Here is a 99,680-nt window from a genome sequence, read left to right as displayed (position 1 = left end):
ACCTCACAATCTCATGACGACGCCGTCTCGCCCAAAGCCTTGCAAATACGGCGCGACCTCACCCCAAGCACCCCTCCCGCGAAGCGGGTTCGTCCAAGTCGGGAAAGGTGCCTTCGGCCATCTTGCGATAGATGGTCGAGCGGGAAAGTCCGGTGCGGGCGAGAACAGTCTTCAAGCGGATTATGCGATCGGGGTTGGACATGGGCGTGTCTTTCAAATCATGGTTTCACAAGCGCCCCCATGAACTTGCATCGGATAACCTCCTATCCAATACAAGGGCGCTGTTTGGCCCCGTTCGGACCATGCATGGTAGTATCGGTGGAGAACGGCGGACGATTGCGGACCACGGCGGAAGCTGGCGTAATTTGGCGAAAGACTATCACCGATCATCGTCGGATCAGTTTTTGTCTCACCGTTGTCTTTTTGCCACATGCGAATGAGCCATAGTTGCCGCTATCTTAGCGGCATCGTGCTTTCTAAGGTGGAATTGTTCAAGACGTACCATCCTTTTCGATGGTCTGCCCGCCAAGGATCAGGCTGCGCCAAACCCTCCAGCTTCGCAAGAGGTGAGGGACGGGAGGGCGCCTGTCGAACATTGAAATATCACGCTATGTGTTATATATAGGCCTGCAAGCAGGAGACTGGCCATCACGCGTATCTTCAAGAATGGCTGGTTCGAACGCTTTGTGCGGAAGGAGAAGCTGGCAGATTCGGCGCTACGGGAAGCTGTGCAGCGCGCAGAAAGCGGGCTGATCGATGCCGACCTCGGCGGCGGTGTCATCAAGCAGCGCGTGGCGCGGCCGGGAAAGGGCAAATCGGGCGGCTATCGCACGCTGATCCTGTTCCGGCAGGGAGACCGAGCGATATTCGCGTTCGGTTTCGCAAAGAGTACGCAAGCGAACATATCGACAGCGGACTTGGCCCTGTTGAAGAATGCAGCGGCCGAGGCGCTGGGATGGAGCGGCGAGGAATTGGACCAGTTGGTGGCGTCGGGAACGCTGGTGGAGATTGAGCATGAGCACGAAGACTGACAACGGCTATCGCAGCGAGATCGCTGGCGCCATCCATGAGATGATGAGCGATGCGCACGACGCGGGCGTGGTATCCCGCGCAACGCTGCGCACATTCGATGAGGCGTGCCTGGCCCCGGTTCCAGCTCTGGCGGGCGAGGAAATCCGAGCGATCCGCGAGCGCGAGCATGTTTCGCAGCCGGTGTTCGCCGCCTACCTCAACGTCTCGCGCAATCTGGTGTCGGATTGGGAGCGCGGTGTGAAGCGTCCGGGTGGCCCTGCCCTTCGACTGCTCACCATCATTCAGCGCAAGGGGTTGCAGGCGGTCGCATAGTCGCCACTGACGGTTCACCTGCTTGTCGCACGTGGGCCGGTAGCGGAATGTCAGCTGACCGATTGAGTGCCCGAGATTGCTGCCTGTTGCGTTTCGATACCGGGAGCATTGGAGGGGTTTTTCTGCCATTGGTAAGCGCCCCAATTTGGTTATTCGGCGCGGTCGGTTTGTGACCCGAAAGCAGTCGCTCCGATTGGGTAGAAGCGAGTTGCAACGTCGACGCTGCGCGTCTCGACCATCACGTCGCGAAGAAACTTGCGCTTTGCTACGCGGAATACGCAACGAAGGGGCGACTGGCCATATTGCTCCAAACGAAACAGCCAATCGTCGCCGAAATCGACATACACCGGACAATCTGCGTTAAGCCACGTATTACGAGGCCGAACCCAATCATATTGCTGGTGACCGGTATAGTTCGCCATCACATCGTCCCGAATGGAGCTGAAAGAATTAGATGAATTTATGCGAACCATCGATCCCGTCCCTTGTGCAACATCGGGATTTTCGGATCGCCTCCAAAACAAGCCTTCATTCGCGCCGTGCATCCCACGCCTCGCCGGGACCCACACCAAGTCAGCCGCCATCTTTGAGTTCGGATCGGGAAGCATATGGTATAGGTCGAAGTTGCCCGAGAAACTCCGTCCATCGACAATCCATATCAGATTTTGATAGAACTTTTCGCGAGAAATGCGCTCGGCGTCCGTCATATCAGAATGTTGGACTTCAATGTAGATACCGGAGGGCGTCTTAATGTCTGCGCGGTGTATCTCACCATTGGGGGTTGTGTGCGAAACCTCGCGGCACGATACGGGAAAATGGCTTTTCCATTCCCGATGCCATTCGGTTTCGTTCTCCCACCACGGATCGCAGTCTCGTCGCCCTTCATGAGCCCAATGATGTAGAACACGCGGCCCGCACTTGGCGAGCATCACGGCTCCGCACATGGGACAGCTTGCCTTTCCGCGAGGAAATGCCTCGACAGGCTTGCCGTTTATCAACGCGAGTTGCATGATAGATGCCACATGATTTGCAACAATTCGACGTGAATACTGTTTTTAAATATATAAAATATCCGCTTTACTCATGCCAAAGTATTTCTCCAGAATTTGATGAAAAAACTAAAAATACAGGATTCTTGCAATATTTCGCCCGCAGTGTTGTTTCATAGCTTCCGCCTATTTCAATTTCATCCTTCCGAATTTCACATTTCTGCGGCTCCCGCGTGTCTCCATCAATCCAAGATATAACAACAGGATCAAACCACGCGCCAATTTTTAATGCTCTAGGAAAAAGGTCATTAGAAACACTGCTTTCAAGCTTTGATGTGAAAATTCTTGCATAGCTTCTCAAAAATCTGAAAAGCCTATCACCTTGTTTCTGTTTATTGAGAATAATTGCAATTCTTTTTGGATAATAAGGCGGGAAGCAATCGCCATATTTGCAGTAGTTATCCAAATTATGCCTAAATATTTCTATCTGCGCATTTATATTATTATTTATCTCCTTAAGTGAACTCCGAAAATCGTCTTCGCTTTGTAGCAATATTGGATGATAGTTGCTAATTTCCCCAAAACTCACAGAGCCAGTGCCTGCGCGTTCGAACATCAAATCAACCATGCGTCTCGCGCGTGCCGCACTTGATATTTTATTCAGATTGACTGAATCGATAAATGGTAGCGCCTCAAGGTCGGCAATAAGCCTATCCGTTTCTGTATAGCTTTGCCCGTCTGTCATATGCCCCCCATGCCCGCTTCAAAGCGAGGCTAACGATCGATGGAGCGAAGCTCAAGGTCTTCACAACGGATCGATTATCGACCAGTCTGGTGGCTTCCACTTGGCTAGTGAGCGGCGAATTCCAAGGCGATCAATCGAAGGGTAAGGCGACGGAACGGGCGCAAAGAGATCATGGCGTGGGTCTCCGAGAAGGCAGTTTTCCCACCCTTTACGCCGCTGGCGAGCCTTGGCGACAAGGTAAACCGGACCGACCGCTGCTCGGCGCATCAAATCGGCTTTCGAGCGACCGACGAGGGCGCGTAGCCGACCGGCGGTTCACGCCAAAACCGGCCCGCTGGCTCCGGGCCGTGAAGAAATCGACCGGTTTGTGGCTGCGGGATGGGGATAGCTCTTGGCCCCACCGGCAGGCGATCATCGTAGCGGGCTCGCTATTTGGGCAGCCCGGCCTGTCCCTGCAGCTTTTCCAGCCGCTCGACCTCTCGTTCAACCACATCGCGGATGAATGCCGCCCGGCGCTGCTTGCCAACCAGTTTGTCTATTCGTTCACCCAGCCCTTCAGGCAGGCGAATCACGGTCGATTTCACTTTGAGCGGCGGACGTCCCATGCCGGTTTCCTAGCCAAGAGAAGGACCCGCGCAATCGGAACCCGAATAACCGATATCGGGTATTGACGATTGGCCTCATCAGGGCTCATAAGTGATATCGGTTATTCGAATGAGTGGACGATTGTGGTTTTCTCGCTGGCGATCGTACCACCGCAATTGTGAAAGGAGTGGTGATGGCCGCACAGCATCCATCACGCCCTACAAGCGATGATTTTACCGCGTCCCGCCGTGCATTTCTGAGCGCGTTGGCGCTGTCTCCCGCAGTGGCTCCAGTGATACGGAACGAGGTGATCGGGCCATTGGGGCACGAAGCGCAACCGCTCTCGATACTGCGGCCAACCGACAACCCCCTTGTATTGCGACGCTCGGGCTCGGGACGCGACCTCAGCCGTTTCCGCTATCACAATGCCGAATGTTTCTTCGCCAGCATAGAAGGCGGCATAATCCGCCATGGATCTGACCTGCTCTATTACACCGGGATCGTGATCCAGTTGGGTCTGAGTTCGCATCTTCTGGATGTGGGTTTCGATGATGGATGGTGCGCACGCCATCTCGGACTGTACGTCGCCAAGTCGCTCGCCTACGCCAATGTCACGGGCCTCGATCACCGCGTGCCGGAAATGGACCGCCTCGCCGATATTCTCTCGCCCTACAGCCTGTGGCGGTATCCAGATTGGGACGGCGAGCGGGCGGTCTGTACCTACTCCCCTGCGGACATCTGCAAATTGACGCGTGCGCTGCTTGATCGGGTCGGCGACATAACCGGGCATCGGCGTTCGTCAGACGGGGTGACTGCGAGTCATGACTAATCGCCGCCCATTTCGGCGCCTCGTACGACCTATTATTCAGCCGATAAGGACTCGGGCACAGAATCCATCTGATCATACCGCCCCGGCATGGTGCATGGCATGGGATTTGAGCTGCAAAATCCGAGCGGTTTTCTCAATTTATTCCAATGGTGGCGGGAAAGCGATCACGCGCTTGTCCCGGAGCGTGAGGCGGAGCTGGTTCCGCCCTGCCACATTAATTTCGGTTCAGATCGCCTGTTCACCGTGCGAGTGGAATCAGCGCTGGCGAGTGACCGGCGTGCCGTGCCGTTCCCAGATGGCAGCGTTCGTCGGGTCATACGGGTTGATCCACGATCCCTTTTTGAACGGCTTGAGCCAATTTACGCCTGTATCGATGCCGTACAGCGCGGTGAGCTGCTTGGCGTGGTTCTATCGGGGACATGGCCGGTGTGGGTGTCCCGCAACGTCTCTGGCGCACGATCTTACGATGAATACGAAAACTGGCGCACCATCCTTCGCTGGGTCGAAGTGGTGACTACCTCACAGGAAGATTCAATTCTCCCAGCGGGGGAGCGTCCCGTAGTCATTTCCGTGCATGTCGAGTGGCCGGACCTGGATCATTTGAACGAAGCGGTCGCCGACCGCGAAGTGAGTGGCGCAATTTCGTACCGCGTTGCACTCAACGGCGAATCCGCTGAATTCCATATTGGAGCGAAGTGGCATCACGGCCTGCGGCGGCAAGACAACTTCGCAGAAATTGTCCTCGCAGCCACGCTTCTGCGCTGTATCGCCGAACTGCGGGGAGTTAAGGTCACGCTCGAAGACGCGCTGGACTATGTCCGGCGGGTCGTCGGCTCAGTTGATCTACGTTGGCGACACGCGCTGATGGCAGAGCGCCCCATCGAGGTGCTTCGCGCGCACGGATTGGTGAGTGAACGCTACCGGCATGTGCCTCTTTCTGCGGCAGCGTTGGTCAAATGTGGCTCGGCCCTCTCAGTTGCAGGTTCAAAGCCAGGGCAACGGATCGAGGGACAGGAGGCCTGCTTCGATTTTCTCACTAAGTTGCAAGCGGTGTTGTTGGAAACACTCTGCAAGGCAATCAGCCAATTCAACCGTGAATCGGTCGTGCTCACCGCGCTGGAGCAATACCAAATCGCCCTTGCGGAGCAGCGTAGCTGGGAGACGAGCGCTCGGGCATTGCGCAACATTCACGGGGTCGAAGGCGACCAGAAGGCAAGTTTCGAGCAGCGCAACCACATCAACGCGACGATCCGCGCTTGTTCGATTCTCACTGAAATCGCTGCTTCGCATGCCGTGCTCGATAACGGCTACGAGGTGGGCACCATCGATTTCGACGAATTGCAAGCGCTTGCACTTCAAGTTTTTGCGGTGTCCGATCTCATTCCCGCGTTACGCGGAGGGCAAATCAAAGCTGAGCTGAGGATCAGCCCGACCGGACATCTTCTGCACGACCATGAGTTTGGCGAAGCCGCACTTGGCCCGACAGTGCGTCTGTTGCATTCACAGGATCGCGCTGATCAAAGCGAAGCCTACAGCCGCCTCTATGAAGTGCCCGATCTCACGCCTGCCGAGCCTGATCCGCGCTTCTTCGAAGCACTAAATGCCGAGTATGGCGTACCAGCGGAAATCTTCGTGCAATTGGGGGACTTTCTTGTTCGCATCGCCATAGAAATTCAACTGTCGGCCTTTGCGATGCGGCGGTCAGAACTCCTCGCCCGATTGTCAGCATTGAGCATTGAGGGTGCTCCCGACTTTGCGCCAGTGATTGACCGGCTCACGCTCCCATGCCGCAATGGCTGGGATGATCTGCCAACCGGGGCGCAGAAGCTGGATTTTGACATCAGCCGGTTTGACCGTCGTTTCTCACTCATCGGTCGGCCGCTTGTGGCAATGACATCCGATGACGATCCATTGCTTGCCGTTGCGCCCGCCATCGTTGAACGCGCCGCAAGACACAACGTCGCCGGTGCATCAGTAGGTGGTCTTCAAGGTGATTTTTGGGTCAGCAAAGCGATGCGTAGCTACGTGGGCCGTGCAGGAGAGCACTCCGGCATGGAATTCAATGAGCGAGTAGCAGATGTGGTGGAAGCGCGAGGACTTACAGCGGCAGCATCGGTCAAACCGTCGGCCTGTCTGAACCACAAAGCGACAGACGAGTTGAAGCGATTGGGCGACATCGATGTGCTCGCCTTTTCGCCCGATGGGAAACACGCATGGGTCATCGAAGCAAAAGACATCAAGCTGTGCCGGACCCTGTCCGAAACCGCGAGGCGCTTGTCGGAATATCGCGGACTACCGCTGCCAAACGGTAAGCCGGATAATCTATTACGGCATCTCAACCGTGTTGCCTATATCAGAGAGAATGCGGCTGATCTCGCAAAGCGGAACAATTTGCCGGAGATTCCTGAGGTGCATGGCTTAGTGATTGTCGATGTACCGCAGCCCATGACATTTGTGATCGCCAGCGAATCTAAAGATGCTCGGTTTGTTTGTGTTGATTCATTGGATGATATCAACTGGACACCTTAAAATTGGCTCGCCGCATGGGCATTTGAAACAATAGAACTAGCTTCCGGGCGAAGTTGTCCGCGCAGGCATGCGTAGTCACAAGAAAATGAAAATGCCTGTCAGCGAATCTTGGAGGGCGTAATCTCTTCCAGGCGCGCGAAGACTTTTTCGGCATAGCGGGTCAATTGATCCCGGCGCGGCACGTCGCCGGACTCGTCGGCATTGGCTTCGAACCATTCGGATAGCCAAGCCAATCCTTGATAGTGTGGACCGACGCTGCCCGGTCCTTCAGGTCCAACGTGCCTAGCCGGGGATCGCCGATCAACGAGATAATTGCTTCCTCGTAGCGGTACTTGGTGTTTCGCCCCGGACCGCCTCTGCGCTTCGGCTTGCTCATCGCGAGCATTCTCTCGACATCATCGCGATGGAGATAGAGATCAGCCGGAAGGGACATGGCGGTCGGGAAGCGCATGACCATGCCGCGATCTTTGCTATGCTCCGAGAACAGAAAGTAGCGCAGCCGACCAAAAAACTGCCTGCGCCTGAGGGGAACCCGCTTCTTGCGGAAGCGGGGGCGATAGTAGGCTTGCGGACCGTCCACCCTTTGCAGGTAACGCAGGACCTCGTCAAAAAGTCGGTCTGACGCATGGGGCAGTTCCAGCGGGACCTCGGGGATACTCAGGCCATATTGATACGCTTGTCGTAACAGGTGCGGTGCCGCTGTGGCCGCCAGCATGATCAACGTGAGATAGTAGAAAAAGCTCGTCGTGCCTGGATACGCTGCCGAGATCAAAAGACCGATCATGGATAGGACGGACAAAAAGCCGAACGCGAAGCTGACAACGAAAGCTACATTGTAATACCGCGCGATGGGCGACCTGATCTGACTGATAATCGCCGCGTTCGCGCTCAAGCCATTGTCGAGATCGTCCGATCTGAATTGAGCCAGCACTTGCCAGAGCGGAACATCGTCGGCTTCATCCCCATCCGCGAAGTTTTTCCATCCTTCACCTGGGGAACCTGTCATCTGTTTCCTCCGTTTCGCAGTTCATCCAGATAGTCGCTCCACCATTGCGCCATTTCAACACGTTCGGCCCAATAGGCCGACTGATTGTAGATGCGCCGTATCTCGCCGGACACCGTATGCGCCAGCGCGCGCTCGATCGCGTCCGGGTTCCACTTGCCGCATTCGTTCAGCAGAGACGATGCCGATGTCCGGAAACCGTGCGCGGTCATTTGCTCTTTCGTGTAGCCCATACGGCGCAGGGAGGCGGCGACGGTATTCTCGGAGATTGGGCGTGCTCGCGTGCGAACGGATGGGAACACGTATTTCCCTTTCCCCGTCAGGCCGCGCATACTTTCCAGAATGTCCAGCGACTGCCGCGACAACGGCACCGCGTGAGGCTGACGCATTTTCATTTTCTCTGCCGCAAGCGTCCAGATTTTCTTCTCAAAGTTGATCTCGGCCCATTCCATGTGCCTGAGTTCGCCGGGGCGCTGAAACACATGCGGCGTAAGCTTGAGCGCATGCATCACTGCCGGATCGCCCACGTAGTCCTCAATGGACCTTAGCAACCCGCCGAACGCGACTGGATCGGTGATCGCAGCGAAATGCTTGGCCCTCGGCTGGATGAGTGCGCCCAGCAACAATTGTGCAGGATCACGGTCCGCCCTCGCGGTCGCCGCTGCGTACCGGAAAACCCGACTGGCAAAGGAACGAAGCCGTTTTGCAGTTTCGTACCGTCCCCGCCGTTCGTGGCGTCTGATTTCGTGCAGCAACTCGGCTGGGCTGATCTCGGTGATTGGCCTCCGGCCAAATTCGTTGCCAAGCAATTTGATCAGCCAGCGATACTTTTCGAGCGTGCGCGGAGAGACCCCTTCCTTTTCCCGCTTGGCAAGCAACTCCTCTGCGACCTTGGCGAAGCTGTTTTCCGCCCGCATGCTCGCTTCGATCCGCGCCTGCCGCTTGGCGGCATTGGGATCAATGTCATGAGCCAGCAGTCTGCGGGCCTCATCCCGCGCCGAACGGGCCTCGGCCAATGTGAATTGAGGATATGGGCCGATAGCCAGTTTTCGCTCCACGCCGTTCCGGCGGTATCGGACGCGCCAAAGCTTGCTGCCTCCCGGATTGACCAACAGATAGAGGCCCTGCGAGTCCGTGACCTTGTAGGGCTTTTCCTTAGGCTTGCAGTTTCGGATTGCGGTGTCGGTCAGCGCCATGGGGGCCTCGCTTTTGCGGGGGGCTTTCCAAGGCCCCCAAATTATGCCCTGATCGACCGCAATTGTAGGCAAACAAGGGCAGTCGCTGACAACCAGCGAATGCCCTTAAACTAGCGGAAAAGTGGGATTTTTTCAACCTTTGGCGACTATCGCCAAACAGGATGTTGGTAGCGGAGGAGGGACTCGAACCCCCGACACGCGGATTATGATTCCGCTGCTCTAACCGACTGAGCTACTCCGCCATACCAAGACCGGCCGCGCCATTCGGCGTGCCGCAGCTTGATGTCGTGCGCCGGATGACCGGCGGCACAGGCCGGGTCCTTTAGGGGGGAGGGTTCTTGTGGTCAACACCGAAAAGCAGGCCTGATGCCGACGAGTGCTGCGTTCCACGCGACGGGATTTTCCCGCGGGTGATTTTGTCGGGGCGAACGCGCGGGTTCGGGTGGGTCTGGCGGGGCCACACCGCGTGGACTTCGACCGGCACGATCCATACGAGGGGTGCTTGCTTCGGCGAAGACTTGCCTGCGTGCTACTTTATCGATCAACACGCGACGGTACATGGGGAATCGTCCGCGCGCGGGCGCGTTTCGGTAAGGATTGAACAATGCAGGGCGAAATCTATTCCATCTACCATTTGACGATCGAGCCGGCGAACTTCGAGGCCTTCAAGGCTCTCGTCGAGCAGATCGTCGAGGCGACGGGCAAGGAGCCGGACACGATCACCTACGAGTATGTCGTCAATGCCGATCGCAGCGCGGTGCATATTGTCGAACGCTATCGCACTGAGGGGCTGCTTCCGCACGTCGAGGAAACCTTCACGCCTTTCGCCGACCGGTTCCTGGCGCTCGCCAGAATCGAAAAGCTCTATGTCTATGGCGAGACGACGCCGGAAATCCGGGCCAAGCTCGATGGTTTCGGGGCCGAATATCTCACCGCTTTCGCGGGTTTCTCGCGTTGATGGATCGCCATATGCGATTGCCCTGCCCAGAAGGGGAGGGGTCCGAGGCGCGCAGTTCGGCTTTACGCCTTCGCCATCTCTCCGAGCGTCACATAGTCCAGCTTCCCCGTGCCCAGCACCGGCAGCGCATCGTGCACGCGGATGTCGCGCGGTAGCATCAGTTCGGTGACGCCATGGGCGCGGCCCCATTCGAGCAGGGCTTTCGGGTCCGCTCCCGGGGCGGTGGTGAACAGCACGAGCTGCTCGCCCTTCTTCGCGTCGGGCCGGGTGACGACGGCATGCTCGGCGCCGGGCCAGACCTGGGCGGCATAGCCTTCCACCGCCGGGAGCGAGACCATCTCGCCGGCGATCTTGGCAAAGCGCTTGGCGCGGCCGCGAATGGTGATGAAGCCGGCTTCGTCGACGGTGACGATATCACCGGTGTCGTGCCAGCCCTCGCCGGGCGGGTGCAGCCGGCCGGGCTCGCTCGCAAGCAGGTAGCCGGCCATGACGTTGGGCCCGCGCACGTGGAGGCGTCCGCCTTCGGCGATGCCGGGCACTGACTCCAGCCGCGCTTCCATCGCCGGCAGCAGGCGCCCGACGGTGCCCGCGCGGAAATGCATCGGCGTGTTGACCGCGATCACCGGCGCGCATTCGGTGGCGCCGTAGCCTTCCATGATGCGCAGGCCGAACTTTTCCGAATATGTCCGGCGGGTCTCTTCGCGCACTTTCTCGGCGCCGGCGAAGATGTAGCGCACGGAATAGAAGTCATAGCCATGGGCCATGCGCGCGTAGCCGGAAAGGAAGGTGTCGGTGCCGAACAGGATCGTCGCATTGCAGTCATAGGCGAGGGCGGGGACGATCCGGTAGTGCAGCGGGCTGGGGTAGAACACCGTGCGGATGCCATTGAGGATCGGCAGCAAGGTGCCGCCGGTCAGGCCGAACGAGTGGAACACCGGCAATGCGTTGAGCACGACGTCGCTGGGGTTGAAATCGATCCGCGCGGCGAGCTGCGCGCAGTTGGATAGCAGGTTGCGGTGGGTCAGGACGACGCCCTTGGGCGTGCCTTCCGATCCGCTGGTGAACAGGATCACCGCCGGCGCGTCGGGCGAGACCTGGCGTTTCGCATGCCGGCCCGCCGCGCCGTTCTTCAGCAGCAGGCGCGAGACCTTTTCGCCGGCAGGGATCCCCTCGGCGAGGTCTTCGAGGTAGAGCACATCGCGCCCGGTTGCCTCCAGCGCGGTGATCGTGTCGCCCAGCTTCACTTGCTCGACGAATGCCCGCGCGGTCACGATGGTGCGGATGTCTGCGGTCGCGCAAGCGGAAAGCAGGTTGGTCAGGCCGGCGGTGAAATTGAGCATGGCCGCGACCCGGCCTTCGGCCTGCACCGCGAAGAAGGCGAGCGCGGCGCCGTTGACGTTGGGCAGCAGCAGGCCCACCGCCTCGCCGGGGCGGGTGCGGAGGACAAGCCGCGCGCCCAGCAGTTCGGCGCCCAGGATCAGGCGGTCGTAGCTGAGCGGCTGGCGCTTCACGTCTTCCACCACCAGGGCCTTGCCGCCGTGGAGCGCGCGCGCTTCGCACAGCGCCGCGAACAGCGTGCGGTCGGTCTGGGTGGTGGCGAAGATCATCGCGCTCATCTCGTCGTAGAGACGGCGGCCGGCCACGGCGCGGCGTTCGCGCGCGGACATCTCGCCCTCGATGGCGAAGCGGCGCGCGGGCAGCACGTCGATCGTGACCTTGGGGAACAGCCGCGTGCGCACTTTGCCCTTGAGACGCGAGAAGGGGCTGTATTGCGGGCCGTCGAGCCGCACCGGCACGATCGGCGCATGGGCCTTGTCGGCGACCATGCCGGGGCCGTCGAACACTTTCATCAGCGCGCCCGTCACGGTGATGCGTCCTTCCGGGAATATCACCAGGGTGCGCCCCTCGCGCACGGCCTTGACCATGGCCTTGGCCGCCATCGGATTGGTGGGATCGACCGGGAAGGCGTCGAACAGCTTGAGAAAGGGCTTGAGCCACATGTTCCGCGCGATCTGGGTGTTGATCGCGAACGTCGGCTTGCCCGGCAGGAAGGCGCCGAGCAGCGCGCCGTCGAGGAAGGAGAGATGGTTGACCACCACCACCGCCGGCTCGCCGGGCCGGGGCATGTTCTCGATCCCGCTCACTTCGACGCGGTAGAGCACCTTGAGCACCGCGCGGACCACCGCCTTGAACAGGGTTTCGGGCAGCAGCCAGACGGAGGCCAGCGCCACCACCAGGGTGGCGAGCCCCAGTACGCCGATCACTTGCGGCACGGTGGCGCCCAGTGCCAGCAGCACGGCGACGATCGCGACGGCGGCCACCGTCATCCCGGCGTTGAGGATGTTGTTGGCGGCGATCACTTGCGAGCGCTCGTCCGCCGGCGAGCGGATCTGCAGGATCGCGTAGAGCGGCACGATGAACATGCCGCCGGCAAAGGCGATGACCATGAGGTCGGCGATGATCCGCCAGGCCCCGGGGCTGGCGAGGAACTGGGCGACGGTGGCATCGGGCACGACGACGGCGAACAGGCTGGTCGAGAACGAAAGGTCGATCAGCCCGGCGGCGAGCGCCAGCGCGCTGACCGGCACGTATCTGGCCGAGACTTCGCCGCCGAGCAGGCGGTTCACCGTCATCGAGCCGAGCGCGATCGTCACCGAGAAGATCACCAGGAACAGCGTCGCCACGTCCTTGCGGGCATCGAGCGTGTCCGAGACGAGCGGCACGAACTCCGTGAGCAGCACGGCGCCGGCGGTGAAGAACCAGCTGATGCCCAGCACCGCCAGCCACACGCCGCGCCCCTTGTGGGCGGTGGTCAGCACGTGCCAGGTGCCGCGCGCCACGTTCCAGTCGACCGGATGGCCGCCGCGGCTGGGCGGGGCAGGGGGGATATTCAGCGCGGCGAGGTAGCCCAGCACGGCAAGGCCCATGGCGACGAGGCCGGCTTCCCAGGGCATGACTTGTCCGGCCAGGAGCTGCCCGCTCAGGATCGCCAGGAAAGTTCCGGCCTCGATCAGGCCGGTGCCGCCCATGATTTCATGCTCGCGCAAGTGCTGCGGCAGGATCGAGTATTTCACCGGGCCGAACACGGTGGAATGCAGGCCCATCAGGAACAGGCTGGCCAGCAGCAGCGCGATCGATTCCCAGGCGAAGCCCACCAGCGCCATGCCCATGATCCCCACTTCGGCAAGCTTGATCCAGCGCACCAGGCTGGCCTTGTCGATGCGGTCCGCGATTTGCCCGGCCAGCGCGGAGAACAGGAAATAGGGCAGGGTGAAAAGACCGGTGGCGACCACCGAAAGCATTCCCGCCTTGTCCGGCGCATCGCGCAAGATGCCGTAGTTCGCCAGCAGCAGCATGGCATACTTCAGCAGGTTGTCGTTGAAGGCGCCAAGAAACTGAACCGCGAACATCGGCGCGAAGCGCCGTTTGGCGAGCAGTGAAAAGTCTGGTGCGGACACTTTGTTCCCCCGATTTCTTGGTTGCGGCTCAATATTCTTGCCGGGCTTCGATCCGGTTAACCGGTGCCGTGCCATCGCCGGCCGGGCAAGCGCGCGGGCTTGCGGGAGTCGCGCTTACCGGGCTTGTGTCCCACAGAATTATACATTGTTCAATTAAAGAAATAGACATCGTTCAATTTTTTCGCCAAGGGTCCGGACGGCAAAGGCAGGATGGCATGGGACGGCGTTCGGACCACTCGCGCGAGGAACTGCGCGAACTGATTCTCGAAGAAGGGCACCGGCAGTTGTCGGAAGTGGGCTTCGCCCGCTTTTCCGCGCGCGAGGTGGCCAAGCGGATCGGCTATTCGATCGGCACGATCTACAATGTCTTCGGGTCCTACGATGCCCTGCTGCTGGCGCTCAACGGGCGCACGCTGGATGTCTGGCTGGCGTTCCTGGAACAGCGCCTGGCGGGGCGTGAAGAGCGACGGCTCGACGCCGCGATCGAGGCCTATTTCGACTTTGCCCTGGGCTGCCGCCATGCCTGGACCGCGCTCTATGACTTCCGCCTGCCCGAAGGTACGCCCCCCTCGCAGGATTACCGCGACAAAGTCGCCGCGATCACCGGCGTGATCGTGCGCGAGATCGCCGCCATCCTGCCGCCGGGCCTGGGCGGAGAGGCTTTGCCGCTGGCGCGCTCGCTGCTGGCGAGCGTGCACGGGCACTGCTTCTTCGCGCTCAACGGCACCTTCGCGATGCTGGGCGAAACCGATCCGGTCGGCGCCGCCAAGGCGCGGGTCGCCGATGCGCTCGCGCGGTTCGGCGCCGGCTGATCTCCGGACTATCCAGCCTTCCTGACGGCGGCCCCGTTCAGGAATTCGACCAGGCTGTCGATGAAGGCTTCCTGCTCCGCCTTGCCCGGCTTGACCGGGCGCATCAGGATATCCGAGCGGTAGCCGCCGATCGCCGCGAGCGTCAGCCGGGTCAGCCGCACGGCGTCCGCTTCCTCGAAGCCGGTCGCGTAGAATTCACCGAGGCATTGGCGCACCTTGGCCGGTCCGCGCGTCCAGAAGACCTCGGTGATCTCGGGAAAACGCTCGCCCTCGCTCATCACCAGCCGGAACAGACGCACGGCCGTCTCGCGCAGCAGGCATTCCAGCAGGCGCAGGCAGGCCCGGCGCAGCGCGGATACCGAAAAGGTCTGGCTGGTCAGCACTTCGTCGATATCGCGGGAGAAGGTTTCGACGAGTTGGTCGATGACGGCGGCGAAGAGTTCTTCCTTGGAACAGAAATGCGCCCACAAAGTTGCCTTGGAGCCGCCCAGTTCCTCGGCGATCGCCGACATGCTGGTGGCCGCGTAACCCTGTTCGAGGAACGAGCGCGTGGCGATGGTGACGATCGCGGCGCGCTTGCGCGCCTTGTTCAGTTCTCTTTTTCCAACGGGCCCTGTCATATGTGTACTCGATGGTACGCTTTTGGTTGACAGATGCAAGCCACATCTCGATAAAAATGTACTGATGAGTACGGAAATGTTTTCGCGAGTCGCGGCGGCCTCGTCGCTGGCGGTGTCGTTGTGCCTGGCCGCTTGCGGCGCTCCGGATCTGGGGCCACGGCCCAGGATGACGGCACCCGCCACGTTGCAGTCGGCGCAGTCGCTGGCGGCCGGCGAGACCGCGCGCGACTGGCCGCGTCAGCGCTGGTGGACGGCCTATGGCGATCCCCAGCTCGATGCGCTGGTCGAAGAGGCGCTGGCAGGTTCGCCCAGCGTCGCGACCGCCGCGGCGCGCATCCGCCAGGCTCGCGGGGGTGCCGAGATGGCGGGTGCCGATACGTTGCCCGCGCTGGGGGGGCAGGCCTCCGGCGGGGCGGTCAAGCAGAGCTACAACAACGGCGTGCCCGCCGCCTTCGTGCCGCGTGGCTGGAAAAGCACCGGCACGCTCGCGCTTTCGGGCGATTTCGACCTCGACTTGTGGGGGCGGAACCGCAAGGCGCTGGCGGCCGCGACGTCGGAGGCGCAGGCCGCCGAAGCCGATGCCCGCCAGGCCGAACTGATGCTTTCGAGCAATGTCGTGTCCTCATACTTCGACCTGGCCCGGCTGATCGCGCGCGGCGAGGCGCTGGCCGAGGCGAGCCGGGCGCGCGCGGCGATGATGGACCTTACCGGCCAGCGGGCGCGGCAGGGTCTGGACAGCGATGCACCGCTGCGCCGGGCGGAAGCGGCGGCGGCGGCGGCGCGCGCCGCGCTTTCGGCCAATGCCGAGCAGATCCTGCTCCGCCGTCACGCCATCGCCGCCCTGCTCGGCGCCGGCCCCGACCGGGGCCTGGCCATTACCCCACCGACGCTGGCCTCGCTGCCACAGACTCAGGTGCCGGCCGACGCCGGCATCGCGCTGGCCGGGCGCCGTCCGGACATCGTTGCCGCGAGGCTGCGTGCCGAGGCGGCGGCATCGCGCATCGATGCCGCCAAGGCGGCGTTCATGCCGGACATTTCGCTGCGCGGGCTGATCGGCCTGACGTCGCTTGGCCTGTCCAACCTGATCGACACCGGCTCCACTGACGGCAATGCCGGGGCGGCGCTGAGCCTGCCGATCTTTCAGGGCGGGCGGCTCACGGGCCAGTTCACCCAGGCGCGCGGCGGTTATGACGCCGCCGTCGCCGATTACAACGCGACCGTGGTCGATGCGCTGCGCGAGGTTGCCGACGCGCTTGCCAGCCGCGATGCCGCCGTCTCGCAGCAACGGGACTCGGCCGAAGCGGGAACCACTTCGCAAGCCGCCTACGACTTGTCGATGAAGCGCTACCGCGCCGGCTTGACCGGCTACCTCGACGCGCTGACCGCCCAGACCGCCGCGCTCGACGCGCGCCAGGCCGCGATCGACGCCCATTTCCGCACCCTTGCCCTCGAAGTGGCGCTCCAGCGTGCGCTGGGCGGCGGGTTCGCGGATGCTTCCAGTGAAAAGGCCCCCGACCATGAGTGATGACGCGCAGGAACAGCCTGCCAACCCGCACGGCGAGGCTTCGGCCAGTGCTTCGGCCAGTGCTTCGGCCAGTGAGGCGGCCAGTGAGGCGGCCAGTGAGGCGGCCAGTGAGGCGGCCAGTGGAAGCGTGATCGACAGGAAGAACCGCGCGCCGCTGCTGATCGGTCTGGCGCTCGCCGTCGCCGTGATCGCCGGGCTCTATTTTCTCTATGACGTGTTGATCGCCAGCCGCTCGGTTTCCACCGACAATGCCTATGTCGGCGGGGAAACCGCCGAAGTCACGCCGCTGACTTCCGGCAAGGTGATCGAAGTCCTGGTCACCGATACGCAGCCGGTCCGGCGCGGGCAGATCCTGTTCCGGCTTGACGATGCGGACCAGCGGATCGTGCTTGCGCAGGCCCAGGCCGGGCTGGAATATGCCCGGCGCCGGTATGGCCAGTCGTTGGCCAACAACGATGCGCTGGGCGCGGCGGCGGACGCCAGCACCACCCAGATCGGCGCGGCGCAGGCTAAGGTGGCTTCCACCCAGGCCGCGCTCGCCAAGGCGCGGGCCGATTATGGCCGGCGCGCCGGGCTTGCCGGCAGCGGCGCCGTTTCCGCCGAGGAACTGACGTCCGCGCGTGAGGCACTCGCCTCGGCGCAGGCGGCCACGCGTGAGGCGCAGGCAGGGCTCGCCGCCGCCCGATCCGACGCGGTGAGCGCGCGGCGCCAGGAAGAGGCGGCGCTGGTGCTGACGCGCGGAACCGATGTCGAGACCGCCCCCGAGATCCTGCTGGCCAAGGCGCGGCTGGAGAGCGCGCGGCTCGACATCGCGCGCACCGTCGTGCGGGCACCGGTCGACGGCATTGTTGCCCGGCGCGCGATCCAGGTCGGCCAGAAGATCGATGCCGGTTCGGTCGCCATGATCGTGGTTCCGGTCGGCCAGCTCTACGTCGATGCGAATTTCAAGGAAGACCAGCTGGGCAAGGTCCGCAGCGGCCAGGCGGCCACGATGACGTCCGACTTCTATGGCGACGACGTGGTGTTCCACGGCAAGGTCGTCGGCTTCGCCGGCGGCACCGGCGCCGCCTTCTCGCTGATCCCGGCGCAGAACGCGACCGGCAACTGGATCAAGGTGGTGCAGCGCCTGCCGGTGCGGATCGAACTCGATCCCGGGGAGCTGAAGGAACATCCGCTCCGGATCGGGCTGTCGATGGAAGCCGAGATCGACCTGACGAGCAAGGACTGATGGCCGATACCACCGCACCCACGGTCCCGGCTTCGCGGCCGTCCCCGAGCCCTTCGCCGAATGACGCGGCCGGCGGTTCGTCCACCACCCTGACCGGCGCGCGCCTCGTCGTTGCCGGCTTCGTGCTGGCGATGGCGAATTTCATCGTCGTGCTGGACCTGACGATCGCGAATGTCTCGGTGCCGCACATCGCGGGCGCCCTGGCGGTCTCCACGCAGAGCGGGACCTGGGTCATCACCTCCTACGCGGTGGCCGAGGCGATCTGCGTGCCGCTGACCGGATGGCTGGTCGGGCGCTTCGGCGCCTTGCGCACGTTCCTGTTCTCGCTGGCGGGGTTCGGGCTGTTTTCCGCGCTCTGCGGGCTTTCCAGCACTTTGGGCATGCTGGTGGTGTTCCGCCTGGGGCAGGGCTTCTGCGGGGGGCCGCTGATGCCGCTCACCCAGACGCTGATGCTGCGCATCTTTCCCCGGCACATGCATTCCAGGGCCATGGCGATGTGGGCGATGACACTGGTGACGGCGCCGATCCTGGGGCCGATCCTGGGCGGCACGATCAGCGACAACTGGTCGTGGGAATGGATATTCTTCATCAACGTGCCGATCGCGATCGGCATCTTCGCGGCGGCCATCGTCCTGCTTCGCCGTATCGAAACGCCGACCGTCCGGCTGCCGATCGACGTGGTGGGGCTGGTGCTGCTGGTGATCTGGGTGGGCGCGCTCCAGATGATGCTGGACCTGGGCCGCGAGGAGGACTGGTTCGCTTCGACCAGGATCGTCCTGCTGGCGGTGACGGCGGCGATCTTCTTCTGCGTGTTCCTGATCTGGGAACTGACCGAGGAACATCCGATCGTCGATCTCAAGGTGTTCCGCCATCGCGGCTACACGGCGACGACGGTGGCGCTGATGATCGCGTTTGGGACCTACTTCGCCTCGGTGGTGGTGGTTCCGCAGTTCCTGCAGATATCGATGGGCTATACCGCGACGGACGCGGGCTATGTCATGGCCTTTTCCGGAGTGCTGGCGCTTGTCGCGTCACCTTTCGTGCCGCGCCTGATGCAACGCTTCGATCCGCGTCTGCTGGTGTTCGTCGGGATATCCTGGGTCGGCGTCTGCGCGATCATGCGGACCTGGTGGACAAGCGATTCGGTGTTCTGGCAGTTCGCCTATCCGCAGCTGCTTCAAGGCGCCGGGGTGTCGCTGTTCATCGTGCCGCTCACCACCATCAGCCTGGCGGCGGTGAGGCCCGAGGAAACCGCCTCCGCCGCCGGGCTTGCCAATTTCGGGCGGACCCTGGCCGCCGCCGCCGCGACGGCGATCGTCACCACCGTCTGGAGCAACATGGCCCGTTCCGACGGTGCGGAGCTGGCGGGTTCGCTCAATGGCGCGCAGGCGGCGTCATCGGCGCTTCAGGCCGGCGGGTTTTCCGCCCAGCAGGCGCGCGGGGCGATCGCCGAGATGGTCGGCCTGCAAGCGGTGACGAACGCGACCACGCACCTCTTCGCGCTGTCCGCAGTGGCCCTGTTCCTGGCGGCGACGGCGATCTGGCTGGCGCCTCGCCCGCCCAGGGACATCAAGCTGGCGGCGGGGCACTGAAGCCGCGTTGTCGTCGAAACGGGGCCGAAACGGGAAAGCAAGAACGTCGCGGCGGGATCAGCCCGCCGCGCCGCAGTTGGCCAGCACGTCGGCGGCCAGTTGTTCAAGCTTGAGTTCGGCATCGACCGCGCCGGCTTCGACCGCGGCGGCCGGGGCCTGCGGCACGGTGGCGGTGGAACGGTCCTGCGCCAGGGTGCGGCAGCCGGTGGCCTGGAGCAGCTTGAGCCCCTTGGCGCCGTCCTCGCCCATGCCGGTCAGGACCGCGCCGATGGTGGCCATTCCGGCGCGCGAGAGCGAGCCGAACAGCAGCGTGGCCGAGGGGCGGAAGCCTTCGACCGGATCGCGCGCGACCATGCGCAGCTTCGCCGGGATGCCGGGTTCGACGATCACATGCTTGGAAGGGTCGAACGCGATGTGCACGGTGCCCGCCATCAGCATGGCGCCATCGGTGGCGGCCTTGACCCCGCAGGCGCATTCCTTGTCGGCCCGGGCGATGAACATTTCGGCCAGCGCCGGCTCGGTCTGCAGGATGATTACCGTGGGCGGGCAGTTCTTGGGATAGTGGCTGAGCACTTCGGTCAGCGCGTCGACGCCGCCCATCGAGGTGCTGAACGCGGCGATCTTGCCGTTCGGCGAATAGTCCGGCCCGCCTTCGCCCTCGGCCTTGGCGACGCGGTGGCGGGGCTTGTCGCGTACGTTGGAATTGGCTGCCGCGAGCACGATCTTGCCGAGCTTGCCGACCGTCTTGGCGAACTGCTCGGGCGTTGCCTTGAGCGGTTTGGGAAAGCACTCGACCGCCCCCAGCTCAAAGGCCTTCAGCGAGGTCTCCGTCCCGCTTTGGGTAAGGCTGGAAAGCATGACCACCGGCATCGGGTTGCTGGTCATGATCTCCTCGAGGAACTCGATCCCGCTCATGCCGGGCATTTCGACGTCCAGCGTGACGACGTTGGGCTTGAGGTCGGCGATCTGGTCGCGCGCCTCCGCCGCGTTGGCCGCCGTGCCGACGACGCGGACGTTCTTGGTCTGCTCCAGAACATCGCAGAACAGCGCGCGCATGGCTGCTGAATCGTCGACTACCAGAACGCGGGCGTCATGCATGGGATTGAGCCTTCCGTTGACACTTGAATCAGGTTCCCTTTGCCACATACCGCTAAGGGTCCGATGAATTTCCTTAACCACACTACGCACTTCGCCTGAGTTTTGGGCAAACGTCACGTTGGCATCGCGTCGACTAACACTGTGCCGTTCACCTGCTCCGGAAAGATCGGGGCGATACAATGGTTTCGCGAACGAGGTTGGTCGAATGCGCAGAATCCCGCTGATTGAAGTCCGGAACGGACCGTTCGCCGCACCTGGTTTGCCGCGCATCGGGATTCGCCGGGATGGCAAGTCGATCCGGCAGGCAGGGACCGGCCGTTAACCAGCGGCGGATGAACGGGGGAATATGATGAACAGCATTACCTTGCCGGCCCGCTGTGACCGAGCGGCGGCCGAAGCGATCTGGCCCGAACTTGTCGCCGCGGTGGGCAATGGCGCCACTCGCATCGATGGCAGCGCGGTCGAACATATCGGCCAGGCGATGCTGCAGTTGCTGGTTTCGGCCCGGCGCAGTGGCGGCGGCGCGGTAATCACCGCTTCCCCCGTGCTGCAAGACGCCGCCGGCCTGACCGGGCTGACCGCGGAACTCTTCGAAGAGAGCGAACTATGAGCCCAGAAGAAATCCAGCAGATATTCTTTGCCGAGTGCGAGGAATCGCTTGCCGCCGCCGAGGCGGGCCTGGCGGCTTGCCGGGCCGGCACCCACGATGCCGACACGGTCAACGCGGTGTTCCGCGCCGTCCACTCGATCAAGGGCGGCGCCGGCGCTTTCGGCTACGGGGCGCTGCAAGCCTATACCCATACCTTCGAAACCCTGCTGTCCGACGTGCGCGAGGGGCTGGTGGCGATCGAGAGCGATCTGGTCGACCTGCTGCTGCGCGCGCTCGATACCCTGGCCGATCACGTCGAGGCCGCGCGCGAGGGCGGCGAGGCTCCCGCCGATGCCGCGCTGATCGCCGAAATGGAACGCGCGATGGCGGCCAATGCCGGCGGCGCGGCGCCCGCCGCTGTCCACGCCGAGCCGGAACCCGAACCCGAGCCCGAGCCCGCCGCCAGTTCCGGCGATGACATCGGCCTCGATCTCGATGCCTTGCTCGACGATCTCACCGCCGCTTTCGATACCCCTGCGACCAAGCCGGAGGAAGCCAAGCGCTGGCAGGTCCATCTGCGGCCGCGCGCGGGTGCCATGCGCAACGGCAGCGAACCGCTGCTGATGCTGCGCGAAATCGCCGGCCTTGGCGGGGATTGCCTCCACTGCGATGTCAGCCAGGTCCCGCCGCTCGACACGTTCGACGTCTCGCAGGGCTACCTCGGCTGGACTTACGCGATGCCGGCCGACATCACCGAGGAAGCCGTTCGCGACATCTTCGATTTCATTGGCGACGATTGCGCCTTGGCGATCGGCGAGAACGAAGATATCCCGCCGGTCGAAATCGTCCGGACGGCGCCGCCGCCCAAACCCGAGCCCATCGTCGTCCCCACCGCGCCCGCCGCCGTGGCCGCGGCGGCATCACCGATGCCGGCGCCGGCAGCGGCCGAGCCCGCCGCGGTATCCGCCCTCGGCACGAAGCCGGAACCGGCTGAAAAGGCCGCGGCGCCGGCGCCGCCCGCCGCCGGCCAGTCGATCCGTATCGACCTGTTCAAGCTCGACCGCCTGATCGACCTCGTCGGCGAGCTGGTGATCGCGCAGGCCATGCTGGTGCAGCGCCTCGACGGCGCCGGAATCTCGGCCACCGAGGAACTCGGGCTGCTCGAGAGCCTGACCCGCGACATCCAGGAAAGCGCGATGTCGATCCGGGCGCAGCCGATCGCCAGCGTCTTCAGCCGCGTGCCGCGTATCCTTCGCGATCTCGCCGCTTCCACCGGCAAGCACGTCAAGCTGGAAGTCATCGGCGAGACCACCGAACTCGACAAGACCGTGATCGAGCGCCTGGGCGAACCGCTGACGCATCTTATCCGCAACGCCGTCGACCATGGCATCGAAAGCGCCGAGGATCGCATCGCCGCCGGCAAGTCGCCCGAGGGCACCCTGACGCTTTCGGCCGAGCACCGCTCCGGCCGCATCGTGATCTCGATCGCCGACGACGGCGCCGGCATCAACCGCGAACGCGTGCTGGCCAAGGCCGTGGAGAAGGGCATCGTCGGTCCGGAGCAGCAGATGTCGGCCGAGGAGATCGACAACCTGATCTTCGCCCCCGGCTTCTCGACCGCGCAAGTCGTCTCCAACATTTCCGGGCGCGGCGTCGGCATGGACGTGGTCCGCCAGAACGTGAAGGATCTGGGCGGGCGCATCACGATCGACAGCGTGCCGGGCAAGGGCACCGCCTTCGTCCTGACGCTGCCGCTCACGCTCGCCATTTCCGACGGCATGATCGTCGATGTCGGCGACCAGACGCTGGTGGTGCCGCTGGCCCATGTGGTCGAGAGCCTGCGCCCCGCGGACGGCGACGTCCAGGGGCTGGGATCGAGCCGCCAGATGCTCAACGTGCGCGGCCGTTTCATTCCGGTGATCTCGCTTGGCGAGGCGCTCGGCACGGCAACGGGCGCGACCACGCCCGAGGAAGGCGTGCTGATCGTCGTCGATACCGAGAGCGCCGGGCAGGCCGCGCTGCTGGTGGACAACATCTGCGACCAGCGCCAGTTCGTCATCAAGAGCCTGGCCACCAATTTCCGCCCGGTCGAGGGCGTCGCCGGGGCGACGATCCTGGGCGACGGACGCGTGGCGCTGATCGTCGACGTCGACGGCCTGGTCGCCTGCGCGCTTCCCGCCCAGGACCGGGCCGCCCACGAAAGGCAGGCCGCATGAGCGCGGTTCCCGCCATGACCGATCCGATACCGGGCGTCAGCCCCGATATCTACAGCGGCGCCGACTTCGCGGAGATCGCGAAGATCATCTACGCCGCCGCCGGGATCGTACTGCCGCAGGGCAAGGCCATGCTGGTCTATTCGCGGCTCGCCCCGCTGGTGCGGACCACCGGCTGCGTGACGTTTTCCAAGTTCATCGCCCTGATTCGCGCCGACCAGGCCGAGCTCAACAAGGCGGTGGCGGCGCTTACCACCAATCATACTTTCTTCTACCGGGAGGCGCATCATTTCGATCACCTGCGCCAGGAAATGCGGCCGCGCATGATCGAGAAACTGCGCAGCCGGCAGCCGTTCCGGCTATGGTCGGCGGGCTGTTCGAGCGGGGAGGAGACCTGGTCGATCATGATGACCCTGCTCGGTCCGGACCGTTCGGCGGGACTCAACATCGCGCGCGGCGATATCCGCGCGCTTGCCAGCGACATCGCGCCCCACGCGATCAAGCGCGCCGAGGAGGCGAGCTACGACGCCAAGGATCTCAAGCCGGTGCCCGAAGACCTGCGCCGGGCCTGGACCGGCGAGAAGGACGGCAAGGTCACGATTTCCGATACCGCTCGTTCGATCGTGCGGTTCCGCCTGCTCAACTTGCTGGGAGAATGGCCGATCAAGGGCAAGTTTGATTTCATATTCTGCCGGAACGTCATGATATACTTCGACAATCCGACGAAAGAACTTCTCGTTCAGCGGTTTTGCGACGCACTCGCGCCAGGCGGCTTTCTTTATATCGGTCATTCCGAACGCGTAACGGGGCCCGCCGCGAACGACCTCCAGCTAGTTGGCCCGACGATCTACCGCAGGAGGGCCGCATGAGCATTCGAGTACTCATCGTCGACGATTCGCCGACCATGCGTGCCATCCTGATGTCGCGGCTGCGCGAACAGCCCGACGTGGAAGTGATCGGTACGTCCTCGAACGCGGTCGAGGGGCGCGAGATGATTAAGAAGCTCGATCCCGACGTGGTCACGCTCGATATCGAGATGCCGGGGATGAACGGGCTCGACTTCCTGGAGAAGATCATGACCTTGCGGCCGACCCCGGTCATCATCGTTTCCGGCGCCACGCAGGAAGGCAACGACGTGACGGCGCGGGCGCTCGCCCTGGGCGCGGTGAACTGTTATTCGAAGTACGACCTTTCCGGCAAGCTGACGCTGCAGGACGGCGGCGAGCTGGCCGCGCTGATCCGCGATGCCGCGCAAGTGCGCTTCCACAAGCCGGTGCACAGCGCGCCGGCCGTGGCCGAGGAAAGCCGCCGTTCGATGAAGCGCGACACGCGCCTGATCGCCATCGGATCATCCACCGGCGGCGTCGAGGCGTTGCAAGTGGTGCTGCGTGAATTCCCGCGCGATTGCCCGCCCACGGTGATCGTCCAGCACGTCAACCAGCGCTTCGCCCCCGCGATCGCCCGCACGCTGGACCAGGTCTGTCCGGCCACCGTGCAGGTCGCGGTGCACGACATGCCGCTCAAGCCCGGCAACGTCTATCTCGCGGCCGAGGCGGGGCATCACCTGACCGTAAAGGGCGCCACCACGCTCTATGCCAAGCTGCGCCGGGGCGAACCGATCTCCGGTCATCTGCCCAGCGTCGATGCGCTGTTCCATTCGGTGGCCGAGCACGTCGGCGCCGAGGCGGTGGGCGTCCTGCTGACCGGCATGGGACAGGACGGGGCCAAGGGCCTGCTGGCGATGAGCGAAGCGGGGGCGCACACCATCGCCCAGGACGAGGCGACGTGCACCGTGTTCGGCATGCCGCGGGCGGCCATCTCGCTGGGCGCGGCGCGGGTCGTCGCCCCGATCAACCGTATCGCGCGTCACGCGCTCAACCAGGCGGCTTGACCATCATGGCGCTCGATTTGAACCTGGACAACGTCACCAGGCTGACCGTGCTGCAAGGGCAGTTCAAGATCAGCGCCGGCCCCAAGGTGGAACTGGGCACGGTGCTGGGCAGCTGCGTCGCCACCTGCCTGTTCGATCCGGTCGTGGAGCTGGGCGGCATGAACCACTTCCTGCTGCCCGAGCCGCCCGCCAGTCACAACCGCGGCGAGGTGGACGTCCACTACGGCGTTTACCTGATGGAAATGCTCATCAACGAAATGTTGTCCTACGGCGCCCGCAAGGAGCGGCTGCGCGCGCACTTGTATGGCGGGGCCAATATCCGTGCCGGCATGCAGCAGATCGGCACCGCCAATGCCGAGTTCGCGCGCAGCTTCCTGGTGCGCGAACGTATCGAGCTGGTCCGCGAGGACCTGGGCGGCACCAATGCGCGCCGCGTCGAATTCCGCCCGGCTTCCGGCAAGGTCCGGTGCCGTACCGTAGCCTCCTCGGATGCACCCGAGGCCAAACCCCAACCCGTGTTCCGCCCTGTCCCGCGCGGCGAAGTCGAACTGTTCTGAATCAACGAGGCCACCGATGTCCAAGACCACCCGTATTCTTACCGTCGATGACAGCGCCTCGATGCGCGCGCTGCTCAATCATGCCCTGTCCACCAACGGCTTTGACGTATGCCAGGCCGACGACGGCGTTTCCGCGCTCGAGTGGCTGGCCGTCAACGAGGTCGATGTCGTCATTACCGACATCAACATGCCCCGGCTCGACGGCTTCGGCCTGATCGAGCAGGTGCGTGGCGGCACCCGCCACCGCGATCGCCCGATCCTGGTGCTGACCACCGAAAGCTCGGACGAGAAGAAGGCCCGCGCCCGCGCCGCCGGGGCGACCGGATGGATCGTCAAGCCCTTCGATACCGAAAAGCTCGTCGCGGCCGTGCGCCGCGTCGCGCACTGACCCACACCTGCCGATAGGAGGCGCCCATGCTTCGCGAACTCATCACCTTCGAAGTCGCCGGCCAGATCTTCGCGCTCGACATCATGGCGATCCGTGAGATCCGGGCCTGGACGCCGGTCACGCCGATGCCGCGCGTGCCGCACTACGTCGCCGGCGTCGTCAACTTGCGCGGCACCGTGCTGCCGGTGGTCGACCTTGCCGCCCGCCTCGGCTGGGCCCCGACCGAGGCGACGCCGCGCCATGCGATCATCGTGTGCCAGGTCAATGGCCAGTCGCAGGGCCTGATCGTCGATTCGGTCAGCGATATCATCGCGCTCAACACCGAATCCCTGCAACCGCCGCCGACCGCCGGGCAGGACGAGGTCATGCCTTTCCTGGAGGGGCTGGCGGCGATCGAGGATCACATGGTCATGGTTCTCGACTTGCAGGCGCTCAGCGCTTCCGGGGAACATCCGGTCGCGGCGTGACCAGGATGATCCACGAACCCAAATTCCTGGCCATGGCCGAAGTGCTGGGCGAACTCGGTATGGAGATCGAGGCGCTGGGCGAAGTGCTGTGCCGGGACGAGAATTTCGCGGAACGCCACGTGCGCGAACTGCAGGCGATCGACCTGATCGCCCAGAAGCAACGCGCGCTGGCCGCGATTCTCGCCGCCGGATTCAGCGAGACGGAAATGCGCCGGATCAGCCTTGAAGCCCTGCGCAGCCGCTTTTGCGGCTTCATCGACGACGCCGGCATCTCTTGCTGCGAAGTGCCGATCGAGGATTCGGGCACACCCGATTCGCTGGGCCTGTGGGACTGAACGGCCCGTCGCGGCTTCAAGCAGCCTCGATGGTGCCAGGCCGCGCGACTTTCGGTGATGCGCGGCGGCTTCGGAACAAGAGGCGGGAAAAAACGCGACCGCTGATGACGAAGGACGTTTCCGCCTGGCGCGGAAACGTTCAAGTTGCTCCCCATGAATCCAGACGCCCGCCGCCGCGCGCCCGCCGCCGCCCGCAATCGCGACCCCATCCTTGCCGTGCTGCGCGCCGTGCTGCCGCCTTCGGGCCTGGTGCTGGAACTGGCGAGCGGAACCGGCGAGCACGCGGTTCATTTCGCCAGGGCGCTGCCCGGGCTGTCCTGGCAGCCGAGCGATCCCGATCCCGACGCGCTGGCATCCATCGCCGCGTGGCGGGAGGCCGAGGGCCCGTCCAACCTGCTGGCGCCGGTCGCGCTCGATGCCGCCGCGCCGCGTTGGCCGGTGGAGCGGGCCGAGGCGCTGGTCTGCATCAACATGGTCCACATCAGTCCCTGGCGTTCGACCGAGGGCCTGATGGCCGGGGCGGGGCGGCTGTTGCCGTCGGGGAATCCGCTGGTGCTCTACGGTCCCTATCGCCGCGCCGGCCATCCGATCGAGCCGGGCAACCAGGCTTTCGACGCGGATCTCCGGCGCCGCGATCCGCGCTGGGGCCTGCGCGATGCCGGCGACGTACGGGCCTGCGCGCTGAACAGCGGCCTTGTTTTCGACCAGCTGGTAGAAATGCCGGCGAACAATCTGTGCCTGGTGTTCAGGAAGCGCTGAAGCCGCGGCGCACCAGGCGCGGCAGGACGATGAACTGGCCCAGCGCGCGGGCGGCGAAAAACAGCGTGAACGCCGCCCACAATCCATGGTTGCCCAGCGGATGGAGCAGCCAGATCAGCAGGACATAGAGCGCCATGGCCGCCAGCATCGTGCCCAGCATCGCGCGCGTCCACCCGGCGCCGACGAAGACCCCGTCGAGCACGAAGGAGGCGACGCCGGCCAGCGGCAGCACGACGATCCAGCCGAGGTAGACGCCGGTCGCGCCGGCGACTTGCGCATCGGTGCTGAACCAGGCCGCGAGCCGTGCGCCTCCCAGCGCGTAGGCCAGGGTCAGCAGCAACCCGGCAAGGGTGCCCCACAGCAGCCCGGCGCGTATCGTGGCGGTGAAGCGGCGGCGGTCGCGGCTGCCTAGCGCTTCTCCGCACAAGACTTGCGCCGCGCTTTCGAAGCCGTCGAGGATCAGTGTCGAGAGCATGAACAGCTGGAACAGGATGGCGTTCGCCGCCAGCGTCACCGGCCCGGCCTGCGCCCCGCTGCGCGCGAAGATCAGCAGCGCGACGGTGAGCAGCAAGGTGCGCGCGAAAAGATCGCGGTTGAGCGCGAACAGCCGGGCGAGGGCGCCGCGCCGCCAGGTATCCCGGTGGCGGATCGCCGCGAAAGCCTGGCGTGCGGCCGGCTGGCGCAGCACGATCGCGGCCAGCAGCGCGAACTTGAGCGCTTCGGAACTCACGGTGGCGATCGCCACGCCGGCAACGCCCCAGTGCGCGACCAGCACCAGCAGCAGGTCGAGCGCGATGTGCGCGGCATTGGCGGTGATTTCCACCACCAGCACGCGGCGCACCTGCCGCCGGCCGATCAGCCAGCCGACCAGCACGCAGTTGGCCAGCCATGGCGGGCCGGCCCAGTAGCGGATCGCGATGTAGGCATGGGCCTGGGCGCGGAGCTGTCCTTTCGCCTCCAGCAGGTCGAGCCCGGCCGGCACCGACCAGGGCATGGCGACCAGCAGCAGCGCGCCGATCGCCACCGCCACGGCCATGGCGCGGGCCAGCGTCTGCCCCTGCGCGGCCCGGTTGCCGCTGCCGGTTCCCTGCGCGGTGAGCGCGACCGTGCTGGTGCGCAGGAAGTTGAAGACGTTCAGCAGCCCCAGCATGTACTTGGCGCCCAGCTCCACCGCCCCTTGCGCGGGCGCGTCGCCCAGTCGCCCGATCGCCCACATGTCGGCCAACCCGAACAGCGCGGTGGCGAGGTTGGTCAGCATCGCCGGCAGCGCGATCGTCCACAGCAGGCGCCCCATGCCGGCCTGTTCCGCGCCGGCCTGCTCCGTGCCGGCCTGTTCCGTGTTGGAACGGTTCACGGGCGCCGCGCGCCTGGCCGGGGCAGGGGGTATGGTGTGCGCAAGGGCGTCGGGACTCGCTTTCCCGATGGCCCTACCGGACGAGGTGGCGGATCGCAATCATCCCGAACACGGCCGAACTGCCGATCGATTGCCCGGTTCCGGCGCAGTGGGGCCCGGCGAGAGGGGCGGTGCAATTGCCGGTGGCATAGAGCCCTTCGATCGCCGAACCATCGGCGCGCCGGACCCGGGCATGCTCGTCCGTCAGCACGCCGCCGCAGGTGCCGACGTCGCCGGGAACCAGGGGCGCGGCGTAGAACGGCGGCTTCGCGATCATCCCCATGCAGGGGTTGGGCACGTGGCCGCCATCGCCGTAATAGCGGTTGTAGGCGCTGCGCCCCTTGCCGAAATCCTCGTCGATGCCGCGCATGGCCATGGTGTTCCAGCGCGTCACCGTTCCCTCCAGGCCGCCGGGATCGATGCCGCATTGGCGCGCCAGCCCCTCGAGCGTCGCGTTCCTGCGCAGATGGCTTTCCCTGAGCCAGGCGCGGGGGGTCCGGCCCGGCAGCGCGGAGCCGAAGGAATAGTGCCGGCGATGCCGCGAATCGAAGATCGCCCAGGCCGGCAATGCCGGCACCTTGCGATTGCGTTCCAGGCAGGCGCGGCCCACTTCCATGGGGGGCGCGGCCTCGTTGACGAAACGGCGGCCGGCCTGGTCGACCAGGATGATATGCGGCTTGTGCAATTCGGGCACGATCCGATGGCTGCCGGATTTGCCGCCGCCGGGAAAGTTCAGGACCCACCAGGCTTCATTCATCCATCCCAGCGCCGCGCCGACACGGGCCATCGCCGTGATCGCTTCGCCGGTATCGCCGGGGTTGGCAGACGACCATTGCGGATCGACCAGCGGGTCCTGCCAGCGCGCGCGCATCCCGCGATTGTGCGAGAAGCCGCCGGCCGCGACGACGACGCCGTAGTGCGCATTGATCCGCCGCTTCCACCCGTCGAAGTTGACCACCGCGCCGGTGACGCGCCCGTTCCTTTCCGCCAGTTCCTCCAGCCCGGCGTTGGTGCGGATATCGCAGCCCCTGTTGAGCGCGGCGAGCAGCATGCGTCCCTGCAGCGCGGCGCCGGCCGAGAGCAGCGCCTTGCCGCGCAGCCGCGCGTCGAGCGCGCGCATCAGCACTTGCACGGTCTTCGCCTTGCCTTCCCACGATGCGCCCATCTGGCTCAGTTCGGCCGATTCCGATGCGCGTGCAGGAGTGCGGAAGCTTTGCGGGCGCAACCGCCGGCGCCAGGGGCCGAGCAGGTTGGCATCGAACAGCCGCACTTCGATCGCCCGCCCGGCCGCGTTGCCGCCCGGCAACAGATCGTAATAGTCGCTGTAGCCTTCGCAGCGCTGCAAGGGGATGCCCTGCGCTTCCAGCAGGGCGACGACCGGGGCAACACCGTCCAGGAAGGCCCCACGCCGGGCAAGCGAGGAACCGGGATCGTCGTCCGCCACGAAATTGCCCAGATAGGTGAGGGCGGCATCCCGCGAATCGTGGACCTTCTCGCGTATCATCAGCGGGTTGTTGGGCAACCACAGGGCCCCGTTCGAGAGCGCCGACGAACCGCCGACGAGGTGCTGCTTTTCGACCAGGATCGGGCGCAGGCCGGCGACGCGCGCGGCAATGGCGGCGGTCAGGCCGCCGATCCCACTCCCGACGATCAGGACGTCGCAGTCAATGTCCGACATGGCTGTCCCCGTCGCGCCGGACCGAAGGGCTGCAATCAACTAACGAATCGCCCGTCCGTGTTCGCTACTGCGGGAGAATATCACGATATTTGCTGCATCGCGCAAAAATACTTAGATAACATCTTGGCACTTCCGGGCGGGGCATATCAATGACGCCACAGCACAGCGAGGGAACGCGGCAGGAACGGAAAGAGAAGATGCTGCGGTTGCGAAGAATCGGCGCGCCGGGGTGGTAGTGTCCCCGGCGCGCTCTCTCCCAACGCCGACAGGGCCGCAAGCGGCCTTTCGTGTGTACCTTGCAACATAAAACAGGTTTAGAAAAGCGCGAATTGAGGGATTTGCTGCGCGGAAAGCACCTTTCGTTGAAACTTCGCTTCCCCGCCGGAAGGGGAGGTCAAGCCGGCAGTCGCGGCCGGGTGACTTTCCGGGCAATCGGCTATACTTGAACCGCGCGGAATCGCCGGCTGGGTTACAGCGGCTGGACTTGCCCCAGCAGCCGTTCGATGTCCGCGGGGTGCGCCAGGCCGGCGCCGGCGCGCAGCACCGCGGCCGAACCGGCGGCGATACCGAAGCGGAAGGCCTCCAGTTCGTCCTTCCCGGAGCCGAGCGCGAACACCATGCCCGCCACGAAACTGTCGCCGGCCCCCACCGCGCTGGCCGCTTCGATCTTCAGCGCCGGCAGGAACACCGGGCCACCCTGGCGGGCAAGCACCGCGCCCTCGTGGCCCATGGTGACCGCGACGAGCCGCGCCTTGCCGGCCTCGACGATGGCCATCGCCGCCTTGGCCGCCTCTTCGCGCGTGTCGAGCGCGCGGCCGACATATTGCCGCAGTTCGCCCAGGCTCGGCTTGACCAGCAGCAACGATCCCGCCTCTATCCCGTGGGCGAGCCCGGCCCCCGAACTGTCGAGCACGATCTCGATTCCCCGCGGGCGCAGCAGCCGGATGACGCGCGCGTAGAAGTCATCCGGCACGCCGGGAGGAAGCGAGCCGCTCAGGACCACGGTGCCGCAATCGGCTTGGGCCAACCGGTCCAGGCATTCGCGCCATTCGTGCTCGGCGATCGTGGGGCCTTTCGGCGTGAAACGGTATTCCTTGCCGCTCTCACGCTCCAGCACGGCCGAAGCGATGCGGGTCGGCCCGGTGATGGCGATCCGGGTCCGCACCAATTGGTGCAGGTCGATCAAACCGTCGAGCGCGGGGCCGGTGGCACCGCCCGAGAGGTAATAGCAGCGCGCGTTCCCGCCCAGTCGCACAAGCACGCGCGCCACGTTGATGCCGCCGCCGCCGGGCGCATACCATTCGTTGTCGGTGCGCATCTTGTGCGTGTGATGCATCCTGGCGACATCGTAGGACACGTCGATCGTCGGATTCATCGTCAGCGTGGCGATGCTGTTCATGGCGGCGACTCCTGAGGGCTGGGCGGCATGGTATCTCGCGCCGCGATGCGGCTCGGTCCATGCGCTTCGTCAACGGGAGCACCTTCGTCAACGGGAGCACAGGGGGAAGCGCATCGACCTTCCCGCCGCGATCACGGAAACCGGGGCGTGAAGGGCGGTCAGGCCGCGCGGCTGCCGGCGGCGGCAAGGTGGCAGGCCGGCTGCGGCTTGCCGAACAGGAAGCCCTGTCCCTGGATGCAGCCTTCCTCGCGCAAGTAATCGCACTCGATCTCGTGTTCGACGCCTTCGGCCACGACGGTGAGGCCCAGGCTCCTGCCCAGTCCGATCACCGCACGGATCACCGCCCGCGAATTGACCTCGTGGTGAAGGTTGAGGATGAACGACTTGTCGATCTTGATCTTGGTGAAGGGGTAGTTGAGCAGGTAGCTCAGCGAGGAGTAGCCGGTGCCGAAGTCGTCGAGCGAAATGCCGATGCCGAAGGCGCGCAAGTTGCGGATGATGGCGGCGGGACGCGGGCCCTTCTCCATCAGCACCGCCTCGGTGATCTCCAGCTCGAGCCGTTCGGCGCGCAGGCCCGAAGTCGAAAGCGCGTTGATGACGGTGCTCAGCAGATTGCCGTTGCGGAACTGCAGCGGTGATACGTTGACCGAGACGTTGACGTGTTCGGGCCAGCGCTTCGCTTCCTTGCAGGCTTCGTGCAGCACGAAGCGTCCGATCTGGTCGATCAGTCCCATTTCCTCGGCAAGCGGCACGAAGACGTCGGGCGGCACCTGGCCGCGTTCGGCATGGTTCCAGCGCAGCAATGCCTCATAACACTCGACTTCGCCTGACGCGAGGTTGACCAGCGGCTGGTAGTGCACTTCCAGCTCCCCGCCGCGCACGGCGGTACGCAGGTCCTTTTCGAGCCGGCTTCTTTCCTGGGCGGCGGCATCCATGCCGGGCTCGAAGGCCCGGCAGCTGCCACGCCGTTCACCCTTGGCGGCATAGAGCGCCAGGTCGGCATAGCGCAGCAGCGTTTCGGGATCGCGACTGTCGTAGAGCGAGGAGGCGAAGCCGATCGTGGCGCCGATATGGATCAGGTTGCCGTGGACGAAGAAAGGTTCGGACAGCGCGGTGATGATCGACTTGGCGACCAGTTCGGCCTGGGTCAGGCTGGAGCGGCGGAAGACGATCGCGAATTCGTCGCCGCCGATCCGGCACAGCAGGGCGTCGGGCGGAATCAGCTTGCGCATGCGCAGCGCGGCGTCGGTCAGCAAGGCGTCCCCGAAGAGGTGGCCATAGGTGTCGTTGACCGCCTTGAAATGGTCGAGGTCGACCAGCGCGATGGTGATCGTATCGTTCGGCGCCGCCCGGTTCAGCACTTCGCGAAGATGTTCGCGGCAGTGGGCGCGGTTGGCCAGGCCGGTCAGCTCGTCGTGCCGGGCCATGTACGCCATGCGCTGTTCTATGCGCCGGCGCTCGGTGACATCGAAGATCGAGACGATCGTCGCGGGATAGCCTTCCAGCTGCGACAGGCGGGTGGAAATCACCGCTTCCACGCTCGATCCATCGCGCCGCAGCATGTGCCAGCAGTCGCTGGTGTCGGAGCAATCGGCGGCCAGCATCTCGGATGCCTCGACCCAGATGTCCTCGGGAAAGAGTTGGCGGGCGGCAAGGCCCGCCATTTCATGTTCCGCATATCCGAAGAAGGCGCAGGCCGCCTCGTTGGCGGAACGGATCTGGCCGTTCTTGAGATCGTAGACCAGCATCGCCAGCGGATTGCGTTCGAACAGCAGGCGGAAGGTTTCCTCCTTCTGCTTGAGTTCGGTGATGTCGATGCGGATGCCGATCGTGCCGCATCCCTCGATCTTGCGTTCCTCGATCATGATGCAGCGACCATTGGATAGCCACTGTTCATGCCGGTTCCCGGGCTGCTTGAGCTGGGCGAGGCGGTGGGCCAGCCATTCCTCCTCGCGGCCCACGGCTTCCGGATAGTCGCCGCGTTCGACACCGATGCGCAATGTGTCGGCCAGCTTTACACCCGGTTCGAGCAGGTCGGCGGACTTCGCGTAGATCTCCGCGTACTTCTCGTTCCACAGGATGTAGCGGTCCTCCTCGTCAAGAAAGACTATGCCTTCCGGCAAGGCCTCGATCGCCTCGCGCAGCCGCTTTTCCGCGAGCGAAGCAGCTTGCAGCGCCAGCTCCAGCGATTGCAGAGCCGGCTCGCCAGCCGCTGTTCCGGATTGTTGTTCAGAAAACCGCCGATGCACTTTGATCCCTCATGCTGACCGGCAGGTTATGCGGCAGGTGTTAATTTTTTTGCCAATGCGAAGACGATTATTACAGCGCCTTCGCAGGTACTTGGGGGGTATCGCCCGAACAGGATCGGTCGTTCCTGGCACCGCTGTTAGCACCTGCGGCAGACGCCGGACGGTTCGCCGCGGCCGCACTTCCCCAAGGGTACAGATCAAGAATTGACCGCGTTGTCCATGTCGAGACTTGGCGCGGCGGCCGGGCGTCCGAAGTAATACCCCTGCGCCTCGTCGCAGCCTTCGCTTTGCAGCACCAGCAGCTGGCTTTCGGTTTCGACGCCTTCGGCCAGTACCGGGATGTCCAGGCTCTTGCCGAGTGCCAGGACGGCGCGGATGATCGCGCGGGCCTGTCCGCTGCTTTCCGCTTGCGAGAGGAATGACTTGTCGATCTTGATCTTGTCGAACGGGAAGGAATGAAGGGTGTCGAGCGAGGAATAGCCGGTGCCGAAATCGTCGATCGCCACACTCACGCCCATCGCCTTGATCTGGCGCAGGCAGTGCAGGGCGCGCAGCTTGTCGGTGATGATGGCGGTTTCGGTGATCTCCAGTTCCAGGCGGCGCGGCGAGAGGCCGGTTTCGATCAGGATCGCGCGGACGCGTTCGACCAGGCCGGGCTGGAGGAACTGCACCGGCGAAAGATTGACCGCGACTTTCTGTTCGACCGGCCAGCGCCGCGCTTCCATGCAGGCCTGTTGCAGCACCCATTCGCCGATCGTGAAGATTTCGCCGGTCTCTTCGGCGAGCGGAATGAATTCATCGGGCGGGACGACGCCGCGTTTCGCGTGATGCCAGCGCAGCAGCGCTTCGTAGCCGGAAAGCGCCCCGGTCTTGAGCGAGCGCTGCGGTTGGTAAAGCAGCCTCAGTTCGCCGCGTGAGATGGCGTGGCGCAAGTCGTTGGCAAGCTGGCGGCGCGCCCTGGCGCTCTCGTCCATGCTGGGTTCGAAGAAGCAGACTGTCTGGCCGACTGTCGACTTCGCGCGGTACATCGCGAGGTCGGCGTTGTTGAGCAGGGCTTCCCGGGTCGCGGCGTCCTGCGGATAGAGCGCGATACCCAGGCTTGCCCCCACCGAGAGGCGCTGGCCGCCATCCTCCATCGGCGAGACAATGCATTTCTGGACGCGCAGGATGAATTCGCGCAGTTCGCGCTGGTCGGAAAAGGACTTGGCGGCGGCGAATTCGTCTCCCCCGAGCCTGGCGATGGCTTCGCCTTCGCGGTTGCTCGCCATGAGGCGTTCCGCGATGGTCTGGAGCACCCCGTCGCCCGCGGCATGGCCATAGGTGTCGTTGATTTCCTTGAACCGGTCGAGATCGATCGCGATCACGGCCACTTGCGCGCCGTGCTGCGCGGCTTGCTCGATCTCGTGGTCGAGCCGCCGGTAGTAGCCGGTGCGATTGGGCAATCCGGTGAGCGAATCGTGCAGCGCCATGTATTCGATCTTGGCTTCGGAGCGGCGCTGTTCGGTGATGTCGGTGCAAGTCGTCACCCAGCCGCCTTCGGGCAGGGGGCTGTTGGCGATCGAGACCACGCGGTTTTCACCCAGTTCCACGACGACCGGGGCGCTGTTCTGTTCGGCCAGCGTGTTGTCCAGGATATGCCGGAACTGCCGGAGATGCCCGTCGGCGCAGGCGGGGCCGTCCGGGTTCATGAAACCGGCCACGATCAACTGGCCGAGCGCGGTGCCCGGGGCGCAATTGGATGCATCGAGGTTCCACAGTTCGCGAAAACGCCAGTTGCACAGGACCACGCGGTCATCGTCGTCGAACAGGCACAGGCCCTCGTGCATGTTCTCCAGCGCGGTATCCAGGCGCTGCGAGGTCTCGGCGACGAGGGTCTGGGCTTCGCGGATCTGGGTGACGTCATGGGTAATCAGCGAAAAACCGGTGTGCACGCCCTGTTCGTCGCAGACCTTTTCCATGGTGCTGTCCGCCCAGAAATGCGTGCCGTCGCGGCGGCGGCAGATCCACAGGCCCTTGCAGATGCCCTTGATCGCGGCGGTGTCGAGCGCCTGCGCGGGCAGTCCCTCGGCGCGATCCTCCACGGTGAAGAGGCAGGCCATCGACATTCCGATCACCTGCCCTGCCTCGTAGCCGGTGAGTTGCCTGGCGCCGGCGTTCCACTGCGAGATGCGGCCTTCGCGGTCGAGCATGCAGATGGCGTAGTCGGACGTGTTCTTCACCAGGATCGAGAACTGCCGTTCGCTCCGCTCCAGCGCCGCGCGGGTCTGGCGGTTCGCCAGCAGCACGAGCAGCCCGGTGGAGAACAGCCCCAGCTTGACCACCCCGATCCAGGCGGCGAGATTGCCGGGCGAAATGACCAGGCCGCGCGCCATCGTCCTGCCGGGCACGAGTTCCAGGGCGGTCATGCCGGTCATGTGGGTGAGGATGACCAGCAGGCTGAAGCAGCCGATCGCGCCTATCCGCGCGATCCGGCGGCGTGGGAAGAAGGCCAGGGCCAGCATGGGATAGCTCAGGACGATGGCGATGACGACCGACGCGGCGACGAATGCCGGAATCCAATGCATCGTCGCCGGAACGCCGATCGCCGCCATGCCCGTGTAATGCATCACCGCAAGGCCGCCGCCGTAGAACAGGCTGGCGGTGGCCAGCCCCCCGCGCGTGGGAAAGCGAAGCAGCAGCGTGGTGGCGGTCACCCCCGAGAGAATGATCTGTATCAACGAGATCAGGGTGAGGTCGAAAATGAAGGTTGCCGGCGCGCCCGCGAGGTAGCCCAGCAAGGCGACATGGTGGGCCGCCCAGGCGCCCGCGCCCAGTGCCGTACCCGCGAACGAGCCCCAGACGTATCGGTTGACGCCTCGCTCCCGGCGGGCGCGGCGAAGCGCGAGAACGGTCGTCGCGCCCGCCAGGATGGTGGCCGCCAGCGCCAGCAGGATCATGTCCGGCCGGTGCTGGTTGGCGACACACGAATAGAGGTCGACGAATGGATTGGCGTGCAAGTCCCCCATGAGAACCGAACTAACCGTTCGGGATTGCCGCCGGAATAATCGATTTCTGCGCAGTTTCCCGGGGGGCGATGGTGCCGGAAGGTAAACGGACGGAAGACCCGATCCCATCGATCGGAACCCTTGTTCTCCTTGCTTTCGTCATTTCGAGCCGCCGTAGCAATCCAGAGTGTCGGCCTGGGCGGTTTTGGACTGCCCTGGATTGCCGCGCCGCCTTCGGCGGCTCGCAAGGACGAGGTGGGGTATGAGCCTTGCTTCGAGAGACTTGGTGGAAAAGCACTTCAGGCGCAAATGGCCCGCCGCACCGATGTGCGGCGGGCCAAGCTTTCCTCCCCAGGAAATTCCCTGCGGCGGCGGCCTCCTGGCCGATCCTGTCAGCGTCTCACGGCGCTGCCGAGACGGTGATAGAGGTTCGAGTACTTCGACGAGATCGGATCGTCCTCGTGCGCCTTGAGGTAGAACAGGACGGCTTCCTGCAGGAGCTTGAAGTCCTCGTTCGAGAGCACCGCGCGCGCGCGGGCCGGTTCTGCGGTCATCGTGGTCATGTTACCTTTCCTTTCCTTGCCTGCCGGTTGCTTCCCTATGCGCCCGGGTCCGGTCCCCGGGCGTTCCTTCAACGCTTCATGCGGCGAATTGGTTCATCGTGTTGTGGGCGCCGCCCGCCTTGAGCGCGGCTTCGCCGGCGAAGTATTCCTTGTGGTCGTCCCCGACGTCGGAGCCGGCCATGTTCTGGTGCTTGACGCAGGCGATGCCCTGGCGGATTTCCTGGCGCTGGACGTTCTTGACGTAGCCGAGCATGCCGGCCGCGCCGAAGTATTCCTTCGCCAGGTTGTCGGTCGAAAGCGCCGCGGTGTGATAGGTCGGCAGGGTGATGAGATGGTGGAAGATGCCCGCCTCGCGCGCCGCGTCCTTCTGGAAAGTGCGGATGCGCTCGTCGGCCTCGGCCGCCAGGTCGGTGCCGTCGTAATCCACGCTCATCAGCTTCGCCCGGTCGTACTGGTCCATGGCGCGCCCTTCCGCGGTCCAGGCATCGTAGACCTGCTGGCGGAAGTTGAGCGTCCAGTTGAAGCTGGGCGAGTTGTTGTACACCAGCTTGGCGTTCGGGATCACCTCGCGGATGCGGCTGACCATCCCGCCGATCTGGCCGATGTGCGGCTTCTCGGTCTCGATCCACAGCAGGTCGGCGCCGTTCTGGAGCGACTGGATGCAATCGAGCACGCAGCGATCCTCGCCGGTTCCCGGACGGAACTGGTAGAGGTTCGAAGGCAGGCGCCTGGGCTTCATCAGCTTGCCGCCGCGCGTGATGAGCACGTCGCCGTGCCCGATCCGGCCGGTATCGACTTCCTCGCAATCGAGGAACGCGTTGTACTGGTCGCCGATGTCACCGGCTTCGCGGGTATAGGCGATCTGCTTGGTGAGGCCGGCGCCCAGCGAGTCGGTGCGGGCCACGATCAGGCCTTCGTCGACGCCGAGTTCCATGAAGGCATAACGCACCGCGCGGATCTTGGCGATGAAGTCCTCATGCGGAACGGTGACCTTGCCGTCCTGGTGGCCGCACTGCTTTTCGTCCGAGACCTGGTTCTCGATCTGGATGCAGCAGGCGCCCGCCTCGATGAACTTCTTGGCGAGGAGGTAGGTCGCCTCGGCATTGCCGAAGCCCGCGTCGATATCGGCGATGATCGGCACCACGTGGGTTTCGTAAGTGTCGATCGCGTTTTCGATGCGCCGGGACTCCATCTCGTCCCCGGCCGCGCGGGCCTTGTCGAGATCGCGGAACATCATGCCCAATTCGCGGGCGTCGGCCTGGCGCAGGAACGTGTAGAGTTCCTCGACCAGCGCGGGAACGCTGGTCTTCTCGTGCATCGACTGGTCGGGCAGGGGCCCGAACTCGCTGCGCAGGGCGGCGACCATCCAGCCGGAAAGATAGAGGTAACGGCCCTTCGTCGACCCGAAGTGCTTCTTGATGCTGATGATCTTCTGCTGGCCGATGAACCCGTGCCAGCAACCCAGCGACTGGGTGTACCGGGCGGGATCGGCATCGTAGGCGGCCATGTCTTCGCGCATGATCCGCGCCGTGTAGCGGGCGATGTCGAGGCCGGTGCGGAAGCGGTTCTGCAGCCGCATGCGGGCGACCGATTCGGGCTCGATACCGTTCCAGTTGGGCTCGGTGCCGATCGTCTTGCCGGCTTCGATGATAGTGCTCTGGTAGGTCACGATTCGGGTTTCCTTGACGAAGATTGCGAGGAAGAAGATTGCTGTTGGATGACTTGGGGGTAGTGGAAAATTTCGCGGTCCAAAACCGTCCGCGAAGTCGCGTTGTCAAACTTTACAGATTTTCCTTGTAAAGTTGTCTTGTCCTGACAAGATTGCGCGCCATGGCAGAAAACCGCCCTCTCTACCTCGGTCCCCGCCTGCGCCGGCTGCGCCGCGAACTGGGCCTGACCCAGCAGGCGATGGCGGACGACCTGGAAATCTCGCCCAGCTACGTGGCCCTGCTGGAGCGTAACCAGCGGCCGGTCACTGCCGACATGCTGCTGCGTCTCGCGCGCACCTACCGGCTCGACATCGCCGACATCGCCGGTGACGATGGGGAGGATTACGCCCGCCGCCTCGCCGAGATGCTGCGGGATCCGATCTTCGCCGATATCGACCTGCCCCCGCTCGAAGTCGCGGATCTGGCGACCAGCTTTCCCGGCATCTCCGAAGCGCTGCTGCGCCTGCACGGGGCCTATACGCGCGAACAGCAGGCACTGGCCGAACAGCGCGCGGCGGGGCCTGGCGCCGACGAGAACGAGCCGGTGGGCGAGGCGCAGCGCTTTCTCGCCCGCCAGCGCAATTACTTCCACGCGCTCGACATCCGCGCCGAGGATCTCGCCGCCGAGATCGAGGGCGGCGGCGGCGCGGTGGCATGGCTGGCCGCCAGGGGCGTGCGGGTGCGCTTCCTGCCGCCCGAGGTGCTGGTCGATTCGCTGCGCCGCTTCGACCGGCACAACCAGCAGCTGCTGATCGCCGATACCCTCGATGCCGCAAGCCGCGCGTTCCAGATCGCCACGCACATCGCGCACACCGCGATGCGCGCCGAGATCAAGCAGGCCTTGCGCACCGAAAGCTTTTCAAGCCGGACCACCGCCACGCTGCTGCTGCGCGCGCTCGCCGGCTATGTGGCGGCGGCCATTGTCATGCCTTATGGCAGGTTCGCGCGGGCCGCGGAGCAGCGCGCCTACGATATCGATGCGCTGTGCAGCCTGTTCGGCGCCAGCTTCGAGCAAGTCGCGCACCGCCTCACCACGCTGCAACGCCCCGGCGAGGAGGGAGTGGGGTTCTTCTTCATCCGCCTCGACGAGGCCGGCAATGTTTCCAAGCGGCTCGACGGCGCCGGCTTTCCCTTCGCCGCGCATGGCGGCGGCTGCCCCTTGTGGAGCGTCCACCAGGTTTTCCGCCGGCCTGGCGAGATCGTGACGCAGTGGCTGGAACTGCCTGGCGGTGAGCGCTACTTCTCGATCGCACGCACCGTTACCGGGGGCGGGACGGGCTACGGCCGGCCGCAAGTCGTTCGCGCGGTGGCGCTGGCCTGCGCCGCCGAGGAGGCCGGCCGGCTTGTCTACGCGGGCAAGGTCGATCCCGCTTCGGCGCCGACGACGCCGATCGGCGTAACCTGCCGCCTGTGCCACCGCACCGCCTGCACCGCGCGGGCCGTGCCGCCGATCGGCCGCGACGTGCTGGCCGACGACTATCTGCGCACGACCCAGCCTTACGCGTTCACCGAGACCTGACGCCAACAAGGCGGAGCGAATCGCCCTGGATTGCTTCGACGGCTTCGCCGCCTCGCAAGCAATGACGAAGGGCGAAGATTAACCTCGCTCCCGGGAAACCTGGCATCAGGCCAGGAACAGTTCCAGCCCGTGCATCACGCGGCAGTGATCGGTCAACGCCTGCTGGCTGTCCCTGCCCAGCGGCCGATCGAAGGCAAAGCCGACACGGTCCGCGACGACCCATCGCACGGTGCCGACAACCGGTTCATGGCCCTCGAGCTTGAAGCGGAAGCGCTGGCCCGGCGCCACCTTGTCCCGCGCGAGGACGAACTGGCAGCCATCGGCGGATATATGCCGGGCCATGGCTGCCGCATAAGCAGAATCCTTCGGCCTTACCGAAACCATTTCCTTGTCCGAGACTCTCAACTTGTTCATCCGGGAAGGTAATTAAGAAGGGTAAACCGCTCGTAAACGAATCTGAAACTTTTCTTACTGATTTTTACACAGATTTTTCAGCATCTTATGGAGAGTTACATAATTTCGAATTAACCATTGCGAGTGATCCGACGTTAACGATTTCAGACAAGAATCCGGCGGCAAGGGGGGTTGGTATCGACAATTTGAAAGGCCAACCATGCTTCAATCTGATCGCAGCCGCTCGAAGGCGGTCATCGGTCCTCTGGGCGAGGCGCTGAGCAGCGAAAGCCTGCCGCCGCCCAACACTTCGCGCTGGGTCGTGCGGCGCAAGGCCGAAGTCGTCGCGGCCGTCAACGGCGGACTGCTGACAATCGCGGAGGCCTGCGAACGGTATGGCCTGACGCTGGAGGAACTCGCATCATGGCAGCGTGCCGTCGAACGCGAGGGGATGGCAGGCTTGCGGGCGACGCGGGTCCAGCACTATCGGCAGATGTACGAACGCCAGGGGCGGCACGCCTGATCGCTTCACAGGCGGGGCAGGCCAGCCGTGGAAGGGAGCATGGGAGCCGGTAGGCCGGCGATGCTCCCTCGGGCTGCCCTGGGTCCGCGCATGCCGTCGAAACCCGGATAGGCCGGGCTACCCCCAGGCTACCCCCAGGCTACCCAACGCCGCGAAACATCATTCACAGCGATCACGCATGGGCTTGCCCTGTCGATCGACACTTGTCCTGTCCGTCCGCGCATTGCAGGATCGCGGAGAAACACGGGCGCTTCACCTCGGTTGGCCGCCCGACACAGAGGATGACGGACATTGGGTAGCGGTATGGCGGGGGCTAGCGGCATGGCGGGGGCCAGCGATACGGCGGGGCAGGGCATACCGGGCTCGGCCAGGACATTTCCGCGGTTCGTGCGCGCCGCCGCCACGGCATATGGCGATGCGGTCGCGGTGCTGCTGGAGGATGGCGAGCGCGCGGTCGAATCGATCACCTTCCGCGAATGGGACGAACGCTCGGCGCTGATCGCGCGCGGCCTTCTCGCGCGCGGGATCGGGAAGGGCGCGCGGATCGGCTTCATTCACGGCAACGGCCCGGGCTTCGTGGTGATGCTGGCGGCGATCAGCCGGATCGGCGCGGTGGCGGTGCCGATCAGCACGATGATCCGCGCGGGCGAGATGGTGCGCGTGCTGCGCCAGTCGGACGTGCACGGGCTGGTGATGAACCGCTCGATGCTGGGCAAGGACTATGTCGAGCGCATCCTGGAGGCGCTGCCCGAACTGCAAGGGCAGGAAAGCGGCTCGCTTCGCGTCGCGCGCGCGCCGTACTTGCGCTGGATCGTTTCGACCGGCGAAGACCTGCCGTCTTGCGTGGCGCCGATGACGTTCCTGACCGACGCCGCCGCCTCGGTGGACGACGACCTGCTGCGCGAGATCGAGGCCGAAGTGCACACCGCCGACCAGATGGTGGAGATATATACCTCGGGATCGATGGCCTTGCCCAAGGGCGTGCGGCACAATCACGGCGCGGTCCTGTTCCGCTGCCATACCATGCGCGAAATGATGGGCTACGTGCCGGGCGAGCGGATATCGTGCACGCTGCCGATGTTCTGGGTCGGCGGCTTGATGGTATTCCTGATGCCCGCGCTGGAGGCCGGTTCGGTTGTCGTGTGCAGCGAACGCACGCTCAACAACGGCCGCCTCGCCATGGGCGGGGTGCTCGCCGAGGAGGAACTCGCGGCGCTGAAAGGACCAGGACCCTGGTGGGGCCTGGGCATGAGCGAGACGCTGGGGCCCTATTCCTGGGGCGACGAATTCCGCCTGCCGGGTCGCCCGGTCTGCGCGCCGATGGATCACTTCGGCCCCGGTTTCGAAGTCCGCGTCGCCGGCAAGGATGACCAGCCGGTCGCCGATGGCGCGGTGGGCGAGATGCAGGTGCGCGGCTATCCGGTCGCGATGGGATTGCACAAGACGGAGCATGCCGACCACTACACCGCCGATGGCTATTATCGCACGGGCGACTTGTGCCTGGTGGAGGACCGGCCGCAGGGCCGCCGCATCCATTTCGTGGGTCGCGACGGCGACATGATAAAGGTCTCCGGTTCCAATGTCTCGCCGGCCGAAGTCGAGATGGAGATGCAGTCGCTGGACGCGGTGCACAGGGCCTATGTGGTCGGTCTGCCGGACAAGGAACGCGGCGCGCTGCTGGTCGCGGCGGTGGTGCCGCGGGACGGCGCGGCGCTGGATTTCGAATCCATCCAGGGCGAACTGCGCCGGCGCCTGTCGAGCTACAAGGTCCCGCGCGCCTTTGTCCAACTGACGCGCGAGGAAGTGCCGCTGCTCCATTCCAACAAGCTCGCCCGCCGCGACCTGACCCGCATGGTGGCCGAGCGACTGGGGCGGGCGTGATCCTTGGCATGAGTCCGGTTTCCCGGACGGGGGCCTGAATCGGCCGCCGCCGGCGTTCTTCCGGCATGCCGTTCATTTTGCGCTGGCGCGGCGGACGAAACCGACCCTATCCTCGCGAACCGGCGGGAATCGCGAGCGAAAGGTGGCCGATGCGCAAGGAACCGTTCATCCGGGCGACCGAAGTGTGGGTGCCCACCGCCGATGGCAGGCATATCGACCTGGAGGGCGGACTTTACGGCGATCTCGACTATTTCGCGGCGGTCAGCCGGGGCATGCGCTTCGCCCATGGCGAGGGGCTGCCCGGCCGGACCTGGAAGGTTGGCCATCCGGTCGTGCTCACGGATTTGCGCAATTCCTATTTCCAGCGCGGCGATGCCGCGATGACGGAGGGCTTGTCGTGCGCCGTGGCGGTGCCGACCTTCGTCGCCGGCCGGTTGAAGTCGGTCATCGTGTTCTTCTGCGGCGACGATCGCTTCCGGGTGGGGGCGCTCGAACTCTGGAGCCTGCCGGCGGGCGAAGAGGAACTCGGGTTGATCGATGGCTATTTCGGCCGCGCGGAAAGTTTCGAAATCGTCTCGCGCGGGGCTCGCTTCGCGCGCGGGGCGGGCCTGCCCGGAAGGGTGTGGGGCAGCGGCAGGCCGGAAGTGGTCGCGGACCTGGGCCGCGTCGATGTGTTCCTGCGGGGCGATGCCGCCCGGCAGGTGGGGATCAATCGCGCCGTCGGCATACCTTGCGCGCCGCTGGACGAGGCGCCGTGGGTGCTGACGTTCCTTTCGGCGCGCAACTCGCCGATCGCCGGGCGTTTCGAGATATGGTCCAGGGACGGGGCGAGCGGCGGTTTTCGCTTCGAGCAGGGCTATTGCGAAAGCGCCGCCGATCTGGCCGCGACTTATGCGGACGTCCTGCTGCCACCTGATACCGGAGCCATCGCCCGGGCAAGCGCCACGGGCGTTCCGCAAGTGGTCCAGGACCTCGCTTCGCGCGGGGGGCCGGTGGCCGCATCGGCGGTCGCTACCGGTCTGGTGTCGATGGTGGCTTTCCCCATCCCCGGCGGGGACGGCTTCGAGACCGTGCTGGCCTGGTTCGTCTGAGCCCTTGGTCCGTCGGGGCCTGGCCCCCCGCGGGAGGACGCGCGTGTTGCCGCGTCAGCTCATCGCCAGGACCATGTTGCGCACTTGCGGATAGACCTGGGTTTCCCACTTCGATCCCGCGAACACGCCGTAGTGCCCCACGCCGGGTTGCAGGTGGTGGCGCTTGAGGTGGGGGCGCAGGCTTGTGCACAGCAGGTGCGCCGCCGCCGTCTGGCCGACCGCGCAGATATCGTCGCGCTCTCCCTCGACCGTCAGCAGCGCGGTCTTGCGGATCGCCGAGCAATCGACGCGCCGGCCCTTGTGTTCGAGTTCGCCCTTGGCCAGCAGCGCGCGCTGGAAGACCCTGTCGATGGTTTCGAGATAGAACTCGGCGGTGAGGTCGAGCACCGCGAGGTATTCGTCGTAGAAGCCCTTGATCTTGGCGACTTCCGCCTGCTCGTGATCGGCGATGTGCTGGTAGAGCTTGCGGAACTGGCCGAAGTGGCGGCCGGCGTTCATCGCCATGAAGGCGCTGAGCTGGACGAAGCCCGGATAGACCTTGCGCCCCGCGCCCTTGTAGCGCCAGGGCACGGCGTGGATCAGGTTGTCCTCGAACCACGCAAAGGACTGGCCGGTCGCCAGTTCGTTGACCACGGTGGGCGATTCGCGGGTGTCGATCGGGCCGCCGAGCAGGGACATCGTGCGCGGCTGGCACGGATCGTCGTTCTGCGCCATGACCGCGACGGCGGCGAGGACCGGCACGCAGGGCTGGCACACGGCGAGCACGTGGGCGCCTCTATCAGCTTCGGGATCGCTGATTTCCTGCAAGAAACGAATGACATAGTCGATATATTCATCGAAACCGAACTTGCCGGCGCGCAGCGGGATGTCACGCGCGTTCTTCCAGTCGGTGATGTAGACGTCATGGTCGCGCAGCAGCGTCTCGACGGTGTTGCGCAGCAGCGTCGCGAAGTGGCCGGAAAGGGGCGCGACGACCAGGATCTTCGGCTGCGGCGCGGTGACTTCGGGCTTGGCGAAGTGCAGCAGGTCGGCGAACGGCAGGGTGAGCGTCACTTCCTCGCGCACCGGGACCAGGGCGTTGCCGGAAAGGACCCTGGCGATGCCATAGGGCGGGCGGCGGTGCGTCACGGCCGCGTTGGCGAAGACTTCGGACAAGGCGAACAGGCGGCGCGCGGCCGGCATCTTTTCCGCCCCGCCCATGAAGCGATCGCGAAAGGCGGTCGCGCTGCGGGCGACGAACCGCGCCGGCGCCATCATGTCGCAGTACGTCTGATAGGCCTGATAGAGCATGCGCAACAATTTCCCCGTCGGCCACGGCACCGCGATTCGACCACCGTCCGCTATCGGCTCTGGATTCATGCTGCGCTGCATCATAAGCTGATGCAAGCAAAACACTGCGCCGGAGGAAAAGTGGATGAACGCGAAGACCCCTGTCGAGGCGCAGCTTACGATTTCGAGCAAGACCTATTCGGCGTGGTCGCTCCGGGGCTGGCTGCTGTGCAAGCTGGCCGGGCTCGACGTGATCGAGCAGCAGGTGCCCAACGATGCCGCCAACCGGGCCGAACTGCTGCTGCTTTCGCCCTCGGTGCTGGTGCCGCGCCTCACCTGCCGGGGCGCCAGCGTGTGGGACACGCTGGCCATCGCCGAGTTCCTCAACGAACAGTTTCCGGAGGCGCAGATGCTCCCGGCCGACCCGATCGCGCGGGCCCACAGCCGTTCGATTTCGGGTGAGATCCACTCGGGCTTCAGCAACTTGCGCTCGGCGCTGCCGATGAACCTGAAGGTCAGGCACGAGAAGTTCCCGGTCTTCTCCGGCGCGCGGCCCGATATCGAGCGGATCGAAACGATCTGGGCCGATTGTCTCGAACGGTATGGCGGCCCGTTCCTGTTCGGCGCCAGGCCGACGGTGGCCGATGCGATGTACGCGCCGGTCACGACTCGCTTCGTCACTTATGCGGTGGCGCTTTCGGCCCCCTGCGAAGCCTATTGCCGGACGATCGCCGAATGGGCGCCGATGCGCGAGTGGATCGCCGCCGCGAAGGCCGAGCCGGAGGAGATGGAGGAACTCGACGTCGAGTTCTGAACATGCAGTTGACCCGGCGGGCTGGATGCCCGCCGGGTGCTTTCGGGACCTGGTTGGTCTCGCTGGGGATTACTTCAGCAGGCTCATCACGTTCTGCTGGGCCTGGTTGGCCTGGGCGATCATCGCGGTCGAAGCCTGCGAGAGGATCTGCGCCTTGGCCATCGTCGTGCTCTCGAGCGAGTAGTCGGCATCCTCGATCCGCGAACGCGCGTCCGACAGGTTCGTCACGTTGCTGGTCAGGTTGGTGACCGCCGATTCGAGGCGGTTCTGGCCGGCACCGAGCGAAGCGCGGGCGGTGTTGACGTCGGCCAGGGCGAGGTCGACGTTGTCGATCGTGGTCGAAGCGGTCGAGGCCGAGGACACGTCGAGCGCGCTGGCGTCGATGTTGGTGCCGACGATCGCGGTCGAGGTCAGCGTGATCGTCTCGCCCGAGTTGGCGCCGGTCTGGATGTCGAAAGTGACGTCGGTGCCCGAGGTGGTCGAGAACAGCGTGTTGCCGTTGAACTTGGTCTGCGTGAGGACGTCGTCGATCTGCTCGGTCAGCGCGGTGACTTCCGACTGCATCGCACTGCGGTCGGTATCCTGGTAGGTGGCCGAGGAGGACTGGACGGCCAGTTCGCGGACGCGCTGGAGCATGTTGCTGACTTCCGAGAGCGCGCCGTCGGCGGTCTGGGCCAGTGAGATGCCGTCGTTGGCGTTGCGGATGCCCTGGCTCATGCCCTTGATCTGCGAGGTCATCGAGGTGGCGATGGCGAGGCCGGCGGCATCGTCCTTGGCCGAGTTGATGCGCTTGCCGGTGGACAGGCGCTCCATCGAAGTACCGAGCATCTTGTTGGCGGCGATTGAGGCGTTCGAAGCGCGTATGGCGCTGATATTGGTGTTGATAACGGACATGCTTAATTCCCCAGTTTTCAGTCGCTTGTGAGCGCCAATCGGGGCGCCCTTCGGACAAGAAGGAGAACGACCAAGGTAAGGGGTGTTTAAGGGTATGCGCGAAATCCGGCGGATTTCCGGGATCCGGGCAGGCCGGAACGGCGCCGGTGCAGGGTACTATCCCGCTGGTTTCACGCGCTTTCGCTTGATCGCCGGAAAATTCCCCCGCATGCCCTGCCGCACCGCCATCCTTGCCAGGGAATCGCCGTTTCATGCCTTCCGGCCTTGTCGCCCTTCTCGACGATATCTCCGTCATCGCCCGCGCCGCGGCCGCTTCGATCGACGATGTGGGGGCCGGCGTCGCCAAGGCCGGAACCAAGGCTGCCGGGGTGGTGATCGACGATGCCGCGGTGACTCCGGGCTACGTCACCGGCTTCACGCCGGACCGCGAGCTGCCGATCATCTGGAAGATCGCCAAGGGCAGCCTGCGCAACAAGCTGCTCATCCTGCTGCCGATCGCGCTGCTGCTGAGCGCGCTGCTGCCCGCCGCGATCATTCCGGTGCTGATGCTGGGCGGCTGCTATCTCTGCTTCGAAGGCGCGGAGAAAGTCATCGAGAAATTCGGCGGCGAAAAGCACGGGAAGACCCTGGAGGATCCGATCGAGGATGCCGCCAGCTTCGAGGCCGGCCGCGTTTCCGGCGCGATCCGTACCGACCTGATCCTCTCCGCCGAGATCATGGCCATCGCGCTCGCGCAAGTGGAGGAGGCCACGCTGCTGACGCGGGCGGCGGCGCTGGCATTGGTCGGCGTGCTCATCACCGTGGGCGTCTACGGCGCGGTGGCGCTGATCGTGAAGATGGACGACGTGGGGCTGCACCTTGCGCGCAAGCCCGGCGCCGGCGCGCAGGCAACCGGCCGGGCGCTGCTGCGCGCGATGCCGCTGGTGCTCGCGGCGCTGGGCAGCGTCGGGACGCTGGCGATGCTATGGGTGGGCGGCGGGATCGTCCTGCACGGTCTCGATGAACTCGGCCTCCCACAACCCGCGCGCCTCGCGCACGGCATCGAGCATGCCCTGGCCGAGGCGGCCGGGCCGCTCGGCGCCGTCGCCGGCTGGCTTGGCTATGCGCTGGCTTCGGCGCTGGCCGGGCTGGCGATCGGCGCGGTGATCGCCGTCATCGTCCATGTGATCGGCAACCAGATGAAGCGCGCCCAGATGAAGCGCGCGAAGCCCGGCCGGCCCTGACGGGCGCCGGCGTCAGAATTCCGACCAGTCGCTGTCGGGATCCCCGACCGGCTCGGACTTGAGCGCGAGCGCGCCCGCGGTGCGCGGCGGCGCGGCCGGGGGCCGGGCCGGGGGCTGATACGAACGCGTGGGCGCGGCGGCAACCGGCATCGGCCGGGCCGTCAGCGCCGGGCTCTCCGGTTGCCCGTTGAGCCTGAACATCTTGACCAGCTTGGCGAGTTCCTCCGCCTGCTGCGCCAGGTTGCGCGCGGCGGCGGTCGTTTCCTCCACCATCGCCGCGTTCTGCTGCGTCATGCGGTCCATGTCGCCCACCGCCGCGTTGACCTGGCTGAGCTGGCCCGCCTGGGTCTGCGACAGGTCGGAGATCTGGGCGGCGAGGCCGGTGATCCCGCTCACCTTCTCGACGATGCGGCGAAAGACTTCGCCGGTCCGGCCGACCAGGCTGACGCCGCGTTCGACTTGCTCCACCGAACCGCCGATCAGGTTCTTGATGTTCTGCGCCGCTTCCGCCGAACGCTGCGCGAGCGCGCGCACTTCGTTGGCGACCACCGCGAAGCCCTTGCCCGCGTCACCCGCGCGGGCGGCTTCGACGCCGGCATTGAGCGCCAGCAGGTTGGTCTGGAAGGCGATCGCATCGATCACGTTGACGAAGGCGCCGATATCGTGCGCGGACTTCTGGATGGCGTCCATCGCCTCGACCGCTTCCTTGACCACCTGGCCGCCCTCGCGCGCCTCGGCCTCGGCCTGGACGACCGAGCGGTTCACCTCGCCGGCGCCCTGCGCGGCGGAGTGCACGCCGGCGGTCAATTGATCCAGCGCGGCGGCCGATTCCTCGAGCGCGGCGGCCTGGCTTTCGGTCCGCCGCGAGAGATCGTCGCTGGCGGCGCGGATTTCCGAGGCCCCGACATGAATCTGGTCGGAGGACAGCGCGACCGCGCCCAGCGTCTGGGCGATGCATTCGCACATGGCGGAAAAGTCGAACTGAACCTGCTCGAATTCCTTGGGCAGGCCATCGATCTGCACGGTAAGATCGCCCTGGGCGACGGTTTCCAGCGCTTTCGAAAGGCTGTCCAGCGTCACTTCCCGGCCGTGATCCTGCGCCTTGAGGTAGGCGGAAGTGGCAAGCTCCATGTCGAGCAGCGCCATCTTGACGAGCGTGCCGATCTTGCGCGCCTTCGCCTGGCCCAGCACGCCGCCGATCGAGCCGCGCAATTCCGCCTCGATCAGCTCGGCGAGGATGCTGGCATAGGCGCCGATGTAGAAACTGGGCTCCAGGCCGATCCGGGCATGGACCTGGCCGATGCGCTCGGCCCGGTCCAGATAGCTGCGATCGACGGAGCCGGAGAACAAGTCGGTCCAGTGCTTCAACTGCCGCGAACGGGCGCTGTCCATGGTCTGGCGCGAGGGGAAATACCGCGCGCGCGCGGGGTCGGCACGGACGCCGGCGTAGAACTTGTCGAGAATCTTCGGAGCGAACCGGGCGATCGTCCGGGCGATCGCCGGGAAGCGCGCGAGGTCGGCATTGTCCAGCGAAAAGGACTGGAGCTTCGCTCCGATGTCGTCGTGAGAAGCCGTTTGAGACATGCCGTTCCCTTGGTTGATTTTCATCGTGTCTGTAGGCGTGACATCGCGTATTTTGCGTGAGCCTTCAGTTACGTATCGTCACCATGTCGGCGGCAACCGTTGGTTCTCATCGCCGGCCGCGGTGGTTCCGCCGGGTAGTGCGAAGCCGCTTGGAACGAGGCCGGTTCCCTCCCCTTCGCCGCCCGCGAGGCGGCGAAGGGGAGGGAACGGGAGCGGGAGCGAGGGTCAGGCCTTGCGGACCACCACCATGGTCTGGTTGAGCAGCTGATAGGCGATTTCGCCGAACGTCACCGGACCGGCGAGCCCGCCGATGGCAACACCTTCCAGCTTGCCGAACAGGAAGTTGAGGATGCAGTTGCACGACCATGCCGCGCCGTCGAACGAGCGGGTCGAAAGCGCTTCGCGGAAGCTTCCGGCATAGTCGCCGACCGGGGCCGCGAAGGCATAGTCGACGCCCGGGAACACCGGAGCGTAGAGTTCCACCGTTCCGGCCGCGGCGTCGATCGACTTGAGCGAGGCGTTGACGTGGGCCCCGGCGAAATCGCCGACGAGCGGCAGGTCGCCGGCCTGGCGGCCGCGCGCCATGACGTAATCGGCAAAGCGGCGGCGTTCGCCGTTTACCGTGCACCATCGGGGCGTGAACCCGGTTTCGTCGAAACGGATCACGTCCTCGCCCTCGGGGGCGAAGATGTTGACGATTTCGATCAGCGCGTCGGCATCGTCGCCGAAAGCGACGTGGGCGACGACGACGCGATCGGCGAAGGCCGCGCCGCTGCGCCCGTCATAGACCCAGGCGGAGGCGCCCGGCTCGCCAAGGTCATAGCCCGAAATCCAGCCCACGGTCGGACGCATGAACGCCATCGGATAGGTCGCGGCGTTCTTGGCGAATTCGGCATGGCAGCGCGAGCCGGCGGGGATCACCGCCAGGGCGAAACCCTGGTCGGGCGCCTCGCCGGAGATCTGCTCCAGTTCGTCGGCGCCGTAAATGCCGATCGAGACGTCGCCGATCGCACCGAGATCGGTAACGAAGACTTCCTGGCCGGTCACGATGCGGCCGCCCTCGGCGGTCATGAAATAGGGCGAGGTGCCGCCGATCCACCGCCCGGCGGGCAGCGCGTCGAGAGCTTCCTTGCGTCCGGCGAGGCTGAGGCAGGCGCCGGCGCGGATCAGGTCGGCGACGGCATCGACGGGCATCAGGCCATTGACGGGCGTGCCGTCAGAGGCGAGCGAGCTGGGCGACTTCATTTGCAAGGGACCGCTCCCATTTTGCGAAATAGTTATAGATCTCCGCGGCCTTCGCGGCCGGCGGCGCGGGGCTGAGTTCCAGGCGCTTGATAAGCATCTGGGTGCCCAGGTGACTTGTCTGGATTCGGGAAAGACCGCCGCTTGCAAGCCGGGTCCAGACCGGCGAGCTTGGCGCAGGTATCGACATATCCGCTTCCTGATTGAGGTTGCTGGATGGCCAATATCCCACCGCCCGCTAAGGCGGGGTTCGTTGCCGACTGGGGACCTTTGCGGGGTCTATGGAAAGCGGATGGTCAGCACGATGCGAGTGCGAGCAGTTCGCAGGCGAACGCGCTCAGCGTATCGTCGCGCGCGCCCATCACCACGATGCGGTCGCCGGGGCGGGCGATCGCGGCGATCCGCGCCGCGCAATCCTCGCGCAAGGGGATGTATTCGGCCTTGCCGCCCGCCTCGCGGATCAGCCGCACGATCCGCTCGCTGCCCTCGCTGCGATCCACGGTCCCGCCGAAATAGACCGGATCGCACAGGATCGTCACGTCGTCGGGGCCGAGCAGCCGCGCGAAGACTTCGGCCAGCTCCGCGCCCATCTGCCGCAAGGGGCCGTAGCCGTGCGGCTGGAAGAAGGCGATCACCCGGCCGGGATGCGCCTTGAGCGTGGATAGGGTTGCGGAGACTTTGTCGGGGTTATGGCCGAAATCGTCGATCACCGTGACCCCGGACGGGCTGGTGCCGACGATGTCGAAGCGCCGTGCCAGCCCCTCAAAGCCGCCGAGCGCGGCGACCGCCTCCGTCACCGGCACGCCCGCCGCGCTGGCGGCGGCGATCGCGGCAAGCGCATTGTAGAGGTTATGGCGCCCCGGCACTTTGAGCGCGAGGCGATGGGCGGTGCCGTCGCGCCGGTCGAGGATCGTGGCGGTGAGCGAAGCCGGGCCTTCGGCGATATCCACCGCGCCGATCCGCGCGCCGGGCGACGTGATGCCGAACGTCACCAGCGCGCGCGCCCGCGATGCCAGGGCGGCGGATTCGGCATCGTCCAGATTGATCGCGCTCACTTCCGCCCGTTCCAGGAAGTCGCCGAAAAGCTGGCGCAATTCCTCCAGGCTCTTGTGATCGAGGCTGACATTGCCGAGCACCGCCACCTTGGGCCGATAGAGCGCGATCGACCCGTCGCTTTCGTCCACCTCGGAAACGAAGGCCTGGCCCCGGCCCACCCGCGCGCTGGCGAAAGGCGCGTCGGGCGTGGCGAAGTTCTTCATCACCGCGCCGTTCATGATCGTGGGATCGCGGCCGGTGCTGGTCATGATCCAGCCGGTCATGCCGGTGACGGTCGACTTGCCGGAAGTGCCGCCGATGGCGATGCCGAACGGCGCGGCGTTGAACAGCGCGGCGAGCAGTTCCGCCCGGCTCATGCGCGGGCAGCCCAGTTCCCCGGCGCGCACCACTTCGGGCACGCTATCCTCCACCGCCGCCGAGGCGACCAGCGTCTGCCCGGCCGAGACGATGCCGCTGCCGTCCTGCGGGAACAGGCCGAAGCCCAGGCTTTCCAGCCAGGCGAACTTCCCGGGCGTGCGGCCCTGGTCGCGGCTGCGGTCCGACCCCGCGACCTCGGCGCCCTGTCCCTTGAGGATCAGCGCCAGCGGCAGCATGCCGGAACCGCCGATGCCGCAGAAGAACCAGGGATGGGCGGTGAGGGCGGGGGCGTCGGTCATGGCGATCGATGGGTATGCGCGGTCTTGGCCAAATACAACCGTCACGGCCGCGATGGTCCAGGCAATCGCCTGTGGATTTCGTGTGGCTGCGGCAGGGCGGCGGTGGAATCACGCAGAGGCGTTCTCACGCATCGCTGAGAGGCTGACCCAGTCCGGTAGGGCAATCGCAGATGGCGATTCTCTCCAAGCTCGTCACCCTGAAACAAGTTCAGGGTGACGATGAAGGACAAGATCGGCGCATCGGCGCTTGCCCTGTCCAATACGGACATGTCTATTGACAATTATAACCATTTAGGTTATATACAGGGAACTCGCCGTGTTCCGGAGGGGCGAGGGTTCTTTCTCATCGTTGGCCAATAACCAATTTACGGATTCCTCGACGCCGCGTTTCGGCTCGGTCGGGATCGCCGCGGTTCCATCCGCCGTGGATAAGCGAATTCCGCGCTTTCGCGGGAAGGACGAGTGGGGGTAGGTGAAAGGGATGAAGCGTATCGCCGTCTGTGCCCCTTCGACCTCGATCGTCCGCGCGGACGCGGACCGGGTGCTGGCGCTCGCCGCCGCCGAATTCCCCGGGATCGAGCTTGTGATCCACGAACAGTGCTTCGCGGTGGCAGGCCACTTCGCCGGCAGCGACGCGATGCGGGCCGATGCCCTGGCCGAATGCGCCAACGATCCCGCGTTCGACGCGGTGTGGTTCGCGCGCGGCGGCTATGGCGCCTGCCGCATCGCCGAGGCCGCGCTGGCGCGCTTCACGCACGCGGCGCAGGGCAAGACCTTTATCGGCTACTCCGATGGCGGCTACCTGCTCGGCGGCCTTTACCGCGAACGCATCGGCAGGCAGGTCCACGCGCCCATGCTCGCCGATATCCGCCGCGAGGGCGGGGAGGACGCGGTGCGCCGCACGCTGGCCTATCTCACCGGCGGGCGATCCGGCCTGGAACCCTCGCTTGCCGCCGAACGCCACCCGGTCGCCGCCTTCAACCTGATGACGCTCGCCATGCTGTGCGGCACGCGGCTGATGCCGGGCCTGGCCGGCCACGTGGTCATGGTGGAGGAAGTCTCGGAATACCTCTACGCGGTCGATCGGCTGTTCTTCCACGTCACCGCGCACCTGGGCGGCATCGCCGGCCTGCGGCTCGGCCGCGTCAGCGACGTGCCCGAGAACGACCGTCCCTTCGGCGCGACGGCGGTGGAAATCGCCCGCTACTGGTGCGAACGCCACGCCATTCCCTTCCTGGGCGAAGCGGATATCGGGCACGACGCCGCCAACAGGATTGTGCCTTTCGGGCTTGCGGAGGCGCACCAAGGGCAATAACCCGCCGCGCCACACCCGATTCGCAAGCGGCAGCGCAACAGTCTGCCGGACAACATGGAGCGGTCGCCTAATGCGTGCATTCGTTTTTCCCGGGCAGGGCAGCCAGAAGGTCGGCATGGGCGCGGACCTGGCCGCCGCCAGCCCCATCGCCCGCGAGGTGTTCCAGGAAGTCGACGAGGCTCTCGGCCAGAACCTGTTCCGGATCATGGCCGAAGGGCCCGAAGACCAGCTTACCCTTACAGAGAATGCCCAGCCCGCGATCATGGCCAATGCCATCGCGGTGCTGCGCGTGCTGGAAAGGGAAGGCGGCATTGCGCTTGCCGACAAGGCGGACTTCGTCGCCGGGCATTCGCTGGGCGAATATACCGCGCTGTGCGCCGCCGGCGCCTTCAGCCTTGCCGATACCGCGCGTCTGCTCAAGCTGCGCGGCCAGTCCATGCAGGCCGCCGTGCCGGTGGGCGTGGGCGCCATGGCCGCGCTGCTGGGCGCCGATATCGAGAAGGCCGCCGCGCTGGCCGCAGCGGCCGCGCAAGGGCAGGTCTGCACCGTCGCCAACGACAACGATCCCGGCCAGGTGGTCCTCTCCGGCCACCGGGAGGCGATCGAGCGCGCCGTCGCCCTGGTCAAGGAGCACGGCATCAAGCGCGGCATGCTGCTGCCGGTCTCCGCGCCGTTCCACTGCCCGCTGATGCAGCCCGCCGCCGACGCCATGGCGGAGGCGCTGGACAGGACCGGCCCGGGGACCCTGCGCGTGACGCTCTTCGCGAACGTGACGGCCGGCGCGGTTTCCGATCCGGCCGAAGTGCGGCGCCTGCTGGTGGAACAAGTCACCGGCCGCGTGCGCTGGCGCGAAAGCGCGATCGCCATGCACGAGGCGGGCGTGGAGCGCTTCGTGGAACTGGGCGGCAAGGTCGTCGGCCCGATGATAAAGCGCTCGGTAAGCGAGGTGGAAGTAACCTCCGCCGCGACCATGGCCGAGATCGAGGAACTGGCGAAGGGGCTTTAGGAAAGATTTGCACGCAGAGACGCAGAGACGCGGAGGTGATCCCGTGAAACCGATAGATCATGTCAGTGCCGATGTCGTCGATGCATCCATTCGCATTCATCGCGAACTGGGACCAGGCTTGCTGGAAAGCGTCTATGAACTCGTCCTGGCGGCCAGTTTGCAGCGCATGGGCTACAAGGTCGATCGGCAGAAGCCGATCGACATCGATTTCGATGGTATGCGGTTCCCGGGCGCATTTCGGATCGATGTGCTTGTCGATGATCGGCTAATCGTCGAAATCAAGTCCGTCGAGCAATTGAGCAAGGCCCATGGCAAGCAATTGCTGACTTACTTGCGTTTGACCCGTCAACCGGTGGGGCTGCTCCTCAATTTTGCTGGCGCTACAATGAAGGAAGGCATCCGGCGAGTCGTGAATGACTATCGCTCTCCGGATTGACTCTCCGCGTCTCTGCGTCTCTGCGTGATCCCGAAATTACGGAGTAAACAGATGTTCGACCTGCACGGAATGACTGCCCTGGTGACCGGCGCCAGCGGGGGGATCGGCTCCGCGATCGCCCGCGCTCTGGCGGCGCGGGGCGCGCGGTTGGCGATTTCGGGTTCGAATGGGGACAAGCTGCGCGTGTTCCGGGACGAACTGGACGAACATACCCCGCAGCATCTCCAGGAAGTCGATCACGTCGCCATCGCCTGCGATCTTGCGGACGCCGGGCAGGTGGAAAAGCTGGTGCCGGCCGCGCTCGAATCGCTCGGCAAGCTCGATATCCTCGTCAACAACGCCGGCATCACGCGCGACAACCTGGCGATGCGCATGAAGGACGAGGAGTGGGACGCGGTGATCCGGGTGAACCTGGAATCCACTTTCCGCCTGATGCGCGCGGCGACCAAGCCGATGATGAAGGCGCGCTTCGGCCGCATCATCAACGTCACCTCGATCGTCGGGACCACCGGCAATCCGGGGCAGGTGAACTACTGCGCGGCCAAGGGCGGGATCACCGCGATGAGCAAGAGCCTGGCGCAGGAACTCGCCAGCCGGGGCGTGACCGTCAACTGCGTCGCCCCCGGCTTCATCCGCACCGCGATGACCGACGGGCTCCCCGATGCGCAGAAAGAGGCGCTCAACGCCAGGATTCCCATGGGCCGCATGGGCGAGGGAGAGGACATCGCCGCTGCCGCCGTGTTCCTGGCGAGCAAGGAAGCCGGCTATGTCACCGGCCAGACGATCCACGTCAATGGCGGCATGGTGATGGTCTGAGGCGGGACTCGGCGCGAGACCCCGGCGGCGGCTGCTTGGGACAATGCACCAAACCCGGTGTTATCCCCAGATTCGCGGATTTCCGCGCACAACGCGCTTGCCGCATGCCTTTCGCACGCTAGAGATATTCGTCCTGAAATTCGGGATCGTGTATATCCCTAGGCCTATCAAGGGGGACCTGAGGCTGTCATGAAGGCCACCATCGAACGTTCAACGCTGCTGCGGTGCCTGTCCCACGTGCAGTCCGTGGTCGAGCGGCGCAATACCATTCCCATTCTCTCGAACGTGCTGATCGAAGCGTCGGCCGGCGGTTCCGTAAGGATCATGGCGACCGACCTGGACTTGCAGGTCGTGGAGAAGATGAGCGCGGTCTCGGTCGACCAGGCCGGCGCGATCACGGTATCGGCGCACCTGCTGTTCGACATTGCCCGCAAGCTGCCCGAAGGCAGCCAGGTCAGCTTCGATTCCGCCGACAACCGCATGGTGGTGAAGGCGGGCCGCAGCCGCTTCCAGCTGCCGACCCTGCCGCGTGACGATTTTCCCGTGATCGCCGAAGGCGAACTGCCGACCTCGTTCGAGATTCCGGCCGCCACGCTGGCCCAGTTGATCGACCGTACCCGCTTCGCGATCTCGACCGAGGAGACGCGCTATTATCTCAACGGCATCTTCCTGCACGTCTCGGACGACGAGCTGAAGGCGGCGGCCACCGACGGGCACCGCCTCGCGCGGTTCACCCTGCCGCGTCCCGAAGGCGCGCAGGGCATGCCCGACGTGATCGTGCCGAGGAAGTGCGTCGCCGAACTGCGCAAGCTGCTGGAAGAAGCGCTCGACACCAACGTGCTGGTCGATCTTTCGGCGAGCAAGATCCGCTTCACGCTGGGCGGGGAGAACGGCGTCGTGCTCACCAGCAAGCTGATCGACGGCACGTTCCCGGACTACACCCGCGTCATTCCCACCGGCAACGACAAGCTGCTCAAGGTCGATCCGCGCACGTTCTTCCAGGGCGTGGACCGCGTGGCGACGATCGCCACCGAAAAGACCCGGGCGGTGAAGATGTCGCTGGAAAACGACAAGGTGACGCTCTCGGTCACCTCGCCCGACAACGGCACCGCGGCGGAGGAAGTGCCGGCGCAATATGGCTCGGAAGGTTTCGAGATCGGCTTCAACGCGAACTATCTCAAGGACATTCTCGGCCAGATCGATGGCGATACGGTGGAAATGCACCTGGCCGACGCCGGCGCGCCCACGCTCATCCGCCAGGATGAGAAGAGCCCCGCGCTCTACGTGCTGATGCCGATGCGGGTGTGACGGGGCGAACGATCCGGAGATTGCGCCGCGCGCGGAACGGCGGTCCGGATGCTCAGGTGACGACGGCCTAGGCCGATGCGCTGCGCTCCATCGGAATCCTCGCGCATGGGGCTTGTCAGGCGCTGCGTATGCGCTAGTCAGCAAGGGCTTTCGAACCGCGGCGCCGCTGTTTCCAGCCATGGCGCCGGGCGATCATTGGAGGATTCTAAGAACCATGGCCGTTGAAATCCTGCTCCCGAAAATCGGCTTCTCGATGAACGAGGGCCAGGTCGCCGAGTGGCTCGCCAAGGACGGCGAGCAAGTGACGGAGGGCCAGCCGCTGTTCTCGCTCGAGGCCGACAAGTCGACCAACGAAGTGGAAGCGCCCGCCAGCGGGACGCTCAAGATCGTCGCGAAAACCGGCGAAACCTATGAAGTCGGCACGGTGCTCGGCTACATCGAGTAGCGTTCGGCGGGTAAGTGTCCGTCCCGGCTGGACAATCGTTTTCGGCCGGTCCAGACAGCGCTGATGCACAAGCTGCTTGCCCCGATGATCGCGCTGGTCGCGCTGTCGCTGCCGACGGCGGGTTTCGCCGAACTGCCGGTGGGAACCAAGGCGCCGATGTTTCGCACGTCGGTGGCGCTCGGCGGCAAGGCGATGCGTTTCAGCTTGCAGCGGGCCCTGCGGCGCGGCCCGGTGGTGCTTTATTTCTATCCCAAGGCCTTTACCCAGGGCTGCACGCTTGAGGCGCACGCGTTTGCCGACGCGGCGGACGAATTCGCCGCGCTGGGCGCCACGGTGATCGGCATGTCGGCGGACGACCTGCCGACGCTTCAGAAATTCTCGACCGAGGCCTGCCGCAGCAAGTTCGCCGTCGGCGTGGCCTCGCCGGTCATCATCAAGGGCTATGACGTCGCGCTCAGTCGTCCGGGGATGCCTTCGGGTTTCACCGACCGCACCAGCTACGTGATCGGGCGGGACGGGATCATCACCATGGTCCATTCCGACCTCGATTACCGTGACCACGTGAAGCTGACGCTGGCGGCGGTGAGGAAACTCGCGACCAAGCGCTGACGTCACGCCGCCCTTGAATCTTCCTGGCCTTGCCGGGTAAGGGCGTCGTTTCCCGCGCGAAGTCCATTTCGCCTGGTCCCTTTACAATCGAGGTCGCCGCGTTAATCGATGCGGCCGCTGTTTCGTTGGAGTTTTCGTCATGCGTGCCGAAGGGCAGGCCCACATCGTGCGTATCGAAAAGGCCCTTGCGCTGGTCCGCAAGTTCCTCGACTGGGACCGCGCGTTGCGCCGGTTCGACGAACTGAACGCGCGCGTCGAAGACCCCACACTGTGGGAGAAACCCAAGGAAGCCGAAGCGGTCATGAAGGAACGCCGCCGGCTCGAGGCCTCGATCGGCGCGGTCAATTCGATCAGCCAGGAAATGGCGGACGCCGTCGAGTTCGTCGAACTGGGCGAGATGGAAGGGGACGAGGACACCGTCAACGAGGGGCTGGCCACGCTCGCCGCGCTTGCCGACCGGGCCGATGCCGACAAGGTCCAGGCGCTGCTCGCCGGCGAGGCCGACGCCAACGACACCTACCTTGAAGTCCATGCCGGGGCCGGCGGCACCGAAAGCCAGGACTGGGCCGAGATGCTCCAGCGCATGTATACCCGCTGGGCCGAGCGCAAGGGCTACAAAGTCGAAATGGTCGACTACCACGCGGGCGAGGCCGCCGGCATCAAGAGCTGCACTCTCCTTATCAAGGGAGAGAACGCTTACGGCTACGCCAAGACCGAAAGCGGCGTGCACCGCCTGGTCCGCATCAGCCCCTACGACAGCTCGGCACGCCGGCACACCAGCTTCTCCAGCGTCTGGGTCTACCCGGTGATCGACGACAGCTTCGAGATCGACATCAATCCGGCCGACCTCAAGATCGATACCTACCGGGCTTCCGGGGCCGGCGGACAGCACGTCAACACCACCGATTCGGCGGTGCGCATCACGCACCAGCCCAGCGGCATCGTCGTCGCCAGCCAGATCGACCGTTCGCAGCACAAGAACCGCGAAATCGCGATGGGCATGCTCAAGGCCCGGCTGTTCGAGGAAGAGATGCGCAAGCGCGAGGAAGCGGCGAGTGCCGAGCATGCGTCGAAGTCCGACATCGGCTGGGGCCACCAGATCCGCTCCTATGTGCTGCAGCCCTACCAGCAGGTGAAGGATCTGCGCACCGGCGTGGTGTCGACCTCGCCCGACGACGTGCTGGACGGCGAACTCGATCCCTTCATGGCCGCCGCGCTCTCGCAGCGGGTGACGGGCGAGAAGGTGGAGGTCGAGGACGTCGACTGAGGCGGCCCGGGCGCCGTGAGGAAGCCTGGATTTTGCCAAGAGCCCGGCAAGGCGCTAAGGGGCCGCATGCTTGCGTCCCGCCGCCCCGTCCTGGCCATTCCCGCTGCCGTGACCCTGCTGCTCTGCGGCTGCCAGCAGCGGCCCGCCGGCGACGGGCGACCCGAAACCGCCCGCGATTTCCCGACGGCGGACCGGCCGGTTTCCCGGGCCGCCGAAAACACCATTTCTTCCGAATCTCAGCGCGACAGCATGAACGAAGCGAATGTCGTGATGGACCTCGCGCGTATCGAACCCGGGATGAGCGTGGCCGATATCGGCGCGGGCGAGGGCTACTACACGGTCCGGCTGGCGCAGCGCGTCGGCGCCAAGGGCCGGGTGCTGGCCGAGGACATCAATCCGGCCGCCACCGAGCGCCTGGGCACGCGGATCATGCGCGAGCAGCTTGAGAACGTTTCGATCAAGCTCGGCACCGAGGACGATCCGAGCCTGCCGCCCGCCAGTTTCGATCGCATCTTCCTGGTCCACATGTATCACGAAGTGTCGGAACCCTATGCGTTCCTGTGGCGCCTGCGTCCGGCGCTGCGCCCGGGCGGACGGGTGATCGTGGTGGACGTCGATCGTCCGACCGACATGCACGGCATTCCGCCGGCACTTCTCTTCTGCGAATTGGGCGCGGTGGGCTTTCGTTTGACGGAATTTGTTCGTAAGCCGGAACTGCAGGGGTATTATGCGCAGTTCGAGGCCACAGGGGTGCGGCCGGCGCCAGCGAGCATCACTCCTTGTCGCATGTCGGGCGATACGCCGAAAAGGAACGATTGATCGCGGGGCCGCGCGTAACGCCAAGGGAAAGACGAAAGAGAATATGGTTTTCAAGGGTCTCAAGCCGATAGTCTACGGCGGTCGCGAAGTCTGGCCGCTGATCGAGGGTGGCAAGGGTGTATCCGCCACGAACCACATGAGTTCGGGCGCCTGGGCGGCGGCGGGCGGGATCGGCACCGTGAGCGCGGTCAATGCCGACAGCTACGACTCGGAAGGCAAGATCATCCCGCAGATCTACAACGCGCTGACCCGCAAGGAACGGCACGAGGAACTGATCCGCTACGCGGTCGACGGCGCTGTCGAGCAGGTGCGCCGCGCCTATGACATCGCCAGCGGCAAGGGCGCGATCAACATCAACGTGCTGTGGGAGATGGGCGGGGCGCAGGCGGTGCTCGAAGGCGTGCTGGAAAAGACCCGGGGTCTCGTCACCGGCGTCACCTGCGGCGCGGGCATGCCCTATAAGCTTTCGGAGATCGCGGCCCGCTTCAACGTCAATTACCTGCCGATTGTCAGCTCCGCGCGCGCCTTCCGCGCCTTGTGGAAGCGCGCCTATCACAAGGTTTCGGAACTGATGGCGGCCGTGGTCTATGAGGACCCCTGGCTGGCGGGCGGGCATAACGGCCTGTCGAACGCGGAAGACCCGCTCAAGCCCGAAGACCCCTATCCGCGCGTCAAGGCGCTGCGCGACACCATGCGCAAGGAGGGCATATCGGACGCGGTGCCGATCATCATGGCCGGCGGCGTATGGTATCTGCGCGACTGGAACGACTGGATCGACAATGCGGAACTGGGCGCGATCGCCTTCCAGTTCGGCACGCGTCCGCTGCTCACGCATGAAAGCCCGATCCCGCAGCAATGGAAGGACAGGCTGCGAACGCTCGAGCCGGGCGACGTGCTGCTCCATCGCTTTTCGCCGACGGGTTTCTATTCCTCGGCCGTGCGCAATCCGTTCCTGGGCAACCTGGAGGCCCGTTCGGAGCGCCAGATTCCTTATTCCAAGGTCGAAGCCGGCGAGCATACCGTGCGGCTCGATGTCGGCATCAAGGGCAAGAACTTCTGGGTCACGCCCAAGGATCTGGAGCGCGCGCGCTCATGGTCGGGGCAGGGCTTCACCGATGGCCTGCGCACCCCGGACGACACGATCATCTTCGTCTCCCCCGAAGAGCGCGACCTCATCCGCCAGGACCAGGCCGATTGCATGGGCTGCCTGTCTCACTGCGGTTTCTCGTCATGGAAGGACCATGACGACTACACCACCGGCCGCCTCGCCGATCCGCGCAGCTTCTGCATCCAGAAGACCTTGCAGGACATCGCCCATGGCGGCTCGGTGGAGAACAACCTGATGTTCGCCGGCCACGCGGCTTTCCAGTTCAAGCAGGACCCGTTCTATTCCAACGGCTTCACGCCGACGGTGAAGGAACTGGTCGACCGGATTCTGACGGGGGATTGATACCAGGTTTCGCGGATCGGAATTCCTGTTCCTTTCCCTTCGCCGCCTCGCGGGCGACGAAGGCTAGGGGGAGATGGAGTCGCGCTCAAAGAGATTTGGTATGAACCCGCCGATGTCCTGAGCGGCCGGCCCGGAACCGTCCGGGCCCGCCGTCTTGCCGTCCGAAGCCGGCGCCTCGCGCGGATCGGAGCCATAGCGATTGCCGCCCTTCGTTCCCGGTGCCGCCAGCAGGAGCAGGTAAAGCAGCAGGAAAGGCGGAAACAGCAGCCAGTCCACGTAGGCGAGCGGGCTTTCGACCATGCTGCGTGCACTCCAGCCGGCAATGAGGCCTAGCAGGTCGAGCGCGAACGTGCGCAGCGCCACCGCCAGCAGGATCAGGCTCCATCGCCCGTCGCGGCCGAAATCGTGAAGTCGCCGCACCACCAGCGCAAAGGCCGGAATTACCGTCGCGAACTGGATCGCGAAGCGAACCCAGCCCTCGGTCTCCTCCGGCGCGAACCAGCCCACCGGCCAGCCCACCAGCACGACCATGACCTGCGACAGCACGATGTAGACCAGGAATTCGCTGCGCGCCGAGCGGCCGGTGAAGTCGAAGGTGTGGCGGATGGTGCGCGCGAACAGCCGGGAATAGTCCTTCATCGCCCCATTTCCCGCCGCCGCGGGTTTCCTGTCAATCGAATTCCCCGGCGCGCCCGCCATGGCTGGTGATGTCGAGGCCCTCGCGCTCGGCATCCTCGGAAACGCGCATGGGGAAGAGTATCGAGGCCATCAGGGCCAGGATCGCCGTGGCGATCACCGACCATACCGCGACCACGCCCACGCCGATGATCTGCGCGACGATCTGCGCCACCATGTTCATGCGTTCGCCGTAACCGGTGCCGCCCAGGCTTTCGGACATGAAGATCCCGGTCAGCACCGCGCCGAGCATGCCGCCCACGCCGTGGACGGCGAAGACATCGAGCGAATCGTCGATGCGCAGTTTGCGTTTCACCAGCCGGATCGCGAAGAAGCAGGCCGCCGCGCCGGCCGCGCCGAACAGGATCGCGGAGCCGGGCGAGATGAAGCCGGCCGCCGGGGTCACGATGACAAGGCCCGCGATCGCGCCCCTGGCGAAACCCATGCCGGTGGGCTTGCCGGCCGTCAGGCGCTCGATCGCCAGCCAGGTCAACGCGGCCGCCGCCGCCGCCACGTGCGTGGCGATGATCGCGGCGGCGGCATCGTCGTTGGCGGCCAGCGCCGAACCACCGCTGAAGCCGAACCAGCCGACCCACAGCAGCGCGGCGCCCGCCATCGTCAGTGCGGGACTGTGCGGCGGCATCGGCGTCTGGAGAAAGCCCTTGCGCTCGCCCAGCATGATCGCGGCGACCAGCGCCGAGACGCCGGCCGTGGCGTGAACGACGATGCCGCCGGCCCAGTCGACCGTGCCGACGCTGGCGGCAAGCCAGCCGCCGCCCCAGATCCAGTGGGCCACCGGCGCGTAGACGACCAGGCTCCATAGCATGCAAAAAGTGATGACCCAGCCGAACCGTGCCCGTTCGGCCCAGGCGCCGGCCATCAGCGCGGGCGCGGCCACGGCGAAAGCCATCTGGAACAGCACGAAGGCGCTTTCGGGAATCGCCGTGCCTTCCCGCACGTTGCCCAGCGTAATCAGCATCCAGGCATTGCCGCTGCCCAGCCAGCCATTGCCGACATCGCCGAAGCTCACGGTGTAGCCGACGATGACCCACGCGATCGAGGCCGCCGCCACGATCGCGCCGCACTGGACCAGAACCGAAAGAAAGTTCCTGGCGCGCACCATGCCGCCCTGGAACAACGACAGGCCGGGCAGGGCAACCAGCGTGACCAGCGCCGATGCGGCCAGCAACCATGCGGTGTCGCCGCTATTGGCCACGTCGACCCGGCCGTCCTGCGCCAGCGCCGTTCCCGGGAGCAGCGCGAGCATGGCGGCGATCGGCAGCAGGAGCTGCTTGGTCATCGACTCAATCCCCCTTCGGGCCGCGCCTGGCGCCGCGATCCTCCTGGGATCGACTTAGAGCAGGAAATCGCCTCTAGACAAGCGGTTGCCTGAACTTACCCGCATCGGCGCCGACGCCAGGAAACGCGGCGGGAAGATCAGGGCAAGTCGGGCAGCACCTGGTCCGGCGGGCGGTGACCGTCAACCCAGAAGCGGATATTGGTGATGATCCGTTCGCCGGCGGCGCCGCGCCCCTCGTAAGTCGCGCTGCCCAGGTGCGGCATCGCGACGAGGCCCGGCAGCGCCAGCAGCCGCGGATCGATGCGCGGCTCGTTCATGAATACATCGAGCCCGGCGCCGGCGATCCGCCCTTCGGACAGCGCGGCGATCAGCGCCTGCTCGTCGATCAATTGGCCGCGCCCGGTGTTCACCACGCAGGCACTGGGCTTCATCAGCGACAGGCGCCGCGCGTCGACAAGGTGCACGGTGGCGGGCCCGGCCGGGCAGTGCAGCGTCAGGATGTCGGCCTCGGCCGCCAGCACATCGAGGTCCGGCTCGTAGCGGGCGGAAAACATGTTCTCGAGCGCGCCGGGCAGGCGATGGCGGTTGTGGTAGCGGATCTCCATGCCGAAGGCCTTGGCCCGGTGCGCCACCGCCTGGCCGATGCGCCCCATGCCCACGATGCCCAGCGTCTTGCCCATCAGCGAATGGCCCAGCATGGCCGACGGCGCCCAGCCTTGCCATTTGCCTTCGTGCAGGATCCTGGCGTTCTCGCTGAAACGGCGCGAGACCAGGATGATGAGCGCCAGGGTCAGGTCCGCGGTATCGTCGGTGAAGACTCCCGGCGTGTTGGTGACGATGATGCGCCGCGCGCGGGCCGCGGCCACGTCGATATGTTCCGTCCCCGCGCCGAAACTGGCGATCAGGCCAAGCCGCTCGCCGGCCTGTGCCAGCATTTCGGCGTCGATCGCGTCGGTCACCGTCGGCACCAGCACGTCGCATTCGCGCATCGCGGCAAGCAGCTGTTCGCGCGTCATCGGCGTGTCGGCGGGATTGAGCGTCGTGTCGAACAGTTCCGTCATGCGCGCCTCGATCCCGGGCAGCAGGCGGCGCGTGACCACCACACGGGGCCGGGGAGGGTGCGGAAGGGAGGAAGTGTCGCTTGGCGGGGCCATCATGATCTTCGGCTATGCCGTCCACAGGGTCCGGGTCAAGGAGCCTTGATGCCTTTGCGCACGGCGCGGTAAGGATCGGGCATGAACCGCACTGCGTTTATGCTGCCGTTGCTCGCCCTCTGCGCGCTTGCCGCGCCGGCCAGGGCCGCCGATGACGAAAAGGTTCCCTATTGGGCCTCGATCGATGCGGAGGTCGCCAACATGCGCGTGGGGCCGGACGAATCGTACAGGATCGACTGGGTCTATCGCCGCATGCACCTGCCGGTGAAAGTGCTCCGCCGCGAGGGACCGTGGCGGCAGATCGAGGATCCGGACGGCGACAAGGGCTGGATGCGCGACTTGCTCCTCTCACGCCAGCGCTCGGCGATCGTGAAAGGCGGTGAACTGGTCGAAATGCACGCCCAGGGCAGCGAATCGTCGCGCCTGCTGTGGCGGCTGGAACCCGGCGTCGTGGGTCTGCTGGGGGATTGCCAGACGGGCTGGTGCCAGTTCGACGCCGACGGTCACAAGGGCTTCGTGGCCGAGAATCAGCTATGGGGCACGGGCGAACCCTGAGCAGAGGGGTGTTTCAGCGCCAGCGGCAGGCCAGCGGCGACGAACACCACTTCCGCGGCGATCGCCGCGATGCGTTGATTGAGGCGCCCGGCTTCGTCGCGAAACCTGCGGGCGAGGGCGTTTTCGGGCACGATCCCCATGCCGACTTCATTCGCGACCAGGACCAGCGGCACGGGACATCGCCCCAGGGCTTCGATCAGCGCCCGAGTCGCGGCCGCCACGTCGCAGCCGGCCAGCATCAGGTTCGATAGCCAAAGCGTAAGGCAGTCCACCAGCACGGCGTCGGCACCGCGCGCGGCCCGGTCGATCATGGCGGGCAGTTCGATCGGGGCCTCGAACGTTTTCCATCGTGCACCGCGGTCCGCCCGGTGGCGGGCGATGCGGTCAGCCATTTCCGCGTCGAAGGCCTGGGCGGTGGCAACGAACGCCAGCTTGCCGGGCAGCGCCTCCATGCGATCCTGCGCATGACGGCTCTTGCCCGATCGCGCCCCGCCGATGACGAACAGCGCGCTCACGCGCATACCCCGGAGGCAAGCGCCAGCAGCGCGTCGATATCGAGATGGCGCTCCAGCCCGGCCGCCAGTTCGTCCAGCGCCGCATCGACGATGGCGCCGTGATCGCCCGCGTCGCTTTGCACGCCGATCCTGGCCAGTAGCGCGCGGCGCAGGTCGCCCGATGCCAGCAGGCCGTGGCAATAAGTTCCCATCAGGCGTCCGTCGGCGGCAACGGCGCCGTCCGGCCTGCCGCCGTCGAGGACGGCGAACGGCCCGGTGCCCGATGCGTGCCGGGTTTCGCCCATGTGCATTTCGTAGCCATCGAAGGATGCGTTCAGCGCCGTTCCGCGAACCCGGCGCAAGGCTTTGTCCGGGCCCAGCACGGTTTCGCCATCGAGAAGACCGAGCCCGGCGACTTCGCCCGGCGGACCTTCGATTCCCAGCGGATCGGCGATCGTTCGGCCCAGCATCTGGTAGCCCCCGCAGATGCCCAGGATCGCGCCGCCGCGCCGGTGATGGGCCAGGATGTCGATGTCCCAGCCCTGCTCGCGCAAAAAGGCCAGGTCGGCGATCGTCGCCTTCGATCCGGGCAGGACCACCAAAGCGGCCTCGACCGGTATCGGCCGGCCCGGCGGAACCATGACGACCTGCACGCCGGGTTCCGCCTTCAGCGGATCGAGATCGTCGAAATTGGCGATGCGCGGCAGCATCGGACAGGCGACCAGCGTCCTGCCGGTGTCGGTGCCGGGCCCGCGTTCGAGGATCACCGCGTCTTCGCTGGGCAGGCGGGCGACCGCACCCAGCCACGGGACGAGCCCGAAGCCGCGCCATCCGGTTCGTGCTTCGATGGCCACGTAGCCATCGGCGAACAGCGCCGGATCGCCGCGGAACTTGTTGACGATGAACCCCCGGATCATCGCCGCGTCGGCCGGATCGATCACCGCGCGGGTCCCCACCAGCGAGGCGATCACACCGCCCCGGTCGATATCGCCGACCAGCACGACCGGCACTTGCGCGGCGCAGGCAAAGCCCATGTTGGCGATATCGCCTTCGCGCAAGTTGATCTCCGCCGGGGAACCCGCGCCCTCGACGATTACGAGATCGCACCGGGCGGACAGGCGATGCCAGCTTTCCAGCACTTCGGGCATCAGGCCCCGGCGGCCCTCGCGAAAGTTCGCGGAGCCCAGCGTGCCGCGCACCCTGCCATGCACGATGAGCTGCGATGTATGGTCCGCCTGCGGCTTGAGCAGCACCGGGTTCATGTCGGTATGCGGCTCGGCACGCGCGGCCAGGGCCTGGAGCGCCTGGGCGCGCCCGATCTCGCCGCCGTCCACGGTGACGGCCGCGTTGTTCGACATGTTTTGCGGCTTGAACGGCAGCACGCGAAGGCCGCGATCGGCAAGCGCCCGGCACAGCCCGGCCACCAGCACCGACTTGCCGACATCCGAACCGGTTCCTTGCAGCATCACGCCAGCCATGCCCATCGTCCAGCCAGCATCCAGGCCAAAGCGCAAGCCCGCAAATAGACCCCGGCGGCGCGGCGCATCGCGGCCAGGTCTGCGTCGGGCCCATCGCCGATCCACGGCTTGTCGACGAGGAGACCGTCGTAGCTGGCCGGCCCGGCGAGGCGGACGCCGAGGGCTCCCGCCATCGCCGCCTCGGGCCAGCCGGCATTGGGCGAGGCATGGCGGGCGTGGTCGCGCAGCATGGCGCGCCATCCGCCCGCGCCGGCCAGGCAGATCAGGACCGCGCTCGATCGCGCCGGGATCAGGTTCAGCACGTCGTCGCTGCGGGCAGCCGCCCAGCCGAAGGCGCGCAGCGGCTCTTCGGGATGGCCGATCAGGCTGTCGGCGGTATTGATCGCCTTGTAGATCCACGCCCCGGGCAATCCGAGCACGAGCAGCCAGAAGAGCGGGGCGACGATGCCGTCGCAAAAGCTCTCGGCCAGGCTTTCGATGGCCGCCCGGGCGATGCCGCGCTCGTCGAGATCGGCGGTGTCGCGGCCCACGATCAGGCCCACCGCTTCGCGGGCGGCCGTCAGGTCGCCGCGCTCGAGAGCGTCCATGACGGGCATGTAATGCTGGTAGAGACTCCGCTGGGCGAGCGCGGGCCATGCAGCGATGGCGAGGAATGGCCATGCCCATTGCCCCGCGAGCGCGCGAATGACGAGTTCGGCGATCAGTGCCATGCCGCCACTTGCCAGCACCAGCAAGGCCACCGTCGCCGCGCCCAGTAACCGGCGGCATGCGGCCGGCCGTGTCGGTCGATTCCAGCCGGTCTCGCAAGCGCCGATGATCCTCGCGAAGGTGCCGACGGGGTGGCCGATCCGGCGGTGGAGCCAGCTTGGCCAACCCGCCGCCGCGTCCAGCGCCAGGGCGGCGAGACCGATCGGTTCAACCATGGCGCATCGCCTGGCCGAGTGCCGCGTCCAGTCGCGTCAGCTGTTGCGCGTCGGCGGGAAGCCCGAAGCGCAGCAGCCGTGGGTGATCGGCGAAGGGGCGAGTGAGGACGTGTTGCCGTGCCAGCGCGGCGAACAGGCGGGGCGCCGTGTCCGTTTCGACCAGCCGGAACAGCGGGCAGGCCCCTTCCGGCCGCAATCCGTGCCGGATCAGCACCGCATCGAGATGCGCCGCCGCTGCCGGCAGGGCGGCCCGGGTCGCCGCGATCCATTCCGTGTCGGCATAAGCGGCGGCCGCGAACGCCAGGGCGGCTGAACAGACGGGCCACTCGCCCTGCAATTTCCGCAGATCGGCCAGCAGCGACCGGGGCGCCAGCACGAAGCCGAGCCGGACCCCCGCCAGCCCGAAGAACTTGCCGAAGGATCGCGTGACGATGAGCCGCCGGTCGTCCGCGACCTGGTCGGCAATGCTCCACCCGGCGTGGCAGTCGGCAAAGGCTTCGTCGACGATCAGCCAGCCGCCGCTGCTCTCTTGCCGGTCGAGCGCGGCCAGGAGGTCGTCGCGGGAGGTCAGGCGGCCGTCCGGGTTGCTGGGGCTGGCAAGGACCAGTACCGATGGGGTCGCAGGCCCGTCCAGCGACCCCGAAACCGCCTCCGCATGCAGGAAGGCCCCCGCGTGCGTGCCGTAGCAGAGCACGGGATGGCGGCCCGGCAGGTCCAGGATGCGGGCGAGCGCGCGCAGGCCCGATTCGCTTCCGGGAACCGCGCAGCACCGCGCCGGATCGCCGCCGAAGAACGCCGCCGCCGTTTCTTCCAGGCTCCGCAGCGCGCGCGGATCGGGCAGCGCGCGCCAGTCCGGACGGATCGTTTCGGCGCGGGGCCACGGGTTCGGATTGATGCCGGTGGAGAGATCCAGCCAGTCGACGCAGCGGCCACCGAACCGGGCACGGGCATCGCTGAGACGGCCGCCGTGAAAGGCGAGATCGCCGTTCATCGGGCAAACACCAGCGCGGCGAGCATGGCGGTTTCGACCAATTCTATGCCCGCGCCGTGCCCGTCGCCCGAAATGCCCCCGATCCGCCGGCGCAGCCACAGGCTCCACAAGGCGATGGCCGGAACGGCGAGCAGGATCGCTGGATCGAGGGCCCATGCCAGGGCGCCCAGCACGAGCAGCCAGGCTCCGCTCACCGGCCAGTTCGCCCCGGCGCCAAAGGTGCTGCCCATGCCCTGGTGCAGCGGCGGCAGCGTAAGGGTCCAGACCAGCGGTCCGATTCTCGCCGCCACCGGCACCGCGATCAGCACCGCGATCGGAATGGCATCGAGCGCGAGGCGCAGCAGGACCAGCTTGGCGATCAGTTGCAGGCCGATCGCCGTCACTCCGAAGCTGCCGATATGCGGGTCCGCCAGTACCGACGACAGGCGCTGCGGGTCGCCATGGGCCGCTCCCGCCGCGTCGGCGACGTCGCCCAGTCCGTCGAGGTGCAGGGCGCCGGTGATCCGGGTCCAGGTCGCCAGGCCCAGGAGGGCACCCGCCCAGGGATCGTGGCGGAACCCCGCCCAGGCCGCTCCCGCCACGCCCAGGCCCACCACGGCTCCCGCCGCCGGAAACCAGCGGATGGCGCGCGCGAAGTCCCGCGCGTCCGCCGCGACCGGGGGAAGCGGCAGCCGGGTCATGAAACCCAAGGCGAGCAGCAACGCCTTCATCCCGGCGCCCCGGCAGCGAGGCCGACGACTTGCCCCGTCATCGGCGATCCCGGCCAGACCCGCAGGCTCAGCAAGGCGTGATAGGGCAAGTCCAGCGCCCAGACGCCCCGGTGATCGAGCCCGGTGAGCACGGACAGCGCCGCGCGCATCGCTCCGGCATGCGTGACCACCAGAACGGGCCCGGTCAGGTCGGCCAGCGCCTCTGCGATGCGTGCGCGCAGGCCGGTCCAGCTCTCGCCGTCCGGCGGCGGATTGGCGTCGGGATCGGCCCAGAAGCGGGACAGCGCGCCTTTGTCGAGCGCTTCCGGGGCAAGGCCGTCCCACGCGCCGAAGTCCAGTTCGCGCCAGCGTGGATCGCGGCGGAGCGGCAGCCGGGTTTCCCGGGCGAGGTACTCGCCGGAATGCGCTGCCCGGCTCAGGTCGGAAGTCACGATCCGCTCCACCGCGAGCGAGCGGACACGGGCCGACAGGGCCAGGCACCGCGCGTCGAGCGGCGGCAGGTCGGTATGGCCGAGCATCAGGCCGCTCCGCAGCGGCGGGCCATGGCGCAGGAGGTGGATGATGAACCCGGTCACAGCGCTCCCGCCACCGCCGCTTCGGCGAAAGTCGCCATTTCGTCGTGCGCGGCAAGGGCGGCGCGCACGAGATGGACCGCCACAGCCGCCCCCGACCCTTCGCCCAGGCGCATGTCCAGCCGCAGCAGGGGCTCCAGTCCGAAGCGGGCCAGCAGCCGCGCATGCCCGGCTTCGGCGGAGCAATGGGCGGCCAGGCAGTGATCCGTGAAGCCGGGGCTTGCCGCCACCAGCGGGGCGATCGCGGCGCAGACGATGAAGCCATCGAGCAGGACCGGAACGCGCATCTGCCGCGCGGCCAGGATCGCCCCCGCCGTCGCCGCGATCTCGCGCCCGCCCAGGCGTCGCAGGGTCTCGAAGGCATCGTGGCGGAACGGGCCGTGCAGGGCGAGCGCCTGTTCCACCGCCAGCACCTTGCGCGCCGCGCCTTCCGCGTCGATCCCGCTGCCCTTGCCGCACCACGCCGCGGCATCGCCGCCGAACGCGGCGGCGCATAGCGCCGCGGCCGGCGTGGTGTTGCCGATCCCCATTTCGCCGACGAACAGCAACTGCGTATCGGCGGCGACCGCGGCCGCCCCCGCGTTCAGCGCGGCGAGGCAGTCCTCTTCTCGCATGGCGGGTGCCTCGGCGATGTCGCCGGTGGGGCGATCCAGATCGAGCGGGACTATCGACAGCTCGGCCCCGCAGCAACGCGCCAGCGCATTGATCGCCGCGCCGCCGGATCGGAAGTTGGCGACCATCTGGGCCGTCACCTCGACGGGAAAGGCACTGACGCCGCGCGCGGCAACGCCGTGTTTTCCGGCGAAGATCGCCGCGCGGACCCGCTCGATGCGGGGCCGGGGCGTGCGCTGCCAGCCGGCCATGAACACGGCGATGTCCTCCAGCCTGCCCAGCGAGCCGGCGGGTTTCGTCAGCGCGGCCTGACGCGCGCGGGCCGTGGCGATGGCGGCTTCGTCGGGCAGGGGCAGGGCGGCGAGCGCGGCTGCGAACGCGGCGCGATCCGCGAACCGGATCACGCCCTCATCGCGGGAGGCAGTTTCGGGGATGGCGCCGGCGAAATGGGCGGTACGGGGCACTGATGCTGTCCCTTCGGGCAAACGGCGTAATGCCCGCCGGTTGCCCGCACCGAAGGAACGCATCCGCACGCCGGTGGCCGGGCACGACATGACGCCCCTCGCACGGGTTTTCCGGCAAGGCGTGGCTGTCGTTGCGCGAGGGATGACCCTGCTTGAGGCAGGGCCCTCGAACACCCGGTGCACCCTGCCCGGATGAAGAACGACCGCGTCAGGCAGGTCTCCTGGCTCGCGGGTCAATGCCGGTCCGGCCGCCTTCTCGGAACCCGATGGGGTTCCAATGGCGAAATGGCCGGATGGCTCGCCGCTTACAGTTGCAGGGGCAGCCCCGGGGCTTTCACCCGGGTTCCCTTTTGATCCCCTTGCGGGGAACCTGTCGCGACGTGGCGACTATCGCGCGCCTGGATGCGGCGCAAGTGCAATATGCCTTCGGGGCCCAGCAGGCGGCCTGAACGCGCACGGGGCGAGGATGCGCTAACATCATGTTTACCGCCGCCGCGTAGTGGAAGCAGAGCGTTGCCGTTCGGGCGACCGCGAGCACTTTTGGGCGGGACAACGATGGCTCAACGTCTTATTCACTATACCGAATGCACGTTCCTGGTGGTTCTGGCCTGGCTGATCGTCAGCCGCATGGTGCCGGTCATTCCGCAGCACCCGCAAGTCATCGTCTTCCTGACGGCGGAACTGCTGGGCGTGGTGCTGATCGTCCTGCAACGCCCGGGCGACGTGGCGACTGAACTGCGCCCGGTGCTGCTGGGCTTTGCCGGGACCAGCTCTTCGCTCCTGGTTCTGCCGATCGGCCAGCAACTGGCGCCGGACCTGGTTTCGACCGCCCTGATAACCGGCGGCGTGGCGCTGTCCATCCTTGCCAAGCTGTCGCTGCGGCGCAGTTTCGGCCTGGTGGCCGCGAACCGGGGGGTGAAGAGCAGCGGCCTTTACCGCTTCGTGCGTCATCCGATGTATTCCGGCTACATCGTCAATCACATCGGCTATCTGCTGCTGTTCTGCTCGCCCTGGAACGTAGCGGTGATCGCGCTGTGCTGGATCCTGCTGTGGATGCGTACCGACGAGGAGGAGAAGGTCCTGCTCAAGGATCCCGCCTACCGCCGCTATGCGGACAGCGTGCGCTCACGGCTGGTGCCCGGCCTGATCTGATCGCTTGATCTTGATCGTCCTGGGGGGCGGCTGCGGTTCAGTCCGCCACTTTCACGAAGCTGTCGATCACCCGCTTGCGCCCGGAAATTTCGAAGTCGATCTCCAGCTTGTTGCCTTCCTGCGCGGCGATGGTGCCATAGCCGAACTTCTCGTGGAACACGCGCGCGCCCACGGCGACGTCCGGCCGTGGTTTAGCGGCGAAGCTGGCCGCGCTGCGGGTGGTTTCGGCGATGCGGCGCGGGGCCGGGTCATATTCCCTTGCCGCCGCGCGCTGCCAGCCCGGGCCGCGCGTCATCGTGCGGGCGGGCTGGGCGCGGGCGACTTCGGCGAAGGGATCGGCATGTTCAGACCACTGTGCGCGCCACAGCGAGGCGCCGCCTGACAGCGTGGTTTCGCTCTCCACGTGATCGCCGGGCAGTTCGGCGGTGAAGCGCGATGGGATCGAACTCGTCCATTGGCCGTAGATCCGCCGGTTCGCCGCATGCAGGATCGTGCACTTGCGCCGCGCACGGGTGATGGCGACGTAGGCAAGGCGCCGCTCCTCCTCAAGGCTGGCGAGCCCACCCTCGTCGAGCGAGCGCTGCGAGGGGAATACGCCTTCCTCCCAACCGGGGAGGAACACATGGTCGAATTCCAGCCCCTTGGCCGCGTGCATCGTCATGATGGTGACTTTTTCCTCATTGGCGGCCGCGTCGTTGTCCATGACCAGGCTGACGTGTTCCAGGAAATCGCCGAGGCTTTCGTATTCCTCCATGGCGCGCGCCAGTTCGGCGAGGTTCTCCAGGCGCCCGGCGGCCTCGGCGGTCTTTTCCGCCTGCAAGGCATCGGTGTAGCCGCTTTCGTCGAGAACCGTGCGCAGCAGGTTCGCCGGGCTTTCGTTCTTCTCCAGATCGCGCCAGCGGGCGAAGTCGCGCATCAGCGCCAGGAAGGTGTTGCGCGCGCGGGCCGGCAGTTCGTCGCTGTCGGCGATCTCGATCGCCGCCGCCGCCAGCGGGATCGACTGGCGCCGGGCGAGCTGGTGCAGCTTCTCCAGCGCCTTGGCCCCCAGGCCGCGCTTGGGTGCGTTGTAGATCCGCTCGAAGGCAAGATCGTCGGCGGGCTGGGCAATGACCCGCAGGTAGGCCAGGGCATCGCGCACCTCGGCACGTTCGTAGAAGCGGAAACCGCCGATAATCCGATACTTGAGGCCGATACTGATGAACCGGTCTTCGAATTCGCGGGTCTGGTACTGGGCGCGCACCAGGATGGCCATCTGGTCGAGCGGGGCGCCTTCGCGCTCGAGCCGCTCGATCTCGTCGCCGACGCGCCGTGCCTCCTCGGTCGCATCCCAGACGCCGATGACGCGCACTTTGTCGCCGGGATGGCGTTCGGTCCAGAGCGTCTTGCCGAGGCGCTGGCTGTTCTCGCTGATGAGCCCCGAGGCGGCGGCGAGGATCTGCGGCGTGGAGCGGTAGTTCTGTTCCAGCCTGATTACCCGGGCGCCCGGAAAATCCTTTTCGAACCGCAGGATATTGGCGACTTCCGCACCGCGCCATGAATAGATCGACTGATCGTCGTCTCCCACCACGCAGATGTTCTGGCGCTTTTGCGCGATCAGCCGCAGCCACAGGTACTGGACCTGGTTGGTGTCCTGATACTCGTCCACCATGACGTACTTGAAGCGCTGCTGGTAGTGATCGAGCACGTCGCGATCGGTGCGCAGCACGTTGAGCATGTGGAGCAGCAAATCGCCGAAATCGCAGGCGTTGAGGGCCTTCAACCGATCCTGGTACAGCTGGTAGAACTTGCGCCCCTGGCCGTTGGCATAAGCCTCGTTCTCCCCGGCGTCGAGGTTGTCCGGATTGAGGCCGCGGTTCTTCCAGCGATCGATGCAGCCGGCCAGCTGGCGGGCGGGCCAGCGCTTCTCGTCAAGGCCCTCGGCCTGGATCAGCTGCTTGAGCAGGCGCAGCTGATCGTCGGTATCGATGATCGTGTAGTTCGATTGCAGGCCGACGAGTTCCGCGTGGCGCCTGAGCATCTTCGCGGCGACGGAATGGAAGGTGCCGAGCCAGGGCATGCCTTCCACCGCCGGGCCGATCAGCTGGCCGACCCGCTCGCGCATTTCGCGCGCGGCCCTGTTGGTGAAAGTGACGCACAGGATCTCGCTCGGCCACGCGAGACGGCTGCGGATCAGGTGGGCGAGCCGCGCGGTGAGCGCGGCGGTCTTGCCGGTGCCGGCGCCCGCCAGCATCAGCACCGGGCCCTCGGTCGTCAGTACGGCTTCGCGCTGCGGCGCGTTGAGGCCTGCGATCAGGGCATCCTCGGCACCGGCGGACCAGAGCATTTGCATGGGGGCTTGCGGATTGTTCACCCGCGAACAACTAGGGAACGGCGCATCGCGACGCAAGGCCGCTTCGTCGCAAGCGCGGAAACAATGCGCGGCGCCGTTCGTCCCTTCGATGAAGAATTTCGTGACGGAGAGAGAATATGCGCAATATGATGCTCGCGGGCGCGGCCGTGCTTGCCCTGTGTTCCATGCCTGCCGCGCTGGTTGCCCAGGACGCCGCCGGCACGGGGGGCGACATGGCGATGCAACCGGAAACCTCGACCCCATCGACCGACCAGAACGGCCCGCCCTCCACCGACAGCTCGCAAACCGCGCAGCCCGGCACCGCGCAGCAGGCGCCCGCTCCGGCCGACAAGCCGATGCTGAGCCCCAACCAGCAGGCAATCCACGACGCCTGGCCCGCGGCCCGTCAGGCCGATTACGAGGCCTGGCCCAATGAGTACAAAGTCTACTTCTGGACGCTGACTCCCGAGCGGCAGGAAGGTTACTGGGCGCTTACGGCCGACCAGCGCGGCCAGATCTCCAAGATGAGCCCGGCGCAGCAGGAGCTGGCGTGGAACTCGGTGCTGCAGCAACTCAAGGGTCAGGCGCCGCCGCCCATGAGCCAGGCCAACCCGGCGGGCGAGGGCGCGCCGGCGGCCGGCGCTCCCGATCCCCAGGTCGCCAGTCAGGACGTCAGCCCGGCGATGCCGGCCGACGAGAGCTATCAGGGTGGCCCGTACAAGGGTGCCATGACCGCGCCGCCGGCGGCCGCGATGAACAAGGACTATCCCGTCTGCACCAAGAAAATCCAGGACAGTTGCCGAAATCGCGGAGGTGTCTGACCCCGGATCGCATTCCATGGGAAACCCTGGGAAACCGGGCGTCCGCGACATCTGCGCCCGGTTTCCAGGTGGCCGGGCGGCTACGCCGCGCGCAAGGCCCGAAAGCTCAGCTTTCGCGTCGCAGGATGTGAAGCCGCGCCTTGCCGACGTCGCGCACGGCTTCGGTTTCGAATCCCTTGATGGCGATGCTTTCGCCCCTGGAGGTTTCGAGGCTGACCCACGCCGTCTCGCCGATCCATCCCAGCCGGGCCAGCTTGTCGATCGCGACCGCGCCGGCGCCGGTATCGTAAGGCGGATCGAGCAGGATGAGGTCGACCCGTTCCTTGACCGGTCCCAGCGACAGCACCGAACCCGCGCGCACGTCGCTCCGCGACTGGGCGTGCAGGTTCGCGATGTTCTGGCGGATCGACCGGATCGCGGCGGGGTCCTGATCGACGAAGAGGCAATGCGCCGCCCCGCGTGACAGCGCTTCGAGGCCCAGCGCGCCCGATCCGGCGAAAAGATCGGCCACTTTCAGTCCCTCGAACGAGCCCAGCCGGCTGGTGAGCATCGAAAACAGCGTCTCGCGAGTGCGATCGGCCGTCGGGCGCGTGGTGTCGCCCGCGGGCGCGACCAGCTTGCGTCCGCGCCATTCGCCGGCGATGATCCTCATGCTGGGAATCTCACGACGAACGCGGTTCCGGCCGCGGTTCCGGCAGGGTCTTGCGGAACTTTTCAAGCGTCTTCGAATCGATTTCGATCGCCGCGCCCTTGGGCAGGTCCAGCAGTCGGAACGGGCCGTAGGCGGTGCGGATCAGGCGGCTGACTTCCAGCCCGAGATGTTCGAGCACCCGGCGCACCTCGCGGTTCTTGCCTTCGGTCAGCGTCAGTTCGATCCACTGATTGCGCCCGGTGCTGCGTTCCATGTTGGCGTCGATCTTGCCATAGCGCATGCCGTCGATCTCGATGCCCTCGATCAGCTCTTCGAGCTGGGCCTGGGTCACAGGGCCGAAGGCGCGGGCGCGATAAGTGCGCGGCACGCCCGTCGCCGGCAGTTCGAGCTGGCGCTTGAACGCGCCGTCGTTGGTCAGCAGCAGCAGGCCCTCGGTGTTGAAGTCGAGCCGGCCGATCGGCATCACCCGGCCGGTATCGGGCGGCAGCGCGTTCCTCAGCGCGGTGTAGATCGTCGGCCGGTCCGCCGGATCGCGCTCGGCGGTGATGAGGCCGGCCGGCTTGTGGAACACGAACAGCCGCGTCGCCTCGGGCGCCTTGACCGGCTTGCCGTCGACAGTAACGCCCTTGAGGCTGGTCAGCACGGTCGAGGGCGTGTCGATCACACCCTCGCCCAGCTTGACCCGCCCCTCGGCGATCATCCGCTCCGCCTCGCGCCGGCTGGCGACCCCGGCGCGGGCGAGCAGCTTGGCGATGCGCTCGCCCTCTCGCGGCGGCAGCGAGGGGTCGCGCGGCGTCGGCGCGGCGGCGCGGGGCGCCGGACGCGGCTTGCGCGGGGCTGGCCTTCCGTCGACCGAACTGGCGCCCGCGTTCTTGCCGAAGCGGCGATTTCCAGACGGTGCGCCGCCATTCGGGCCGCCGCCGCGCGAAGAAGCGCCGCGAACGGAACCGCGTCCCGGTGCGCCGGACTTGTGAGGTGGTTTGGACATGCGAGCGCCCATACCTGTTGATCGTCGCTTCATCCAGCCTTCCCTTCAGCCCAGGCTGCGCTAGGTTGGCGCGGGTTCGGCATTCTAAGGAGCAAGGCGTGGACGCCCCAACCATCGAGCAGCGTCGCGGGGCGTGGGATTCGGTCAAGCCCTATCTCGAAAGGGAATCGCTCGCTGCCTTCCTGCTGGGCCTGTCCTCCGGCTTTCCTTATGCGATGATCGGCGCGACGCTGACCACGCGGCTGGCGCAGGACGGGATCGACAAGAAGACCGTCACCGCCTTTACGCTTGCCTTCATGGTCTACAATCTCAAGGTCTTCTGGGCGTGGATCATCGATGGCGTGCGGTTGCCGGTGCTGGGCGGAATGGGCCAGCGGGTGTCGTGGATGCTGGTGTGCGGCGTGCTGGTCATTGCCGCGGTACTCAATCTTGCGCTGGTCGATCCCGGGGCGGACATCGGCGCCACGGTGATCGCGGCCGTGCTGGTGGGCGCGGCCGGCGCCAGCTTTGATATCGTCATCGATGCCTACCGGATCGAGACACTCAAGCCCTACCAGCTCGGTACGGGCTCGGGCATGAGCCAGTACGGCTGGCGCATCGGTTCGACCGGCGCCGGCGCGCTGGCGCTGGTGCTCTCGGCCCGGCACGGGTGGGGCGTCGGCTACGCGGCCTGCGCGGTCTTCGCGCTGCCGGCGATGCTCACCGCGCTGTTCCTGGGCGAGCCGGAGCGGCGCAAGGTGGTGCTTCAGAAGCGCGGCATCGGTGAAATCTGGAACTCGATCGTGGGGCCATTCGGAGAATTCTTCCGGCGCAATGGCGCGTTCCTGGTGCTGCTGTTCATCCTTGTCCACAAGATCGGCGATACCCTGGCGAACCTGACTTTCCGCCTGCTGTTCGATGACCTTCATTTCAGCAACGACGAAATTGCGCTTTATGACGTTGGCCTGGGGTTCTGGGCTTACATGATCGGCGTGTTCATCGGCGGCGTCGCCTTCGCGAAGATGGGATTGAAGCGCTCGGTCATGCTTTCGCTGGTGCTGATGGGCGTTTCCAACGTCAGCTTCGCCGCGCTGGCGGCGGCGGGACACAGCAACTGGGGCATGGCGGGCGCGATCGGGTTCGAGAACATCGCGTCGGGCTATGGCGGCGTCGTCGTCATCGCGTACTTCTCAGCGCTGTGCGATCTGCGCTTCACCGCTTCGCAATATGCCTTGATTTCGGCGGGCGCGAGCGTGGTCGGCCGTTTGCTCACCGGCACCACGGCGGGCGCGCTGATCGAAACCATGGGCTACGTGAACTTCTACCTGCTCACCACCCTTGCAGCGGTGCCGGGTATCGTGCTGTTCTGGTGGATGATGCGCACCGGCCTTGTCGACGATGCGATGGGCACTGTGGGCGAGGACGATCCACAGCCCTAATCCGGAAGCTCGCCGTTCTCCCGCAGCACGGCACCCGCCAGGTAGAGCGAACCCGCGATCAGCGCGATCTCTCCGGCTTCCGGATCGACTTCGAAGCGTCGCAGCGCAGAAGCTACGTCGTCCGCTTCGGATGGTCGCGGGATCGACGGAATCCCGGCGAAGGCCGACAGGCCATGGCAATCGTGGCCCGGCACCGGAATCACCGTCACGCTGGCCAGCCGGCCATGCAGAGGGCCAAGCAAGGCCGCCGGGTCCTTGTTCGCCAGCATGCCGATGGCGAGGTGGATCCTCCCACCCTGGTCGCGGAAATGCCGCGCGAGCGCCTGGCCGGCGTCGGGATTGTGTCCGCCGTCGAGCCAGCAGGGCGTGCCGGGCGGGAGCAAGGCGGTCAGCGGGCCTGCCCGCAGGCGTTGCAGGCGCGCCGGCCAGCTGGCGCGGTTCATGGCCTCCGCAAGCGCCGCGCCGGGAACTTCGACAATGGCCTGGTGGCGCAGCATGGCGATGGCGAGCCCGGCGTTCCATGTCTGGTGGATGCCCGGCAAGCGGGGCCGAGGCAGGTCCAGCCGGCCGCCATCGTCGCGATAAGCAAAGCCGTTCGGCCCCGGTTCGACCGACCAGTCGCGCGCGAGCCTGAAAACGGCCGCGCCGGCCCTGGCCGCCTGCGCTTCAACGGCCCGGTTCATCGCCGGCGCGTAGTCCATCGCCACCAGCGGAACGCCTGCCTTGGCGATGCCGGCTTTCTCGAAGGCGATGCGGGCGAAGGCGTCGGCCGGAACGTCTTCGTCAGGCGCAAGCAGGAAGGCTTCGTGATCGATGCCGAGCGAGGCGATGCCGCAGATCGCCGGGCGTTCGATGACGTTGGTGGCATCGAAACGGCCGCCCAGGCCCACTTCGATCACGCAGGCATCGGCGGGCACGCGCGCGAAGGCGAGGAAGGCGGCGGCGGTCGATACTTCGAAGAAGCTGGCGCCGATGCCGGCCTCCTCGGCGACATCGAGCACTTCGGCGAGCAGGCTTGCCAGCATCCCATCCTCGATCAGCCTGCCGGCGATGCGGATGCGTTCGTTGAAGCGCACGAGGTGGGGGCTGGTGAAGACGTGAACGCTCTTGCCCGCCGCTTCCAGCGCGGCGCGCAGGAAGGCGCAGGTCGAACCCTTGCCGTTGGTTCCGGCGACATGGAATACCGGCGGCATCGCGTGCTGCGGGTTGCCGAGCCGGTCGAGCAGGGCGCGGATCGTCTCGAGGCCAAGCCGCCCTTGCGGCACCGAAAGCGCGCCGAGGCGGTCAAGCTGGGCCTGGACCGCCGGCGACTCCGAAACCGCGAAGTCGCGCATCGCGTCAGCGGGCCGAGTGCACCGCTTCGGCGAGTGCCGAGGTCAGTTCGCGCAAGGGGCCGGCAGCCTCGTCCCCGTGCTGCTTGACGAGATCGACCAACGCCGAGCCGACGACCACGCCGTCCGCGACCCTGGCGATGGCGCTTGCCTGTTCGGGCGTGCGCACGCCGAAGCCGACCGCCACGGGAATGGCCGACGCCGCCTTGAGCTTCGCCACCGCCTCTTCAATCGAGGTCTGCACGGCCTGCTGCATGCCGGTGATGCCCGCGACGGAGACGTAATAGAGGAAGCCCGAGGAGCCACGGAGAACCGCGGGCAGCCGGGCAGCATCGGTGGTGGGGGTGGCAAGGCGGATCAGCGAGACACCCTTGCCGCGCAGCGCCGGACCGAGTTCGGCGTCTTCCTCGGGCGGGATGTCGACGCAGATCACGCCGTCTACCCCGGCCTTGGCGCATTCGGCGGCGAACCATTCGGGGCCGCGGATCGTCATCGGGTTGGCATAGCCCATCAGCACCAGCGGCACATGCGGGTGGCGCGCGCGGAAAGCGGCGGCAATGCGGAAGATGTCGGCGGTGCGGGTGCCCTTGGCAAGGCTGCGCAAGTTGGCTTCCTGGATCGCCGGGCCATCGGCCATGGGATCGGTGAAGGGCATGCCCAGCTCGATCACGTCGGCGCCGCCCTCGACCAGCGCGTCGAGGTTGGCGGCGGTGTCGCCGTCACCGGCGGTGATGAAGCAGACGAGCGCGGGGCCTTTGGCGAAGGCGGTTTCGAAGCGGGTCATTTCAAAGCTCCACCCCCAGCGCATCCGCCACGGTGAAGATGTCCTTGTCCCCGCGCCCCGAAACGTTGACGACGAGGATGCTGTCCTTGTCCAGCTCGGCGGTCAGCCGGGGCAGGGCGGCCAGTGCGTGGGCACTTTCCAGGGCCGGGATGATGCCCTCCAGCGCGCAGCAGAGCTGGAAGGCTTCGAGCGCCTCGTCATCGGTGATCGGCACGTAGCGGACGCGGCCGCTTTCATGCAGCCAGGAATGCTCCGGGCCGAGGCCGGGATAGTCCAGCCCCGCCGAGATCGAATGCGCTTCGGTGATCTGGCCGTCCTCGTCCTGCAAGAGATAGGTCTTGTTGCCGTGGAGGATGCCGGGCCGCCCGCCGGTGAGGCTGGCCGCGTGCTGGCCGCTTTCGATGCCGTGGCCTGCCGCTTCGATGCCGACCATCGCCACTTCGGGATCGTCCAGGAAGGGGTGGAACATGCCGATCGCGTTCGAGCCGCCGCCCACCGCCGCCACCAGCATGTCGGGCAGGCGGCCTTCAAGTTCCATGATCTGTTCGCGGGTCTCGGTGCCGATCACGCTCTGGAAATCGCGCACCAGCTCGGGATAGGGATGGGGGCCTGCCGCCGTGCCGATGATGTAGAAGGTGTCATGCACATTGGCGACCCAGTCGCGCAGCGCCTCGTTCATCGCGTCCTTGAGCGTTTCGGCGCCGCTCGTCACGGGCACCACCTCGGCGCCCAGCAACTTCATGCGAAAGACGTTGGGCTTCTGCCGCTCGACGTCCTTGGCGCCCATGAAGATCACGCAGGGCAGGCCGAAGCGCGCCGCGACGGTGGCGGTGGCGACGCCGTGCTGGCCGGCGCCGGTTTCGGCTATGATCCGCGTCTTGCCCATGCGCATGGCGAGCAGGATCTGCCCGATGCAGTTGTTGATCTTGTGCGCGCCGGTGTGGTTGAGATCCTCGCGCTTGAAGTAGATCTTCGGGCCCCGCTTTTCTCCATTGGGGCCCGCCGGCGCCAGCGCCCGGAAGTGCTCGGTCATGCGGGGGGCATGGTAGAGCGGGCTGGGCCGGCCGACGAAGTGCTTGAGCAGATCGTCGAACTCTGCCTGGAATGCCGGGTCCTGCCTTGCCTTGCGATATTCCGCCTCAAGATCGAGGATCAGCGGCATCAGCGTTTCCGCGACATAGCGTCCGCCGAACCGGCCGAAGTGGCCGGTTTCGTCGGGCAGCATGCGCAACGAGTTTGCGGGCCTGTTCGTGGGGCTGCTCGTGGGGCTGTTCAGGGGGCTGTTCAGGGGCGGTTGGGCAGTCATGATCCGCGGCGCTTGGCAGAGGCTCCGGCGCTTGTCCAGAGCGGCATTGGCCGGCCGGCCCGGGCGATCGGATCCATCCCGTCCGGCGCCCGCAGCCGGCCCGTCTGTGGCCGATCGGAGCGGCGGGAAGGAGGTAGCTTGCCAGCCGCTGAACGAGCCGGGAAAATACGCCGAACTGTTGAAAAATATCGTTGAGTTTTAATTGTATCGCGATTGTTGCAAGTCTGCGTCACCTTGCGACCAATTGCCCCGAAAATGCCCTGATTGGTTCATCCATCGGCAAGCGCGGCGGTTCTAGCCGGAAGCTTCCCCGGTCAGCCGGGAGATTATCTGGAGTATCGATTATGCGTATTGCCATCCTTTCGCTCGCGGCGGCCGCCGGGGCCGTGCTTGCTACCCCGGCGCTAGCCAATGAGGTTCGCGTGGAGACTCGCGGCGGTGTCGTCTGGAACCACGGCGATACCGAAGCGATCGCGGGCGTTGCCGGCGGCTATGACTTCGACCTGGGCGACAAGCTGTTCGCCGGTGTCGACGTGTCGGCGGACAAGCTGCTGACTTCCGACACGCGCGTTTCCTGGGGCCTCGGCGGCCGCGTCGGCGTCAAGACCGGCACCGGCGGCAAGCTCTACGCCTTGTCCGACTATCAGACCAAGTTCTGTTCGACCTGCAACGAGTCGGTCGCCGTCGGCGGCGGCTTTCAGCAGGATATCGGCCAGAAGCTCTACGGCAAGCTCGAATACCGCCATTACGTGGTGGGCGACAATACGCCCGATGCGGACGGCGTGCTGGCCGGCGTCGGTCTCAAGTTCTGATCCGATACACCGAGTTCGGAGCAGGAGGGCGGTCCGCGTCATGCGGGCCGCCCTTTTCCTATGCTCCCCGCACGGCCGCACAGAAGGCGGCAATCTTGGCGGGGTCCTTGACCGCCGGCGAGCTTTGCACGCCCGATGAGACATCGACGAGCGGGGCGCCCGTCAAGCGGATCGCTTCGGCGACGTTGCCGGGGGCGAGGCCGCCCGCAAGTCCCCATGGGCAAGGCGCTTTCCATCCGACCAGCAGCGACCAGTCGAACGACAGCCCGAGGCCGCCGGGCAGCGCGCCCTTGGGTGTCTTGGCGTCGAGCAGCACCATGTCCGCGACTTCGGCATAGGCCGCGGCCCGATCCAGGTCGGCGCGCGCGGCGATCGGCAGCGCCTTCCATACCGGCAACCCGAAGCGCGCCTTGACTTGCGCCACTCGCGCCGGCGTTTCGCTGCCCTGTAATTGCAGAAGATCGATGCCGGTCGCCGCGATCGTTTCGCCCAGCACGGCATCGTCGGCATCGACGAACAGCCCGACACGGCGGACATGGCCCTGTGCCCTGGCCGCCAGCGCCGCCGCTGCGTCAAGCTTGAGATGGCGCGGGCTGGGCGGATGGAACACCAGGCCGGCAAAATCCGCGCGCGCCTTGACCACCGCGTCGACCGCGTCGGGCGTGGTCAGGCCGCAGATCTTGATTGCTGGGGTGGTCATGCTTTCTTGTGTTCTTTCCGCTTCCGGCTAGTCTGGCGCCGATGAGGACGTTCGCGCGCTATCTAGTCGCATTTGCCGCTCTCGCAATGTCCGGCGCGATGCTTGCCGGCTGCGGGGTGCAGGAATCGTTCAAGGAAGCCTCGGTCGAAGTCGACCGGTTTCATGCCGCGCTGGATGCCGGGCAGTGGCAACGCCTGTGGGCGCAGGCCGATCCCGAACTGCGCAAGGCCACCGGCGCCGAGCAGTTCGGCCAGCTGCTCGAAGCGGTGCACCGCAAGCTTGGCAAGGTGAAATCCAGCGAGCAGACCGGCTGGAACGCCAACGCCACCACCGGCGGCACCTTCCTGACGCTGACCATGCAGACCAGGTTCGAGAAAGGCAGCGGCGCCGAACAGTTCGTCTACCGCAAGGGAGAGGGCAACAAGCTCACGCTGGTTGGCTACAATATCGAATCGCGCGAGATGATGCTGAATTGAGGTCCGGGGGATTATTGGGCCCGAGGCATCAAGCCGCGTGTTTGTGCGTTGTCATCAGGGACTTGATCCGAAGAGGTCGCTGATCCAGCAAGGCGGGTGATGAACGAGGAGCCTGGCAATGAAGCCGAAGTAGGCGCGGCGGCTTCGGCATCGGTATGGCGATACGCCATGGCGCGCCGCGCCCGCCTGGTGATCGACGCGGCCGACTATTTCGGCCTCATTCGCGTGGCCATGGACCGGGCGAACCAGCGCATTTTCCTGATCGGCTGGGATTTCGATTCGCGAATCCTGCTGCCGTCCGGGCGGCGCTGGTGGCAGCGCGGCCGCAAGGTACGCTTTCCGGCGCGGCTGGGCTCCTACATCGTCTGGCTGGTCAAGCATAATCCGCGGCTCGAGATATTGCTGCTCAAGTGGAACTTCGCCTTCCTGAAGTACCTGTTTCGCGGCACCATGCTGTTCGACCTCGTGCGCTGGGCGCTGCGCAGGCGGATCGATTTCAAGTTCGATTCGGCGCACCCGGTGGGCTGCAGCCATCACCAGAAGATCGTGGTCATCGACGATGTGTTCGCCGCCTGCGGGGGCATCGACATGACCTCCAATCGCTGGGACACGCCCCGGCACTTCCCGCGCGACCGGCGCCGGCGCAGTCCGACCGGGCGCCCCTATGGCCCGTGGCACGACGTTACCATGGTGATGGAAGGCGAAGTCGCCGCCGCGCTGGGTACGCTCGGCCGGGAACGCTGGCGTATCGCGGGAGGCAGGGCGCTGGCTCCGTGCGAAGAGCAGGACACCACGCCCTGGCCCGAAACCCTCGAAGCGGAATTCGAGAACGTCGAGATCGGCATCGCCCGCACCAGCGCCGCATATGGCGACAGTCCCCAGATCACCGAGATCGAGCAGCTCTTCATCGAGCAGATCCGGCGGGCCAGGCGCTTCGTCTATGCCGAAACGCAATACTTCGCCTCACGCGCGATCGCCGAAGTGATCTGCGAGCGCCTGGTCGAACCCGATCCGCCCGAATTCATCCTCGTCAGCCCGGTCAGCGCTCATGGCTGGCTGGAGCAGGTGGCGATGGACACGGCGCGGGTCGCGCTGGTCGAAACGCTGCGGGATGCGGACCACGCGGGCCGCTTCCACGTCTACAGCCCGTTCGCCACCGACGGCACGCCGATCTACGTCCATGCCAAGCTGACGATCGTCGATGACGAGATCCTGCGCGTGGGATCGGCCAACATGAACAACCGCTCGATGGGCCTGGATAGCGAATGCGATGTCTTCATCGACACCGCGCGGCGCGCGAACGCGCACGTCGGCCCGGCCATCGCCAGGCTGCGCGTGCGGCTGCTGGCGGAACATTGCGGCGTAAGCGAGGAGGTGATCGCCGAGGGGATTGCGCGCCGCGGATCGATGGCGGCCGTGATCGATGCGCTGGCCGTGACTGGCAAGTGCCTAAAGCCGTTGCCCTTGAAATCTCTCTCGGAAGCTGAAAGAGCGCTGGGCGACAGCGGCGTGCTCGATCCGGAACGCCCCGGAGAAATGTTCGAACCGATCGAGCGGCGCGGGTTGTTCCGGCGCAAGGGGCAACTGATGCGCATGCGCCTGATGAAGAGATTGAGAAGGAGTATAAAGGGATGAGCAGCCTGGTCGGACCCGACGAAGACAACCCGCTCGGCAAGCCGGCCGTACCCGAAGAGGTGCAGGAAGCCATTCGCACGCTGCTGCGCTGGACCGGCGACGACCCGGCGCGCGAGGGGCTGCGCGATACGCCCAAGCGCGTCGCCCGGGCCTGGAAGGAATATTGCCAAGGCTACCAGGAAGACCCGGCGGTCCACCTTTCGCGCATTTTCGAGGAAGTGGGCGGCTATGACGAGGTGGTCCTGCTCAAGGACATCCCGTTCCAGTCGCACTGCGAGCATCACCTGGCGCCGATCATCGGCAAGGCGGCGATCGCCTATCTGCCGCGCGACCACGTGGTCGGCATCTCCAAGCTCGCCCGTGTTCTGCACGGCTTCGCCCGGCGGCTGCAGATCCAGGAGCGCCTGACCGCAGAAGTGGCTCAGTGCATCTGGGAAAACCTCCAGCCGCACGGCGTGGCGGTGGTGATCGAGGCGAGCCATGCCTGCATGACCGCGCGCGGCGTGCGCACGCCCGGCGTCGGCATGATTACCAGCCGGATGATGGGCACGTTCCTGACGGACGAACGTTCCCGCAAGGAAGTGCTCAGCCTGATGGGCTATTGACGCGGCCGGTTTTCCCCGGGCCGGTTTTCCCCGGGCCGGTTGCCCGGGCGCTCGAGTCCGTGCGAAAACTGCGCTTCCTTCGATCCATGGTGCCTGCCCTGGTGCGGGCGCCAGCGCGGAAAGGCCCGGCGCGGAAAGGGAACGTGATTGCAGGACGTGGCGCTGCCGCAACGTGACAAGAGCAGTGAACCGGGCTTGACCGGTTGGTTGCCTGCGTCGGTGCCTGGGCCGGTGCTCACGCTGGTGCCGGCGGCGATGCTGCTGGCGTTGCTGCTGCGCAAGATCTGGGACGTCGACATCTTCTGGCAGCTCAAGCTGGGCGAACTGGCCCTCGCGCGGCACGGTCCGGTCCGTAGCGAACCCTTCGCGGCCTTGCACCTGGGCGAGCCGCTGCCCTCGGTCGCCTGGCTGGGGCAAGCGATCATGGCCGGCGTGCGCCTGCTCGGCGGCTGGGACCTGCTGCGCGTGTTCGACGCGCTGTGCTGGCTGGGCGGTTTCTGGGCAGTGGGCGCCGCCTGCCGGTCACGCGGCGCACCGCGCCACGCGGTGATGCTGGCGCTCGTGCTTTCCTTCGCCGCCGCGTTCCAGACGGCGAGCATCCGGCCGCAAAGCTTCGCGGCACTGTGTTTCGGCCTGCTGCTGGCGCTACGGCGGCTCGATCTGCGACCGTCGTTGACCATCGTGCTGGGGGCGCCGTTGCTGCTGGCGTGGCAGAACCTCCACCCGTCGGTCAGCGTCGGGGTGATGGCCATGGGGCTGATCGCCGCGATCGACTGGCAGGGCTGGCTGCGGCACCGCCGGCGACGGGTTCCGCTGGCGTGCACCGCGCTCGCGCTGCTGGGCTGCGCTGCCATGTTCGCGACGCCGGACGGTTTTTCGGTGCTGGCGATTTCCGCCCGAAATGCCGAGGCGAGCGTGGCGATCAGTGCCAGCGAGTGGCTGCCGCTGTGGTTCCCGGCGAACCGCGCCAATGCCGCCCGTGTGGTCGTGGTCGGGCTGCTGGTGCTATGGCTGGTGCTGCGCAATCGTGCCCGCGCGGATGCCGGGGAACTGGCGGTGGCGCTGGCCCTGTTCCTGTTGACGCTTGCCGCCTATCGCTTCGTGCTGTTCTGGGCGGTCGCGATCGTGCCGGTGATCGCGCGCGCGTCGGCGGAGCCGGAGGGCGCCGGAACAGTCCCGTCGCGGCGCCGGGCGGCGATCGTGGTTCCCGTCCTGCTGGTGGCGGCCCTGGCGCCCGTGCTGGTGCCCGCGCGCTTCGATCCGTCGCTGCCGCTGGCCGCGCTCGACCGGCTCCAGCGGGAGCATGTGCGGGGGACGATCTATGGCGACTTCCCGTTCGGCGGGCCGATCATCGATACCGGCTGGCCGGACTGGCATGTCGCCTACGACGGGCGGTACTACCGCTATTCCAGCGACGAGTGGAAATACAACGGCGGGATCGAAAACGGCTATGTCCCGCTTGTCGACGTGGTGCGCAAATGGCGCCCGGCGGCGTTCGTGCTCGATGCGAGGCATAACGCGCCGCTTGCCGGGGAACTGGCCCGCAGTCCCAGGTGGCGGCGCATCTATGCGCTGGGCGGCGTGGTGGTCTACGTTCCCGACAGGGGGCGAATGGGCGCCTGACCGAAGTGGAACGAGCCATGCTCATCCCACTTCGATGTCAGTCGCGATCCCGTGTCAGCCGGTCACGTCGGCGACGGCGGCGATGAACTGGTCGATATTGCCCATCGTCAACCCGGCCACGTTGATGCGGCCCGATCCCGCGAAGTAGATCCCATGCTTGGTGCGCATCGCCTGCACTTGCTCAGGCGTGAACGGAATGATCGAAAAGAGCCCGTTCTGGCCGCCGATCGGCGTGAGATCGACGCCGCCGGTCTTGCCCGCCGCGGCAAGCCTGGCGCGCACCTGGCGCATGCGGTCGCGCATCTGGTCAAGCTCGTCGAGCCACTGCGCGGTCAGCTTCTCGTCCTCCAGGACAAGGCGAACCGCCGCGCCGCCATGGTCCGGCGGCTGCGACCAGTTGGCACGGGCCAGCGAATGGCCGTTCGACATGACCTTGGGCAGGTCAGCCGGATCGGCGACCATCGCATAGAGCGCGCCGACGCGGTCACGATAGAGACCGAAATTCTTGTCGCATGAATAGCAGATCAGCGCCTCGGGCACGGAGACGAGCACGCGGCGAAGGCCGTAGGCATCCTCCTCCATGCCCGCGCCCAGGCCCTGATAGGCAAGATCGACGATCGGCAGGATCTTGCTGGCGGCCAGCAGACTGGCGATCTCGTCCCACTCGGCGTGCGAATAGTCGATGCCGGTCGGGTTGTGGCAGCAGCCGTGCAGCAGGATGGCGTCGCCATCCTCGCTCGCCGCGATGGCGGTGCGCAGCGCGTCCATGTCGATCGTGCCGTCAGCTGCGGCGTGGTTGAACTCGACGACGCCGAGGCCAAGATCGGCGCAAATCTGGTTGTGGTTGGGCCAGCTCGGCTTGCCGACGATAATGCGCTTGCAGCCGGCACGCTTCACCATCCCGAGCGCCAGGCGCAGCGAGCCGGTGCCGCCGGGGGTCTGCATGCCCTCTATACGGCCCGCTTCAAGGATTTTGGCCATCTCGGCGCTGTCCTTGCCGAAGATGTAAGGCATCAGTGCCTCGACGAAGCCCATGTCACCCTCGGGGCCGAGATAGGCCTTGGAGTCCTGCTCCTCGACAAGCTTCTTCTCCGCCGCCTTGATCGCCCCGAACACCGGGGTGTCCCCCTGGCCGGTACGATACACGCCCACGCCAAGGTCGATCTTGTCGGCGCGCGGGTCCGTGTTGTGAAGCTTGATGAGCGCAAGGAGCGCGTCGGCGGGTTGTTGCTGGAGGTCGGTAAGCATGGCGGGCGGGGCCTTACTCCGGCGGGCCACACGGTGCAACAGGGGAGTGCGTTCTTCCAGGGGCAATCGTATTCTCGGTGCTGTTCGACCGGATGGCTTGGCCGTGATCGCACAAGGTTCAAGATGGGCATGGTTGTCCTGTAAACGTCGAGGTGCAGCAAACATGGCGCTCTCAAGATGCATTTCGCGAACACCTTGCAGAAAGCCCATCCTAGAAGGTAGCTAGGCACACCCTTTTCGGTGGGATCGAGAGCGGGTAAATTACAGCGAATATAACTGGTGGACTGGTCCATTCTGCAGCTACCGGAACACCTGCTCACAACTGCAAAGGCGTGTTGGTTGCGAACGTTGCTGATCGAAGACGATGCGCTGACAGCTCGGGCCATTTCGGAAACGCTGGTCCGCGAGGGGATCGAGTGTGTTTGGGATGCGGAAGCGGAAGCGGGATTGCGCCATGCCGCGACGGCCGATTTCGACGTCATCATCATGGACCGGATGCTGCCTGGCATGGATGGGATTGCCGCCATCGAGCAGCTTCGCGGATCGGGTATTCGAAAGCCCGTGCTCATGCTTTCCGCACTTGGTAGGGCGCAGCACAGGGTCGAAGGGCTCGATGTCGGGGCCGACGACTATCTTGCCAAGCCTTTCGAGCCAACTGAGCTTGTTGCGCGCGTGCGCGCCCTCCACCGGCGCGGCGCGGCGCTGGCCAACCAGCCGGTGATTGTCCATGGCGACATCGAAATGCATCTGAAGGCGCGGACCGCGTATCGGGCAGGCCAGCACCTCAAGCTCAGTCCCAAGGAATTCGATGTCCTGAAACTGCTGATGGAAAATGCGGGCCAGGTGGTGACGCGGCAGATGTTGTTGCTCCGCGTGTGGAAACTCAATTTCGACCCGCAGACCAATGTGATCGACGTCAACCTTGTGCGTCTGCGGCGTAAGCTGGACGAGGGTTTCGGCCAGCCTTGGCTCGAGACCGTTCGCGGCAAGGGCTATCGCCTGCGGCCGGCTCACGCGAACTGATCCGTGGGCGCCAGCGGGTTCCATTCGGTTGCCGTCCGGCAGGCGCTGGTGACGATCGGGCTGATGCTAACCGGATTGAGCGCGTTCGCTTTCGCCACGATCGCGACCGTACGCGATACGGTCCAGGCGGACCTGCTGCACATGGTCGATACCGACATCGCCGGCTTGGTGGACGTGGCCGAGCAGGGTGGAATCGATGAACTCGTGCGCCGCATCGGTGATCGCGCGGACATCTCCGCCGGCTGGAACGCACGACCCTACTACCTGCTGCTCGCGCCGGGTGGCCGCCGCCTTGCGGGCAACCTGCCAGCCGTCCCGCCCTTCGATCCCGCGCAGTCGGCACAGGGGGAGTGGAATGTCGGGGGCGATGCCATCCATGTGCGGGCGACGCTGCTGCGCGGGCAGTACGCCCTTTTCGTCGGGCGTAGCGAAGCGCCGTTGCAGGAGATTACCAGGGCACTGACCTTGCGGCTGCTGGCGGTGGCTGCACTGTTGATGGCCGCGGCGTTGGGCGTGGCGCTGGTGATGGCGCGGCGCTTTCGCGCGCGGATCGCGGCTCTCAACGATGCGTTCGCCCGTTTCGAGGCAGGCGATCTGCTAGCCCGCCCCCCCGAGGCAGCGGGGCACGACGAGTTCGACGTGCTCGGCGGCCACGTGGCACGGCACCTCGAGCGCAATGCAGAGTTCGTGGTGGCGCAGCGGCGGATCAGCGATGGCATCGCGCATGAACTGCGCACGCCGCTGGTCCATCTCGACACCCGCCTGCTGCACCTGATCGAGCAGGCCGGTGGCGATCCGGCCGTCACCGCGGAGCTGGAATGCGCGCGCGCGGACATCCGGCAGATCGTTTCGCTGTTCGAAGTCCTCCTCGACATCGCGCTGACCGAGACGGTCGAGGAAAGGCAGAGCGAGCGGGTCGACTTGTCCGAGCTCGTCGGCGATCTCGCGGATCTGTACGCGGCCAGCGCCGAAGAGGCGGGGCTTGCCTTCACCGCCCGCATCGCACCCGGCATCGAGCTGTTCGGCGAACCCATGCAGATCAGCCGCATGATCGCGAACTTGCTCGACAACGCGCTGAAGTTCGCGCCGGCCGGGTGCAGCGTGCGCATGTCGCTGGCGCCGGGGCCGGAACTGGTGGTGGAGGACAACGGACCCGGTATCCGCGAGGCTGAACGGGAACACATCTTCCAACGCTTCGCCCGCGCGGCCGACGGTGGCTCGCCCCCCGGGCATGGCCTTGGTCTGTCGCTGGTGCGGGTGATTGCCGCACGTCATGGCCTGTCGATCCGGGTCGAGGATGCCCGTCCCGGCGCGCGCTTCGTGATTTCGAGAAAGGAGACGGCGTGATTCGTATCGTATTTGCCGCCGGTGCTCTTGCGCTCCTGGCCGGGGCGGCACCGCGGGACGATTTTGCGCGGACCGTTGCCGCCCTTCGGGCAGGTATGAGCGGCGAGGCCACTGGCCAGGCGGAGCAGACGGCGGCGGCAGCTTCCGCTCTGGCCGCGCTAGGTGCCCATCCGGTCGAGGGTGCAGCTGATCTGGCGGCGCAGTGGCGTGGCGAGGCGAGCCCCGCCTACCGCGAGCGCGTGCTGGGCCCCGCCTATCTGAACATCACGCTGCAACCAGGCGGCCGCTATGCGCTGGAACAGTCGTTCCTTGCCGGACGACGCGCCCGTGTTGCCGCCTTCCCGACGATTCCGATCAGGTTCCGGTTGCAGGTCAACGATGGAGATCAGGAACGCAGTTGCAGCGTGCGGGAAGGCACCGCCAATTGTGACTGGGTGCCGGTCTTTACCGGCCGCGTCCGGGTCAAACTCATGAACGCTGGCAAAAGGCCCGCAAAGTTCGTTATCGTGATGCAGTAAGCGTTCCAGCCGGGGGGCATGATACTGATGAAATGCGCGCAGTGGCTTCTTGCCACATCATTCCTCGTGTCCATCGCAGCCGTCCCGGTCCGTGCCCAGTGCGATCGCAAGCCCATCGCGCCTGCCTGGCCCGCGGAGGCGCCCATGACGGCGCAGTATGCCCGCCTTGCGGCAAAGGACATCGACGGGGACCAGACCGAGCTGGTGCGCGACTGGAAGGCGTTTCTCGATGAGGCGGAAGGCACCCCGGGCGTGCCGCCCCAGATGATCGTCCGTGGTCTGGTCTGGCTGTCCTACACGCAGGGCGGGAACGACAATGATGCCTCTGTGGCGGCTCAGGCGCGCGCCATGGCACTGGCGCCTGCCGCTCCCGATCCGGATTTCGACAGCGTGCGGCTATCCAACGGTTCGCTGCTTGCGGCCATCTTCGGCAAGCCTGAAGAAGCGGTGCGATTGCTTTCGGCCGCCGAGGCATCCCGGTTCGGGGGAAGGGACGACCTTAGCGTTCAGGCATACTGGTCCGCAATGGCTCGCAATTTCATCGCCTCGCAAAAGGGCGACGGCCCCGGAGCGATTGCGGCGAGCAGGCGCATGGCCGAAAATGCAAGATCGTGCCTCGCTGAAGGTGCGACGGGAAACCTGACCGCCCTCTCTAACCTGGGCGCGGCGCTCGATGCCGCCGGACGGCTGGAGGAAAGCCTCGCCGTGCAGGAGAAGGCAGTCGCATGGGGCGTCGAACATGCGCCAGAAGCAAGCCCCGCCTTTCTCGTTGCGCTGAACAACTACGGTGTGGACTTGCGCAATTCGGGCCGCTTTGCCGAGGCGGAAGTGCTGCTGCGCAAGTCGGTTGACCTGTTCGCGCGTTACCAGCCGGGCAATCTCAACCAACGAGCCACCGCGCTTTCCAATCTTGCGACCACGCTTGATTACATGGGGCGTGGCCTTGAGGCAGAGGCGCTCTGGATGCAGGCGCTCAAATGGTTTGAACAGGCGCCCGAGGGCAGTTTCACCGCGCCTGTCGATACGCTGCGGTTTGCCTCGGAATCGGCCAGCAACCGGGGCGATGGCAAGCTGGCGGTGGAGCGTGCGCAGGCCGCAGTGCGTTATGCCGAGGGACATCTGAAGCCCGACAATCAGGCGATTCCGCAAGCACGCCTCCACCTTGCTGCCGTCATGGCGGCGAATGGACGTGCGGAACAGGCGCTCGCGCTTTCAGAGGCGGCTGTTGCTGCCGTCAGGGCGACCCTGCCCGAAGACAGCTTGCGGCGCATGAGCCTGGAGCTGGCCTATTCGCGCGTGGTCGGCGCGGCCAAGGGACCTGTGGCCGGGACGGCTGCTGCCCGGCCCGTATTCGAACGGATGGCTGAAAAGTTGGTCGCCACCGATGCCAATGCCCGGCAGCGCATCCGCTATCGCTCGCTGGTGCTGTCCAGTTTCCTTGCTCTGGCGCGCATGGCCATCGATGCGGGCGATACCGAACTCGCTTTCCGGGTAATGCAGCTGATCTCGATCAGCGAGATCACCACGGCGGAAGCCCAGTCGTTCGCTCGCCGGGCTACCGCCGACCCGCGAGTCGCGGACCGGCTGTTCGCCTATCAGCAGGCGGCGACCGTCCGTCAGTCGCTGGACCGCAGACGCAATGTCGCGCAGGCGGAAAACCCGTCAGAACTGCCCGCCATTAATGCGTCCATTGCCGAAGCCGACGCGGCCCTAGCGCTGCGCGAGCGGGAACTGAGCGCGGTCCTGCCCGATTTTGCCCGCCGCACCCGGCCGGAGGTCACCGATCTGGCATCCTTCCGCAGCAGCCTGAGGCCGGACCAGGTGGTGATCGTGCCGCTGATGGCCCAGCGTGGCGGCATGACCATGGCGATCACGCGTGACGGGATGGCTTCCGCTCCGGCCGCACCGTCCGCCAAGGTCACGGCACTGGTTCACCGTATCCGGGGATCGATAGATGATTTTCGCGCCAGGGGCTCGGCCGCCCATTTCGACCATGCCGCGGCGCGCGGTCTCTACGATGCCCTGTTTGCGCCCGCCCTGCGGCCCATCCTGAACAGCCATCGCGATCTGCGGTACGCGCCCAGCGGCGTTCTGGCGGAATTGCCGCTCAGCCTTCTGGAGGCGCCCGGCGGATCGCCCGGCAGGCCTGGCTGGCTGGCGCGCACCCATGCCGTGACGTTGCTGACAGGTCTGGCCGGTGGAGCGTCCCGGTTCGCCGCCGCATCCGGTGCGCCGAAGGCCGATCTTGCGTTTCTCGGCATTGGCGATCCGGTTACGGGACCGTCGCTGAAACTCGCACCGGGCAAGATCGCGGTCAGGGGCGGACGGGTGGAACTGGGCAGTGCCCCTGCCTTTGCCCCGCTGCCCGGCGCCGCTGTTGAATTGCGCCAGATGGGGGCCGCCTTCGGCGAGGAACGGTCGGTGTTGCTGGCGGGAGCGGACGCGACCAGGGCGCAGATCATGGCACAGCCGCTCGACAGGTTCCAGATCATTGCCTTTGCCACCCACGGCCTGGCTCCCAGCGAGAGCGGAAATGCGGGCGAGGCAGCACTGCTGCTGTCGCCGGATGGGGACACCTCAGTCCTGCTGACGGCGAGCGAGATCGCGCAGTGGAAGCTCAATGCCGACTGGGTGGTCCTGTCCGCCTGCAACAGCGCGGCGGGATCGGAACCGGGCGCACCGCAGTTGAGCGGCCTTGCCAGTGCCTTCGTCAGGGCGGGTGCGCGCAACCTTCTGGTTTCCTCCTGGCCCTTGCGCGATGATGCCGCCACCCGGCTGACGGTGGCGACACTGCGGGAAAGTGCGGCGGGCCATGCCCGGCCCGAAGCCCTGCGCCGGGCGATGATGGCACTGGCCGATGATCCTGCCATTCCCGATGCCTCCCACCCGGCTGTCTGGGCTGCCTTCTCGCTGGTCGGCGCGCCCTGAGGGACGCGCCGACGCTGACGAGTGGCGGCGGCTTCAGAAGTTGAAGCGCAGGCTGGCGCTGCCGCCCAGACGGGCGTCGTCGCCATGGCCCAGCATCGCGTGGCCGGAGAACGAGAGCATCGTCCGACTGCTGAGGCCGAAGTCCAGATCGAGCCCTGCGCGGCCCCAGTCCTGCTCCGGCACCGCTCCTGCCACGGCGAAGCCGCCGACACCGAGGATCGTGCCGGTCAACGGGGCCGCGGTGGGATCGAAGCGGTGGACCCACTCGCCGGAGATCTGCAGCCTGACCTTGTCCGCGAGGTTCGCGCCGAGGATGCCGCCAAGGCGCATTTCATCGGTGTTCGACTTCATCGCGTTCATGGCCAGCGGGAAGGCGCCGCCGGTTTCGGTGTAGCCATCCATGCCGACATGGATGTGCGAGAAGGCCGCGTAGCTCGACAGACTCACATCCTTGCCCAGCCGCACCATGTCGCGCCAGTCGGCCCGGCCGCGCAGGGCCCAGGCGCGGGCATCAGTCTTGCTCCTGGAAACGTCGATGCCGGTTCCGTTTTGGTAGGCACGGGCGAGCGATACGTTCCAGTCCGCGTAATAGCCGGTGAGGCTGAAGATCAGCGGCATTCCCTGCGGCTGCACATCGAGTTCGCCCACCAGGTGATAGCCGTCGGCTTTCGACTGGCCACCGAACGACGTATCGAGGTCGATGCCGTCCGCGCCGCCGCCGAAACCGATGCGCACGCCTTCCGCAAGGTCATGACAGATGCCGGCTTCACCGCTCACGTTGCGGCGGTTGTTCCGGTTCGATTCGGCATAGTCGCCCGTGATCCAGCCGCAGGTGCGGCCGTTGCCGGCGTAGTCCAGAAGCGGACGGTGGTGGGCCCCGAACAGGATGACGTTCGCCCCGTTGATCAGGTTCTGGAAGGTGACGCCGCCATTGTTCGAAACGGTGTAGAGATAATCGACAAGGCCGATCAAGCCGCCATTGTCCCCGCCACCGTTGTCCCCGCCACCGTTGTCGCCGCCACCGGTGTCACCGCCGCCCGTATCGCCACCGCCAGTGTCACCGCCGCCAGTGCCGCCGTCGCCCGGATTGTCGCCGCCGCCCGTCGATGCGGCCACTCGGGCGATGTACTGCTGGGTGGTTCCGTTGATCTGGCCCGTCCCGATGACGACGTTGCCATCGTCGCTGACACCGGTGGCATCGGTGAAGGTGTTGCTGCCAACACTGACGCCATTGGCCGTGAGCCATGCCGACACCGTCTGCATTCCGCCGCTCTGCGTCCAGCGGAATGCCACGAGTTCCTGTGCGACATAGGTGCCGGGCTGGGTGGCGGAACCAACGATGACCGTACCGTCGGCATTGACAGCATAGGCACGGCTGTGTGTCCCGCCCGACAGTAAGCCCAGACCGGTCATGCCGCCGCCACTGGTCCAGCGGAACGCTTCCATATCGTCCCCGTTGCCGTGGCCCGCTGAAAAGCCGACGACCACGTTGCCGTCGGCGGAAACATCGGTTGCACGGCTCTTCGCATATGTGGTGCCGACATCCGCCGGCAATACGCCCAGCCCCACCATGCCGCCGTTCTGGGTCCAGACGAAGGCTTCGTTCGTGTACGTTGCATTGCCGCCATAGCCAGCGACGACACGGCCATCGCGGCTGGCCCGCAGGGCGATGGAACTGACGAAGTCGTCGCCGTTGAGATCTTCGGGCGTTCCCTTGTTCACCCAGCGCACGGCATGTGTCGCCCCCGTGCTTGTGGCGCTGCTACCGACAATTACGGCACCATCACCCGAAACGCCATTGGCGGCGCTCGACTGAGAGTAGCCCGCCGTAGGGTTGAGATGCGCAAGCGTGGTCATGCTGGTGCCTTCCCAGACCACCGCCGCCGACCGGGAAATGTAGGTCGCGGCGGAGAGGCCGGCGATTACGGTTCCGTCGTCGGAGACACCGTTTGCCAGCACATAGGCATCGCCATCGATGCCGGGCAGCGCCTCATAACCTGAAGCCGTGATCCGGTAGGCTCTGTATGTCGTGGCATCGACACGCAGGACGCCCGCTATGGTGCTGCCATTACCGGAAATGTCGAAAAAGCCGATGCCGACGTTGGGCGTGGGCTTGCCCGGAATATCGGCATCACCTGTGATGCCTGCGTCCTGCGCGAATACCGATGAGGGAACTGCCGTGCATGCAAGAACGCCGACGCCAAGTAACCTAGAGAGATTTTTCATGAAATTCCGCACCTTTTAAGCTGGAAGCAAGTGCGGACGGTGTGAGCGCGACGGCGGCTGCAGGCACGTTACAAAGGCAGAAAGGCTGATCGTTACCCAAAATGTAATGGTCACCCAAACTGCTCGACCATGACCAGTCACACTTCCGATCATCCTTGACCTCGAATTTCCCCTGCGATCCGATTCATGTCCCATAGAACCGTCGTTTTGATGATTTCTGCTGCAGGGAGACATCCCGGCGGGTTCAACACACGGGTCATTGCCGCGCCGGGTCTCGGCATGATGAATGACGGTCGGGTTATTGCGCTTGGCGAGCATAACGGAGCGCTCAGATCGAGCCCGCGCACATCGGCTCTGTCGCCCTTGCCGCGGTGCTCATGACAGGCGCTCTGGCCAGTTGGTGAGGGGGGGCGGAACCACTGCCAGTGCTATAGCAAAACTAAGGCGTGTGGACATTTATGGGCTTCCCTTTTGCGCGCGGATCGGATTCAAGACTGGCGAAGGGAGCACGATCTTGGATCGACACGGA

Annotated in this window: 87 protein-coding genes, 1 tRNA gene, 1 pseudogene and 1 riboswitch; of the genes and pseudogenes, 47 read left to right on the top strand and 42 right to left on the bottom strand. The window is 65.9% G+C overall.

The features are described from left to right. Positions 1 to 100 precede the first annotated feature (100 nt). Positions 101 to 202, bottom strand: a pseudogene (locus tag BM052_RS13715) (helix-turn-helix transcriptional regulator); the annotation flags it as partial. Between the two features lie 454 nt (positions 203 to 656). Between BM052_RS13715 and BM052_RS13710 the strand changes: the two are divergent. Beyond that, positions 657 to 1,031, top strand: coding sequence for a type II toxin-antitoxin system RelE/ParE family toxin (locus BM052_RS13710; RefSeq protein ID WP_369821535.1), 375 nt, complete (start codon positions 657 to 659; stop codon positions 1,029 to 1,031). Next, positions 1,015 to 1,344, top strand: a complete 330-nt coding sequence (locus BM052_RS13705) for a helix-turn-helix domain-containing protein (protein WP_091147776.1) — start codon at positions 1,015 to 1,017, stop codon at positions 1,342 to 1,344. Before BM052_RS13710 ends, BM052_RS13705 begins: the two co-directional genes overlap by 17 nt. 149 nt (positions 1,345 to 1,493) lie before the next feature. Here the strand turns inward: BM052_RS13705 and BM052_RS13700 are convergent, their stop codons facing one another. The 3 genes from BM052_RS13700 to BM052_RS19965 all read right to left on the bottom strand — a co-directional run bounded on the left by BM052_RS13700 (position 1,494) and on the right by BM052_RS19965 (position 3,683). Beyond that, a complete protein-coding gene (locus BM052_RS13700) occupies positions 1,494 to 2,354 on the bottom strand; it encodes a competence protein CoiA (RefSeq protein ID WP_091147774.1) in 861 nt (286 codons plus the stop codon). Between the two features lie 67 nt (positions 2,355 to 2,421). Continuing rightward, entirely contained in the window at positions 2,422 to 3,078 is a 657-nt protein-coding gene (locus BM052_RS19535) for a hypothetical protein (protein WP_143084847.1), read from the bottom strand. A gap of 428 nt (positions 3,079 to 3,506) precedes the next feature. Beyond that, positions 3,507 to 3,683, bottom strand: coding sequence for a ribbon-helix-helix domain-containing protein (locus BM052_RS19965; RefSeq protein ID WP_177198478.1), 177 nt, complete (start codon positions 3,681 to 3,683; stop codon positions 3,507 to 3,509). Between the two features lie 173 nt (positions 3,684 to 3,856). Here BM052_RS19965 and BM052_RS13695 point away from each other — a divergent pair, with 173 nt between their 5' ends. Together BM052_RS13695 and BM052_RS13690 are read left to right on the top strand one after the other, a co-directional pair. Further along, positions 3,857 to 4,492 (top strand): hypothetical protein, encoded by a 636-nt coding sequence (locus BM052_RS13695; protein ID WP_091147772.1) that lies wholly within the window; start codon positions 3,857 to 3,859, stop codon positions 4,490 to 4,492. A gap of 99 nt (positions 4,493 to 4,591) precedes the next feature. Continuing rightward, positions 4,592 to 7,021: a hypothetical protein gene (locus tag BM052_RS13690; RefSeq protein ID WP_143084846.1), complete on the top strand. Its 2,430-nt coding sequence runs from the start codon at positions 4,592 to 4,594 to the stop codon at positions 7,019 to 7,021. 160 nt (positions 7,022 to 7,181) lie between these two features. Here BM052_RS13690 and BM052_RS13685 read toward each other — a convergent pair whose 3' ends face one another. The 3 genes from BM052_RS13685 to BM052_RS13675 form a co-directional block, all read right to left on the bottom strand. Beyond that, complete coding sequence (locus BM052_RS13685) at positions 7,182 to 8,027, bottom strand: hypothetical protein (RefSeq protein ID WP_091147769.1); 846 nt, start codon at positions 8,025 to 8,027, stop codon at positions 7,182 to 7,184. After that, positions 8,024 to 9,220, bottom strand: a complete 1,197-nt coding sequence (locus BM052_RS13680; RefSeq protein WP_091147767.1) for a tyrosine-type recombinase/integrase — start codon at positions 9,218 to 9,220, stop codon at positions 8,024 to 8,026. Before BM052_RS13680 ends, BM052_RS13685 begins: the two co-directional genes overlap by 4 nt. A gap of 165 nt (positions 9,221 to 9,385) precedes the next feature. Further along, positions 9,386 to 9,462, bottom strand: a tRNA-Met gene (locus tag BM052_RS13675). A 362-nt stretch (positions 9,463 to 9,824) separates the two neighbouring features. Here BM052_RS13675 and BM052_RS13670 point away from each other — a divergent pair. Next, complete coding sequence (locus tag BM052_RS13670) at positions 9,825 to 10,178, top strand: putative quinol monooxygenase (protein WP_091147765.1); 354 nt, start codon at positions 9,825 to 9,827, stop codon at positions 10,176 to 10,178. A gap of 62 nt (positions 10,179 to 10,240) precedes the next feature. On the opposite strand, the gene BM052_RS13665 is transcribed toward BM052_RS13670, so the two are convergent. Beyond that, entirely contained in the window at positions 10,241 to 13,636 is a 3,396-nt protein-coding gene (locus BM052_RS13665; RefSeq protein ID WP_255406135.1) for an acyl-[ACP]--phospholipid O-acyltransferase, read from the bottom strand. Positions 13,637 to 13,851: 215 nt separating this feature from the next. Between BM052_RS13665 and BM052_RS13660 the strand changes: the two genes are divergently transcribed. Then, positions 13,852 to 14,448, top strand: a complete 597-nt coding sequence (locus tag BM052_RS13660; protein WP_091147764.1) for a TetR/AcrR family transcriptional regulator — start codon at positions 13,852 to 13,854, stop codon at positions 14,446 to 14,448. Between the two features lie 8 nt (positions 14,449 to 14,456). On the opposite strand, the gene BM052_RS13655 is transcribed toward BM052_RS13660, so the two are convergent. After that, positions 14,457 to 15,068, bottom strand: coding sequence for a TetR/AcrR family transcriptional regulator (locus tag BM052_RS13655; protein WP_091147762.1), 612 nt, complete (start codon positions 15,066 to 15,068; stop codon positions 14,457 to 14,459). 64 nt (positions 15,069 to 15,132) lie between these two features. On the opposite strand from BM052_RS13655, the gene BM052_RS13650 reads away from it, so the two are divergent. From BM052_RS13650 to BM052_RS13640, 3 genes are read left to right on the top strand one after another with little or no spacing between them, the layout of a single operon-like run. Then, positions 15,133 to 16,593: an efflux transporter outer membrane subunit gene (locus BM052_RS13650; RefSeq protein ID WP_091147761.1), complete on the top strand. Its 1,461-nt coding sequence runs from the start codon at positions 15,133 to 15,135 to the stop codon at positions 16,591 to 16,593. Further along, a complete protein-coding gene (locus BM052_RS13645) occupies positions 16,586 to 17,821 on the top strand; it encodes an HlyD family secretion protein (RefSeq protein ID WP_091147759.1) in 1,236 nt (411 codons plus the stop codon). The genes BM052_RS13650 and BM052_RS13645 overlap by 8 nt, the downstream gene beginning before the upstream one ends. Next, positions 17,821 to 19,413 (top strand): DHA2 family efflux MFS transporter permease subunit, encoded by a 1,593-nt coding sequence (locus BM052_RS13640; protein ID WP_091147757.1) that lies wholly within the window; start codon positions 17,821 to 17,823, stop codon positions 19,411 to 19,413. Before BM052_RS13645 ends, BM052_RS13640 begins: the two co-directional genes overlap by 1 nt. A 57-nt stretch (positions 19,414 to 19,470) precedes the next feature. Here BM052_RS13640 and BM052_RS13635 read toward each other — a convergent pair whose 3' ends face one another. Further along, complete coding sequence (locus tag BM052_RS13635; RefSeq protein WP_091147755.1) at positions 19,471 to 20,511, bottom strand: chemotaxis protein CheB; 1,041 nt, start codon at positions 20,509 to 20,511, stop codon at positions 19,471 to 19,473. A gap of 349 nt (positions 20,512 to 20,860) precedes the next feature. Between BM052_RS13635 and BM052_RS13630 the strand changes: the two genes are divergently transcribed. From BM052_RS13630 to BM052_RS13590, 9 genes are all read left to right on the top strand, one after another. Beyond that, positions 20,861 to 21,121: an STAS domain-containing protein gene (locus BM052_RS13630; RefSeq protein WP_091147796.1), complete on the top strand. Its 261-nt coding sequence runs from the start codon at positions 20,861 to 20,863 to the stop codon at positions 21,119 to 21,121. Then, positions 21,118 to 23,316, top strand: a complete 2,199-nt coding sequence (locus tag BM052_RS13625; RefSeq protein ID WP_091147754.1) for a chemotaxis protein CheA — start codon at positions 21,118 to 21,120, stop codon at positions 23,314 to 23,316. The genes BM052_RS13630 and BM052_RS13625 overlap by 4 nt, the downstream gene beginning before the upstream one ends. Next, positions 23,313 to 24,182: a CheR family methyltransferase gene (locus BM052_RS13620; RefSeq protein ID WP_091147752.1), complete on the top strand. Its 870-nt coding sequence runs from the start codon at positions 23,313 to 23,315 to the stop codon at positions 24,180 to 24,182. The genes BM052_RS13625 and BM052_RS13620 overlap by 4 nt, the downstream gene beginning before the upstream one ends. Beyond that, positions 24,179 to 25,204, top strand: coding sequence for a protein-glutamate methylesterase/protein-glutamine glutaminase (locus tag BM052_RS13615; protein WP_091147750.1), 1,026 nt, complete (start codon positions 24,179 to 24,181; stop codon positions 25,202 to 25,204). Before BM052_RS13620 ends, BM052_RS13615 begins: the two co-directional genes overlap by 4 nt. Positions 25,205 to 25,209: 5 nt before the next feature. Further along, positions 25,210 to 25,761, top strand: coding sequence for a chemotaxis protein CheD (locus BM052_RS13610; RefSeq protein ID WP_091147794.1), 552 nt, complete (start codon positions 25,210 to 25,212; stop codon positions 25,759 to 25,761). 16 nt (positions 25,762 to 25,777) lie between these two features. Further along, positions 25,778 to 26,149: a response regulator gene (locus tag BM052_RS13605; protein WP_091147749.1), complete on the top strand. Its 372-nt coding sequence runs from the start codon at positions 25,778 to 25,780 to the stop codon at positions 26,147 to 26,149. A 26-nt stretch (positions 26,150 to 26,175) separates the two neighbouring features. Further along, positions 26,176 to 26,616, top strand: a complete 441-nt coding sequence (locus BM052_RS13600) for a chemotaxis protein CheW (protein WP_091147747.1) — start codon at positions 26,176 to 26,178, stop codon at positions 26,614 to 26,616. 5 nt (positions 26,617 to 26,621) lie between these two features. Next, positions 26,622 to 26,951 carry a hypothetical protein gene (locus BM052_RS13595; protein ID WP_255406136.1) on the top strand — a complete coding sequence of 110 codons (330 nt, stop codon included), beginning with the start codon at positions 26,622 to 26,624 and terminating at the stop codon, positions 26,949 to 26,951. A gap of 153 nt (positions 26,952 to 27,104) precedes the next feature. Further along, positions 27,105 to 27,710: a DUF938 domain-containing protein gene (locus tag BM052_RS13590; protein ID WP_091147745.1), complete on the top strand. Its 606-nt coding sequence runs from the start codon at positions 27,105 to 27,107 to the stop codon at positions 27,708 to 27,710. Here BM052_RS13590 and BM052_RS13585 read toward each other — a convergent pair. The 7 genes from BM052_RS13585 to BM052_RS13555 form a co-directional block, all read right to left on the bottom strand. After that, entirely contained in the window at positions 27,697 to 29,064 is a 1,368-nt protein-coding gene (locus tag BM052_RS13585; RefSeq protein ID WP_255406134.1) for an MATE family efflux transporter, read from the bottom strand. The two genes, BM052_RS13590 and BM052_RS13585, sit on opposite strands and share 14 nt — an antisense overlap. 73 nt (positions 29,065 to 29,137) lie before the next feature. Next, positions 29,138 to 30,781, bottom strand: coding sequence for an FAD-dependent oxidoreductase (locus BM052_RS13580; protein WP_091147743.1), 1,644 nt, complete (start codon positions 30,779 to 30,781; stop codon positions 29,138 to 29,140). A 469-nt stretch (positions 30,782 to 31,250) separates the two neighbouring features. Continuing rightward, entirely contained in the window at positions 31,251 to 32,180 is a 930-nt protein-coding gene (locus BM052_RS13575; RefSeq protein ID WP_091147741.1) for a 1-phosphofructokinase family hexose kinase, read from the bottom strand. 158 nt (positions 32,181 to 32,338) lie between these two features. Continuing rightward, the gene (locus tag BM052_RS13570) at positions 32,339 to 34,429 is read right to left on the bottom strand and encodes a putative bifunctional diguanylate cyclase/phosphodiesterase (protein WP_091147740.1); all 2,091 of its coding nucleotides are present in this window, start codon (positions 34,427 to 34,429) and stop codon (positions 32,339 to 32,341) included. Between the two features lie 197 nt (positions 34,430 to 34,626). Next, on the bottom strand, positions 34,627 to 37,425 hold the full coding sequence (locus tag BM052_RS13565; protein ID WP_255406133.1) for a bifunctional diguanylate cyclase/phosphodiesterase: 2,799 nt from the start codon (positions 37,423 to 37,425) through the stop codon (positions 34,627 to 34,629). A 380-nt stretch (positions 37,426 to 37,805) separates the two neighbouring features. Beyond that, a complete protein-coding gene (locus tag BM052_RS19960) occupies positions 37,806 to 37,976 on the bottom strand; it encodes a hypothetical protein (RefSeq protein ID WP_177198477.1) in 171 nt (56 codons plus the stop codon). Positions 37,977 to 38,052: 76 nt separating this feature from the next. Then, positions 38,053 to 39,645, bottom strand: coding sequence for an isocitrate lyase (locus tag BM052_RS13555; RefSeq protein ID WP_091147735.1), 1,593 nt, complete (start codon positions 39,643 to 39,645; stop codon positions 38,053 to 38,055). Between the two features lie 161 nt (positions 39,646 to 39,806). On the opposite strand from BM052_RS13555, the gene BM052_RS13550 reads away from it, so the two are divergent. Continuing rightward, on the top strand, positions 39,807 to 41,204 hold the full coding sequence (locus BM052_RS13550) for a helix-turn-helix domain-containing protein (RefSeq protein WP_091147734.1): 1,398 nt from the start codon (positions 39,807 to 39,809) through the stop codon (positions 41,202 to 41,204). A gap of 105 nt (positions 41,205 to 41,309) precedes the next feature. Here the strand turns inward: BM052_RS13550 and BM052_RS13545 are convergent, their stop codons facing one another. Continuing rightward, positions 41,310 to 41,618, bottom strand: a complete 309-nt coding sequence (locus BM052_RS13545) for a PilZ domain-containing protein (RefSeq protein WP_091147732.1) — start codon at positions 41,616 to 41,618, stop codon at positions 41,310 to 41,312. Positions 41,619 to 41,817: 199 nt separating this feature from the next. Between BM052_RS13545 and BM052_RS13540 the strand changes: the two genes are divergently transcribed. The 3 genes from BM052_RS13540 to BM052_RS13530 all read left to right on the top strand — a co-directional run bounded on the left by BM052_RS13540 (position 41,818) and on the right by BM052_RS13530 (position 45,092). Continuing rightward, entirely contained in the window at positions 41,818 to 42,120 is a 303-nt protein-coding gene (locus BM052_RS13540; protein ID WP_091147731.1) for a CtrA inhibitor SciP, read from the top strand. Positions 42,121 to 42,423: 303 nt separating this feature from the next. After that, positions 42,424 to 44,001: a class I adenylate-forming enzyme family protein gene (locus tag BM052_RS13535; RefSeq protein ID WP_091147729.1), complete on the top strand. Its 1,578-nt coding sequence runs from the start codon at positions 42,424 to 42,426 to the stop codon at positions 43,999 to 44,001. Positions 44,002 to 44,150: 149 nt separating this feature from the next. Beyond that, on the top strand, positions 44,151 to 45,092 hold the full coding sequence (locus BM052_RS13530; RefSeq protein WP_143084845.1) for a GAF domain-containing protein: 942 nt from the start codon (positions 44,151 to 44,153) through the stop codon (positions 45,090 to 45,092). A 54-nt stretch (positions 45,093 to 45,146) separates the two neighbouring features. Here BM052_RS13530 and BM052_RS13525 read toward each other — a convergent pair whose 3' ends face one another. Further along, a complete protein-coding gene (locus BM052_RS13525; protein WP_091147726.1) occupies positions 45,147 to 46,382 on the bottom strand; it encodes a polyhydroxyalkanoate depolymerase in 1,236 nt (411 codons plus the stop codon). Positions 46,383 to 46,506: 124 nt separating this feature from the next. On the opposite strand from BM052_RS13525, the gene BM052_RS13520 reads away from it, so the two are divergent. Further along, entirely contained in the window at positions 46,507 to 47,175 is a 669-nt protein-coding gene (locus tag BM052_RS13520) for a glutathione S-transferase (protein WP_091147725.1), read from the top strand. A 69-nt stretch (positions 47,176 to 47,244) separates the two neighbouring features. On the opposite strand, the gene BM052_RS13515 is transcribed toward BM052_RS13520, so the two are convergent. Continuing rightward, positions 47,245 to 48,069 carry a flagellin N-terminal helical domain-containing protein gene (locus BM052_RS13515; RefSeq protein WP_091147723.1) on the bottom strand — a complete coding sequence of 275 codons (825 nt, stop codon included), beginning with the start codon at positions 48,067 to 48,069 and terminating at the stop codon, positions 47,245 to 47,247. Between the two features lie 251 nt (positions 48,070 to 48,320). Here BM052_RS13515 and BM052_RS13510 point away from each other — a divergent pair, with 251 nt between their 5' ends. Further along, entirely contained in the window at positions 48,321 to 49,292 is a 972-nt protein-coding gene (locus BM052_RS13510) for a DUF808 domain-containing protein (RefSeq protein ID WP_091147722.1), read from the top strand. 12 nt (positions 49,293 to 49,304) lie between these two features. Here BM052_RS13510 and BM052_RS13505 read toward each other — a convergent pair whose 3' ends face one another. The 3 genes from BM052_RS13505 to BM052_RS13490 all read right to left on the bottom strand — a co-directional run bounded on the left by BM052_RS13505 (position 49,305) and on the right by BM052_RS13490 (position 53,830). Further along, positions 49,305 to 50,876 (bottom strand): globin-coupled sensor protein, encoded by a 1,572-nt coding sequence (locus BM052_RS13505; RefSeq protein ID WP_091147791.1) that lies wholly within the window; start codon positions 50,874 to 50,876, stop codon positions 49,305 to 49,307. Between the two features lie 225 nt (positions 50,877 to 51,101). Beyond that, complete coding sequence (locus BM052_RS13500; RefSeq protein ID WP_091147720.1) at positions 51,102 to 52,121, bottom strand: DUF6976 family protein; 1,020 nt, start codon at positions 52,119 to 52,121, stop codon at positions 51,102 to 51,104. A gap of 293 nt (positions 52,122 to 52,414) precedes the next feature. Continuing rightward, the gene (locus BM052_RS13490; RefSeq protein ID WP_091147717.1) at positions 52,415 to 53,830 is read right to left on the bottom strand and encodes a glutamate ligase domain-containing protein; all 1,416 of its coding nucleotides are present in this window, start codon (positions 53,828 to 53,830) and stop codon (positions 52,415 to 52,417) included. 481 nt (positions 53,831 to 54,311) lie between these two features. Here BM052_RS13490 and BM052_RS13485 point away from each other — a divergent pair, with 481 nt between their 5' ends. The 10 genes from BM052_RS13485 (at position 54,312) to BM052_RS13440 (ending at position 63,301) form a co-directional block, all read left to right on the top strand. Further along, on the top strand, positions 54,312 to 55,145 hold the full coding sequence (locus tag BM052_RS13485; RefSeq protein ID WP_091147715.1) for an LD-carboxypeptidase: 834 nt from the start codon (positions 54,312 to 54,314) through the stop codon (positions 55,143 to 55,145). A gap of 70 nt (positions 55,146 to 55,215) precedes the next feature. Beyond that, complete coding sequence (gene fabD / locus BM052_RS13480) at positions 55,216 to 56,151, top strand: ACP S-malonyltransferase (protein WP_091147714.1); 936 nt, start codon at positions 55,216 to 55,218, stop codon at positions 56,149 to 56,151. Between the two features lie 43 nt (positions 56,152 to 56,194). Then, on the top strand, positions 56,195 to 56,587 hold the full coding sequence (locus BM052_RS13475) for a GxxExxY protein (RefSeq protein WP_091147712.1): 393 nt from the start codon (positions 56,195 to 56,197) through the stop codon (positions 56,585 to 56,587). 51 nt (positions 56,588 to 56,638) lie between these two features. Further along, complete coding sequence (fabG, locus tag BM052_RS13470; protein WP_091147711.1) at positions 56,639 to 57,403, top strand: 3-oxoacyl-[acyl-carrier-protein] reductase; 765 nt, start codon at positions 56,639 to 56,641, stop codon at positions 57,401 to 57,403. Positions 57,404 to 57,592: 189 nt separating this feature from the next. Beyond that, a complete protein-coding gene (gene dnaN, locus BM052_RS13465; RefSeq protein ID WP_091147709.1) occupies positions 57,593 to 58,711 on the top strand; it encodes a DNA polymerase III subunit beta in 1,119 nt (372 codons plus the stop codon). 214 nt (positions 58,712 to 58,925) lie between these two features. Further along, positions 58,926 to 59,156, top strand: a complete 231-nt coding sequence (locus BM052_RS13460; RefSeq protein WP_091147708.1) for a biotin/lipoyl-containing protein — start codon at positions 58,926 to 58,928, stop codon at positions 59,154 to 59,156. Positions 59,157 to 59,219: 63 nt separating this feature from the next. Beyond that, on the top strand, positions 59,220 to 59,765 hold the full coding sequence (locus BM052_RS13455) for a peroxiredoxin (protein WP_091147706.1): 546 nt from the start codon (positions 59,220 to 59,222) through the stop codon (positions 59,763 to 59,765). 139 nt (positions 59,766 to 59,904) lie between these two features. Next, a complete protein-coding gene (gene prfB / locus BM052_RS13450; protein ID WP_091147704.1) occupies positions 59,905 to 61,032 on the top strand; it encodes a peptide chain release factor 2 in 1,128 nt (375 codons plus the stop codon). A 66-nt stretch (positions 61,033 to 61,098) separates the two neighbouring features. Continuing rightward, on the top strand, positions 61,099 to 61,851 hold the full coding sequence (locus BM052_RS13445; protein ID WP_091147702.1) for a class I SAM-dependent methyltransferase: 753 nt from the start codon (positions 61,099 to 61,101) through the stop codon (positions 61,849 to 61,851). Positions 61,852 to 61,894: 43 nt separating this feature from the next. Beyond that, positions 61,895 to 63,301, top strand: a complete 1,407-nt coding sequence (locus tag BM052_RS13440; RefSeq protein WP_091147700.1) for an NAD(P)H-dependent flavin oxidoreductase — start codon at positions 61,895 to 61,897, stop codon at positions 63,299 to 63,301. Positions 63,302 to 63,364: 63 nt separating this feature from the next. Here the strand turns inward: BM052_RS13440 and BM052_RS13435 are convergent, their stop codons facing one another. From BM052_RS13435 to BM052_RS13425, 3 genes are all read right to left on the bottom strand, one after another. After that, positions 63,365 to 63,940 (bottom strand): DUF805 domain-containing protein, encoded by a 576-nt coding sequence (locus BM052_RS13435; RefSeq protein WP_091147699.1) that lies wholly within the window; start codon positions 63,938 to 63,940, stop codon positions 63,365 to 63,367. Between the two features lie 31 nt (positions 63,941 to 63,971). Beyond that, complete coding sequence (locus tag BM052_RS13430) at positions 63,972 to 65,276, bottom strand: ammonium transporter (protein WP_091147697.1); 1,305 nt, start codon at positions 65,274 to 65,276, stop codon at positions 63,972 to 63,974. A gap of 137 nt (positions 65,277 to 65,413) precedes the next feature. Beyond that, positions 65,414 to 66,430, bottom strand: coding sequence for a 2-hydroxyacid dehydrogenase (locus BM052_RS13425; protein WP_091147789.1), 1,017 nt, complete (start codon positions 66,428 to 66,430; stop codon positions 65,414 to 65,416). An 81-nt stretch (positions 66,431 to 66,511) separates the two neighbouring features. Here BM052_RS13425 and BM052_RS13420 point away from each other — a divergent pair, with 81 nt between their 5' ends. Then, the gene (locus tag BM052_RS13420; protein ID WP_091147696.1) at positions 66,512 to 66,985 is read left to right on the top strand and encodes an SH3 domain-containing protein; all 474 of its coding nucleotides are present in this window, start codon (positions 66,512 to 66,514) and stop codon (positions 66,983 to 66,985) included. On the opposite strand, the gene cobU is transcribed toward BM052_RS13420, so the two are convergent. Genes cobU through cobT form a run of 7 tightly spaced genes read right to left on the bottom strand, consistent with a single transcriptional unit; the run spans position 66,958 to position 73,169 of the window. Continuing rightward, positions 66,958 to 67,506 (bottom strand): bifunctional adenosylcobinamide kinase/adenosylcobinamide-phosphate guanylyltransferase, encoded by a 549-nt coding sequence (cobU, locus tag BM052_RS13415; protein ID WP_091147694.1) that lies wholly within the window; start codon positions 67,504 to 67,506, stop codon positions 66,958 to 66,960. The genes BM052_RS13420 and cobU overlap by 28 nt on opposite strands. Further along, entirely contained in the window at positions 67,497 to 68,957 is a 1,461-nt protein-coding gene (locus BM052_RS13410; protein WP_091147788.1) for a cobyric acid synthase, read from the bottom strand. The genes cobU and BM052_RS13410 overlap by 10 nt, the downstream gene beginning before the upstream one ends. Then, positions 68,945 to 69,880: an adenosylcobinamide-phosphate synthase CbiB gene (gene cbiB, locus BM052_RS13405; RefSeq protein WP_091147693.1), complete on the bottom strand. Its 936-nt coding sequence runs from the start codon at positions 69,878 to 69,880 to the stop codon at positions 68,945 to 68,947. Before cbiB ends, BM052_RS13410 begins: the two co-directional genes overlap by 13 nt. Further along, entirely contained in the window at positions 69,873 to 70,871 is a 999-nt protein-coding gene (locus BM052_RS13400; RefSeq protein WP_091147691.1) for an aminotransferase class I/II-fold pyridoxal phosphate-dependent enzyme, read from the bottom strand. The genes cbiB and BM052_RS13400 overlap by 8 nt, the downstream gene beginning before the upstream one ends. Continuing rightward, the gene (locus BM052_RS13395) at positions 70,868 to 71,581 is read right to left on the bottom strand and encodes an adenosylcobinamide-GDP ribazoletransferase (protein WP_091147690.1); all 714 of its coding nucleotides are present in this window, start codon (positions 71,579 to 71,581) and stop codon (positions 70,868 to 70,870) included. The genes BM052_RS13400 and BM052_RS13395 overlap by 4 nt, the downstream gene beginning before the upstream one ends. Beyond that, entirely contained in the window at positions 71,578 to 72,156 is a 579-nt protein-coding gene (locus BM052_RS13390) for a histidine phosphatase family protein (protein WP_091147688.1), read from the bottom strand. The genes BM052_RS13395 and BM052_RS13390 overlap by 4 nt, the downstream gene beginning before the upstream one ends. Further along, positions 72,153 to 73,169: a nicotinate-nucleotide--dimethylbenzimidazole phosphoribosyltransferase gene (cobT, locus tag BM052_RS13385; RefSeq protein WP_091147786.1), complete on the bottom strand. Its 1,017-nt coding sequence runs from the start codon at positions 73,167 to 73,169 to the stop codon at positions 72,153 to 72,155. The genes BM052_RS13390 and cobT overlap by 4 nt, the downstream gene beginning before the upstream one ends. 253 nt (positions 73,170 to 73,422) lie before the next feature. Next, positions 73,423 to 73,618, bottom strand: a riboswitch (cobalamin riboswitch). A gap of 166 nt (positions 73,619 to 73,784) precedes the next feature. Between cobT and BM052_RS13380 the strand changes: the two genes are divergently transcribed. Next, entirely contained in the window at positions 73,785 to 74,381 is a 597-nt protein-coding gene (locus tag BM052_RS13380; RefSeq protein WP_177198475.1) for a methyltransferase family protein, read from the top strand. A gap of 37 nt (positions 74,382 to 74,418) precedes the next feature. Here BM052_RS13380 and BM052_RS13375 read toward each other — a convergent pair whose 3' ends face one another. Then, entirely contained in the window at positions 74,419 to 76,710 is a 2,292-nt protein-coding gene (locus BM052_RS13375; protein ID WP_091147685.1) for an ATP-dependent helicase, read from the bottom strand. 137 nt (positions 76,711 to 76,847) lie between these two features. Between BM052_RS13375 and BM052_RS13370 the strand changes: the two genes are divergently transcribed. Continuing rightward, complete coding sequence (locus BM052_RS13370; protein ID WP_091147683.1) at positions 76,848 to 77,531, top strand: hypothetical protein; 684 nt, start codon at positions 76,848 to 76,850, stop codon at positions 77,529 to 77,531. 106 nt (positions 77,532 to 77,637) lie between these two features. On the opposite strand, the gene rsmD is transcribed toward BM052_RS13370, so the two are convergent. Together rsmD and BM052_RS13360 are read right to left on the bottom strand one after the other, a co-directional pair. Next, entirely contained in the window at positions 77,638 to 78,183 is a 546-nt protein-coding gene (gene rsmD / locus BM052_RS13365) for a 16S rRNA (guanine(966)-N(2))-methyltransferase RsmD (protein ID WP_255406132.1), read from the bottom strand. A 10-nt stretch (positions 78,184 to 78,193) separates the two neighbouring features. Continuing rightward, positions 78,194 to 79,171 (bottom strand): pseudouridine synthase, encoded by a 978-nt coding sequence (locus tag BM052_RS13360; RefSeq protein WP_091147682.1) that lies wholly within the window; start codon positions 79,169 to 79,171, stop codon positions 78,194 to 78,196. A 98-nt stretch (positions 79,172 to 79,269) separates the two neighbouring features. Here BM052_RS13360 and BM052_RS13355 point away from each other — a divergent pair, with 98 nt between their 5' ends. After that, entirely contained in the window at positions 79,270 to 80,589 is a 1,320-nt protein-coding gene (locus BM052_RS13355) for an AmpG family muropeptide MFS transporter (RefSeq protein WP_091147680.1), read from the top strand. Here the strand turns inward: BM052_RS13355 and BM052_RS13350 are convergent. The 3 genes from BM052_RS13350 to trpB are packed head-to-tail and all read right to left on the bottom strand — an operon-like array spanning position 80,586 to position 83,929. Next, positions 80,586 to 81,923, bottom strand: coding sequence for a bifunctional folylpolyglutamate synthase/dihydrofolate synthase (locus tag BM052_RS13350; protein WP_091147679.1), 1,338 nt, complete (start codon positions 81,921 to 81,923; stop codon positions 80,586 to 80,588). The genes BM052_RS13355 and BM052_RS13350 overlap by 4 nt on opposite strands. A gap of 4 nt (positions 81,924 to 81,927) precedes the next feature. Next, positions 81,928 to 82,704, bottom strand: coding sequence for a tryptophan synthase subunit alpha (gene trpA, locus BM052_RS13345; RefSeq protein ID WP_091147677.1), 777 nt, complete (start codon positions 82,702 to 82,704; stop codon positions 81,928 to 81,930). Position 82,705: 1 nt separating this feature from the next. Continuing rightward, positions 82,706 to 83,929 (bottom strand): tryptophan synthase subunit beta, encoded by a 1,224-nt coding sequence (gene trpB, locus BM052_RS13340; protein ID WP_091147676.1) that lies wholly within the window; start codon positions 83,927 to 83,929, stop codon positions 82,706 to 82,708. 425 nt (positions 83,930 to 84,354) lie between these two features. Here trpB and BM052_RS13330 point away from each other — a divergent pair, with 425 nt between their 5' ends. Further along, positions 84,355 to 84,822: a hypothetical protein gene (locus tag BM052_RS13330; protein ID WP_091147672.1), complete on the top strand. Its 468-nt coding sequence runs from the start codon at positions 84,355 to 84,357 to the stop codon at positions 84,820 to 84,822. Positions 84,823 to 84,880: 58 nt separating this feature from the next. Here the strand turns inward: BM052_RS13330 and BM052_RS13325 are convergent, their stop codons facing one another. Beyond that, positions 84,881 to 85,522, bottom strand: coding sequence for a phosphoribosylanthranilate isomerase (locus BM052_RS13325; RefSeq protein WP_091147671.1), 642 nt, complete (start codon positions 85,520 to 85,522; stop codon positions 84,881 to 84,883). 86 nt (positions 85,523 to 85,608) lie between these two features. Here BM052_RS13325 and BM052_RS13320 point away from each other — a divergent pair, with 86 nt between their 5' ends. From BM052_RS13320 to BM052_RS13305, 4 genes are all read left to right on the top strand, one after another. Continuing rightward, the gene (locus tag BM052_RS13320) at positions 85,609 to 85,998 is read left to right on the top strand and encodes a DUF4019 domain-containing protein (protein WP_255406131.1); all 390 of its coding nucleotides are present in this window, start codon (positions 85,609 to 85,611) and stop codon (positions 85,996 to 85,998) included. A 99-nt stretch (positions 85,999 to 86,097) separates the two neighbouring features. Next, on the top strand, positions 86,098 to 87,633 hold the full coding sequence (locus BM052_RS13315) for a phospholipase D-like domain-containing protein (RefSeq protein ID WP_091147668.1): 1,536 nt from the start codon (positions 86,098 to 86,100) through the stop codon (positions 87,631 to 87,633). Next, complete coding sequence (folE, locus tag BM052_RS13310) at positions 87,630 to 88,238, top strand: GTP cyclohydrolase I FolE (RefSeq protein WP_091147666.1); 609 nt, start codon at positions 87,630 to 87,632, stop codon at positions 88,236 to 88,238. The genes BM052_RS13315 and folE overlap by 4 nt, the downstream gene beginning before the upstream one ends. 195 nt (positions 88,239 to 88,433) lie before the next feature. Then, on the top strand, positions 88,434 to 89,861 hold the full coding sequence (locus BM052_RS13305; protein WP_091147782.1) for a hypothetical protein: 1,428 nt from the start codon (positions 88,434 to 88,436) through the stop codon (positions 89,859 to 89,861). Positions 89,862 to 89,915: 54 nt separating this feature from the next. Here BM052_RS13305 and BM052_RS13300 read toward each other — a convergent pair whose 3' ends face one another. After that, the gene (locus BM052_RS13300) at positions 89,916 to 91,109 is read right to left on the bottom strand and encodes an amino acid aminotransferase (protein WP_091147664.1); all 1,194 of its coding nucleotides are present in this window, start codon (positions 91,107 to 91,109) and stop codon (positions 89,916 to 89,918) included. 279 nt (positions 91,110 to 91,388) lie between these two features. Between BM052_RS13300 and BM052_RS13295 the strand changes: the two genes are divergently transcribed. From BM052_RS13295 to BM052_RS13280, 4 genes are all read left to right on the top strand, one after another. Further along, complete coding sequence (locus BM052_RS13295) at positions 91,389 to 92,132, top strand: response regulator transcription factor (RefSeq protein ID WP_255406130.1); 744 nt, start codon at positions 91,389 to 91,391, stop codon at positions 92,130 to 92,132. Positions 92,133 to 92,135: 3 nt separating this feature from the next. After that, positions 92,136 to 93,479: a sensor histidine kinase gene (locus BM052_RS13290; RefSeq protein ID WP_091147661.1), complete on the top strand. Its 1,344-nt coding sequence runs from the start codon at positions 92,136 to 92,138 to the stop codon at positions 93,477 to 93,479. After that, positions 93,476 to 93,997: a hypothetical protein gene (locus BM052_RS13285; RefSeq protein WP_177198474.1), complete on the top strand. Its 522-nt coding sequence runs from the start codon at positions 93,476 to 93,478 to the stop codon at positions 93,995 to 93,997. Before BM052_RS13290 ends, BM052_RS13285 begins: the two co-directional genes overlap by 4 nt. Before the next feature lie 144 nt (positions 93,998 to 94,141). Next, a complete protein-coding gene (locus BM052_RS13280; protein ID WP_177198473.1) occupies positions 94,142 to 96,925 on the top strand; it encodes a CHAT domain-containing protein in 2,784 nt (927 codons plus the stop codon). Positions 96,926 to 96,958: 33 nt separating this feature from the next. Here the strand turns inward: BM052_RS13280 and BM052_RS13275 are convergent, their stop codons facing one another. After that, complete coding sequence (locus BM052_RS13275; RefSeq protein WP_091147655.1) at positions 96,959 to 99,151, bottom strand: autotransporter domain-containing protein; 2,193 nt, start codon at positions 99,149 to 99,151, stop codon at positions 96,959 to 96,961. Positions 99,152 to 99,680: the final 529 nt, after the last annotated feature.

Origin of the sequence: Novosphingobium sp. CF614, from assembly GCF_900113255.1 — a bacterium.
Lineage (GTDB): Bacteria > Pseudomonadota > Alphaproteobacteria > Sphingomonadales > Sphingomonadaceae > Novosphingobium.
Note: the sequence above shows the minus strand (reverse complement) of the source record. Positions and strands in the feature narration are given on the sequence as shown.

Excerpts from the sequence above, each read along its gene's own strand:
- BM052_RS13705 (WP_091147776.1), top strand. The coding sequence starts at position 1,015 with ATGAGCACGAAGACTGACAACGGCTATCGCAGCGAGATCGCTGGCGCC.
- BM052_RS13700 (WP_091147774.1), bottom strand. The coding sequence starts at position 2,354 with ATGCAACTCGCGTTGATAAACGGCAAGCCTGTCGAGGCATTTCCTCGC.
- BM052_RS19535 (WP_143084847.1), bottom strand. The coding sequence starts at position 3,078 with ATGACAGACGGGCAAAGCTATACAGAAACGGATAGGCTTATTGCCGAC.
- BM052_RS19965 (WP_177198478.1), bottom strand. The coding sequence starts at position 3,683 with ATGGGACGTCCGCCGCTCAAAGTGAAATCGACCGTGATTCGCCTGCCT.
- BM052_RS13695 (WP_091147772.1), top strand. The coding sequence starts at position 3,857 with ATGGCCGCACAGCATCCATCACGCCCTACAAGCGATGATTTTACCGCG.
- BM052_RS13690 (WP_143084846.1), top strand. The coding sequence starts at position 4,592 with ATGGGATTTGAGCTGCAAAATCCGAGCGGTTTTCTCAATTTATTCCAA.
- BM052_RS13685 (WP_091147769.1), bottom strand. The coding sequence starts at position 8,027 with ATGACAGGTTCCCCAGGTGAAGGATGGAAAAACTTCGCGGATGGGGAT.
- BM052_RS13680 (WP_091147767.1), bottom strand. The coding sequence starts at position 9,220 with ATGGCGCTGACCGACACCGCAATCCGAAACTGCAAGCCTAAGGAAAAG.
- BM052_RS13670 (WP_091147765.1), top strand. The coding sequence starts at position 9,825 with ATGCAGGGCGAAATCTATTCCATCTACCATTTGACGATCGAGCCGGCG.
- BM052_RS13660 (WP_091147764.1), top strand. The coding sequence starts at position 13,852 with ATGGGACGGCGTTCGGACCACTCGCGCGAGGAACTGCGCGAACTGATT.
- BM052_RS13655 (WP_091147762.1), bottom strand. The coding sequence starts at position 15,068 with ATGACAGGGCCCGTTGGAAAAAGAGAACTGAACAAGGCGCGCAAGCGC.
- BM052_RS13650 (WP_091147761.1), top strand. The coding sequence starts at position 15,133 with ATGAGTACGGAAATGTTTTCGCGAGTCGCGGCGGCCTCGTCGCTGGCG.
- BM052_RS13645 (WP_091147759.1), top strand. The coding sequence starts at position 16,586 with ATGAGTGATGACGCGCAGGAACAGCCTGCCAACCCGCACGGCGAGGCT.
- BM052_RS13640 (WP_091147757.1), top strand. The coding sequence starts at position 17,821 with ATGGCCGATACCACCGCACCCACGGTCCCGGCTTCGCGGCCGTCCCCG.
- BM052_RS13635 (WP_091147755.1), bottom strand. The coding sequence starts at position 20,511 with ATGCATGACGCCCGCGTTCTGGTAGTCGACGATTCAGCAGCCATGCGC.
- BM052_RS13630 (WP_091147796.1), top strand. The coding sequence starts at position 20,861 with ATGAACAGCATTACCTTGCCGGCCCGCTGTGACCGAGCGGCGGCCGAA.
- BM052_RS13625 (WP_091147754.1), top strand. The coding sequence starts at position 21,118 with ATGAGCCCAGAAGAAATCCAGCAGATATTCTTTGCCGAGTGCGAGGAA.
- BM052_RS13620 (WP_091147752.1), top strand. The coding sequence starts at position 23,313 with ATGAGCGCGGTTCCCGCCATGACCGATCCGATACCGGGCGTCAGCCCC.
- BM052_RS13615 (WP_091147750.1), top strand. The coding sequence starts at position 24,179 with ATGAGCATTCGAGTACTCATCGTCGACGATTCGCCGACCATGCGTGCC.
- BM052_RS13610 (WP_091147794.1), top strand. The coding sequence starts at position 25,210 with ATGGCGCTCGATTTGAACCTGGACAACGTCACCAGGCTGACCGTGCTG.
- BM052_RS13605 (WP_091147749.1), top strand. The coding sequence starts at position 25,778 with ATGTCCAAGACCACCCGTATTCTTACCGTCGATGACAGCGCCTCGATG.
- BM052_RS13600 (WP_091147747.1), top strand. The coding sequence starts at position 26,176 with ATGCTTCGCGAACTCATCACCTTCGAAGTCGCCGGCCAGATCTTCGCG.
- BM052_RS13595 (WP_255406136.1), top strand. The coding sequence starts at position 26,622 with ATGATCCACGAACCCAAATTCCTGGCCATGGCCGAAGTGCTGGGCGAA.
- BM052_RS13590 (WP_091147745.1), top strand. The coding sequence starts at position 27,105 with ATGAATCCAGACGCCCGCCGCCGCGCGCCCGCCGCCGCCCGCAATCGC.
- BM052_RS13580 (WP_091147743.1), bottom strand. The coding sequence starts at position 30,781 with ATGTCGGACATTGACTGCGACGTCCTGATCGTCGGGAGTGGGATCGGC.
- BM052_RS13575 (WP_091147741.1), bottom strand. The coding sequence starts at position 32,180 with ATGAACAGCATCGCCACGCTGACGATGAATCCGACGATCGACGTGTCC.
- BM052_RS19960 (WP_177198477.1), bottom strand. The coding sequence starts at position 37,976 with ATGACCACGATGACCGCAGAACCGGCCCGCGCGCGCGCGGTGCTCTCG.
- BM052_RS13550 (WP_091147734.1), top strand. The coding sequence starts at position 39,807 with ATGGCAGAAAACCGCCCTCTCTACCTCGGTCCCCGCCTGCGCCGGCTG.
- BM052_RS13545 (WP_091147732.1), bottom strand. The coding sequence starts at position 41,618 with ATGAACAAGTTGAGAGTCTCGGACAAGGAAATGGTTTCGGTAAGGCCG.
- BM052_RS13540 (WP_091147731.1), top strand. The coding sequence starts at position 41,818 with ATGCTTCAATCTGATCGCAGCCGCTCGAAGGCGGTCATCGGTCCTCTG.
- BM052_RS13535 (WP_091147729.1), top strand. The coding sequence starts at position 42,424 with ATGGCGGGGGCTAGCGGCATGGCGGGGGCCAGCGATACGGCGGGGCAG.
- BM052_RS13530 (WP_143084845.1), top strand. The coding sequence starts at position 44,151 with ATGCGCAAGGAACCGTTCATCCGGGCGACCGAAGTGTGGGTGCCCACC.
- BM052_RS13525 (WP_091147726.1), bottom strand. The coding sequence starts at position 46,382 with ATGCTCTATCAGGCCTATCAGACGTACTGCGACATGATGGCGCCGGCG.
- BM052_RS13520 (WP_091147725.1), top strand. The coding sequence starts at position 46,507 with ATGAACGCGAAGACCCCTGTCGAGGCGCAGCTTACGATTTCGAGCAAG.
- BM052_RS13515 (WP_091147723.1), bottom strand. The coding sequence starts at position 48,069 with ATGTCCGTTATCAACACCAATATCAGCGCCATACGCGCTTCGAACGCC.
- BM052_RS13510 (WP_091147722.1), top strand. The coding sequence starts at position 48,321 with ATGCCTTCCGGCCTTGTCGCCCTTCTCGACGATATCTCCGTCATCGCC.
- BM052_RS13505 (WP_091147791.1), bottom strand. The coding sequence starts at position 50,876 with ATGTCTCAAACGGCTTCTCACGACGACATCGGAGCGAAGCTCCAGTCC.
- BM052_RS13500 (WP_091147720.1), bottom strand. The coding sequence starts at position 52,121 with ATGAAGTCGCCCAGCTCGCTCGCCTCTGACGGCACGCCCGTCAATGGC.
- BM052_RS13490 (WP_091147717.1), bottom strand. The coding sequence starts at position 53,830 with ATGACCGACGCCCCCGCCCTCACCGCCCATCCCTGGTTCTTCTGCGGC.
- BM052_RS13485 (WP_091147715.1), top strand. The coding sequence starts at position 54,312 with ATGAAGCGTATCGCCGTCTGTGCCCCTTCGACCTCGATCGTCCGCGCG.
- fabD (WP_091147714.1), top strand. The coding sequence starts at position 55,216 with ATGCGTGCATTCGTTTTTCCCGGGCAGGGCAGCCAGAAGGTCGGCATG.
- fabG (WP_091147711.1), top strand. The coding sequence starts at position 56,639 with ATGTTCGACCTGCACGGAATGACTGCCCTGGTGACCGGCGCCAGCGGG.
- dnaN (WP_091147709.1), top strand. The coding sequence starts at position 57,593 with ATGAAGGCCACCATCGAACGTTCAACGCTGCTGCGGTGCCTGTCCCAC.
- BM052_RS13460 (WP_091147708.1), top strand. The coding sequence starts at position 58,926 with ATGGCCGTTGAAATCCTGCTCCCGAAAATCGGCTTCTCGATGAACGAG.
- BM052_RS13455 (WP_091147706.1), top strand. The coding sequence starts at position 59,220 with ATGCACAAGCTGCTTGCCCCGATGATCGCGCTGGTCGCGCTGTCGCTG.
- prfB (WP_091147704.1), top strand. The coding sequence starts at position 59,905 with ATGCGTGCCGAAGGGCAGGCCCACATCGTGCGTATCGAAAAGGCCCTT.
- BM052_RS13445 (WP_091147702.1), top strand. The coding sequence starts at position 61,099 with ATGCTTGCGTCCCGCCGCCCCGTCCTGGCCATTCCCGCTGCCGTGACC.
- BM052_RS13440 (WP_091147700.1), top strand. The coding sequence starts at position 61,895 with ATGGTTTTCAAGGGTCTCAAGCCGATAGTCTACGGCGGTCGCGAAGTC.
- BM052_RS13435 (WP_091147699.1), bottom strand. The coding sequence starts at position 63,940 with ATGAAGGACTATTCCCGGCTGTTCGCGCGCACCATCCGCCACACCTTC.
- BM052_RS13430 (WP_091147697.1), bottom strand. The coding sequence starts at position 65,276 with ATGACCAAGCAGCTCCTGCTGCCGATCGCCGCCATGCTCGCGCTGCTC.
- BM052_RS13425 (WP_091147789.1), bottom strand. The coding sequence starts at position 66,430 with ATGGCCCCGCCAAGCGACACTTCCTCCCTTCCGCACCCTCCCCGGCCC.
- BM052_RS13420 (WP_091147696.1), top strand. The coding sequence starts at position 66,512 with ATGAACCGCACTGCGTTTATGCTGCCGTTGCTCGCCCTCTGCGCGCTT.
- cobU (WP_091147694.1), bottom strand. The coding sequence starts at position 67,506 with ATGCGCGTGAGCGCGCTGTTCGTCATCGGCGGGGCGCGATCGGGCAAG.
- BM052_RS13410 (WP_091147788.1), bottom strand. The coding sequence starts at position 68,957 with ATGGCTGGCGTGATGCTGCAAGGAACCGGTTCGGATGTCGGCAAGTCG.
- cbiB (WP_091147693.1), bottom strand. The coding sequence starts at position 69,880 with ATGGTTGAACCGATCGGTCTCGCCGCCCTGGCGCTGGACGCGGCGGCG.
- BM052_RS13400 (WP_091147691.1), bottom strand. The coding sequence starts at position 70,871 with ATGAACGGCGATCTCGCCTTTCACGGCGGCCGTCTCAGCGATGCCCGT.
- BM052_RS13395 (WP_091147690.1), bottom strand. The coding sequence starts at position 71,581 with ATGAAGGCGTTGCTGCTCGCCTTGGGTTTCATGACCCGGCTGCCGCTT.
- BM052_RS13380 (WP_177198475.1), top strand. The coding sequence starts at position 73,785 with ATGGCTCAACGTCTTATTCACTATACCGAATGCACGTTCCTGGTGGTT.
- BM052_RS13375 (WP_091147685.1), bottom strand. The coding sequence starts at position 76,710 with ATGCAAATGCTCTGGTCCGCCGGTGCCGAGGATGCCCTGATCGCAGGC.
- BM052_RS13370 (WP_091147683.1), top strand. The coding sequence starts at position 76,848 with ATGCGCAATATGATGCTCGCGGGCGCGGCCGTGCTTGCCCTGTGTTCC.
- rsmD (WP_255406132.1), bottom strand. The coding sequence starts at position 78,183 with ATGAGGATCATCGCCGGCGAATGGCGCGGACGCAAGCTGGTCGCGCCC.
- BM052_RS13360 (WP_091147682.1), bottom strand. The coding sequence starts at position 79,171 with ATGTCCAAACCACCTCACAAGTCCGGCGCACCGGGACGCGGTTCCGTT.
- BM052_RS13350 (WP_091147679.1), bottom strand. The coding sequence starts at position 81,923 with ATGCGCGACTTCGCGGTTTCGGAGTCGCCGGCGGTCCAGGCCCAGCTT.
- trpA (WP_091147677.1), bottom strand. The coding sequence starts at position 82,704 with ATGACCCGCTTCGAAACCGCCTTCGCCAAAGGCCCCGCGCTCGTCTGC.
- trpB (WP_091147676.1), bottom strand. The coding sequence starts at position 83,929 with ATGCTGCCCGACGAAACCGGCCACTTCGGCCGGTTCGGCGGACGCTAT.
- BM052_RS13330 (WP_091147672.1), top strand. The coding sequence starts at position 84,355 with ATGCGTATTGCCATCCTTTCGCTCGCGGCGGCCGCCGGGGCCGTGCTT.
- BM052_RS13325 (WP_091147671.1), bottom strand. The coding sequence starts at position 85,522 with ATGACCACCCCAGCAATCAAGATCTGCGGCCTGACCACGCCCGACGCG.
- BM052_RS13320 (WP_255406131.1), top strand. The coding sequence starts at position 85,609 with ATGTCCGGCGCGATGCTTGCCGGCTGCGGGGTGCAGGAATCGTTCAAG.
- BM052_RS13315 (WP_091147668.1), top strand. The coding sequence starts at position 86,098 with ATGAACGAGGAGCCTGGCAATGAAGCCGAAGTAGGCGCGGCGGCTTCG.
- folE (WP_091147666.1), top strand. The coding sequence starts at position 87,630 with ATGAGCAGCCTGGTCGGACCCGACGAAGACAACCCGCTCGGCAAGCCG.
- BM052_RS13300 (WP_091147664.1), bottom strand. The coding sequence starts at position 91,109 with ATGCTTACCGACCTCCAGCAACAACCCGCCGACGCGCTCCTTGCGCTC.
- BM052_RS13280 (WP_177198473.1), top strand. The coding sequence starts at position 94,142 with ATGACGGCGCAGTATGCCCGCCTTGCGGCAAAGGACATCGACGGGGAC.
- BM052_RS13275 (WP_091147655.1), bottom strand. The coding sequence starts at position 99,151 with ATGAAAAATCTCTCTAGGTTACTTGGCGTCGGCGTTCTTGCATGCACG.